This window comes from Gryllotalpicola daejeonensis (assembly GCF_039538145.1).
GTDB classification, from domain to species: Bacteria; Actinomycetota; Actinomycetes; order Actinomycetales; family Microbacteriaceae; genus Gryllotalpicola; species Gryllotalpicola daejeonensis.
This window is the reverse complement of the sequence record NZ_BAABBV010000001.1, coordinates 451,381-564,745: the sequence shown is the minus strand read 5'-3', so window position 1 is coordinate 564,745 and position 113,365 is coordinate 451,381. Positions and strand designations below refer to the sequence as shown.

At 68.6% G+C, this 113,365-nt stretch carries 110 protein-coding genes, 5 tRNA genes and 1 other RNA gene (1 of these 116 cut by a window edge); 71 read left to right on the top strand and 45 right to left on the bottom strand.

Translation table 11 applies throughout. The annotated features are described in order from the left end of the window. Positions 1–40 precede the first annotated feature (40 nt). From ABD736_RS02830 to ABD736_RS02740, 20 genes are all read left to right on the top strand, one after another. Entirely contained in the window at positions 41–394 is a 354-nt protein-coding gene (locus ABD736_RS02830) for a hypothetical protein (RefSeq protein ID WP_344790218.1), read from the top strand. Then, complete coding sequence (locus tag ABD736_RS02825; RefSeq protein WP_344790217.1) at positions 387–749, top strand: hypothetical protein; 363 nt, start codon at positions 387–389, stop codon at positions 747–749. Before ABD736_RS02830 ends, ABD736_RS02825 begins: the two co-directional genes overlap by 8 nt. Next, entirely contained in the window at positions 746–991 is a 246-nt protein-coding gene (locus ABD736_RS02820) for a hypothetical protein (RefSeq protein ID WP_344790216.1), read from the top strand. The genes ABD736_RS02825 and ABD736_RS02820 overlap by 4 nt, the downstream gene beginning before the upstream one ends. After that, positions 988–1,269, top strand: a complete 282-nt coding sequence (locus ABD736_RS16365; RefSeq protein WP_425554984.1) for an HNH endonuclease — start codon at positions 988–990, stop codon at positions 1,267–1,269. Before ABD736_RS02820 ends, ABD736_RS16365 begins: the two co-directional genes overlap by 4 nt. Positions 1,270–1,442: 173 nt before the next feature. Next, positions 1,443–1,610, top strand: a complete 168-nt coding sequence (locus ABD736_RS02815) for a hypothetical protein (protein ID WP_344790215.1) — start codon at positions 1,443–1,445, stop codon at positions 1,608–1,610. 70 nt (positions 1,611–1,680) lie between these two features. After that, on the top strand, positions 1,681–3,021 hold the full coding sequence (locus ABD736_RS02810) for a terminase large subunit domain-containing protein (protein ID WP_344790214.1): 1,341 nt from the start codon (positions 1,681–1,683) through the stop codon (positions 3,019–3,021). A gap of 72 nt (positions 3,022–3,093) precedes the next feature. Then, positions 3,094–4,254 (top strand): phage portal protein, encoded by a 1,161-nt coding sequence (locus ABD736_RS02805; protein WP_344790213.1) that lies wholly within the window; start codon positions 3,094–3,096, stop codon positions 4,252–4,254. Further along, positions 4,251–5,054 carry an HK97 family phage prohead protease gene (locus ABD736_RS02800; protein ID WP_344790212.1) on the top strand — a complete coding sequence of 268 codons (804 nt, stop codon included), beginning with the start codon at positions 4,251–4,253 and terminating at the stop codon, positions 5,052–5,054. Before ABD736_RS02805 ends, ABD736_RS02800 begins: the two co-directional genes overlap by 4 nt. Positions 5,055–5,156: 102 nt before the next feature. Further along, positions 5,157–5,870 (top strand): phage major capsid protein, encoded by a 714-nt coding sequence (locus ABD736_RS02795; RefSeq protein ID WP_344790211.1) that lies wholly within the window; start codon positions 5,157–5,159, stop codon positions 5,868–5,870. 2 nt (positions 5,871–5,872) lie between these two features. After that, positions 5,873–6,187 (top strand): hypothetical protein, encoded by a 315-nt coding sequence (locus ABD736_RS02790; protein ID WP_344790210.1) that lies wholly within the window; start codon positions 5,873–5,875, stop codon positions 6,185–6,187. Beyond that, complete coding sequence (locus ABD736_RS02785) at positions 6,184–6,975, top strand: hypothetical protein (RefSeq protein ID WP_344790209.1); 792 nt, start codon at positions 6,184–6,186, stop codon at positions 6,973–6,975. Before ABD736_RS02790 ends, ABD736_RS02785 begins: the two co-directional genes overlap by 4 nt. Then, entirely contained in the window at positions 6,972–7,376 is a 405-nt protein-coding gene (locus ABD736_RS02780) for a hypothetical protein (RefSeq protein ID WP_344790208.1), read from the top strand. The genes ABD736_RS02785 and ABD736_RS02780 overlap by 4 nt, the downstream gene beginning before the upstream one ends. 26 nt (positions 7,377–7,402) lie before the next feature. Beyond that, a complete protein-coding gene (locus ABD736_RS02775) occupies positions 7,403–7,648 on the top strand; it encodes a hypothetical protein (protein ID WP_344790207.1) in 246 nt (81 codons plus the stop codon). Between the two features lie 62 nt (positions 7,649–7,710). Then, complete coding sequence (locus ABD736_RS02770; protein WP_344790206.1) at positions 7,711–7,845, top strand: hypothetical protein; 135 nt, start codon at positions 7,711–7,713, stop codon at positions 7,843–7,845. A gap of 5 nt (positions 7,846–7,850) precedes the next feature. Beyond that, entirely contained in the window at positions 7,851–9,224 is a 1,374-nt protein-coding gene (locus ABD736_RS02765; protein WP_344790205.1) for a phage tail protein, read from the top strand. Beyond that, positions 9,224–9,853, top strand: coding sequence for a hypothetical protein (locus tag ABD736_RS02760; RefSeq protein WP_344790204.1), 630 nt, complete (start codon positions 9,224–9,226; stop codon positions 9,851–9,853). The genes ABD736_RS02765 and ABD736_RS02760 overlap by 1 nt, the downstream gene beginning before the upstream one ends. Positions 9,854–10,407: 554 nt before the next feature. Then, positions 10,408–10,749 (top strand): VOC family protein, encoded by a 342-nt coding sequence (locus tag ABD736_RS02755; protein ID WP_344790203.1) that lies wholly within the window; start codon positions 10,408–10,410, stop codon positions 10,747–10,749. A gap of 90 nt (positions 10,750–10,839) precedes the next feature. After that, a complete protein-coding gene (locus ABD736_RS02750) occupies positions 10,840–11,508 on the top strand; it encodes an HAD family hydrolase (protein ID WP_344790202.1) in 669 nt (222 codons plus the stop codon). 4 nt (positions 11,509–11,512) lie between these two features. Next, the gene (locus ABD736_RS02745) at positions 11,513–12,652 is read left to right on the top strand and encodes an FUSC family protein (protein ID WP_344790201.1); all 1,140 of its coding nucleotides are present in this window, start codon (positions 11,513–11,515) and stop codon (positions 12,650–12,652) included. Positions 12,653–12,753: 101 nt separating this feature from the next. Beyond that, positions 12,754–13,683, top strand: a complete 930-nt coding sequence (locus tag ABD736_RS02740; protein WP_344790200.1) for an NAD(P)-binding protein — start codon at positions 12,754–12,756, stop codon at positions 13,681–13,683. On the opposite strand, the gene ABD736_RS02735 is transcribed toward ABD736_RS02740, so the two are convergent. Further along, complete coding sequence (locus ABD736_RS02735) at positions 13,652–14,383, bottom strand: SOS response-associated peptidase (protein ID WP_344790199.1); 732 nt, start codon at positions 14,381–14,383, stop codon at positions 13,652–13,654. The genes ABD736_RS02740 and ABD736_RS02735 overlap by 32 nt on opposite strands. 26 nt (positions 14,384–14,409) lie before the next feature. On the opposite strand from ABD736_RS02735, the gene ABD736_RS02730 reads away from it, so the two are divergent. From ABD736_RS02730 to ABD736_RS02720, 3 genes are read left to right on the top strand one after another with little or no spacing between them, the layout of a single operon-like run. Then, positions 14,410–14,922, top strand: coding sequence for a P-loop nucleotide/nucleoside kinase family protein (locus tag ABD736_RS02730; RefSeq protein WP_344792196.1), 513 nt, complete (start codon positions 14,410–14,412; stop codon positions 14,920–14,922). A gap of 29 nt (positions 14,923–14,951) precedes the next feature. Continuing rightward, entirely contained in the window at positions 14,952–16,631 is a 1,680-nt protein-coding gene (locus ABD736_RS02725) for a bifunctional 3'-5' exonuclease/DNA polymerase (RefSeq protein WP_344790198.1), read from the top strand. Positions 16,632–16,660: 29 nt separating this feature from the next. Further along, positions 16,661–17,497 carry a DUF1684 domain-containing protein gene (locus ABD736_RS02720; RefSeq protein ID WP_344790197.1) on the top strand — a complete coding sequence of 279 codons (837 nt, stop codon included), beginning with the start codon at positions 16,661–16,663 and terminating at the stop codon, positions 17,495–17,497. 8 nt (positions 17,498–17,505) lie between these two features. On the opposite strand, the gene ABD736_RS02715 is transcribed toward ABD736_RS02720, so the two are convergent. From ABD736_RS02715 to ABD736_RS02705, 3 genes are read right to left on the bottom strand one after another with little or no spacing between them, the layout of a single operon-like run. Continuing rightward, complete coding sequence (locus tag ABD736_RS02715; protein ID WP_344790196.1) at positions 17,506–20,277, bottom strand: FtsX-like permease family protein; 2,772 nt, start codon at positions 20,275–20,277, stop codon at positions 17,506–17,508. Positions 20,278–20,321: 44 nt separating this feature from the next. Beyond that, positions 20,322–21,053: an ABC transporter ATP-binding protein gene (locus tag ABD736_RS02710; RefSeq protein WP_344790195.1), complete on the bottom strand. Its 732-nt coding sequence runs from the start codon at positions 21,051–21,053 to the stop codon at positions 20,322–20,324. 1 nt (position 21,054) lies between these two features. Continuing rightward, positions 21,055–21,669 (bottom strand): PadR family transcriptional regulator, encoded by a 615-nt coding sequence (locus tag ABD736_RS02705; protein ID WP_344790194.1) that lies wholly within the window; start codon positions 21,667–21,669, stop codon positions 21,055–21,057. Between the two features lie 165 nt (positions 21,670–21,834). On the opposite strand from ABD736_RS02705, the gene ABD736_RS02700 reads away from it, so the two are divergent. Beyond that, positions 21,835–22,362, top strand: coding sequence for a DUF3145 domain-containing protein (locus tag ABD736_RS02700; protein ID WP_344790193.1), 528 nt, complete (start codon positions 21,835–21,837; stop codon positions 22,360–22,362). A gap of 4 nt (positions 22,363–22,366) precedes the next feature. On the opposite strand, the gene ABD736_RS02695 is transcribed toward ABD736_RS02700, so the two are convergent. The 6 genes from ABD736_RS02695 to aceE all read right to left on the bottom strand — a co-directional run bounded on the left by ABD736_RS02695 (position 22,367) and on the right by aceE (position 29,981). After that, a complete protein-coding gene (locus ABD736_RS02695) occupies positions 22,367–23,608 on the bottom strand; it encodes a beta-ketoacyl-[acyl-carrier-protein] synthase family protein (protein WP_344792194.1) in 1,242 nt (413 codons plus the stop codon). Positions 23,609–23,712: 104 nt separating this feature from the next. Next, positions 23,713–23,961 carry an acyl carrier protein gene (locus tag ABD736_RS02690; RefSeq protein ID WP_022880924.1) on the bottom strand — a complete coding sequence of 83 codons (249 nt, stop codon included), beginning with the start codon at positions 23,959–23,961 and terminating at the stop codon, positions 23,713–23,715. A gap of 69 nt (positions 23,962–24,030) precedes the next feature. Further along, the gene (locus tag ABD736_RS02685; RefSeq protein WP_344790192.1) at positions 24,031–25,029 is read right to left on the bottom strand and encodes a beta-ketoacyl-ACP synthase III; all 999 of its coding nucleotides are present in this window, start codon (positions 25,027–25,029) and stop codon (positions 24,031–24,033) included. Beyond that, positions 25,029–25,940, bottom strand: a complete 912-nt coding sequence (locus ABD736_RS02680) for an ACP S-malonyltransferase (protein ID WP_344790191.1) — start codon at positions 25,938–25,940, stop codon at positions 25,029–25,031. Before ABD736_RS02680 ends, ABD736_RS02685 begins: the two co-directional genes overlap by 1 nt. A 95-nt stretch (positions 25,941–26,035) precedes the next feature. After that, positions 26,036–27,244 (bottom strand): PucR family transcriptional regulator, encoded by a 1,209-nt coding sequence (locus ABD736_RS02675; protein WP_344790190.1) that lies wholly within the window; start codon positions 27,242–27,244, stop codon positions 26,036–26,038. Positions 27,245–27,248: 4 nt separating this feature from the next. Next, entirely contained in the window at positions 27,249–29,981 is a 2,733-nt protein-coding gene (gene aceE / locus ABD736_RS02670) for a pyruvate dehydrogenase (acetyl-transferring), homodimeric type (RefSeq protein WP_344790189.1), read from the bottom strand. A 137-nt stretch (positions 29,982–30,118) separates the two neighbouring features. Here aceE and ABD736_RS02665 point away from each other — a divergent pair, with 137 nt between their 5' ends. After that, complete coding sequence (locus tag ABD736_RS02665) at positions 30,119–30,601, top strand: peroxiredoxin (protein WP_344790188.1); 483 nt, start codon at positions 30,119–30,121, stop codon at positions 30,599–30,601. A 3-nt stretch (positions 30,602–30,604) separates the two neighbouring features. Here ABD736_RS02665 and ABD736_RS02660 read toward each other — a convergent pair whose 3' ends face one another. Beyond that, positions 30,605–31,507: an aminoglycoside phosphotransferase family protein gene (locus tag ABD736_RS02660; protein WP_344790187.1), complete on the bottom strand. Its 903-nt coding sequence runs from the start codon at positions 31,505–31,507 to the stop codon at positions 30,605–30,607. A gap of 27 nt (positions 31,508–31,534) precedes the next feature. Here ABD736_RS02660 and ABD736_RS02655 point away from each other — a divergent pair, with 27 nt between their 5' ends. Then, positions 31,535–32,065 (top strand): DUF302 domain-containing protein, encoded by a 531-nt coding sequence (locus ABD736_RS02655; RefSeq protein ID WP_344790186.1) that lies wholly within the window; start codon positions 31,535–31,537, stop codon positions 32,063–32,065. Here the strand turns inward: ABD736_RS02655 and ABD736_RS02650 are convergent. After that, positions 32,062–32,352, bottom strand: a complete 291-nt coding sequence (locus tag ABD736_RS02650) for a Fe-S cluster assembly protein HesB (protein WP_344790185.1) — start codon at positions 32,350–32,352, stop codon at positions 32,062–32,064. The genes ABD736_RS02655 and ABD736_RS02650 overlap by 4 nt on opposite strands. Before the next feature lie 112 nt (positions 32,353–32,464). On the opposite strand from ABD736_RS02650, the gene ABD736_RS02645 reads away from it, so the two are divergent. Further along, on the top strand, positions 32,465–32,821 hold the full coding sequence (locus tag ABD736_RS02645; protein ID WP_344790184.1) for a TraR/DksA family transcriptional regulator: 357 nt from the start codon (positions 32,465–32,467) through the stop codon (positions 32,819–32,821). A gap of 21 nt (positions 32,822–32,842) precedes the next feature. Beyond that, positions 32,843–32,915 (top strand) — tRNA-Val (locus tag ABD736_RS02640). Between the two features lie 4 nt (positions 32,916–32,919). Here the strand turns inward: ABD736_RS02640 and ABD736_RS02635 are convergent. The 5 genes from ABD736_RS02635 to ABD736_RS02615 form a co-directional block, all read right to left on the bottom strand. Beyond that, positions 32,920–34,110: a glycoside hydrolase family 3 N-terminal domain-containing protein gene (locus ABD736_RS02635; RefSeq protein WP_344790183.1), complete on the bottom strand. Its 1,191-nt coding sequence runs from the start codon at positions 34,108–34,110 to the stop codon at positions 32,920–32,922. A 20-nt stretch (positions 34,111–34,130) separates the two neighbouring features. After that, positions 34,131–34,847: a HEAT repeat domain-containing protein gene (locus tag ABD736_RS02630; protein ID WP_344790182.1), complete on the bottom strand. Its 717-nt coding sequence runs from the start codon at positions 34,845–34,847 to the stop codon at positions 34,131–34,133. A gap of 6 nt (positions 34,848–34,853) precedes the next feature. After that, entirely contained in the window at positions 34,854–35,723 is an 870-nt protein-coding gene (locus ABD736_RS02625) for a universal stress protein (RefSeq protein WP_344790181.1), read from the bottom strand. Between the two features lie 152 nt (positions 35,724–35,875). After that, the gene (locus tag ABD736_RS02620; protein ID WP_344790180.1) at positions 35,876–36,394 is read right to left on the bottom strand and encodes a dihydrofolate reductase; all 519 of its coding nucleotides are present in this window, start codon (positions 36,392–36,394) and stop codon (positions 35,876–35,878) included. Then, positions 36,391–37,221: a thymidylate synthase gene (locus ABD736_RS02615; protein ID WP_344790179.1), complete on the bottom strand. Its 831-nt coding sequence runs from the start codon at positions 37,219–37,221 to the stop codon at positions 36,391–36,393. Before ABD736_RS02615 ends, ABD736_RS02620 begins: the two co-directional genes overlap by 4 nt. A gap of 73 nt (positions 37,222–37,294) precedes the next feature. Here ABD736_RS02615 and ABD736_RS02610 point away from each other — a divergent pair, with 73 nt between their 5' ends. The 4 genes from ABD736_RS02610 (at position 37,295) to rnpB (ending at position 40,285) form a co-directional block, all read left to right on the top strand. Then, a complete protein-coding gene (locus ABD736_RS02610; protein WP_344790178.1) occupies positions 37,295–38,299 on the top strand; it encodes a hypothetical protein in 1,005 nt (334 codons plus the stop codon). 10 nt (positions 38,300–38,309) lie between these two features. Further along, positions 38,310–39,128 (top strand): Nif3-like dinuclear metal center hexameric protein, encoded by an 819-nt coding sequence (locus ABD736_RS02605; protein WP_344790177.1) that lies wholly within the window; start codon positions 38,310–38,312, stop codon positions 39,126–39,128. 12 nt (positions 39,129–39,140) lie between these two features. After that, a complete protein-coding gene (locus ABD736_RS02600) occupies positions 39,141–39,869 on the top strand; it encodes a zinc ribbon domain-containing protein (RefSeq protein WP_344790176.1) in 729 nt (242 codons plus the stop codon). A gap of 43 nt (positions 39,870–39,912) precedes the next feature. Further along, positions 39,913–40,285, top strand: an RNA gene (gene rnpB / locus ABD736_RS02595) — RNase P RNA component class A. A 10-nt stretch (positions 40,286–40,295) separates the two neighbouring features. On the opposite strand, the gene ppgK is transcribed toward rnpB, so the two are convergent. Then, the gene (ppgK, locus tag ABD736_RS02590; protein ID WP_344790175.1) at positions 40,296–41,087 is read right to left on the bottom strand and encodes a polyphosphate--glucose phosphotransferase; all 792 of its coding nucleotides are present in this window, start codon (positions 41,085–41,087) and stop codon (positions 40,296–40,298) included. Positions 41,088–41,108: 21 nt separating this feature from the next. Then, on the bottom strand, positions 41,109–41,975 hold the full coding sequence (map, locus tag ABD736_RS02585) for a type I methionyl aminopeptidase (protein ID WP_344790174.1): 867 nt from the start codon (positions 41,973–41,975) through the stop codon (positions 41,109–41,111). Between the two features lie 12 nt (positions 41,976–41,987). Here map and ABD736_RS02580 point away from each other — a divergent pair, with 12 nt between their 5' ends. Continuing rightward, on the top strand, positions 41,988–42,188 hold the full coding sequence (locus ABD736_RS02580; protein WP_344790173.1) for an SPOR domain-containing protein: 201 nt from the start codon (positions 41,988–41,990) through the stop codon (positions 42,186–42,188). A 53-nt stretch (positions 42,189–42,241) separates the two neighbouring features. On the opposite strand, the gene panB is transcribed toward ABD736_RS02580, so the two are convergent. Beyond that, the gene (gene panB / locus ABD736_RS02575; protein WP_344792193.1) at positions 42,242–43,075 is read right to left on the bottom strand and encodes a 3-methyl-2-oxobutanoate hydroxymethyltransferase; all 834 of its coding nucleotides are present in this window, start codon (positions 43,073–43,075) and stop codon (positions 42,242–42,244) included. Between the two features lie 92 nt (positions 43,076–43,167). On the opposite strand from panB, the gene glnA (ABD736_RS02570) reads away from it, so the two are divergent. Both glnA (ABD736_RS02570) and ABD736_RS02565 read left to right on the top strand, forming a co-directional pair. After that, positions 43,168–44,505 (top strand): type I glutamate--ammonia ligase, encoded by a 1,338-nt coding sequence (glnA, locus tag ABD736_RS02570; RefSeq protein ID WP_344790172.1) that lies wholly within the window; start codon positions 43,168–43,170, stop codon positions 44,503–44,505. Between the two features lie 21 nt (positions 44,506–44,526). Beyond that, positions 44,527–47,517 carry a bifunctional [glutamine synthetase] adenylyltransferase/[glutamine synthetase]-adenylyl-L-tyrosine phosphorylase gene (locus tag ABD736_RS02565; RefSeq protein ID WP_344790171.1) on the top strand — a complete coding sequence of 997 codons (2,991 nt, stop codon included), beginning with the start codon at positions 44,527–44,529 and terminating at the stop codon, positions 47,515–47,517. Positions 47,518–47,568: 51 nt separating this feature from the next. Here ABD736_RS02565 and glnA (ABD736_RS02560) read toward each other — a convergent pair whose 3' ends face one another. Continuing rightward, entirely contained in the window at positions 47,569–48,993 is a 1,425-nt protein-coding gene (gene glnA / locus ABD736_RS02560; RefSeq protein ID WP_344790170.1) for a type I glutamate--ammonia ligase, read from the bottom strand. 138 nt (positions 48,994–49,131) lie between these two features. On the opposite strand from glnA (ABD736_RS02560), the gene ABD736_RS02555 reads away from it, so the two are divergent. Further along, positions 49,132–49,545 carry an RDD family protein gene (locus tag ABD736_RS02555; RefSeq protein WP_344790169.1) on the top strand — a complete coding sequence of 138 codons (414 nt, stop codon included), beginning with the start codon at positions 49,132–49,134 and terminating at the stop codon, positions 49,543–49,545. 75 nt (positions 49,546–49,620) lie between these two features. Here the strand turns inward: ABD736_RS02555 and ABD736_RS02550 are convergent, their stop codons facing one another. Genes ABD736_RS02550 through lipB form a run of 3 tightly spaced genes read right to left on the bottom strand, consistent with a single transcriptional unit; the run spans position 49,621 to position 52,003 of the window. After that, positions 49,621–50,331 (bottom strand): DUF4191 domain-containing protein, encoded by a 711-nt coding sequence (locus ABD736_RS02550; RefSeq protein WP_344790168.1) that lies wholly within the window; start codon positions 50,329–50,331, stop codon positions 49,621–49,623. A gap of 23 nt (positions 50,332–50,354) precedes the next feature. Continuing rightward, entirely contained in the window at positions 50,355–51,323 is a 969-nt protein-coding gene (gene lipA / locus ABD736_RS02545) for a lipoyl synthase (RefSeq protein ID WP_344790167.1), read from the bottom strand. Beyond that, on the bottom strand, positions 51,320–52,003 hold the full coding sequence (gene lipB, locus ABD736_RS02540; protein ID WP_344790166.1) for a lipoyl(octanoyl) transferase LipB: 684 nt from the start codon (positions 52,001–52,003) through the stop codon (positions 51,320–51,322). The genes lipA and lipB overlap by 4 nt, the downstream gene beginning before the upstream one ends. A 155-nt stretch (positions 52,004–52,158) precedes the next feature. Here lipB and ABD736_RS02535 point away from each other — a divergent pair, with 155 nt between their 5' ends. Then, positions 52,159–53,406 carry a hypothetical protein gene (locus ABD736_RS02535; RefSeq protein ID WP_344790165.1) on the top strand — a complete coding sequence of 416 codons (1,248 nt, stop codon included), beginning with the start codon at positions 52,159–52,161 and terminating at the stop codon, positions 53,404–53,406. An 8-nt stretch (positions 53,407–53,414) separates the two neighbouring features. Here ABD736_RS02535 and sucB read toward each other — a convergent pair whose 3' ends face one another. The 3 genes from sucB to ABD736_RS02520 are packed head-to-tail and all read right to left on the bottom strand — an operon-like array spanning position 53,415 to position 57,838. Beyond that, positions 53,415–54,887, bottom strand: a complete 1,473-nt coding sequence (gene sucB / locus ABD736_RS02530) for a 2-oxoglutarate dehydrogenase, E2 component, dihydrolipoamide succinyltransferase (protein WP_344790164.1) — start codon at positions 54,885–54,887, stop codon at positions 53,415–53,417. A 55-nt stretch (positions 54,888–54,942) separates the two neighbouring features. Next, positions 54,943–56,325, bottom strand: a complete 1,383-nt coding sequence (gene lpdA, locus ABD736_RS02525; RefSeq protein ID WP_344790163.1) for a dihydrolipoyl dehydrogenase — start codon at positions 56,323–56,325, stop codon at positions 54,943–54,945. Positions 56,326–56,335: 10 nt separating this feature from the next. Then, positions 56,336–57,838 carry a leucyl aminopeptidase gene (locus ABD736_RS02520; RefSeq protein WP_344790162.1) on the bottom strand — a complete coding sequence of 501 codons (1,503 nt, stop codon included), beginning with the start codon at positions 57,836–57,838 and terminating at the stop codon, positions 56,336–56,338. 95 nt (positions 57,839–57,933) lie between these two features. On the opposite strand from ABD736_RS02520, the gene ABD736_RS02515 reads away from it, so the two are divergent. The 7 genes from ABD736_RS02515 (at position 57,934) to ABD736_RS02485 (ending at position 65,445) form a co-directional block, all read left to right on the top strand. Beyond that, positions 57,934–58,869, top strand: a complete 936-nt coding sequence (locus tag ABD736_RS02515) for a proteasome assembly chaperone family protein (protein WP_344790161.1) — start codon at positions 57,934–57,936, stop codon at positions 58,867–58,869. Further along, on the top strand, positions 58,870–60,189 hold the full coding sequence (locus tag ABD736_RS02510; RefSeq protein ID WP_344790160.1) for an MFS transporter: 1,320 nt from the start codon (positions 58,870–58,872) through the stop codon (positions 60,187–60,189). 147 nt (positions 60,190–60,336) lie between these two features. Next, positions 60,337–61,665 (top strand): RNA polymerase sigma factor, encoded by a 1,329-nt coding sequence (locus ABD736_RS02505; RefSeq protein ID WP_344790159.1) that lies wholly within the window; start codon positions 60,337–60,339, stop codon positions 61,663–61,665. Between the two features lie 5 nt (positions 61,666–61,670). Beyond that, positions 61,671–62,384 carry a coenzyme F420-0:L-glutamate ligase gene (locus ABD736_RS02500; protein WP_344790158.1) on the top strand — a complete coding sequence of 238 codons (714 nt, stop codon included), beginning with the start codon at positions 61,671–61,673 and terminating at the stop codon, positions 62,382–62,384. Between the two features lie 9 nt (positions 62,385–62,393). Continuing rightward, the gene (locus ABD736_RS02495) at positions 62,394–63,398 is read left to right on the top strand and encodes a sugar-transfer associated ATP-grasp domain-containing protein (protein WP_344790157.1); all 1,005 of its coding nucleotides are present in this window, start codon (positions 62,394–62,396) and stop codon (positions 63,396–63,398) included. Further along, positions 63,395–64,351, top strand: coding sequence for an alanine racemase (locus ABD736_RS02490; RefSeq protein WP_344790156.1), 957 nt, complete (start codon positions 63,395–63,397; stop codon positions 64,349–64,351). Before ABD736_RS02495 ends, ABD736_RS02490 begins: the two co-directional genes overlap by 4 nt. Continuing rightward, positions 64,348–65,445 carry an alanine racemase gene (locus tag ABD736_RS02485; RefSeq protein WP_344790155.1) on the top strand — a complete coding sequence of 366 codons (1,098 nt, stop codon included), beginning with the start codon at positions 64,348–64,350 and terminating at the stop codon, positions 65,443–65,445. The genes ABD736_RS02490 and ABD736_RS02485 overlap by 4 nt, the downstream gene beginning before the upstream one ends. An 81-nt stretch (positions 65,446–65,526) precedes the next feature. Here ABD736_RS02485 and ABD736_RS02480 read toward each other — a convergent pair whose 3' ends face one another. Next, positions 65,527–65,754, bottom strand: a complete 228-nt coding sequence (locus tag ABD736_RS02480; protein ID WP_344790154.1) for a DUF7455 domain-containing protein — start codon at positions 65,752–65,754, stop codon at positions 65,527–65,529. 161 nt (positions 65,755–65,915) lie between these two features. On the opposite strand from ABD736_RS02480, the gene ABD736_RS02475 reads away from it, so the two are divergent. After that, positions 65,916–68,003: a DNA gyrase/topoisomerase IV subunit B gene (locus ABD736_RS02475; RefSeq protein ID WP_344790153.1), complete on the top strand. Its 2,088-nt coding sequence runs from the start codon at positions 65,916–65,918 to the stop codon at positions 68,001–68,003. A 53-nt stretch (positions 68,004–68,056) separates the two neighbouring features. Here the strand turns inward: ABD736_RS02475 and ABD736_RS02470 are convergent, their stop codons facing one another. Then, positions 68,057–70,888: an alkaline phosphatase family protein gene (locus ABD736_RS02470; RefSeq protein ID WP_344790152.1), complete on the bottom strand. Its 2,832-nt coding sequence runs from the start codon at positions 70,886–70,888 to the stop codon at positions 68,057–68,059. 195 nt (positions 70,889–71,083) lie between these two features. On the opposite strand from ABD736_RS02470, the gene ABD736_RS02465 reads away from it, so the two are divergent. Genes ABD736_RS02465 through ABD736_RS02455 form a run of 3 tightly spaced genes read left to right on the top strand, consistent with a single transcriptional unit; the run spans position 71,084 to position 73,882 of the window. Beyond that, positions 71,084–72,055 (top strand): ABC transporter ATP-binding protein, encoded by a 972-nt coding sequence (locus ABD736_RS02465; protein WP_344790151.1) that lies wholly within the window; start codon positions 71,084–71,086, stop codon positions 72,053–72,055. Next, positions 72,052–73,407, top strand: a complete 1,356-nt coding sequence (locus tag ABD736_RS02460; protein WP_344790150.1) for an ABC transporter permease — start codon at positions 72,052–72,054, stop codon at positions 73,405–73,407. Before ABD736_RS02465 ends, ABD736_RS02460 begins: the two co-directional genes overlap by 4 nt. 16 nt (positions 73,408–73,423) lie before the next feature. Next, complete coding sequence (locus ABD736_RS02455; protein WP_344790149.1) at positions 73,424–73,882, top strand: VOC family protein; 459 nt, start codon at positions 73,424–73,426, stop codon at positions 73,880–73,882. Here the strand turns inward: ABD736_RS02455 and ABD736_RS02450 are convergent. Continuing rightward, entirely contained in the window at positions 73,872–74,408 is a 537-nt protein-coding gene (locus tag ABD736_RS02450; RefSeq protein ID WP_344790148.1) for a hypothetical protein, read from the bottom strand. The two genes, ABD736_RS02455 and ABD736_RS02450, sit on opposite strands and share 11 nt — an antisense overlap. 17 nt (positions 74,409–74,425) lie before the next feature. Beyond that, complete coding sequence (locus tag ABD736_RS02445; RefSeq protein WP_344790147.1) at positions 74,426–76,969, bottom strand: DNA gyrase/topoisomerase IV subunit A; 2,544 nt, start codon at positions 76,967–76,969, stop codon at positions 74,426–74,428. Between the two features lie 34 nt (positions 76,970–77,003). Between ABD736_RS02445 and ABD736_RS02440 the strand changes: the two genes are divergently transcribed. Next, positions 77,004–78,149: an alkaline phosphatase family protein gene (locus tag ABD736_RS02440; protein ID WP_344790146.1), complete on the top strand. Its 1,146-nt coding sequence runs from the start codon at positions 77,004–77,006 to the stop codon at positions 78,147–78,149. A 23-nt stretch (positions 78,150–78,172) separates the two neighbouring features. On the opposite strand, the gene sepH is transcribed toward ABD736_RS02440, so the two are convergent. Next, positions 78,173–79,243: a septation protein SepH gene (sepH, locus tag ABD736_RS02435; protein WP_344790145.1), complete on the bottom strand. Its 1,071-nt coding sequence runs from the start codon at positions 79,241–79,243 to the stop codon at positions 78,173–78,175. A gap of 203 nt (positions 79,244–79,446) precedes the next feature. Between sepH and ABD736_RS02430 the strand changes: the two genes are divergently transcribed. Beyond that, entirely contained in the window at positions 79,447–79,737 is a 291-nt protein-coding gene (locus ABD736_RS02430; RefSeq protein WP_344790144.1) for a DUF4193 domain-containing protein, read from the top strand. A gap of 72 nt (positions 79,738–79,809) precedes the next feature. Here ABD736_RS02430 and ABD736_RS02425 read toward each other — a convergent pair whose 3' ends face one another. Further along, entirely contained in the window at positions 79,810–80,244 is a 435-nt protein-coding gene (locus ABD736_RS02425; RefSeq protein WP_344790143.1) for a DUF3093 domain-containing protein, read from the bottom strand. 53 nt (positions 80,245–80,297) lie between these two features. Between ABD736_RS02425 and dut the strand changes: the two genes are divergently transcribed. The 6 genes from dut (at position 80,298) to ABD736_RS02395 (ending at position 87,669) form a co-directional block, all read left to right on the top strand. Continuing rightward, positions 80,298–80,774, top strand: a complete 477-nt coding sequence (gene dut / locus ABD736_RS02420; RefSeq protein WP_344790142.1) for a dUTP diphosphatase — start codon at positions 80,298–80,300, stop codon at positions 80,772–80,774. Next, positions 80,771–81,367 (top strand): DUF3710 domain-containing protein, encoded by a 597-nt coding sequence (locus tag ABD736_RS02415; RefSeq protein WP_344790141.1) that lies wholly within the window; start codon positions 80,771–80,773, stop codon positions 81,365–81,367. The genes dut and ABD736_RS02415 overlap by 4 nt, the downstream gene beginning before the upstream one ends. Beyond that, positions 81,367–82,155 (top strand): DUF3159 domain-containing protein, encoded by a 789-nt coding sequence (locus tag ABD736_RS02410; protein WP_344790140.1) that lies wholly within the window; start codon positions 81,367–81,369, stop codon positions 82,153–82,155. Before ABD736_RS02415 ends, ABD736_RS02410 begins: the two co-directional genes overlap by 1 nt. 62 nt (positions 82,156–82,217) lie before the next feature. Further along, the gene (acnA, locus tag ABD736_RS02405; protein WP_344790139.1) at positions 82,218–85,028 is read left to right on the top strand and encodes an aconitate hydratase AcnA; all 2,811 of its coding nucleotides are present in this window, start codon (positions 82,218–82,220) and stop codon (positions 85,026–85,028) included. Between the two features lie 63 nt (positions 85,029–85,091). Beyond that, a complete protein-coding gene (gene dxs / locus ABD736_RS02400; RefSeq protein WP_344790138.1) occupies positions 85,092–87,032 on the top strand; it encodes a 1-deoxy-D-xylulose-5-phosphate synthase in 1,941 nt (646 codons plus the stop codon). An 88-nt stretch (positions 87,033–87,120) separates the two neighbouring features. Next, the gene (locus ABD736_RS02395) at positions 87,121–87,669 is read left to right on the top strand and encodes a GNAT family N-acetyltransferase (protein WP_344790137.1); all 549 of its coding nucleotides are present in this window, start codon (positions 87,121–87,123) and stop codon (positions 87,667–87,669) included. 72 nt (positions 87,670–87,741) lie between these two features. Here ABD736_RS02395 and ABD736_RS02390 read toward each other — a convergent pair whose 3' ends face one another. The 4 genes from ABD736_RS02390 to ABD736_RS02375 form a co-directional block, all read right to left on the bottom strand. Continuing rightward, on the bottom strand, positions 87,742–89,919 hold the full coding sequence (locus ABD736_RS02390) for a 3-hydroxyacyl-CoA dehydrogenase NAD-binding domain-containing protein (RefSeq protein WP_344790136.1): 2,178 nt from the start codon (positions 89,917–89,919) through the stop codon (positions 87,742–87,744). A gap of 36 nt (positions 89,920–89,955) precedes the next feature. After that, entirely contained in the window at positions 89,956–91,143 is a 1,188-nt protein-coding gene (locus tag ABD736_RS02385) for a thiolase family protein (RefSeq protein ID WP_425554983.1), read from the bottom strand. A gap of 85 nt (positions 91,144–91,228) precedes the next feature. Continuing rightward, positions 91,229–92,473, bottom strand: coding sequence for an HRDC domain-containing protein (locus tag ABD736_RS02380; RefSeq protein ID WP_425554982.1), 1,245 nt, complete (start codon positions 92,471–92,473; stop codon positions 91,229–91,231). Next, a complete protein-coding gene (locus ABD736_RS02375) occupies positions 92,466–93,068 on the bottom strand; it encodes a DUF3000 domain-containing protein (protein ID WP_344790134.1) in 603 nt (200 codons plus the stop codon). The genes ABD736_RS02380 and ABD736_RS02375 overlap by 8 nt, the downstream gene beginning before the upstream one ends. A gap of 22 nt (positions 93,069–93,090) precedes the next feature. Between ABD736_RS02375 and ABD736_RS02370 the strand changes: the two genes are divergently transcribed. Then, positions 93,091–94,341 (top strand): alpha/beta hydrolase family protein, encoded by a 1,251-nt coding sequence (locus ABD736_RS02370; RefSeq protein WP_344790133.1) that lies wholly within the window; start codon positions 93,091–93,093, stop codon positions 94,339–94,341. On the opposite strand, the gene ABD736_RS02365 is transcribed toward ABD736_RS02370, so the two are convergent. Both ABD736_RS02365 and ABD736_RS02360 read right to left on the bottom strand, forming a co-directional pair. Continuing rightward, positions 94,322–94,768, bottom strand: coding sequence for a SufE family protein (locus ABD736_RS02365; protein ID WP_344790132.1), 447 nt, complete (start codon positions 94,766–94,768; stop codon positions 94,322–94,324). The two genes, ABD736_RS02370 and ABD736_RS02365, sit on opposite strands and share 20 nt — an antisense overlap. Continuing rightward, entirely contained in the window at positions 94,765–95,661 is an 897-nt protein-coding gene (locus ABD736_RS02360) for a sulfurtransferase (protein ID WP_344790131.1), read from the bottom strand. The genes ABD736_RS02365 and ABD736_RS02360 overlap by 4 nt, the downstream gene beginning before the upstream one ends. A 115-nt stretch (positions 95,662–95,776) precedes the next feature. On the opposite strand from ABD736_RS02360, the gene zapE reads away from it, so the two are divergent. From zapE to ABD736_RS02335, 5 genes are all read left to right on the top strand, one after another. Beyond that, the gene (gene zapE, locus ABD736_RS02355) at positions 95,777–96,829 is read left to right on the top strand and encodes a cell division protein ZapE (protein WP_344790130.1); all 1,053 of its coding nucleotides are present in this window, start codon (positions 95,777–95,779) and stop codon (positions 96,827–96,829) included. A gap of 189 nt (positions 96,830–97,018) precedes the next feature. Next, a complete protein-coding gene (locus ABD736_RS02350; RefSeq protein WP_425555020.1) occupies positions 97,019–98,290 on the top strand; it encodes an ammonium transporter in 1,272 nt (423 codons plus the stop codon). Between the two features lie 189 nt (positions 98,291–98,479). Continuing rightward, positions 98,480–99,748, top strand: a complete 1,269-nt coding sequence (locus tag ABD736_RS02345) for an ammonium transporter (RefSeq protein WP_425555019.1) — start codon at positions 98,480–98,482, stop codon at positions 99,746–99,748. A gap of 95 nt (positions 99,749–99,843) precedes the next feature. Beyond that, positions 99,844–101,550 carry a TIGR03767 family metallophosphoesterase gene (locus ABD736_RS02340; protein WP_344790127.1) on the top strand — a complete coding sequence of 569 codons (1,707 nt, stop codon included), beginning with the start codon at positions 99,844–99,846 and terminating at the stop codon, positions 101,548–101,550. A gap of 30 nt (positions 101,551–101,580) precedes the next feature. After that, a complete protein-coding gene (locus ABD736_RS02335; protein ID WP_344790126.1) occupies positions 101,581–101,817 on the top strand; it encodes a hypothetical protein in 237 nt (78 codons plus the stop codon). Here ABD736_RS02335 and sigJ read toward each other — a convergent pair. Beyond that, positions 101,786–102,679: an RNA polymerase sigma factor SigJ gene (gene sigJ, locus ABD736_RS02330; protein WP_344790125.1), complete on the bottom strand. Its 894-nt coding sequence runs from the start codon at positions 102,677–102,679 to the stop codon at positions 101,786–101,788. The two genes, ABD736_RS02335 and sigJ, sit on opposite strands and share 32 nt — an antisense overlap. 90 nt (positions 102,680–102,769) lie before the next feature. Between sigJ and ABD736_RS02325 the strand changes: the two genes are divergently transcribed. Further along, positions 102,770–103,528, top strand: coding sequence for an SDR family oxidoreductase (locus ABD736_RS02325; protein ID WP_344790124.1), 759 nt, complete (start codon positions 102,770–102,772; stop codon positions 103,526–103,528). A gap of 5 nt (positions 103,529–103,533) precedes the next feature. Here ABD736_RS02325 and ABD736_RS02320 read toward each other — a convergent pair whose 3' ends face one another. Both ABD736_RS02320 and ABD736_RS02315 read right to left on the bottom strand, forming a co-directional pair. Beyond that, a complete protein-coding gene (locus tag ABD736_RS02320; RefSeq protein ID WP_344790123.1) occupies positions 103,534–104,151 on the bottom strand; it encodes a pyridoxine/pyridoxamine 5'-phosphate oxidase in 618 nt (205 codons plus the stop codon). 118 nt (positions 104,152–104,269) lie between these two features. Further along, positions 104,270–104,342: transfer RNA gene (locus ABD736_RS02315), tRNA-Val, on the bottom strand. A 151-nt stretch (positions 104,343–104,493) separates the two neighbouring features. On the opposite strand from ABD736_RS02315, the gene ABD736_RS02310 reads away from it, so the two are divergent. From ABD736_RS02310 to ABD736_RS02290, 5 genes are all read left to right on the top strand, one after another. Continuing rightward, a tRNA-Gly gene (locus ABD736_RS02310) sits at positions 104,494–104,566 on the top strand. A gap of 31 nt (positions 104,567–104,597) precedes the next feature. After that, a tRNA-Cys gene (locus ABD736_RS02305) sits at positions 104,598–104,671 on the top strand. 47 nt (positions 104,672–104,718) lie between these two features. Continuing rightward, positions 104,719–104,790: transfer RNA gene (locus ABD736_RS02300), tRNA-Val, on the top strand. A 96-nt stretch (positions 104,791–104,886) separates the two neighbouring features. After that, entirely contained in the window at positions 104,887–105,165 is a 279-nt protein-coding gene (locus ABD736_RS02295; protein WP_344790122.1) for a hypothetical protein, read from the top strand. A gap of 237 nt (positions 105,166–105,402) precedes the next feature. Then, on the top strand, positions 105,403–105,714 hold the full coding sequence (locus ABD736_RS02290; RefSeq protein WP_344790121.1) for a GIY-YIG nuclease family protein: 312 nt from the start codon (positions 105,403–105,405) through the stop codon (positions 105,712–105,714). A gap of 12 nt (positions 105,715–105,726) precedes the next feature. On the opposite strand, the gene ABD736_RS02285 is transcribed toward ABD736_RS02290, so the two are convergent. After that, positions 105,727–106,626, bottom strand: coding sequence for a zinc-ribbon domain-containing protein (locus ABD736_RS02285; RefSeq protein ID WP_344790120.1), 900 nt, complete (start codon positions 106,624–106,626; stop codon positions 105,727–105,729). Positions 106,627–106,749: 123 nt separating this feature from the next. After that, positions 106,750–109,638: an ExeM/NucH family extracellular endonuclease gene (locus ABD736_RS02280; protein WP_344790119.1), complete on the bottom strand. Its 2,889-nt coding sequence runs from the start codon at positions 109,636–109,638 to the stop codon at positions 106,750–106,752. Between the two features lie 215 nt (positions 109,639–109,853). On the opposite strand from ABD736_RS02280, the gene thrS reads away from it, so the two are divergent. Both thrS and ABD736_RS02270 read left to right on the top strand, forming a co-directional pair. Then, positions 109,854–111,827 carry a threonine--tRNA ligase gene (gene thrS, locus ABD736_RS02275; protein ID WP_344790118.1) on the top strand — a complete coding sequence of 658 codons (1,974 nt, stop codon included), beginning with the start codon at positions 109,854–109,856 and terminating at the stop codon, positions 111,825–111,827. Position 111,828: 1 nt separating this feature from the next. Beyond that, positions 111,829–112,422 (top strand): HIT family protein, encoded by a 594-nt coding sequence (locus tag ABD736_RS02270; RefSeq protein WP_344790117.1) that lies wholly within the window; start codon positions 111,829–111,831, stop codon positions 112,420–112,422. Positions 112,423–112,434: 12 nt separating this feature from the next. Here the strand turns inward: ABD736_RS02270 and pdxY are convergent, their stop codons facing one another. Continuing rightward, positions 112,435–113,286 (bottom strand): pyridoxal kinase PdxY, encoded by an 852-nt coding sequence (gene pdxY, locus ABD736_RS02265; protein WP_344790116.1) that lies wholly within the window; start codon positions 113,284–113,286, stop codon positions 112,435–112,437. A 78-nt stretch (positions 113,287–113,364) separates the two neighbouring features. Between pdxY and pdxS the strand changes: the two genes are divergently transcribed. Then, on the top strand, position 113,365 holds a 1-nt sliver of the coding sequence (pdxS, locus tag ABD736_RS02260; RefSeq protein ID WP_344790115.1) for a pyridoxal 5'-phosphate synthase lyase subunit PdxS. The gene runs 890 nt beyond the window's last position; a 1-nt sliver of its 891-nt coding sequence is all that appears in the window; its start codon straddles the right edge of the window (only 1 of its three bases is visible, at position 113,365); its stop codon lies beyond the right edge, outside the window.

Here is a 113,365-nt window from a genome sequence, read left to right as displayed (position 1 = left end):
AACCTGGGAGCATGCTGAATGACTGCCATACAGTCGGCATATGGCAACTGTGAAGGTGTGCGCGATCGACGGATGCGAAGCCGTGCTCCCGAATCATCGATACAAGTGGTGCGACGAGCACAGGCAAGAGGCAATCCGCGCAGATCACCGAGCGCGTGCGGCTGTCTACCGCGACAAGCCGGGCGCACGCGAGGCAGCACGAGCGCGCACGGCAGCGTGGTACGCGGCGCATCGCGAACCGCCGTCGCAGGTGTGTGTGGTCGACGGATGCGACGGAGAAGCGCTCGGCCTGCGGAAATACTGCATCGAGCACAGGGTGGAGATCCTGCGCGCCAACGAAGCTAGAGCTTCGGCGCGATATCGGGCCCGTAAGAAGGCGGCCGGCAATGACTGAACGGGCTTGCATCGATTGCGGGTCAGCGGATGCAATGGCCGACCGTCCTTCCGTCTCCAAGCGCTGCGTCGAGTGCCAGCGCAAGTTCAAGAACGCACGGAACATGGACTGGTATCGCCGCACGCACGCCCCCAGGCCGCGTGTACCACGCGCCGCGAAGCCCAAGCCGAAGCGCCGCGCACCGAAGGTCTCAGCCGCGCAGGCCGAGCGTGACCGTCTCGCTGTGGCCGCGTGGGAGGAAGCGAAGCAGGCGCGTATTCAGCGGCAGGCCGAACGCCTGGCGGTACTCGTGCAGCACAGGATCGACCGCGGTTCGGGGCAAACTCTGCGCCTGCTGGAATGGGGCCTGCTGTGACCACCGCCACGCAGCTCGCGGCCGAGGCGAGCCACCGCGCCACGATGACGCTCGGCCCGGTCGTCGTGAAGCTCACCGGACTGTCATCGGACTGGCTATGCCTGGCGTGCCCGGACACGCAGCACCCGCACGCCGGTTCGCTGTCCGGCATCTCGCTCGCCTCCGACGCGATGCGGCACGCGCGTGAGGTTCACGATCTCGCTGGCGAGTTCGAGTTCACCGACTTCGGGGGCGGCTGGTGATCGGGGACACTCGGCACTCATACGCCTGGAAGCAGACCCGTCTGCGCATCCTCGAACGTGACGGCTACGTGTGTCAGATCGGTTGGTGCGGCGGCGTGGATCTGCTGTCGCTGCCTGAGCGTGAGCGCCAGGTCGACCACATCGTGCCGGTCGCGGCAGGGGGGACCGACGACGACTGGAATCTCAGAGTCGCGTGTGCAAAATGCAACACTTCACGGCAAGACCGCGAGTTCGCGCGGGTCAGCGGCACGAATCCGAGGTGGATAAATGCTGCGTGACCTGGGGCTTTTTCTGATGAGGGGTCTGGCGATCCCCCGCGCTTTTTTTTCTGCGCAAAACCGAGCCGCCAAATATCTGAAGGACGCAGATGCCCGCCCGTAAGTTCACGACCGCTGTCAATAGATTCAAACGTTCCGCCAAGGGGCGCTTGTCAGATGCGGACGCCCCGGCTGTGGCGACTCTGGAAGTCCTGGCGAGCGAACTCGACTCCGGCAACCTCACGCCCGCGCTCATCGCTCAGTATGGGCTGACGTACCGCTCCCTGCTCAAGCGCGTGACCGCCGACGAACCGCCCGCCGAGTCGGAACTCACAGCTCTGCTGCGCGATGCTCAGGCCTAGGCGCTTCACCGCGCCACTGTCCGAGGACTACCCGAGCGCGGCGGATCGGTGGTTCCCGGTCATCGATTCCGTGTGGCGCACCGCGTACGGGAAGGTGCTCGCCGGCTGGCAGCGCGACATCGTCCGGGCGCTGTTCGAGGTGTACCCGGCAGGGCATCCGAAGGCGGGCGTGCTGCGGTACCAGTCGGCGTTCCTGTCCGTGCCCCGGCAGAACGGCAAAAGCGAGCTTTCCGCCGCTGTGTCGCTGATGGCGCTGCTCATGCAGCGGGATGCGCTGGTCATCGGCATTGCCTCATCGGTCGAGCAGGCAAACGTGATTTATGACCGCGTGCGCAACGCGGTCAATCGCACGCCCGAACTGTCGCGGATGCTGAAGGCTACCGGCACGCGCGGGATTCGCGGCGACGGACGCTCTTACGCCGTCAAGCCGTCGAAGGATGCGAGCCTTCAGGGTCTCGCGATCTCGTTCGGCATCGTGGACGAATGCCACCTTCTGCCGCTGAACCTCTGGGGTGCGCTGACCTCGGGCACGGGCGGGCGCGACAACGCGATCGTCTTCGGCGTTACCACGGCGGGCACGCAGAAGAGCGAGCTGCTGAACCACCTGTATGAGCGGGCCGCGAAGGCGTTTGAAGACCCGGACACGAGACTCGGGGCGTGGATCTTCGAGGCGGAAGACGATACCGTGCCCGCCGACGATACGGCGCTCTTGGAGAAGCTGCGCACCTGCAATCCGATCCTGCATGCGGGGCTTGTCGACCCCGTCGCGTTCACGTCGATGGTGCGCGGGCATCCTGACGAGCACATTGTTCAGTTTCATTTCAACCGCTTCGTGAAGAAGGGGGCTTCCGACGATCTGTTCCCCGGCGCGAAGTGGGCGGCACTGGCGACCCGCGCCGAGTGGCCGGCCGGACCGCTGTGGGCGGCTGTGGAAGCGCCCGCGAATCTTGACTTTGCGACTGTCGCTGTAGCGGCCAAAGACGGCGACGTTACCCGCACCGAACTCGCCGCATGGTTCACGCAGCCGACCGTGCGCGAGATCGCGGACGCGTGCGCCAGGCTCAACAGAGGCCACCGGTGCGAGGGGTTCGTGGTCGATTCGCGCAACGGCAAGGCGTTGGCGGAAGAACTGAGACGGCGCGGTCTGCGCGTGATCGAGGCTCACATCGCAGACGTACTTGCCGCCGACTCGGGGCTCTACTCGAAGGTCATGCGCGACGCGATCCGCCATGGCGGCGATGCGCTGCTCGCCATGCAGATCGCCGGGGCGACCCGCAAGAGCTATGGCACGGACGGGTGGCGCATCGCCGTGCGGAAGGGTTCGCGGTTCGGAATCGATGCGGTCCGCGCCACCGCGCAAGCTGCCTGGGCTGCCGAGACGCAGAGGCCGCGCGGGAGCGTGATCAGGTAGCCGCCGCCGAACCTGAATACATCATGCATTCCTGAGGGAAACTGTCAGTATCCGCTCAGGAAGGATTCAGGTTTGGGGTTTTGGCGCTCCCTCGGGGATGTCCTCATCGGTGCCGACAGCGCGCCCGTTCAGCGTCGTTCAGACGCAGAGGATGCCGCACCGACGCAGGTCCCGACCTGGAAGCAGCAGATTCAGGCCGTCCGCCCGCATGATGCCCTCGGCCTCGCCGCCGCGTACCGGTGTGTGTCGATCATCACGACCGCGCTCGGGCAGATGGACATCGAGGTTCTGCGCGGCTCCGACATCATCGACGCCCCGGTGTGGATTCGTCAGCCGGATATTAGCCAGTCGCGCGCCGCGTTCATCGAGCAGACCGCTACCGGGCTCGCGCTTCACGGCAACGCCTATTGGCTGGTGACCAAGGATGCATTCGGGCGCGTGCAGAACGTCAAGGTGCTCGATCCGCGAATGGTCACGATCACGTGGACTCAGGACGGCACCGTCACCGGCTACAACTGGAACGGCCAGACGCTCACGCCCGATCAGGTGTACCACCTGGCTCTTCTGCGCCTTCCCGGCGACCCGTACGGCCTCGGGCCGATTCAGGCCGACCAGCGGGGCCTTCGCGGGGCTATCGATGCGCGCGATTTCGCCTCGGCGCGCTTCAACGGCCCGACACCTCAGCGCGGCTATCTGTCGGTCAATGAGTTCCTGGACGACGACCAGATCGACCAGGCGAAAACGGCATGGATCGAGTCGATGCAGGCCGACAACGACATCGCCCTTCTGACGGGCGGCGCGACGTGGAATGACACGAGCCTGACCGCTGTGGATGCGCAGTGGATCGAAGGTCGCCAGTACGACACCAATGAAGTTGCGCGGCTGTTCGGCATCCCCGGGGCGCTCATCGACGCGCCCGCCGCCGGCGGGTCAATGACCTATTCGAACGTGGTTCAGATGTGGTCGCAGTTCGTGCGCTTCGGCCTCAGCAACTTCTACCGCGAGATCGAAGAGGCGTTCTCGTGGCTTCTGCCGCGCGGCACCACGGCGCGCTTCGACGTGGAAGGCCTGCTGCGCGCCGACACGACCACGCGATACGCCGCATACGCGTCTGCGATCTCGGCGGGCTGGATGCTCCGCAGCGAGGTTCGTGCCGCAGAGAACCTGCCTCCCGTTGACGGCATCGACGCCGTACCCGCCCCTACCGCCCCGAGCGATGGAGAGACCGAATGACGTACCAACTACTTATCCGCGAGGCGGCTATCGCACCCGCCGACGACAGCGGAACCGGTGAGCGCACCTTCACGGGTATCGCGGTCCCTTTCAACACGCCAGTGAGCATCAGCGACTGGTGGGGCGACGCGTACAGCGAGCAGGTGGCACCCGGGGCCGTCGTCAACGCCTCCGATGACATGCCGCTCGTGTTCTGGAGACATGACGACCCGATTGGGCGCATCACCGCGTTCTCTGACACGCCGGATGGCTGGCAGGTGACCGGCTCGATCTCGCAGACCCCGCGAGGCGATGAGGCGTACACGCTCCTTCAGGACGGCGTGCTCGATCGCATGTCGATCGGCTTCGAGCCGCTGGAAGACACCGTGACCACCGACCCTGACACCGGCGCTGTGACTGTCACCCGGACCCAGATCCGCGTACGCGAAGTCTCGCTCGTGCCGTTCCCGGCTTATGACGATGCGAAGGTCACCGCCGTGCGCTCTCAGACCCCCGAGGCGGCAACCGCCGTTTCGGCAACCAAACGCGCCGCTGGCGCAGATACGGAGGATTCAGCAATGGCTGAGGACACCATCACCCGCGCCGACTTGGACGCGACCGCAGAGGACATCGAGCGCCGTTTCAGCGTGCAGCTCGCAGGCCTCGCCAAGCCCGAGCAGGCCATCGACCGCCGCAGCGCGGGCGAGATCATCAAGGCGATTGTCGCCGGCGACGAAGCAACCCGCGCCGCCTACACCGAAACCGTCAAGCGGGCATACACGGGCGGCACCAGCGCTGACACCGTGAACAACCCGGCATGACTGGGCGACCTGTCGCGCATCTATGACGGTTCAAGCAACGCGCTCGCCGACATCTTCCCGACTGCCGCGCTGCCCGCCGAGGGCGACACGGTTGAGTACGCGGTGATCAGCGCGAACACGCTTGATGTCGAGCCGTACACCGAGGGCAGCACGCTGGCCCCGGGCAAGATCACTTTTCAGAAAAAGAGCGCCAACGTGCTCACCTATGCGGGTGCCGCCGCGCTCACGATTCGCGAGGCCGAGCGTTCATCCGTCGCGGTCCTCAACACCACGATCACCGGTCTGACCCTCGCCGCCGCCGCGCGCGAGAAGGCGGTTCTGCGCAGCACCTTCGCGTCGGCTGTCGCTGCCGCGCCGACCGATGTTGCGCTCGGTGCGACTCTCGGCGCTTCGACGTTCAGCGACTGGACTGACGCCGTGGTGAACGCCGCCGAGGTCTTCGAGTCGGTGGCTCTGCCCCTTGGAACCCTTGTCGTCTCCAAGGATGTGTTCCTCAAGCTGAAGAACTTCAACGACACGACCGGTCGCCCGCTCATGGACGTGACCGGTACCGGCTCGAACACGATCGGCACGCTGAACCTGCCCGGTCTGTCGGGCAATCTGTCGGGCGTCACCGTCATCGCGGACACCGGCGCGACTGACGGCACCGCCGCGTTCGCCGCCTCGACCTCGATCACCCGCTACCTGTCGGGCCTCGTGCAGCTCTCCAACACGTCCGTGTTCGACCTGTCGCAGCAGCTCGCGGTTTATCGGTACGGAGTGCCTGTCGTGACCCAGCCTGAGGGCATCGTCCCGGTCACCATCTCGGCGAGCTGACCATGACTGTGACCGCTTCTGATCTCGCGACGTACCTCGGGGTTCCCGACTCCGAGGATGCGTTCGTCGACACCTGCCTCACCCGCGCACAGACGTTCGTGGGGGAGATGGTGGGCACGCGCACTGTTCCCGGTGACGTGCTCGATCAGGCGGTTACCGAGATGGCCGCGGAACTGTACAACCGCAAGAACGTGAAGAACGGTGTTGTGCAGTTCGCTGACCTTTCCGGCTCATCCGGTGCCGTGCGGCAGGCGCGTGATCCGCGCATTGCCGCACGTGCGGTCCTGCGCCCGTATCTGGGGGCGGGGTTCCGTTGAGCGCACTGGGCGACATTCGGCAGGGCGTTGCCGACCTTCTGGCCTCGGCCACGGGTCGGCGCGCCCTGCCGTACGTTCCGGACAACTTCCAACCGCCGTGCTGGATCATCGACGCGGGTTCCCCGTACGTGTCGCCCGGCGACCAGTTCGGCACAACGAAGTTCACTTTCGACGCGATATATCTGGCGCGTGACGCCGCCAGCAATGCGTTCGTGTCCGCCGATCTCGATGACATCACCGAAACCGGCATGGGCGCGCTTGCAGGTGCCGGATGGGTTGTTGGATCTGTCGACGGCGGCACGTACACGCTCGGCGGCAACGTCTACACGGGCGTTTCCCTGTCCATCGCGCAAAGCATCAGCACCACCGCCGGCGACGCGGGATCGTGGATCGAACTGAGTAACAGCGATGGCGCAGTGCGCTACGGCGTCGGCTCGACTGGTGGCGAGTCTGCCGCACTCAACTCGCTGACATTCCAAGCCGCGAGCGGTACCGGCTCGCTCGGCCTCTCGTCCAAGACGAGCAGCGAATACGAATTCGCCATCGAGGCTCCGCAAGTGTTCGCCGCCGGGTCGCTGTGGCGCTTCGCGTTCGACAACGCGGGCACGGCGCTGCCGTTCAGGTACTCACCTGACGGCAACGAGACAGCGAGCGAGGACCACCCGCACCTCACCGGCACGGTGTACCTGCCTGCCTACCCGACCGCTGGCGGCGACGCCGACAACCCGAACCGAACGTTCGCGTTGACGTTGGCGCTTATGGATGAGCCCGAGGTGGTGACCGCATGAGCGACGTTCAGATCATCGGTGCTAACACGCCCTACCCGGTGAAGATCGAAGGCCTTCGCGACGTGCAGAAGGCTCTGCGCAACGCGGGCGCTGACCTGGCCGACATGTCGGACCTCATGCACTCGATCGGCCAGATCATCGTGCAGGACGCGCATGTTCCGGTGCGCTCGGGCAGGCTCGCGCGCACACTTCGCGCCGGCAAGGGAAAGACCAAAGCGGTCGTGAAGCTCGGCTCTGCCCGCGTTCCCTACGCCGGAATCATCGAGTACGGCTGGCCTCAGCGCCATATCCGCACCGGTGACCACCTCAACGGCGCGCGCGAGCGCGACCGTGGCCGAATCTTCGAAACCTTCGAGACCGGCCTTCAGAAGATCGTTGAAAACAACGGCCTCGGCAGCTAGCCGACTAACCCGGAAGGACAATTCCCATGGCATTTCAGGACACCCTCACGAACCGCGAGATCGAGGACATCGAGGATCTGCTCGAAGTCCCGTTCACGAAGATCGCCGACTCGAACGTGAGCGTCGGCCGCATGAATGCCGCGTTCGCGTGGATCGCGCAGCGGCGTGAAGACCCGAGCTTCACGTACGAACAGGCGCGCGACCTGCCCGCGGCGTTCACGAACAGCCTGCTTTCCGACGACGAGGGCAGCGATGAAGACCCAAAAGGCTAATCGGCGGCCACTGGCTAGCTGACCGCGAGTTCCGCAGCCGCCGAAACGATCGGCTCGCGCGCATGGCCTCGTTCGTCGTGACGTTCCATATGCGGCCCAGCGACTACTACGCGCTCACGCAGGCGGAGACAGCTGCGATCATCGCCGAGCACAACAGGCAGCAAGACGAGGCCGAGCGGGCCGATAAGAAGAAGTAGGAATCGTGGCTAACAGCACTGTTGTTCTCAGCGTCTTGGCGAACACCAAGGCGGCCCAGCAGGGCATGACGGACCTGTCCGAGAAGGTCGGCGACACCACCGACACGATCGCCTCGAAGGGCGCTCAGCTCGCTGGGGCGCTTTCCGGCATCGGCGGCACTCTGGCTCAGTCGACGAACCCGGCGCTGAAGGGCCTTGGCGACGGCCTGACCATCGCCGGCAGCGGCATGCAGTTCCTCGCGGACTCCGGCGACCTCATCAACGGCACGATCGAGGGCATCAAGCAACTCGCGATCGTGCAGAAGGTGCAGGCGGCGGCGACCAAGGTGGCCGCAGGCGTGCAGGCCGCATTCAACGCGGTGATGGATGCGAACCCGATTGCGCTCGTCGTCATCGGCATTGCGGCTCTGATCGCGGCGGTCGTGTTGCTCATCACCCACTGGAAACAGGTGAGCGCCTTCCTTGCGACCACCTGGAACTGGATTGCCTCGACAGGCACCGCAATCTGGCAAGGCTTCATATCGTGGTTCACCGGAATCTGGGACACCGTGACCAAGGGAATCACCGACGCGTGGAACGGCATCGCGGCGTGGTTCGCTGGCATCCCTGCGACCGTAGGGGGCTGGTTCGCAAGCGCGGGCTCGTGGCTCACTGACGCGGGCAAGAACATCATCGGCGGTCTGTTCGGCGGGATTTCGAGGGTCTGGAAACTCGAAGTGAAGGGCTGGGAGATCATCGGCAGCACCATCAAAGGCTGGTTCTCAGGCGCGATCGGCTGGCTGAAAGACGCGGGCGGGAATGTCATCAGCGGTCTGTTCAGCGCCCTGTCAAACGCTTGGGGCGGCGCAGTCAAAAGCTGGACCAACATCGGCGATACCGTGAAGGGCTGGTTCTCCGGGGCAGCGACCTGGCTCGTCGACGCCGGTAAGAACATCATCACCGGTCTCAAGAACGGCGTACTCTCGCTTGCGGGCGGCATCGGGGACTGGATCGTTTCGAAGATCCCCAAGCCGATGGTCGCCGCCGTGAAGAAGGCTCTGGGCATCCACAGCCCGAGCCGTGTGTTCCACCAGCTCGGCGCGTACACCGTGCAGGGACTCGTCAACGGTCTCAACAGTGGTCAAGGTTCGATCGCCGGCGCGATGGCGGGGCTGTCGGGCACGGTCGCCGGTGGCTACTCAGCCAGCCTCAGGCCGGCCTTCTCGCCGCGCACCAGCACGAGTAGCGGACTCACCTACGTCTATGCGCAGCTCAGCCCCACAGACCGAGCGCTGCTGCAGGAGATCTCTGATCGCGTGGGCATCACGCTCGACTCCCGCGCAGTCGGTGGCGGCGTTGAGAAGGTCACCGCGAACGACTCGAATCGGGGTCGCTACTGATGGTGAGGCCGAAGCATTTCCAAGCGCAGGGCGCACCGTGGGCGCGCAGCGTCGAAGCGGACCTCGACAAGCACGCGGCGCAGATCAAGGCGGCAACGCTCGCAACCAAGTCCACCGCATCCGTGCAGGACGGGCAGATCAAACGCCTGGCGGGGCAGTTGCAGAGGATTCAGGCGCAGCAGGAACAGTTGGCTGATGTGGTGAGCAAGCTGGGATCGCTGGTGAAGAGTGCGAACAACTCGACGCAAGGATTCTCATACGCGGGAACCTCATCAAGTCTGAACTGGAACACGATATCGGTGACCATCGGCGTTCCGTCAGGCGCTCAGCGGGTGGACATCAACTACACCGTCAACGCCGTGGTCTGCTCAAATGTGTCGGCTAACGTCGCGGCTTATTCGCAGGTGAAAGCCGAGATTCCCACACTCGGAATCACTAGTGACGGGGGAGCCAACGTCTTCGTGTCCACTGATACGCAGCAGCAGCGATCACGCACTTACGCGGCCTCTGGCCTGAGCGTTTCCGGCGCAACGAGCATCACCGTTACCGGTTACGCCGCCGCGTACAACACGGGGCAGAACGACAACAACTATTTGTCGATTAGCGCGTTCGCCATCTTCTCGTTCTAGCCAACGTCGAGCGGATGCTCTTTGCCGTCACTCGTCGGTACGCCCGGCTGGGGCGTGCTCGGCGCAGGCTTCGGCTCAAGCGGAACGGCAACACCATCGTCAGTTGGGACGCCGGCAGGAGGAACATCGTGAGGGGCGACGGGTACGGTCACACCGTCATCGGCGGGTGGGCTGGCAATCGCTTGTGTCATCAAGCAAGCCTGCGTTGATCTAAACCCGGCATTCCCGGTTCAGCGGAACGTCGCAGCAGATCCCGGCGCGCTCAGCACGGATGCGGCGATTGGCGTGTCATCTGAGTTCCATGACACATCCATGACACAACCGAGCGAAAACGACTGAAATCCGAGCGCATCATATTCACCCGCAATTCCAGGTCAGAGCGCATTTCCCGTCAGTCGTCCGTACCCCTGAAACCCCTCAAGACGAGCAGGGGACTCATAATCCCTGGGTCGCGGGTTCAAGTCCCGCCCGCCCTACATCTCGCTAACCCACGCAGTACAGCGATCGTGGTGAGACATCTCGACGCGACCGGCCCGTCGGGTCAGACTGCCGGCATGACAGCAGTAGCGGCGATCACCAACCTTCATACGGACAACGTCGAGCGGGCGCGCGAGTTCTTCGGGGTCCTCGGGCTGACAGAAGTCGGGATGGACCAAGGCTGGGTTGTCCGGTTCGTTGCTGAGGATTCCGGCGCGTGCGTCCAGGTCGTGACTCGGGACGCAACTGCGCCGGAGGACTCGGTCATGACCATCAAGGTCGACGACGTGGACGCGGTGTACGAAGCGGCGCAGCAGCGCGGCTACGAGATCGTGCACCCGCTCACGAGCGAGCCGTGGGGCATCCGACGATTCTTCGTCCGAAGCCCCGACGGGCACGTCATCAACGTCGCCCACTGAATCCCGCATGTATTGGCGTCCCGTGCAGAGGCCGGCACCGCCCCGCTCGGCGCAGGCATGCCTGGCGCGGCGAGCGGGAACAGTCCGAGCATGAGCACAAGCATCCGTGCCGTCCTTTTCGATATCGACGGCACGCTGGTGGACTCGAACTATCTCCACGTTGCAGCCTGGCATCGCGCGTTCCAGGCGACGGGCGAGCAGGTGGATGCCTGGCGCATACACCGCGGCATCGGGCAGGATTCCGCGACCCTGCTGTCGAGCCTCGTGGGGGAGCGCTCTGACGAATGGGTGGAGCACGCGAAGTCGCTGCACACCCGCTTCTATGAGGATCTCGCTTCGCGGCTGCGCGTCTTCGACGGCGCCCGAGAGCTCATCACCGAGCTCGATCGCCGCGGCGTGCGCGTCGTGTTGGCGACCTCGGCCCCCGAGGACGAGCTCTCGCTGCTGACCGGCCTGCTCGCGGTCGACGACGCCGTGTACGCGACGACGTCGGCTGATGACGTCGACACCGCGAAGCCCGACCCTGACATCATCGGCATCGCGCTCGAGCGCGCCGGCGTCGGCGCCGCAGAGGCGATCATGATCGGCGACGCCGTCTGGGACATGAAAGCCTCACGGCGGGCGGGGGTGACGCCGTACGCAGTGCTCTCGGGCGGCGTCGGCGCTGAGGAGCTGCGCGAAGCCGGCGCGCAGGGCGTCTTCGAGGACGCGCGCGCCGTGCTCGAGCACCTGGGGAGCCTGCTCGGCGCGAACGGGTGACGGCGTGACGCAGAACGCGCAGAAGCCTGCGAGCAGCGGCCCGGCAGCGTTCGCGCGTCGGATTCTGCACGAGACGGCGCGCGAGTTCCACTGGGACAAGCGCGCGGGCGCCCAGGCACGGCTGCTGCTCGCACTCAAGGCGGCGATCGCCGCCGGCCTGGCGTGGCTCGTGGCCCAGGTTGTGCCGGGCGCGGCATCCCACTATCCCTATTACGCGCCGCTCGGTGCCGTCATCGCCACCGGGCCGACCGTGCTCGGCGGCATCCGTGAGGGTATCCGCACCGTCATCGGGCTCGCCGTCGGCATCGGGCTCGCGCTGCTCGTCGTCCTCATCGGCGGCCCGCACATCATCACCGTGCCGATCGCCGTCGCGATCGCCGTGCTCGCTGCGGGCTTCCAGTTCGTGGGCGAGGGGAACACGTGGGTGGCTTCCGCCGCGATCTTCGTGCTGCTCATCGGCGGGTCGGACCCCGCCGATTACTCGGTGGGCTACCTCGTGCAGACGCTGCTGGGCGCCGCGGTCGGGGTCGCGGTGAACATGCTGATCCTGCCGCCGCTCGCGGTCAGCGAAGCTGCGCACAACCTCCGGGCGCTGCGCGATCGCCTGGCCGATCACCTCGAAAGCCTTGCTCAGGCGCTCGAGGACGACGACGTCGACGGCCAGTCCTGGGCGGCGCGGCTTGATCGCCTGCAGGGGGATGCCAGTGCGGTGCGGCGCTCGGTGCGACGGGCGGACGAGAGCCGGCGAGGCAACCCGCGCGCGCTCCGCGGCGATGTCAGCACCGCGGTCGACACCTACTACGAGCAGCTGCGCGCGTTCGAGCGGGCGACCTTCGCGGTCACCGACCTCACCGACATCCTGGGTCACGCCTCGCCGGTGACCGAGCCGTTCGGCGGTGTCGACGCCGAACTCATCCCGGCTTTCGCCGAAGCGGCGCGCCGGGTCGCCGATGCACTGCGCACCGAACCGCGGAACGAGGAAGACCACGCCGCAGCGCGTCGCGAGGCAAAGACCGCGATCGAAAACCTGCAGCGCGAGCTCGACAAAGAGGGCGAGGCGCACCCGTCGGAGGTGCCGATGAGCACCGCAGCGGTTGTCGCACTGCGCAACGTGCTCGTTGCGGCATCCCCCCGCGATGCCTAGCCGCGAAACGCAACGCGGTGTTCACATTCCGAAAGCGAACTACCTATAGTGTGTCCTCCTAAAGGGGGCCAACCCGACGGCCCTGTTTTTCGAGGACGAATATGACGCAGCCCGCTGCGCACAGCCCCGGTGCGCACCCCGACAGTGTCGAATTCCTGGTCATCGGAGCTGGACCGACCGGTCTGGGCGCTGCCGCCCGGCTGGAACAGCGCGGCATCGACTACCTGGTCGTCGACTCAGCCGATCGAATCGGCGGCGCGGCCGCCGCTCACACCGATGATCGTGGCTTCACCTGGAGTGTCGCCGGCGCGAGTGGTGCCCAGTGGCACGCGATCGCCGATCGGCTCGTCGACGTCGACCGGCTGCGGCTGGGCATGCGGGTCGCTCACGTCGACCTCGCCCGGCGCACCGCGATCTTCGCGGATGGACGCGCCATCAGCTACCGCTTCTGCGTCTCGAGCGCGCCGCTGCCCACGGCTCTCAGCTGGGCCGGTGCGCGCGATCTGGGCACCGGGCTGCGCGCGCATCGGGTACTCGCCGTCGGAGCCGGGTTCCGTGGCAGGGTCCCGGCCGGGCTGGCATCCGCCCTCGATGCGGAGCACGCGCCATGGGCGCGCCTCGTGGACAGCTCGGAGCTCGCGCCGGCGGGCCACTGGAGCGTGCTCGCCGAGCTGCGCTTCCCCGGCCGCGACGACATCGACACCGCCCGCGCGGTCAGCTCGGTGCTCGGCGCGCTTGAGGCGTACGGCGCGGCCCCAACGCCCGCCGTCACGACGTGGACGCGCGAGTTCTCGCCGGCCTGCCCCGAGCCGAGCGACGACCGCGACGAGCTGCTGCGCACCATCGACGCACGGCTGACGGCTCGCGGATTCTTCAGCCGCGGTCTTCTCGGCGGCTGGCGGCCGGAGGCATCCGATCTCGGCGGTGCCTACCGCCAGGGCGGAGAGGCCGTCGAGGCCGCGATCGCCGGAACGGCAGAGGCGGCGTACTGGGTGGGAGCTAGTCAGCCTGAAACCGAGTCAGCGGCCTGATCAGCTCGGGGCCATTGCCCTTCACCGGGCCGACCCTGTCGAACACCAGCGTGCTCGCCACGCCCTTCGACACCTCGATCATCTCGTCGAGCAGCCTCTGATCGCCGACCACCGTCGGGTCGATCCAGTGCGCCCAGAGCTCGCGCGGCAGCATCACGGGATTGCGATCGTGGATGTCGGCGAGCGTCTGGATCGTGTCGGCGGTGAGGATCGTCGCCGACAGCACCCAGCGCGCGGGATCGTCGCGGTCGAATGCGGGGTCGGCCCACCACGAATACAGGCCCGCCAGCCCCATCAGTTCCTCGCCCTCGGGGTGGATGAAGTAGGGCGTCTTCGTCTTCCCGACGGTCTGCCACTCGAAGTAGCCGTTTGCGGGGATGATCGCGCGCTTTGAGACGACGGATGCCTTGAACATCGCCTTCGTCGCAGCCTCTTCGGCTCGCGCGTTGAAGGTCGGGAACTTCAGCTTCTTGGTCTTCGACCAGGACGGGATCAGGCTCCAGTGCGCGGTCTCGAAGCGCCTCTGCACAGCGGCATCGCCCTTCTTCGACTCGAGGATCACACCGATCTGATCGGTCGGGCTGATGTTCCACGACGGCACCCAGCTCGCCGGGATGTAGTCCTCGAGCTCGCCGCCCGACATCACGAAATCGGTGATGAGCGCGTTGACCTTGTCATCGAGGGCGAAGCGACCGCACATGCCTACATCTTGCTACCGTGGCCGACATGCTGATCGCCCTCGCAGGTCTTCCGGGAAGCGGCAAGAGCGCGGTCGCTTCGGAGCTCGCGCGGCGTCTTCCTGCCGTCCACCTCGCCGTCGACGAGCTGGAGGACGCGATGCTGCGCGCCTCTCTGCCGAACAGCTATGAGGTCGGGCTCGCCGCGTATCTCGGCGCAGAGGCGCTGGCAGAGGCGAATCTGCGTCTCGGCGCGCATGTCATCGTGGACGCCGTCAACGACCACCCGTACGCGCGCGGGCAGTGGTATCAGCTCGCCGCCCGAACCGAGGTTCCGCTCGCCTTCGTCGAGGTGACCTGCAGTGATGTCGAGCTGCACCGGCAGAGGCTCGAGCATCGCTCGCGCCCGTACGCCGCGCTGCCCGAGCCGACCTGGGAGTCACTGCTGCCGCGCCGCGAGGCGTTGAAGCGCTGGGAAGACGAGCGCATCAGGGTCGATACGGCGAACGGCAACCCGGCCGCGCTCGCGACACTTGTTCTGGAGCAGCTCACGCAGCACTGAATGTCGGTGGTGTGTTCGACAATAGGAGCGTGCACATCGTCCTCGACCGGCGCCCCGACGGGGGCGTCACGGCGACGGTGCTCGACGCGGCGGCCGAGCCGGTCGAGACCGCTGAGCTTGGGGCATCCGATCTCATCGAATTCGTGCGCGCCCGGGAAGGCGAGCATCCGCGCTGGGTGTGGTCGAGCACCTCGCGGTGGTACCCGGCGCTGCTCGCCGCGGGCGTGCGGGTGCAGCGCTGCGTCGATCTCGCGCTCGCGCATCGGATTCTGCGCGCCTCGCTACTCACCGCCGATTCAGATCTGGCGCGTGAGCCGGCCGGCGTGTGGGACGACATCGCGCGGCTCGTGGCGGCGCCGGCAATGGAATCCGGTGCGCCGGCGCTCTTCGACGTCGACGAGCCCGCGCCGTCGGTGCCGCTCGACCCGGTGCGCGAGTTCGAGGCGCAGCAGGCGGCGGTGAAAGGGGCGAGCCGTCCCGGCGCGTTGCGCTTGCTGGTCGCGGCCGAGTCGGCGGGGGCGCTGGTTGCGGAAGAGATCCGCTTCGCCGGAATGCCGTGGCGCGCCGAGGTGCACGACCGTGTACTGACCGAGGCGCTCGGCCCGCGTGCGCCCGACGGCCGGCACCCGGCGCGGCTCGAGGCGCTCGCTGCACAGATCCGCGAGATGCTGAATGCGCCCGGGCTCAATCCCGACTCGCAGCAGGAGCTGCTGGCCGCGCTGCGGCGCGCCGGGCTCGACGTGAGCTCCACGCGGAAGTGGGAGCTGCGCGATGTCGAGCATCCCGTGATCGCGCCCCTGCTCGAATACAAGAACCTCTACCGGCTGTTCACCGCGAACGGCTGGGCCTGGCTCGAGACGTGGGTGCACGACGGCCGGTTCCGGCCCGACTACGTGGTCGGCGGCGTCGTCACGGGGCGCTGGGCCACGAGCGGCGGGGGAGCGCTGCAATTGCCGAAGAACATCCGGCGCGCGGTCGTCGCCGACCCCGGGTGGAAGCTCGTCGTCGCCGATGCGGCTCAGCTGGAACCGCGCGTGCTCACGGGGCTGGCCGGCGATCAGGCGATGGCGGATGCCGGGCGCGGCCGTGACCTGTACGACTCGGTCGTGGCAGCGGGCGTCGTCGCGAGCCGCCACGAGGCGAAGGTCGCGATGCTCGGCGCGATGTACGGCGCGACCACTGGCGATTCGGCACGGCTCAAGCCGCGGCTAGGGCGTGCGTTTCCGAAGGCGATCGCGCTCGTCGACGCCGCTGCACAGCAGGGTGAGCGCAGTGACCAGGTCATGAGCCGCCTCGGCCGCACGTCACCGCGGCCCGGCGGGTCGTGGCGCGAGGTGCAAGAGCGCGCGAGTCAGCCCGGCGCATCGGCGGCCGACGAGCGCCGTGCGCGGTCGCAGGCACGCGACTGGGGTCGGTTCACGCGGAACTTCGTCGTGCAGGCATCCGCTGCGGAATGGGCGCTGTGCTGGATGGCCGAGCTGCGCCTGCGACTCGCGGAGCTGGGCGACGGCAGCCTCGAGAACGGCCCGCACCTCGTGTTCTTCCTGCACGACGAGATCATGGTGCACACGCCCGAGCACCTCGCGCCGCAGGTCGAGCGGCTCGTGCGCGAGGCCGCCGCGCAGGCGGGGCGGCTGCTGTTCGGAACATTCCCGGTCGACTTCCCGTTGCAGGTCGCGACGGTCGACACGTACGCAGATGCCAAGTGATCGACACCCCTCAACCTAGGATCGAGCCCATGACTGACATCACTCCCGCAGAGCGCCTGGCCACCTTCCGCAGCCGCCGCGAGGAGTCGGTGAAACAGCCGCAGGGCAGCCTCGCGCTCGTCAACACGCAGTGGATCACGGGCGACCCTGAGGCGGCGCAGACGGTGTACGGAGTGCCGGGCACGTACTATCCGCTGCCCGCGGGTGAGAAGGGTCTTCGTCTGGTCGCGACCGCCGCCGATGGCATCCTGGTCGACGGCGAGCCGGTCGACGGCGAGGTCATCATCTCGGCGAAAGACGGTGAGAAGCCGAGCTCCATCGTCTTCGACGACCACACGACGGGCACCGTCATCGTGAACGAGGCCGGCACCGAATACGCGCTGCGCGTGTGGGACGCCAAGTCTGAGGACCTCGAGAACTTCGGGGGCATCGACACCTACGACTACAACCCCGAGTGGGTCATCACCGCCAAGTTCACGCCCGTCGAGGGACTCTCGGTCGGCTTCGAGCACATCAAAGACGAGGGTGAGGAGCGCGACACCGCCATCCCCGGTGAGATCACCTTCGAGAAGGACGGCGTCGCCTACAACCTCGCCGCGTTCAAGTCGGGTCGTGCGCTGCAGCTCGTCTTCGCAGACTCGACCAACGGCGACGAGACGTACTCGGTCGGGCGTTTCCTCTTCGTCGCGCCGAACCCCGACGGCACCATCACGCTCGACTTCAACCTCGCGGTGCTGCCGCCATGCGCGTTCAGCTATCAGTTCAACTGCCCGCTGCCGCCGAAGCAGAACCGATTCGGCGTGCCGATCCGCGCCGGCGAGAAGAACGCGCTCAACAAGGCCGGCGAGCTGCTGCACGCGTTCTGAGCTGGGCCCTAGGCGATCGCCGCCCGCCCGGCGCTCTCGGTCTGGCGGTGTCCGGCCACGAGCCACGCGCCAAGGGCGATCGCGATCGTGAGGCCGAAGGTTCCGAACACGACCTGCGCCCACGGCATCGCGAACACCTGACCGGGGGCGAGCCCGAACGCGCTGAAGACCGTGAGGGTTGCCGTCAGAGCGCCAAGAATCGCCCCAGTGCCCACGATGATCAGTGCCTGCCAGAACGCGACCGAACGGCGCATGTGCGGCGAGGCTCCGACGGCATCGAAGACCGCCGCGTCGCGAGCGCCGTCCTGGCGCGCCAAGCTGAGCGCGACAACCGCCGCCGCGAGGGCGATCAGCGAGCTCGCCGCGAGGGCGCCCCAGGAGAAGACGGGCGACGTGGGCGTCGGCCCCGTCTGCACGCCAGCGCCGAAGGCATTGTGCGCGCCTGCGTTGATGACGTTCATCGCGGCTCGCAGCGCGTCTTGCTCGCCCTCCGTCGGCGGTCGTTTGAGCGAGGCGAGCAGCACCCGCGGCGTCGCGTCGATGCCGAGACGTCGCGCTGCGTCAGGGGATACCACGACGCCGAACGAAAGCGGATGCGGCGTCGGCTCGTAGACCGCCGGAAGCGCGGCCGACTTCTGCGGTGACGCGAGTGTGTCGACCTTGCGGAGATCCTGGGTCTGCTGCGCGGTGAACCACCCGATGTTCAGGCGGCCGTCGGCGACGTAGGAACGGTGGAGGGAGACAGCGCCTCCGGATTTCAGCTCGGCAGCCGCAGCCGCGCTGGGCGCGTGACCGAGAATCTGAGTCAGGGCGGTCACGCCGCCGACGACGAGCAGCGGAGCGGCATCGCTCGACAGTCCGTAGTCCGCGACGAGGTCGCTGCAGCGCCAATCCTTGTCGCTGGCGCTGTCTTCGAGATAGCCCTGCATGGTCTTCGGGCATCTGTTGGCCTTTGGCGCGATCGGCACCGGATAGAGCGAGTGGTCCGCGGCGTCGATGTCGCGCGTCGGCAGCTGGGCGCCTGAGATCAACACCGGCTTCGTGATCGGCAGAGTGCGTGTCAGTGCAGCGGTGAGCTCGGCGCGATGTGCGGCGAGAGTCTCGCCTTCGGGGGCGTCCGTGCTCACATACGCTGCCACCTGCTGATCACTGATGTCCCAGGAGTAGCGTGCACTGCTGGCTGCATCCTCCGACGCGATCAGGCCCATGAAGAACACGGCCAGGAAGCTCGTGGTCATGATCGAGGCGATCGCAGGCACCGCGCGTGAGCGGTTGCGCGCGAGGTCACGGCTGGCGAGGCGGGATGCCACGCCGAGGCGGCGCAGTGCCGCTCCGACGCCGGCGAGGACGAGGCTCGACATCAGAATCAGGCCGAGCTGTGTCACGATCACGCCGCCCGTGATGCCGAAGTACAGCAGTGAGACGATGCGCGCCGCGTGCTGTTCGATGAACCCGTGCCCGCCGGGAGTAGTGAACCAGCCGGAAGCAACGCCAGCAGCGAGGATGCCCGACGCCAGAGCGACGATGGCGCCCACCAGCGTCACGATCGTTCCCATGATCGGCCGTCGTGCGTGTGACCGCGCTGGTCGGGTTGCGCCGCGCAGAGCGCCCACCACATCGAGACGTGAGACGAGGACCGCGGGTACGACCGCGGCACAGGTTCCGATCACGGTCGCCGCCAGCACCATGAGCGCGTACGCCCACCAGACGAAGTGGTAGCCCGGGTAGTGTGCGGCGCTGCCGTCTGCCGTGAGCCGCAGGAAGACCGAGCCTGCACCGACGCCGATCACCGAGCCGACCACGCCGCCGACAGCGCCCAGTAGCGCACCCGTGAGGGTGACGACCCCGATCAGCACGCCGCGGGAACCGCCGGAGCTCGCAATGATCGCCAGCACGCGCTGCCGCTGCTTTGCGCCGATGAAGAAGGCGGAGCCGGCGAGCAGAATCACCTCGAATGCACCGAAGACCAGGGCGAGACTCAGCGCAAGCCACAGGCTCCCGTCGCTCGACTGGACGTTGTGCCAACCGTGCAGCCCGTAGCGCGCGACGAGTGCGCGCGAGACGACGATGTAGCCCGCGTGGTTGAGAGCCTTCGCCTGCGTCGCGTTCACATCGAGCGCCGGCAAATAGTAGGAGTAGGACTGCGCCGCGGGTTGGGCAGTGGTTCCGTCAAGGGCACCGTCATCAAGGAAGACCTCTGGGGTCGCTCGCGTCACTCGCGTGTCGTCCACGACGCCGGTGATGGTGAAGTCTCCGCTGATGGGCGTGCGCAGGTGCACGGCATCACCGACCTGCACGCCCAGGCGGCCGAGTGCTGCCGCGGTGACCATCGCCTCCTGGCCGTTCTGCGGCGCCCGGCCCGATACCACCGAGAACCGGCCGCGGAAGGTCTGGTCCCACACCGGGCCGACCGTTGCGGCCACGTCGGCGACGCCCGTGCGCGAATCGGCCTCGACCGTGGTGTCGGCGAGCCGCAGCACGCGTGTGCCACTCGGCAGCACGCTCGCGAGTGGGACGTCGCCAGGGTCACCGGTCGTATGCAGAGGGTTGCCCTGGCTGTCGTAGGAGATCTCCCACTGATCCGATCCGGGTGGTTTCTGACGCAGCGAGCTGTCGGGCGCGTTCACGAGCTGGATCCGGCTCTGTGCGTGACCCATGAGCGCATCCATGCTCTCGGCTGTCGTCGCGTTGCGTGAGTCCACGATGAGCACTGCACCGGCGTAGCCGATGATCGGGACCGCGATCAGCGCGATGATCAGCGCGGCCTGCGGGCGGCTCAAGGCGGTTCCGCGTCGTGCAAGGCGCCACGCCAGGGCCAGCGCGCTCACACGTGCCGCCCGCCCGCGCCGGCGAGCAGCTGTTCGGGTGCCTCACGCCGCGTGCCGTCGACGATGCGGCCGTCGCGCAGGAACACGATGCGGTCGGCCCAGGCCGCGTGGCGCGAATCGTGAGTGACGAGGATGCCACCTGCGCCGGCGTCGATGCGCCGGCGAAGCATCCGCATCACCAGCTCACCCGTCGTCGAATCGAGCGCCCCAGTCGGCTCGTCTGCCAGAATCAGGCGGCGCTGGCCGACGATCGCCCGCGCGATCGCCACGCGCTGCTGCTGACCGCCCGAGAGGTCGTCGGGGTAGGCCCCCGCCCGGTCATCCAGCTCGACTGAGCGCAACGCGTCATGCCCGGCGGAGCGCGCCTTGTTGCCGCGCCAGCCGTCCAGCTCGAGCGGCAAGGTCACGTTCTCGAGGGCGGTGAGCGACGGCACCAGGTTGAAGTCCTGGAAGACGAAGCCGAGAGTTCGCCGCCGCAGCTGCGCGAGTCTCTTGGCCGACAGCGTCGACAGATAGATGCCGCCGACAGTGACCTCGCCCGCCGTGGGCACGGTCAGGCCGCCCGCGATCGTGAGCAGCGTCGACTTCCCCGAACCCGACGCGCCCATGACTGCCACGAGTTCGCCCGCGTTCACCTCGAGGTCGATGCCAGAGAGCGCGGTGACGGATGCCTCGCCCTTGCCGTATTGCATGGCGATGCCGTCGAGCCGAAGCAGGGGAGTGGTCACCTCAGGCCTCCTTCGCGGCGGAGTGCACCCGCGCCGGCCGGCCGCGCTTCGGCACCTCCGTACTCAGCGGCAGCTCGCCAGTGACGCCGGCGGCGACCGCGCGTGCGAGGCGCCCCTCAGCGTGATCGAGCCAGCGCAGCTCGCCGTCGATCTGGAAGATCTGCGCGTCGATGAGCAGGAGATACGCGAGGTCCTCGGCGGAGCCCGGTTCGTCGATCGCGTCCTTAGTGCGCGTCAGGTCACGCAGCAGCGCGAGCGTCGCGGTGCGCTGCACCTGGATCACCTCTGTCACGTCGACGCCGGGAAGTGTCGCGGCGACGGCGAGCTTGATCGCCAGCTCGTCGCGGGCCGCCGTCTGGCGCTCGACGGGGGAGGACAGCCATGACGAGACGGCCTCGCGGCCGGCATCCGTGATCTCGTAATAGGCGCGACCCTCCCGGTCGCTGTCACCCTTCGCAACCAGCCCGTCGCGCTCGAGGCGCTCGAGCGTCTGATAGATCTGGCCGACATTGAGCGGCCAGGTTCCGCCGGTGCGGCGGTCGAACTCGGCGCGCAGCTGATACCCGTAGCAGGGGCCCTGGTCGAGGATGGCGAGCAGGCTCTGACGAACTGACATGCGGTATGTATATACCGAGTAATTGCATACCCGCAATGACGACACGCGCGAGAGTCGAATTACGCGCTTGGAATTCGCTCTCGTGCTATGTCACAATGCCCATGTCGTTTTCGACGCCGTTCATCGGTCGGAGGGGAAGCCGCACCGGAACGAACGGAGGACGAGATGACGGCCACAACTGCACAGCCAGGCGTCGCCAAGGCCCGAGGGGTGCTCTTCGTGCACTCCTCACCTCGTGCGCTCTGCCCGCATCTCGAATGGGCGGCAGGGCGCGTCCTCGGTCGTGCCGTGAACTTCGACTGGGCCCCGCAGCCGGTGCAGCGCGGCAGCATGCGCGCCGAGTTCTACTGGGAGGGCGACACCGGTACCGCCGCCGCCCTCGCGAGCGCGTTCCGCGGGTGGGACGAAGTGCGCTACGAGATCACCCAGGACCCGACCGCCTCGAGCGACGGCGCCCGCTATCTGCACACGCCGTCGCTCGGCATCCACTACGCGCAGACCGACACGGCCGGCAACATCGTCATTCCTGAGGACCGAATGCGCTACGCGATGGAGCTCGCGGGCAGCGACGTTCTTGCGCTGCACCGCGAGCTGCACGCGGCGCTCGGCCAGGCGTGGGACGACGAGCTCGAAGCGTTCCGCCACGCGAGCGACGACAACCCGGTGATCTGGCTGCACTCGTTCGCGGGCTGACGCGCTACACCGTCTTGAACGCCACCACGGCGTTGTGACCGCCGAAGCCGAACGAGTTGCTGACTGCGGCCAGATCGCCGTCGGGCAGCTGACGCGGCGAGGTGACGACGTCGAGGTCGATCTCGGGATCCTGGTTCTCGAGGTTGATGGTGGGCGGTGCCGTGCGCTCATGCAGGGCGAGCACCGTGAACACCGCCTCGAGCGCACCCGTGCCGCCGAGCAGGTGGCCGGTCGACGCCTTCGTCGCCGTGACGGCGACCTGGTCGAGGTGGTCGCCGAAGATCGCGCGCAGCGCCTTGTACTCGGCGATGTCGCCGACACCGGTCGAAGTGGCGTGGGCGTTCACGTGGACGATGTCGGATGCCGCGAGCCCGGCCTGCTCGAGGGCGAGCTTCGTGGCGCGGGTGGCGCCGAGGCCCTCGGGGTCGGGGGCGGTGATGTGGTACGAGTCGCTCGTGATGCCGCCGCCGGCGACCTCTGCGTAGATCTTGGCGCCGCGAGCCTTGGCGTGCTCCTCGGTCTCGAGCACGAGGGCTGCTGCCCCCTCGCCCATGACGAAGCCGTCACGGTCTTTGTCGTAGGGGCGCGAGGCGCGCGCCGGGTCGTCGTTGCGCTTCGAGAGAGCCTGCATGCTCGCGAAGGCCGCGACGGTGATGGGGTGGATGCAGGACTCGGAGCCACCCGTGATGACGATGTCGGCGAGACCCTGCTGCAGGTGGTCGTAGGCGTTGGCGAGCGACTCGGTGCTCGAGGCGCAGGCCGAGACGACCGTGCGGGCACCTGCGCGCGCGTTCAGGTTCATCGAGACCGCGGCCGCCGGGCTGTTCGGCATGATCATCGGCACGGTCATCGGCAGAACGCGGCGCGGGCCGCGCTCCCGCAGGGTGTCCCAGGCGTCGAGCAGCGTCCACACGCCGCCGATCCCGGTCGCCCAGTCCACCAGCAGGCGGTCGGGCTCGAAGTCTTCGATCGCGGCATCCGCCCAGGCTTCACGCGCAGCGATCAGCGCGAACTGCGCCGCGGGGTCCAGGCGCTTGAGCTCGACGCGCTCCATGACCTCGGCCGGGCGCACGCGCGCCTCCGCGGCGAAAGTGACAGGAATCTCGTACTGGGCGACCCAGTCATGCTCGAAGCTGCGCGCACCGGATTCCCCGTTGAGCAGAGCCTTCCAGGTGTCCTGTGCGGTGCCGCCGAGCGGCGTGGTCGCGCCGATTCCGGTGACGACGATCTTCTTCGGTCCCACGATGTTCCTTACTGCGATTTGAGCCACGTGACGTGCGACGAGCGCGAACAGTGACGCGGTCGGCTCTGACGTCTGTCAGACGCCGACCGCGTACGTCGTCAGAAGTCTCAGGCCTGGGCCTTGACGATGTAGTCGACGGCGTCGCCCACGGTCTTGAGGTTCTTCACCTCGTCGTCCGGGATCTTGACGTCGAACTTGTCCTCGGCGTTGACAACGATGGTCATCATCGAGATCGAGTCGATGTCGAGGTCGTCGGTGAAGGACTTGTCCAGCTGAACGGAGTCGGTGGCGATGCCGGTCTCGTCGTTGATCAGCTCGGCCAGGCCGGCGAGGACTTCTTCGGTGGACAGTGCCATTTGGGTTCTCCTTGATGTGTCGTGTGACCGCTTCAAGCTTAGTGAACGGTCTATTCCGTGGTCGGTAGGTCAGGGCAGCGCGACGACCTGCGCCGCGTAGGCGAGGCCGGCGCCGAAGCCGATCTGCAGCGCAAGGCCACCCGACAGCTCGGGGTGCTCTGCGAGCAGGCGGTGGGTCGCGAGCGGAATGCTCGCCGCGCTCGTGTTTCCGGTGTCGGCGACGTCGCGCGCGATCACCACGTGCTCGGGAAGCTGCAGCTGGCTGGCGAATTCGTCGATGATGCGCATGTTCGCCTGGTGGGGGATGAACGCGGCGAGGTCGGATGCCTCGACTCCGGCGACCTCAAGGGCGCGGCGCGCCACCTTCGCCATCTCCCACACGGCCCAGCGGAAGACGCTCGGGCCCTCCTGTCGGATGTGCGGCCAGCCGGCGGTGCCGTCGCGGAACTCGAGCAGGGTGTTGCTCATGCCGACCGCGTCGGCACGCGAGCCGTCGGAGCCCCACACCGTCGCCGAGATGCCGGGCGCGTCGCTCGGGCCCACTACGGCGGCCCCGGCCCCGTCGGCGAGCAGGAACGAGATCGAGCGGTCGGTCGGCTCGATGATGTCGCTGAGCTTCTCGGCGCCGACGACGAGCACGTACTCAGCGGCCCCCGCGCGGATCAGTGCATCGGCCTGCGCGATGCCGTAGGCGTAGCCCGCGCACGCGGCGCTGAGGTCATAGGCCGCGGCGGGCGCGGCGCCGACGCGGTCGGCGAGGACCGCCGCCATGGAGGGCGTCTGCACGGGGTTGCTGATGGTGGCCACGAGCACGGCGCCGAGCTTCGATGCGGGCACGCCGCTCTTCGCGATCGCCTCGCGTGCGGCATCCGTTGCGAGGTCAACGGCCTGCACATCGCGGGATGCCCGCACGCGCGTCACGATGCCGGTGCGCTGCCTGATCCACTCGTCGGACGAGGCGATCGGTTCGACCACGTCCGCGTTGGGGACGACCAGGTCGCCGCGCGCGGCGCCCAGGGCGAGGATGCGCGTGAACTGCGGCCCCGTCGACTGGACGAGGGCGGGCATCAGGCGGTGCCGGCGAGCTCGGCGGCCGCCGCGAGGTCATCGGGGGTCTTGATGGCGACGGCGGGCACGCCCTTCAGGCCGCGCTTGGCGAGGCCGACGAGCGCGCCGGCCGGCGCGAACTCGACCAGTCCGGTGACCCCTGCTGCGGCAAAAGCCTCCATGTCGAGGTCCCAGCGCACCGGGTTCGCGACCTGGCCGACCAGCAGCTCGACGAACTCGGCGCCCGAGGTGACGACCGAGCCGTCCTTGTTGGTCCAGAGCGTGATCGCCGGATCAGCCGGGGTGAAACCTGCCGCCTTCGCGCGCAGCACCTCGCGCGCGGGCTGCATGAACCGCGTGTGGAAGGCGCCGGCGACCTGCAGCGGGACGACGCGCGTGCCGCGCAGCGGCTCTTCGGTGAGCTTGGCAAGCGCGTCGAGCGCGCCCGCGACGACGATCTGGCCGCCGCCGTTGTAGTTGGCGGACTCCAGGCCGAGGGCGGTGACGTGCTCGACCACCGCGTTCTGGTCACCGCCGAGGACGGCGCTCATGCCGGTCGGCACTGCGGCTGCGGCATCCGCCATCGCCAGAGCGCGAGCGCGCACGAACGCGAGCGCATCCGCTTCGCTCAGCACGCCCGCGACGGCCGCCGCGGTGATCTCGCCCACCGAGTGGCCCGCGACCGCGCCGATCTCGACACCCGCGGCGCGCAATGCGCGAGCGGTGAGCAGGCCGGCTGCGACGATGAGCGGCTGCGCTATCGCGGTGTCGCGGATCGTGTCGGCGTCGCTCACCGTGCCATGCGCGATCAGGTCGACATCGATCGACTCCGACCAGCTCGCGACGAGGTCGCGGGTCGCTGGGTCGGCGATCCAGGGCTCGAGGAAACCGGGGGTCTGGGAGCCCTGACCGGGCGCGACGAAGACGATCACGTCTCCATCTTGCCGAAGGCCGGGGATGCCTGGCTGGCCCGCTTCGATCAAGAAACGCCGAAAGCTTTGGCGAACCTCTACTAAACGAACCTCTACTAACGCAGGCCGCGACGCCGGTTGTTGCCGTCGGGTTCGGCGATCGCGCCGATGATGAGGGCCGACTGCAGTATGAGTGCCTCGCGTGCTCCGGTCGCGTCCCACCCGATGACGTCGCCGACGCGCTTGAGGCGGTAGCGCACCGTGTTCGGGTGCACGAACAGCTCGCGCGCCGTCGCCTCGAGGCTGCGGCCGTTGTCGAGGTAGCTCCACAGCGTGTTGAGCAGCTCGGGGGAGTGCGCCTTGAGCGGCTGGTAGATGCGGCCGACGAGGGTCGAGCGGGCGAGCGGGTCGCCGGCGAAGGCGCGCTCGGGCAGCAGGTCATCGGCGTGCACGGGGCGCGGGCAGTTGCGCCACGCCTTCGCCACGGCGAAGCCGGCCAGCGCCGCCTTGGCGCTCTTGGACGCGTCGACGATGCTCGGCACCGCGTGCCCCAGCACGAGGAATCCCGGCCCGAAATTGGGCTCGAGCTGCGTGGCGATCTCGAGGAACCCGATCGGCTCGGGGGTCGGCGCGGCATCTTCGTCGTCGCTGTGCTGCGGGTTGCCTGCCCGGCCGATGACCACGACGAGGCGGCTGCCCTGAACTCCGATCAGCACGTCCGCGCGCAGGTGGCGCGCCGTGCGGCGGATCTGGTCGACGTCGAGCATGCGCGGTGCGGTGCCGACGAGCACGCTGACCTCGCCGTGCCCGTGCCAGCCGAGGGCGGCGATGCGGCTCGGCAGCTCGTCGTCGTACTCGCCGGTGAGGATCGAGTCGACGACGAGGGCCTCGAGTCTCGCGTCCCAGAGGCCGCGAGACTCGGCGGCCCTGGCGTAGACATCCGCCGAGGCGAACGCGATCTCACGCGAGTAGATGAGGATCGCGTCGCGCAGGATCTCGCCGCCGTCCTTCGCCCTGTCCTCGACGACCGAGACCACGACGCGGATCAGCTGCAGCGTCTGCTGCAGGCTGATCGAGCGCAGCAGCTCGCGCGGCGCCGAGCCGAAGACGTCAGAGGCCACCCACGGCGTCGCGGTCGGGTCCTCGAACCAGTCGATGAACGAGGTGATGCCGGCCTGTGCCACCAGCCCGACCGCCGAGCGGCGGCCAGGCGGCATCTTGCCGAACCAGGGGAGCGTGTCCTCCAGCCGCTTCAGTGTCGCGCTGGAGAGCTCGCCTGAGATCTTGCGAAGCCAGACGAGGGTCTCTTCCTTGGTGCGCCGCACCACTCTATGCGTCACCGCCGGCGTTGCCAGAGGTGCCGGCGTTCACGTTGAACAGCTCGTAGCGCTGGATCGCCTGCAGCGGCAGCGACGGGTCGACCTTGCCCTCAGCGGCGAGCTGCTCGAGGGTGCGGACGACGACCGAGTGGCTGTCGATGTGGAAGTACCGGCGCGCCGCCGCACGGGTGTCGGCGAAGCCGAACTCGTCGGCGCCGAGTGTCGCGAATCGGTTCGGCACGAACTGGCGGATCTGGTCGGGCACCGCGTGCGTGAAGTCGGTGACCGCGACGATCGGGCCTTCAGCGCCCGACAGCTTCTGCGTGACGTACGGCACCTGAGCGGGCTCTTCCGGGTGCAGGAAGTTGTGCTCCTCTGCGGCCAGGCCGTCGCGGCGCAGCTCGTTCCAGCTGGTCACGGACCACACGTCGGCGGACACGTTCCACTCGTCGGCGAGGATCTGCTGCGCTTCAAGTGCCCACGGCATGGCGACACCGGATGCCAGCAGCTGCGCCTTGACCGCCTTGTCGGCCGCCCCGTCCTTCAGCTTGTAGATGCCCTTGACGACGCCGTCGACGTCGAGGTTCTCGGGCTCTGCGGGCTGCACGATCGGCTCGTTGTAGACGGTGATGTAGTACATCACGTTCGGGTCGGGGTGCGCGCCGCCGTACATGCGCTCGAGCCCCGAGCGGATGATGTGCCCGATCTCGTAGCCGTAGGCGGGGTCGTAGGTCACGACCGCCGGGTTGGTGGCCGCGATCATGGGCGAGTGGCCGTCCATGTGCTGCGTGCCCTCGCCGGTCAGCGTGGTGCGGCCCGCGGTGGCGCCGATCACGAAGCCGCGTGCGAGCTGGTCGCCGGCTGCCCAGAAGGCGTCCGCCGTGCGCTGGAACCCGAACATCGAATAGAAGATGTAGACCGGCACCAGCGGCTCGCCGTGCGTCGAGTACGACGTGCCGAAGGCGGTGAACGCGGCGGTCGCGCCGGCCTCGTTGATGCCCACGTGGTACAGCTGGCCCTGCGGGCTCTCCTTGTACGACAGCAGCAGCTCGCGGTCGACCGAGGTGTAGTGCTGGCCGCGCGGGTTGTAGATCTTCGCGTTCGGGAAGAACGCGTCCATGCCGAAGGTGCGCGCCTCGTCCGGAATGATCGGGACGATGCGCGGGCCCCAGTTCTTGTCGCGCAGGAGGTCCTTGAGCAGGCGGACGAACGCCATCGTGGTGGCGACCTCCTGCTGGCCGGAGCCGCGCTTCGCGATCGCGTAGGCCTTGTCGTCGGGCAGCTCGAGCTGCACGTACTTCGAACGGCGCTCGGGCAGGTAGCCGCCGAGCGCGCGGCGACGCTCGTGCAGGTACTGGATCGACTCGTCGTCGGGGCCCGGGTTGTAGTACGGGGGCAGCCAGTGGTCGCCCTCGTTGAGCTGCGCGTCGGTCAGCGGGATGTCGAGCGTGTCGCGGAAGAGCTTCAGGTCTTCGAGCGTCAGCTTCTTCATCTGGTGGGTCGCGTTGCGGCCCTCGAAGTGCGGGCCGAGGCCGTAGCCCTTGATGGTGTGCGCCAGGATGACCGTCGGCTGGCCCTTGTGCTCGACCGCCGCCTTGTACGCCGAGTAGATCTTGCGGTAGTCGTGACCGCCGCGCTTGAGCGCCCAGATCTGCTCGTCGCTGTAGTTCTTGACGAGCTCGAGTGCGCGCGGATCGCGACCGAAGAAGTTCTCACGCACGTAGGCGCCGTTCTCGGCCTTGTAGGTCTGGAAGTCGCCGTCAGGCGTGTTGTTGAAGAGGTTCAGCAGCGCGCCCTCGGTGTCGCGGGCGATCAGGTCGTCCCACTCGCGGCCCCAGATGAGCTTGATGACGTTCCAGCCGGCGCCGCGGAAGTAGCTCTCGAGCTCCTGGATGATCTTGCCGTTGCCGCGCACCGGGCCGTCGAGGCGCTGCAGGTTGCAGTTGACGACGAAGGTGAGGTTGTCGAGGCCCTCGTTCGCAGCGAGCTGCAGCTGGCCGCGCGACTCGATCTCATCCATCTCGCCGTCGCCGAGGAACGCCCAGACGTGCGAGTCGGCAGTGTCCTTGATGCCGCGGTTGGCGAGATAGCGGTTGAAGGATGCCTGGTAGATGGCGTTGATCGGGCCGAGACCCATCGACACCGTCGGGAACTGCCAGAATTCGGGCAGCATGCGCGGGTGCGGGTAGGAGGGCAGCCCATAGGGGGCCCGCGACTTCTCCTGTCGGAAACCGTCGAGCTGCTGCTCGGTCAGGCGGCCCTCGAGGAACGCACGCGCGTATGCGCCGGGGCTCGAGTGGCCCTGAAGGAAGAGCTGGTCGCCGCCGGAGGGGTCGTCCTGGCCGCGGAAGAAGTGGTTGAAGCCGACCTCCCACAGCGACGCGTAGGACGCGTAGCTCGAGATGTGGCCGCCGACCGCGACGCCGGGGCGCTGCGCCCGGTGCACCATGATCGCGGCGTTCCAGCGCATCCAACGGCGGTACCGGCGCTCGATCTCTTCGTCGCCGGGGAAGTCGGGCTCGTCCTCGGCGGAGATGGTGTTGATGTAGTCGGTGGTGGGGACCTGCGGCACACCGAGGTGGAGTTCCTTGGAGCGGCCGAGCAGGCTGACCATGATCTCGCGCGCGCGCTCGGGGCCCGCGCTCTTCACCAGTCCATCGAGGGACTCACGCCATTCGGCGGTCTCCTCGGGGTCCGAATCGACGCTTGTCACCGAATACGGATCCTGGTGGTTAACAGTCACTTCGACCTCTTTCTTGTGCCGGTCAGTACCTGTGCCGGGCGCACGATTGTCGGTTCACGACACGGCGCCGACGATCAGCCTAGTAGTGCGCGCGACGTGCTGGCGCCCAGGCCGGGTCGCAGGCATAGGCTGTGCGCATGGCTTTGGAGAACGACACCCAGGCCCCCGATTTCGAGCTTCCCAATCAGTTCGGCGAGCCGGTCAGGCTGAGCGATTTCCGCGGCAAGAAGGCCGTGGCCCTCGTCTTCTTCCCGCTCGCGTTCTCTGGGACGTGCACGGGAGAGCTGTGCGAGCTGCGCGACAACCTCGCCATCTTCCAAGACGCCTCTGTCGAGCTGATCGGCGTCTCGGTCGACTCGAAGTGGGCGCTGCGCGCCTGGGCTGAAGCCCAGGACTACGGATTCCCCCTGCTGGCCGACTTCTGGCCGCACGGGGCGGTCGCCAAGGACTACGGGGTGTTCCTCGACGAGCGGGGCTTCGCCAACCGCGCCACCTTCGTGATCGACGAAGGCGGTGTGATCCGAGCCAGCTTCATCTCCGCCCCTGGCGAGGCGCGCCCGCTCGCGGCATACCGCGACGCCCTCGACAAGCTCGCCACGCGCCGAGCGCTCAGCGCCTGAAGCTCAGCGCTCAGCGTCCAGGCGCTGCAGCGCATCCCTCAGGAAGGCGTCGCGGCGCTGGACCATGAGCTCACGCGTCAGGTCGGGGCGGCCCAGCGCGTCGACGGTGCCCTCGACGAACCAGCCCAGGTCCGGCGGGGTGTTGACCGCCGCGACAGCGTCCCAGTAGGCGACATCTGCGGCGCGCTCGCCGGCCTCGCGCTCCCACCCCGCCAGCACGTGCTCCGCGGCCTCAGGCCCCCAGGCCAGCGCGGCGTCGAGGCGCAGCGAGCCGAGGTCGACGCCGGCCGGGCCGACACCCGCGCAGTCCCAGTCGATGACAGCGACCAGGTCGTCGCCGTTCCACAGCGCGTTGCCAGACCAGAGGTCGCCGTGCACCAGGCCCGTGGGCCCCTCGGGCGGCGCGCCGTCGAGCCGTCTCGCGGCCTCGTCGAGCAGCGGGTGAGGGTGGGCTGCGCGCATGGCGGCGAAGTCGACCCCGTCGATCGGCCGCGTCACCTCGGCGAGCCGAACTCCGCCGAGGTTGGCGCGGAAGATCACGGCGGCCATCGCCCCGAGCGCCTCGATGCGCTCGACGTCGGGTTCGACGGGCCGCGTGCTGCGCCCGTCGATCCACTCGATGAGCAGCATCGCCGACTCGTCGTCGAGCCTTGATCCGAGCACGTCCGGCACGGGTACGCCGTGCTGGTCGGCGATGGGCATCGCAGTCTCGGCCCGGGCCTGCCGCTCGGCATCCGTGCGATCGCCGAGGTGCAGCACGGCACGGCCGCCCCCGTCGCCGCCGGTCCAGCGAACGAGCCATGGCGAGCCGCCCAGCTTCAGCGGCGTGACGTCGGCGATGCCGTCGCCGCCGACGAGCTGCAGCACCCAGATCAGCTGGTCGCGGGTGGGGGAGACATCCGTCATACCTCGACGCTACGCAAGGATGGAGCGATGAGCTACGAGGCGGACGAGCGCTGGGCCGACTATCAGGCTCGCCGCGTGGAGCTGGTCACGAACGCCCGGTTCGAGGCTCTCGCTGCAGCGTTCGAGAACGCTGTGCCCGAGCTGTCGGATGCCGCCGCGCTCACTCGCCTGGCGGAAGACGGCGACTGGCGGGCCTTCACCCGTGGCCTCGCCTGGGAAGCGCCGAGCGGCTTCGTGCGTGTCTGGTCGTCGCACCCCGGGCAGCTCATGAGCGCGGCGGGAAGCGGCCGCCCCAGTGCCGTGTGGCTCATCGTCAACTACGCCATTGCGGCCCGGCTGTTCCGGCACGACCCGGCGACCATGCTCTATAGCCCGCTGCGCATCGAGGCGCACGCCGCCGCAGACGCCGGCACGGTGCTCGCGTTCGAGGTGCCGAGCGCGCGGCTGCGCAGCTTCGAAACCAACAAGGTCACCCAGGCCGGTGCCGAACTGGACCGGGCTCTGGGTGACCTCGTGGAAGACCTCGGACTGCCGAGGCCTGCAGCTCTCAGGCGCTAGACGGCCTGCTGCTCGGCGATGGAGAACCTCACGTTCCCCTGCTCGCTGACGTCGGCGTCGAGCACCTTGTCGTCGAGCGAGAGGGCGGCGTTCGCGTCGAGGAAGACACGTGCACCATCGCTCTCGAGAACAGTGTCGGCGTCCGCAGGCTGAGGGGCGACCTCAACCGCGTACTCACGGGAATCCGGCGCGGCGCTGCTGATGCGCAGGCCCGCGTCTTCGCTGGTGCCCCCTCGCGAGGCGAGGGACTTGACCACAGTGCTGGCGTTCTCAGTCAGGGTGAGCATTGCGCTTCCTTCCGCTGGCGTTCAGGTCTGAGCCACGTTTCTGCATCGGAAGGCGCGCCTCAACCCCATTTGGGGGACATTGCGGAGATTGCCAGGTCGAGAATGTGTCGAGATGACCGATTCGATCGAATATGAACGGATGCTTCGCCGCAGGCGCGACGAGCTGACTGCGCGCGACGCAGAGCTCTTGGCGACGCTCGCCTCGCTCGGCGAGCTGCGCGACGCGAACAACGATGACGAGCACGACCCCGACGGGGCACCGGTCTCCGGCGAGTGGTCGCGACTCGCAGGCATCCGCCGGGAAACGCAGGCCGAGCTCGCGGCGACCGATGCCGCCCTCGGTCGCCTGGCAGCGGGGACCTACGGAATCTGCGTGAACTGCGGCCGGCCCATCGCGCCGGGCCGCCTCGAGGCGCGCCCGACGGCCGAGCTCTGCATCGTGTGCGCCGAGCGCACGTCGCGCCGGTAGCCGCCCGTAGACTCGACTCGAGGGCCTTTAGCTCAGTTGGTAGAGCACTGCGTTTACACCGCAGGTGTCGTCGGTTCGAGCCCGGCAGGGCCCACTCCTCACTTCAGGTAGCGCTGCTTGAGCGCGAGCACCCGGCCGCACGCAGCGTCGACCTGCGCGGCGAAGGCGGGGTCGGTGCGCGCCTTGGCGATGACGGCGGCGATCATGGCGGGCGCCTGCTCCGGCGCCGCCGACACCAGCACGATGTCGACGCCGGCCTGGATCGCCAGGATCGCGCGCTGCTGGGGAGTCCAGGCCGAAAGCTGCGCCGTCGCGGACACGTCGTCGCTCATCACCACACCCGAGAATCCGAGCTTCGTACGCAGTAGCCCGGTCACGACGGCAGGGGCGAACGGCGCGGGCGTGCCCGGCGCGATCTTCGAATAGATCGCGCTCGACAGCATGATCGCCGGCGCACCGTCGTCGATCATGCCCCTGAACACGGCGACCGACGGGCTGAGCGCCGAGGTCGTGGGGTCCGTGACGCGCGACGAGTAGTCGGTGTTGGCGGTGACGGCGCCGAGACCCGGGAAATGCTTCGCCACGGGAACGACGCCGGCCGCCAGCATGCCCTCCGCGAAGGCGCGGGCGTGCGGCAGAACGGATGCCTGCGCGTAGCCGTACTCGCGCCGAAGCCGGCCGATCGGCGGATTCGCCTGAGCCTGCTGCGGCGAGTCCACGACGTCGGCAACGGGCGCCAGGTTCATGTCGATGCCGGCCGCCCTCAGCTGGCGCCCCCAGCGCGCGGCATCCGCCTGCAGCTGCTGCGGCTGCTCGTTCGCCTGCGTGAGCGCCGCGGGAATCGTGGAGAAGCCGGGGCCGGCGAGACGCTGCACGAGGCCGCCTTCCTGGTCCGTCGCGATGAGCAGCGGAATGCCGTCGTGGTCGGCCGCCGTGAACCGCGAGACGAGCGCGGCGTCGCCGGCGGCGCCTGCGGTCGACTGCCCTGAGAGGAACACGCCCCCGACGTGCAGCCTCGCCACATCGGCGAGCGTTCCGGGGGCGGCGGCGGTGGCCGGGGTGCCGGCCAGGAAGAGCTGCCCGACCCGCTGCTCGAGGCTGAGCGCGGCGACCGGGTCGGGAGTCGGAGTTGAAGTCGTGGTCCCCGTCGCAGTGGGCGACACGCTCGACGCCGACGGCCTGGAGATGGCGGTGCGGGTAGGCCGCGAAGCGGCACCGCACGCGCTCAACGTCAGCGCCAGGGCGGCCGAGACGACGACGGCTGAGGCCGCGCGGACCCGCAGTTTCATCCGCCGATAGTAGATGGTGTTCAACTCCGCAGCACGCGTTGCAGCCGGGCCTTCATGCGGTTCTCGTTGACGATCCAGGTGAGGTCGACATCGCCCGCCGCGCGCCCTTCGAGCTCTCGCCACAGCTCAAGCCCTCGCTCGGGCGCGGCGGCGATCGCGACACTCCAGCAGTAGCCGAGCGCCTGGCGCAGAGTGCGCACGTCGTCGTGCCGCCGCTGATCGAACGGCACTGCGTGCAGCCGAGCGGTTGCACGCACGCAGGCGTCGAGAGCCGCATCGGCCATGGCGGGGTCGCGCAGCAGCCGCGGCTCGCAGATTCCCGCGACGGCGGCGCGCACGACGCGCGAGGGCCCGGTGAGGAATCCGTCGATCAGCTTCAGCAGCAGTTGAGGGGACGCGTCGCCGACGCGCTGCAGCGCCATCGCGACCCCCTCGCGGACCCGCCAGTTGTCGTCGGCGGCGAGCTCGGTGAGGCGTGCGACGACGGCGGGGTCGTCAGGCCGCTCGAGGTGCAGGCGCCCAAGCGCCGCTGCGCCGCACAGCCGCCGGAACTCGTCGGGCGAGCCGCACAGCTGCCAGATGATCTCTTCTGGCGCGACGTCGGCGAAGGCATCCACCAGCGTCAGATTCGCCCGCGGCCCCGGAAGCCACGAGTTCTCGTCGAGATATTTGAGCAGGTGCAGCGGCTTGTGCCGCATCGAGATGATGTCGTCCTGGGCATCGGTGCGCGCCGTCATGGCGAGCTACTTCTGGGGAACGACGATCGTCGGCCCTTCGAGGTTGAGCACGACGGTGTGGCTGACGGATCCGAGGAAGAAGCGCTGGATGCCGCGCGACGAGCGCGTGCCCACCACGAGCAGCGAGCCGCGCGCCGCCTGATCGAGCAGGCCCCATGGTGCGAGGCCGTGCACGAGCTTCTTGGTGATGACGAGCTCCGGCCAGTCCTCGGCGAACTGCGCCACCGACTCGTCGAGGACGTCCTGGTGCACCTTCTGCAGCGACTCGAGGAAGCCGTCGTCGGGCGGCAGGTAGGCGTCCTGCCACGGCGTCGGCTCCTGCCAGACGTGGACGACCACGAGCTCCTCGCCGCCGCGCGCGAGGGCGATGCGCGCCGCGACGCGCGCCGCCGCGAGCGACGAGGGCGTGCCGTCGACGCCGACGACCACTCCGACGCCCGGTTCGTTGTCGCCGTGGGGGATGAGCGCCACGGGGCCGTGCGCCCGCGCCGCGAGCCGCGCACCGAACGAGAACGCGTAGCGCAGCGACAGCCCGCGCCGGCGATCCGTGCCGACGACCACGAGCTTCTCGGGGCTGGTGAGCCCTGCCAGAATCTGCGGCGCGTCGCCTTCGACGATCTGCGTGTTCACGGTGATCGAGGGATGCTTCGCGCGGATGTCCGCCGCCACCGCCTCGGTGTCGCTCTTGAACTTCGCCAACTTGTCTTCGTCGTAGTTCTTCTTCGCGTCGAGGACGGTCAGCAGAGTCAGGGGAGCCGCCAGCCTGTCGATGCGTTGCAGCACCCACTCAAGGGCGGCATCCGCCGACTCCGCGGGCTTCCAGCCCAGAATGACCTCGTCGACCTCGTAAACGCGCTTCCCCGCAGCATCCGACATGTCGTCACTCAACCGCCGTGCGACCGCTCCCGTCAAGGTGTCTGAGATACTGGTGACATGGTCGAAGCAGTGCTCTGGTCCGTCGTCGGTGTCATCGCCCTGGTCGGTGGTGTCATCGGCCTCATGGCCGCGATCTCGCTGGGCGCGTCGAGCTACCGCAAGTAGCTCAGGAACCGATAGCGGAGCCCTTCCGGGCTCTCGTGCCAGCCCGATTCCGGGTCTGCGGAGGCCTGGCGCCAGTCCTGCCCGATGGTGGGCGCGAACGCGTCGCCGGGAGCGTCGAGGTCGACCTCGGTGACCTCGAGACGGTCGGCGAGGGCGATCATCTGGGCATAGAGCTCGCCGCCGCCCATGCACCACGCCTGCTTCGCCGGGTCGGCGGCCGCCAGCGCCTCGTCCACGGAGTGCACGACGCGTGCACCCGGGGCGCGGTAGTCGAGACTTCGCGTGACGACGACGTTGTCGCGACCTGGAAGCGGGCGGACGCGCTCGGGAAGAGACTCCCAGGTCTTGCGGCCCATGATCACGGTGCCGCCCGTCGTCAGCTCTTTGAATCGGCGCTGCTCACCGGGGATGTGCCAGGGGATGTCACCCTCGCCACCGATGACACCGGTGGTCGTCTGCGCCCAGATCAGTGCGAGCCGCGCCCGCGCCGGCTGCGCCTCGCTCATACCGCGACGGCGGCGCGGATCGCCGGGTGGTGCTGATAGCCGACGACCTCGAAGTCCTCGTACTCGTAATCGAAGATCGACTCCGGCTTCCGGCGCAGCTTGAGTGTGGGGTACGGGTAGGGGTCGCGCGTCAGCTGCTCGGTGACCTGCTCGACGTGGTTGTCATAGATGTGGCAGTCACCGCCGGTCCACACGAAGTCGCCGAGCTCGAGCCCCGTCTGCTGCGCGACCATGCGCGTCAGCAGCGCGTAGCTCGCGATGTTGAACGGCACACCGAGGAACAGGTCGGCGCTGCGCTGGTAGAGCTGGCAGCTGAGCTTCCCGTCGGCGACATAGAACTGAAAGAGCGCGTGGCACGGCATGAGCGCCATCCGGTCGAGTTCGCCCACGTTCCAGGCGCTCACGATGATGCGACGGGAATCGGGGTTCGTCTTGAGCTGCTCGATGACCTGAGAGATCTGGTCGATGTGGCGACCGTCGGGCGTCGGCCACGACCGCCACTGCACGCCGTACACGGGGCCGAGGTCGCCCGAGGCATCCGCCCATTCATCCCAGATGGTGACCCCGTGGTCGCGCAACCACTGCACATTGCTGTCGCCCTTGAGGAACCACAGCAGCTCATAGGCGATCGACTTGAAGTGCACGCGCTTCGTCGTGATCAGCGGGAACCCTTGGGCGAGGTCGAAGCGCAGCTGGCGGCCGAACACGCTGCGCGTGCCCGTGCCGGTGCGATCGCTCTTGTGCGCTCCCGTCGCCATGACGTCGCGGAGCAGGTCTTCATACGGAGTCTCGATCAGCGCACCCACGAGACCAAGGTTACGGCGCATGCCACGCACCCCGGGCCTGGTGACGGACCGATCCGCACGGTCCGCTTCAAGGCGGTGCCGATAGGCTGGTCACGTGCGAAAAGGCGACAACGGGGACGGCGTGTCGCACACCGGCGACGCTGCCACGAGCGACGACGCACTCGCCGCCGCGCTCGAGAGCCATTTCGCCCCGTTCGCCGCCGGTCGCCACAGCGTTCCGATTCCGGTGCCGCACGACGATCCGCGCGCAGATGCCGAAGTCGACCATGAGGACGAAGACCCAGAGGTCACCGCGATCACCCGCAAGTTCGACCGCACCGGCGACACCCTCGGCGCCATGGACGAGCTCGAGCAGCTGCTGATCCAGCGCACCGGACAGATTCCCGTGGTCACGCCCGATTTGCTCGCCGCGCATGCCGCGCGGCTTGAGCGGGCACGGCCGGCTGTCGAGGTGAAGGCTGACGTAGAGGCTGAGGCTGGGCCGGATGCCTCGCCCGAGGCCGCGGCGAGAGAGCACGCTGAGCCCGGGCCTGTGGTCGAGGCTGAAGCAGCTGAGCCCGCCGGTGCCCCCGCTCCAGAAGGCGCGGGCGAAGCATCCGGCATCGACTGGTCGATACCCCCGGTGGTCCCGCTCGACCCCGCGCCCGGCTTCAGCCCGTGGATCGACCCGGAGGCCACCGCCGCTGCCATCGACACGACTCCGGCGCCGGAGTACACCGATGTCTCGACCAAGGTGTTCGCCGTGTTCTCGGCCGACCGGGCGGCGCCCGAGCCGGAGCGGCAGCCCGAACCCGTGCCAGAGCCAGACCGAGAGGCGGAGGCCGCGCCTGTCCAGCCCGCGCCCGACGTAGCACCGGCAGCGGAGCCCGAATCGCCGACTGCCGCGGCACAGCCGATCGACGACGAGCTCGACGGCATCGACGACCTCGCTGACACACCGCGGGCACCGTTGGCGGAACCGGAGCCGCGGCCAGAGGCGACGCCCGTGCCCGTGCCAGTCCCCGTGCACGCGTCCACTCCCGAGCCCGAGCCGGAGGTGCCGCCCGCGCCCGAGGAGCCCCCGCGCAAGCGCCGGTTCTGGCCGTTCGGCCGCCGGTAGGCTGGCAGGCATGCCGTACGCCCTGTCCGACGTCCTCGCCGTCGCCGAGCGACTGTGGCCTGTTTCGGGTGCGGAGGGCTGGGACGCACCGGGTCTCGTGAGCGGATCACCCACGCAGTCGGTCGCCTCGATCCACCTCGTGGTGGATGCCGTCGCGGAGTCTCTCGACGACGCGATCGCCGCGGGTGCCGACCTCGTCATCGCCCATCACCCGTTGCTCATGTTCGGCGTGAAATCGGTCGCCGAGACGCACTACAAGGGCTCGGTGCTCGCGAAGCTCATCCGCTCGAACACGGCGCTGCTCGCCGCCCACACCAACGCCGACGTCGTCGCAGACGGCACGAGCGCGGTGCTCGCCGAGAAGCTGGGTCTCATCGACACCCGGCCGATCGTGCCGTCGGCCGCGGAGGGCACAGGGCTCGGCCGCGTGGGGAGGCTGGCGGATGCCACCAGCCTCGGCCGCCTCGCACGCGCGGTCGCTGACGTGCTTCCCCCGACGGCGGGAGGAGTCCGCGTCGCGGGCTCCTACGATCTCCCCGTGCAGACCGTCGCCGTCTGCGGGGGAGCGGGCGACTCGCTGCTCTCCGACCCGGCCGTCGTCGCTGCAGACGTCTACCTCACCGCAGATCTTCGGCACCACCCCGCCTCGGAAGCCCGCGAGCAGCATCTGCTCGGCGCCGGCCCCGCGCTGATCGACGTCTCGCACTGGGCGAGCGAATGGCTGTGGCTCGAGCGCGCCGCCACCCAGCTGCGGCAGGCGCTGCCCGAGGCATCCGTCACCGTCAGCGAGGTCCGCACGGACCCGTGGGACTTCGCGATCGTGCAGTAGAGAAAGAGACAGATGAAAGCATCCCCCGCGCATCAGAAGGAGCTGCTTCGGCTGCAGGAGAACGACAATCGGCTCACCCGGGTCGCCCACAGCCTGAAGAATCTGCCCCAGGCCAAGCAACTCGACGAGCTCAAGCCGCAGGCCGAGCAGCTGCGGGCGCGCCTCGTCGAGGCGACGGGCCGTCTCGAGGACGCCAAGGCTGAGCAGCAGCGCCTCGAGTCGGACATCGCGGTCGTGCAGCAGCGGCTGACGCGCGACACCGAGCGGCTTCAGGCCTCGTCGTCCGCCAAGGACATCGAGGGCCTCGAAGCCGAAATCGCTTCGCTGCAGCGGCGCCGCTCGACACTCGAGGATGCCGAGCTGGAGGTCATGGAGCGGGCAGAGGCCGCCGAGCAGGAAGTTGCGGGCATCCGCGCGGAGCAGGAGCAGCTTGCGGCATCCGTCGACTCGCTCACTGCGGCGCGCGACGCCGAGATCGCGCGCTTCGAGCGCGAGCGGGATGACGCGGCAGCCGACCGCATGGTGGTCGCGCAGGGGATTCCGCAGGAGCTGCTCGATCTGTATGAGCGTCAGCGGGCGCGCTACGGCGTCGGCGCCGCTGCCGTGCGCGGGGGAGTGAACCTCGGCACGAACCTGACGCTGGCGCCGAGCGACCTTGCGGCGGTCCGTGCAGCCGACCCGGACGAGGTGCTGATCGACAGCGATTCCGGCGCGATCCTGGTCAGGGACGAGAACTCGTAAGCGCTCGCTGATCACCCGCCGCCGGTAGACTCCAGGTCAGGAATGGGTCGGCAAGACGGTCGCGTCAGCCTTCGGGCTGCCGAGGAACGTCCGGGCTCCGCAGAGCAGGGCGGTGGGTAACACCCACCCGGGGCAACCCGCGAGACAGTGCCACAGAGAACAGACCGCCACGCGGCTCAGGCCGCGCGGTAAGGGTGAAACGGTGGGGTAAGAGCCCACCAGCGACCGGGGTGACCCGGCCGGCTCGGCAAACCTCGCCCGGAGCAAGGTCAGACAGGGGACCATGAGGCTGCTCGTCTCGTCCCCGGGTAGACCGCTGGAGCGGCACGGCAACGTGTCGCCGAGAGAGATGGCCGTCCAGGACCACGCTTCACCGCAGGTCCGAACAGAACCCGGCGTATCAGCCGGCCCATTCCCCGTTCAGGCTCAGGGCTTCGACTTCGCGGCAAGCGCCGCGGCTCCGAGGATGCCCGCGTTGTTGAGGAATTGCGCCGGGATCATCTCGGTGTGGATCTCGACGAACTTGCCCCACTCGTCGAAGTGCTTGCTGACACCGCCGCCCACGATGAAGAGGTCGGGCGAGAAGAGCTTCTCGAGCGCCTGGTAGTACTTCGTGAGGCGCTTGCCCCACTTCTCCCACGAGAGGTCCTCGCGCTCCTTCGCCGAGAACGCGGCCTTCTTCTCTGCGTCGTGACCGTCGATCTCGAGGTGGCCGAGCTCGGTGTTGGGCACGAGGAATCCGTCGACGATGAGTGCGGAGCCGATACCGGTGCCGAGCGTCGTGAGCATGACGACGCCTTTGCGACCCTTCGCTGCGCCGTACTCGGTCTCGGCGAATCCGGCTGCGTCCGCGTCGTTGACGAACAGGATCGGACGGCCCAGCTTCTCTTCGAAGAACTTCTCGGCCTCGAATCCGATCCACTTCTTCGAGACGTTCGCCGCCGACATCGTCTTGCCGTGCTGCACGACGGCAGGGAAGTCGATGCCGATCGGCAGGTGCGGGTCGGCCTCGAGCTGGTCGAGAACCTGCTTCGTGGTCTCTGCGATGTCGTCGGGCTTGCCACCCTCCGGCGTCGAGAGCTTGACGCGCGGTGTGACGAGCGCACCGGTCGCGAGGTCGACGACCCCGCCCTTGATGCCCGTTCCTCCGATGTCGATGCCGATCGCGGTCGTCGTGCCTGATGTGGCCGAGATGACTGAGCTCGCGTGGGTCGTCATGGCGACAGATTATCGGAGCGATTACGGAAGCGTGAGCACCTCGGCGCCGCGCTCCGTGACCACGAGAGTGTGCTCGAACTGCGCGGTGAGCGACTTGTCGCGCGTCGTGACGGTCCAGTCGTCGTCCCACATATCCCATGCGATGCCGCCGAGCGTCAGCATCGGCTCGATGGTGAAGACCATGCCGGGCTCCATGACGGTGTCGTACATCGGTGCCGAGTCGTAGTGGGGGATGATCAGCCCCGAGTGGAATGAGCGGCCGACGCCGTGGCCGGTGAAGTCACGGACGACCCCATAGCCGAAGCGCTTCGCGTATGCCTCGATCGCACGCCCGATGACGTTCACCTGCCGGCCGGGCGCAACGGCCTTGATGCCGCGGTTCAGCGCCTCGCGCGTGCGCTCGATGAGGTCGACGACCTCCTGCTTCGCCTCGCCGACCACGAAGGTCTGGTTGCTGTCGCCGTGGAAACCGTTCTTGAACGCGGTGATGTCGATGTTCACGATGTCACCGTCTTCGAGGACCGTGTCATCGGGGATGCCGTGGCAGATCACCTCGTTCACGGACGAGCAGATCGACTTCGGGTAGCCGCGGTAGCCGAGCGTCGAAGGGTAGGCGCCGTTTGCGACAAGGAACTCGTGGCCGATGCGGTCGAGCTCGTCGGTGGTGACGCCCGGCTTCGCGTGCCGGCCGACGAGTTCGATCGCCTGCGCGGCGATGCGACCGGATTCGCGGATGAGCTCGACTTCGTCGGGCGTATAGACGTCGCCTGCCGTGTTCTTCTCGGGCAGCGGCTTGCCGACGTATTCCGGCCGGGGAATGTCCGAGGGAACCGAGAGGCGCGCCGAGACGCGGCCAGGAGTCAGGTGACCGGCGGAATCCTTGGGCATACGATCAAGCTTATGAGCGATGCACCGGAGCCCGGTATCGAGAAGAAGTGGTGGTACAACGACAAGACCGGCGCGGTCGAGCAGGGCTTTGTCTCCCCGGCGCTGCAGCGCATCGGGCCGTTCAACACACGCGAGGAGGCCGAGCACGCGCTCGACAAGCTGCGTGAGAACAGCGCCAAGTGGGCTGAGGAAGACGCCGCGGAGGACCGCTGATCACGTTCGTTGAGGAGCACGGCGAGGCTTGCGAGGCGCGCGTCTCGAAACGATCAGTAACTGTTCTCGGGCCCCGGGTACTCGCCGTTCTCGACGTCCGACTTCCACGCGGTCGCCGCGTCGCGCAGGGTCTGCCCGATCTGGGCGTACTGCTTGACGAACTTCGGGATGCGCCCCTGAGTGAGCCCCGCCCAGTCGGTCCACACAAGCAGCTGCCCGTCGCAGTGCGGGCCCGCGCCGACGCTGATGGTCGGGATCGACAGCGCCGCCGTCACCTTCGCCGCGGCATCCGCCGGCACCATCTCGAGCACGACGGCGAACGCCCCTGCCTCTTCGACGGCTTTGGCATCGGCCAGCAGCTGATCTTCGCCGGCGCCGCGGCCCTGGATGACGTGGCCGCCGAGCTGGTGCTCGCTCTGCGGCGTGAACCCGATGTGCGCCATCACCGGGATGCCCGCATCGACGATGTGACGGATCTGATCGGCCGAGCGGATGCCTCCCTCGAGCTTCACGGCATGAGCGCCGGTCTCTTTCATCATGCGGATCGCGGTGTGCACGGCATCCCTGGTGTTCGCCTCATATGAGCCGAACGGCATGTCTGCGATCACGAACGCGCGGGATGCGGCACCGGCCACCGCGCGCACCAGCGGAATGAGCTCGTCGACGGTGACGGGCAGCGTCGTCTCGTAGCCGAACACGTTGTTGCCAGCCGAGTCGCCGACGAGCAGGAAGTCGATGCCGGCCTCGTCGAAGATGCGCGCCGTGAGCTGGTCGTAGCTCGTCAGGCCCGTGATCTTGATGCCGTTCTTCTTCGCGTTGGCGAAGTGGCGGGTGCGCACTCGCTTGAGGTTCTGAGTGGCACCGCCGTATGGCGCTTCTTCGCGCATGGCAGACGACGCGGAGTTCTCCTGTGTCATAGCTCAAGTCTAGGTAGCGGCATCCACTAGCCTGAGGACGGAAGGGAAGGGACCCTATGTCCATGGACAAGCAGCGGGACTTCGTTCTGCGCACCATCGAGGAGCGCGGCGTCAAGTTCGTCCGCCTATGGTTCACCGACGTCGTCGGCACGCTCAAGTCGGTCGCACTCGCGCCGGCCGAGGTCGAGGGCGCGTTCACGGAGGGGCTCGGTTTCGACGGCTCCGCGATCGAAGGCCTGACGCGCGCCTACGAATCCGATCTGCTCGCCCACCCCGACCCGACGACGTTCCAGATCCTGCCCTGGCGTGGCGAGATCGACCCGACCGCGCGCATGTTCTGCGACATCACGACGCCCGACGGCGAGCCGGCCGTCGCCGACCCGCGCAACGTGCTCAAGCGCACGCTCGAGAAGGCGGCCGAGGCGGGCTTCACGTTCTACACCCACCCCGAGATCGAGTTCTACCTGCTCAAGTCCGCGCGCTTCGGCGAGGGCGGCCCCGAGCCCGTCGACGCGGCCGGCTACTTCGACAACGTGCCCGGGGGCACGGCGCACGACTTCCGTCGTCGTGCGGTGCGGATGCTTGAGGACCTCGGCATCTCCGTCGAATTCAGCCACCACGAGGCCGGCCCGGGCCAGAACGAGATCGACCTGCGTTACGCCGACGCGCTGACGACCGCGGACAACATCATGACGTTCCGCACGGTCGTCAAAGAGGTCGCGATCGAGCAGGGCGTCTACGCGACCTTCATGCCGAAGCCCCTCGCCGGGCACCCCGGCAGCGGCATGCACACCCACATGTCGCTCTTCGAGGGCGACACGAACGCCTTCTACGAGGCGGGTGCGCAGTACCAGCTGTCGAAGACCGCGCGGAAGTTCATCGCCGGCGTGCTGCGCCACGCGCCTGAGATCGCCGCGGTGACGAACCAGTTCGTGAACTCGTACAAGCGCCTGTGGTCGGGTGACGAGGCGCCGAGCTACGTCAGCTGGGGTCACAACAACCGCTCTGCGCTGGTGCGCGTTCCGCTCTACAAGCCCAACAAGGGTCAGAGCGCGCGCGTCGAGTACCGCGCAATCGACTCCGCGGCGAACCCGTACCTCGCGTACTCGCTGCTGCTCGCCGCTGGGCTCAAGGGCGTGCAGGAGGACTACGACCTTCCGCCGGAGGCCACAGAGGATGTCTGGTCCCTGACCGACGCCGAGCGCAAGGCCCTCGGCTACGAGGCGCTGCCGTCGAACCTCGAGGCGGCCATCCGCCTCATGGAGGGCTCCGAGCTCGTCACCGAGACGCTCGGCGAGCAGGTGTACGAGAACGTGCTGCGCAACAAGCGCCAGGAGTGGATCGGCTACCGCGCCCAGGTCACACCGTGGGAGCTGCGCAGCAACCTCGAACTGCTCTAGCCAGAAAGGCTCCGAGGTTCCATGCGCGTCGACGAGCCGCTCTCGCTGACCGCGCTCGCGCGCGCCGGATTCCGCGAACTGTCGGCGGTGCGCGCTCGCCTCGCCGAGTTCCAGGAGCTCTTCGACGCCCGGCCCGATGAGGCTCTCGAGCTGTTCCGGGTGGCAGCCGACCCCGATGCTGCCCTTGAGCGTCTGCTCGCGCTGGCGCGCCGCGCGCCCGAACAGACGCGCCTGCATCTGACCGACGCCACCACCGCCATGCGCGTCGCGCGCGTCGTGGGCGCGAGCGAAGGGCTGCACGAGTTCCTCATGCGGCACCCCGAGAAGCTCGCCGCGCTCGATGCCCCCGTCACCGCGCCGCCGCCGGCAGCCGAGCTGCGCGCCGATCTGCTCGAGTCGGTCGGCGCCGATGCGCAGTCATCCGTGCCCATCGCGACCCTCGTGGAAGAAGACGGCTGGAACGCGTTTCGGCGCCGCTATCGAAGGCGCCTGCTGCAGCTGGCCAGTTTCGACCTCGAGCAGGCCGACCCGGTGGCCGGCCTGGACGCGGTCGCCGCCTGCCTTTCGGATCTTGCCGGTGCCGCAATCGAGGCATCCCTCGCCGTCGCCCGCGCGAGCACGATCGGCAAGGGGCCGGGCAAGTACCCGGCCGAGCAGGTCGCAGCGACAGGGCTGGCGATCATCGGCATGGGCAAGGCCGGCGCGCGCGAACTCAATTACGTCAGCGACGTCGACGTCATCTTCGTCTCAGAGGGCTCGGTGGACGTCGCGACACGGCTCGCGATTCTGACGATGAGGGGCACGGATGCCCCGGCCGTCGAGCCCGGCCTGTGGCAGGTCGACGCGAATCTGCGTCCAGAGGGCAAAGACGGCGCGCTGGTTCGCTCGCTCGACTCGCACCTCGCGTACTACGACCGGTGGGCGAAGACGTGGGAATTCCAGGCGCTGCTCAAAGCGCGCCCGCTCGCAGGCGACCTTGCCCTGGGGGAGCGGTACACCACCGCCCTGCTGCCCCAGGTGTGGAAGAGCTCGGAGCGCGACGGCTTCGTCGAGTCGGTGCAGCGCATGCGCGAGCGCGTCGTCGAGCACATCGTCCCAGGCGAGGTCGACTGGGAGCTCAAGCTCGGCCCCGGTGGGCTGCGCGACATCGAGTTCACGGTGCAGCTGCTTCAGCTCGTGCACGGGCATGTCGATGCATCCGTTCATCAATCGGCGACGCTGCCCGCGCTGGCCGCGCTGGTCGCGGGCGGCTATGTCGGCCGCGATGCGGGGGCCGAGTTCGCGAATGACTACCGCACGCTACGGCTCATGGAGCACCGGCTGCAACTCGCCCGGCTGCGTCGCACGCACCTCATGCCGCAGGACGAGGACGCGCAGCGCGTGCTCGCCCGCGCGACAGGTCTCGCCGGCAGCGCCCCAGAGCTGGCGCACCGCTGGGCGGACATCAAGCGGCGGGTGCGCGGCCTGCACGAGCGGCTGTTCTACCGGCCGCTGCTGTCGGCGGTCGCGGCTCTTCCCACCGAGGCCGTGCTCATGGGGGAGCGGGCGCTGTCGCCCGAGCAGGCTCAAGCGCGGCTCGCGGCGATCGGCTTCCGCGACCCGCGCGGCGCCCTCGCGCACATCGCGGCTCTGACCGAAGGCGTCTCGCGTGCGGCGACGATCCAGCGCACTCTGCTGCCCGTGATGCTGCAGTGGTTCAGCGAGGGGGCGGACCCTGACTACGGCCTGCTGACCTTCCGCCGCCTGTCCGACGACCTCGGCGACCACCACTGGTTCCTCAGGATGCTGCGCGACTCCTCAGGCGCGGCGAACAGGCTCACCCGCCTGCTCTCGGGCTCCCGCTATGTCGGCGAGCTGCTCGGCTCGCTGCCGGAGTCGGTCGCCTGGCTCGACTCGGACGATGACCTGCGCCCACGGCCACGAGCGGTCATGGAGGAGGAGCGGGACGCGGTGCTCGCGCGCCACGACGACGCGGAATCCGTGGCCAACGCGATGGTCTGGGCGCGCCGGCGCGGCGTGCTGCGGCTCGCCATCGGCGGCATCCTCGGCGTCGTCTCGATCGACGAGGTCTCGCGGGGGCTCAGCGACATCACCGACGTCTACCTGCAGACGCTCCTGGCCGCCGTGCGCCGCGAGCACCGCGACTCCGAGCCCGAGGGCTTCGAGTTCGCGATCATCGCGATGGGGCGCTTCGGCGGCCGCGAGCTCGGGTTCGGGTCCGACGCCGACGTGATGTACGTCTTCCGGGTGCCGCCGGGCGGCGAGTCGGGCAGCGCCGCCGCTTTGCGCATCGCCGCAGAGCTCAAGCGGCTCAGCGAGGACCCGAAGCTGCCGTTCGACCTCGACCTCGACTTGCGGCCGGAAGGTCGCAACGGCCCCGTGGCGCGCTCGCTCGAGGCATACGCCGCCTACTACGCCCGCTGGTCCCTCACGTGGGAGGCGCAGGCGCTGCTGCGCGGCCGCGGCGCCGCGGGTGACGCCGCGCTGATCGCCGACTTCGAGAAGCTCGCCGACCAGACCCGCTACCCCGCATCGATCGGCCCGGCCGAGATCCGCGAGGTGCGTCGCATCAAGGCGCGCGTCGAGTCCGAGCGACTGCCGCAGGCTGCCGACCCTGCGCGGCATCTGAAGCTCGGGCGCGGCTCGCTGTCCGACGTCGAATGGTTCGTGCAGCTGATCCAGCTGCGGCACGCCGCCCGCCTTCCTGCGCTGCGCACCACGTCGACGCTCGCCGCGCTCCAGGCGGCTGTCGAGGCCGACCTGGTGAGCGAGGCGGATGCCGAGCTGCTGCGGTCCGCGTGGGTGTTCGCGTCTCGCGCCCGCAGCGCCATGACGCTGTGGACCGCGAAGACCTCTGACGTCCTGCCTTCCGATCGGGTACAGCTCGACGGGGTCGCGCGGCTGATGGGGTACCCGCCGCGCTCGGCGAGCCGCCTTGAAGAGGAATACCTCGCGGTCACCCGGCGCGCGCGCGCGGTTTTCGAGCGCGGCTTCTACGGCGCGAGCTCCTAACGGGGAAGGGCCCCTGCCGAAGCAGAGGCCCTTCTCACGGGTGCAGCGAGATCACACGCCGAAGTACAGCTCGTACTCGAACGGGTGCGGGCGCTGAGCGAGGGGCTTGAGCTCCTTCTCGCGCTTGTACTCGATCCAGGTCTCGATGAGCTCCTCGGTGAACACGCCACCCTTGGTGAGGAACTCGTGGTCGGCCTCGAGCGCGTCGAGAACGGCGTCGAGCGAGCCCGGCACCTGCGGGATCGTCTTCGCCTCCTCCGGGGGCAGCTCGTAGAGGTCCTTGTCGACCGGCTCGTGCGGCTCGATGCGGTTCTGGATGCCGTCGAGGCCCGCCATGAGCTGCGCCGCGAAGGCGAGGTACGGGTTGCCCGAGGCGTCGGGTGCACGGAACTCGATGCGCTTCGCCTTCGGGTTGGTGCCCGTGATCGGGATACGGATGGCCGCCGAGCGGTTGCCCGCCGAGTAGACCAGGTTGACGGGAGCCTCGAAGCCCGGCACCAGGCGGTGGTACGAGTTCACCGTCGGGTTGGTGAAGGCCAGGATCGCCGGGGCGTGACGCAGGATGCCGCCGATGTACCAGCGGGCGATGTCCGACAGGCCGCCGTAGCCGGCCTCGTCGTAGAACAGCGGCTGGCTGCCGTTCCACAGCGACTGGTGGGTGTGCATGCCCGAGCCGTTGTCGCCGAACAGCGGCTTCGGCATGAACGTAGCGGTCTTGCCCCACAGCTCGGCCGTGTTCTTGACGATGTATTTGAACTTCAGGATGTCGTCTGCCGCGTGGACCATCGTGTCGAAGCGGTAGTTGATCTCGGCCTGGCCGCCGGTGCCGACCTCGTGGTGCGCGCGCTCGAGGACGAGGCCCGCGTCGATCAGCTTGAGCGAGATGTCGTCGCGCAGGTCGGCCTGCTTGTCGACCGGCGAGACGGGGAAGTAGCCGCCCTTGTACGGCGTCTTGTTGCCGAGGTTTCCGCCCTCTTCGCGGCGGCCGGTGTTCCAGGCGCCCTCTTCGGAGTCGACCTCATAGAACGCCCCGTTCTGCTTCACCTCGTAGCGGACGTCGTCGAAGATGTAGAACTCGGCCTCGGGCGCGAAGTAGGCGGTGTCGGCGATGCCGGTCGAGGCGAGGTACTTCTCTGCCTTCTTGGCGACCTGGCGCGGGTCCTTCGAGTAGATCTCGCCGTTGCGCGGGTTGTAGATGTCGAAGACCATGATCAGCGTCTTCTCGGCGCGGAACGGGTCAAGGTACGCCGTCGTCACGTCAGGGATGAGCTGCATGTCGGACTCATGGATGTTCGCGAACCCGCGAATCGACGAGCCATCGAACAGCTGGCCGACGGTGAAGAAGTCCTCGTCGACGGTCGATGCGGGGATGTTGAAGTGCTGCTGCACACCGGGGAGGTCGGTGAAGCGGATATCAAGGAACTTGACGTCTTCGTCCTTGATGAACTTCAGCACCTCGGATGAATCCTTGAACATTCAAGCTCCAAAAGGCTGACGGTAGGGCGCGGGGCGGCCCGTTTGCAGGGTATGGGCAGGCCGTTTCTCTGCAGTGACGCAAATGTTTCCGGCCTGTTACGTGGCAGGCTATCAGCCCCGGCTTCCTAGGATTGACGCGTGAGTGAGCGAGTGACGGATGCTGCACCGAGCAACTTCCCGGGGGAGCGGCTCGGGCTTCCAGAGCAGGGCCGGGGCTCGGTGGGGCGGCTCGGCCGACGCATCCTCGCGCTCTTCATCGACTGGTTCATCACCGTCGGGATCTCGTGGCTCATCACGCACCAGGTCAACGACTGGTCGCGCTACCCGATCTTCGTCGCGCTGCAGATCATCGCGATCTGGACGATCGGCGGCTCCATCGGACACCGCATCGTGGGCTTGAGGCTCTCGGCACTTCCCGGCTCGCAGCCCGCGTTCTGGCGCCCCATCGTGCGCAGTGTGCTGCTCGGCATCGTGATCCCGGCGCTCGTGTGGGACTCGGATCACCGAGGGTTCCACGACAAGATCGCCGGCACCGTTCTCGTCCGCGCCTGAACCGAGAGCACGCGGAACCGCGGATGCGAAAGGCCCCGCCGAAGCGGGGCCCTCGCGAAGCATCCGGCTGCGCGTCTAGCGCGGCTGACGCGGCGCGCGCACTCGGTTGGGGTCGACGCCCTTCGGGATGGGCAACGGTGCCTGCAGCGACGAGAGGCGGTTGTCAACAGCCTGCACCTCGGTCTTCGTCAGGGTCGGCTTGATCTTCGTCAGCGTTCCGGCGACCTTGCGCAGGGGCACCGAGTCGGGGTCCGGGCCGACGTTGATGGTCGTGACCGTGACGTTCGGAACGGTGCGGGCCACCTTGCGGCGCTCCTCGTCAAGCATCCGGCCCGTGCGCGACTTCGGGCCCTCGCTGATGAGCACGACGCCGCCGCGGCCGACGGCGCGGTAGATCGCGTCGCGGGTCTTGCTGTTGACGGCGACGGGCATCTCGCTGCCGCGCCAGCCGCGCTTGAGCGACGAGCGCAGCACAGCGCCCACGGCACCGGGCTGACCGCTGATCTGCGAGTACGCGGCGCCCTCGGCGCGGCGGCCGAGGATCACGGTCGCGAGCAGCACACCGCCGAGTACGCCGGCGACGATCCAGAGCACCCGCGAGATGATGCCGTTGCTGAGCACGAGGGCGAGAACGACGCCGATGACGATGGGCAGCACGAAGCCGCCGATCATGAGCGGAAGTGCCTGCTTGTCGTACTTGCGGGTCATCTTGAAGACGTCCCACATCTGCCGCATGCGACCGGGTTCGGCGCTCGAAGGTGCGGCGGTGGAGCTAGTTCGGGCCATGGCTAGAGATTACCCGAACCGACTCACGCGATCCGCTGCGCGAGGGCGTCGCGGGCCTGCGCCCAGAGCCGTCCTGCGCGGTACGACGAGCGCACCAGCGGGCCGGACATCACGCCCAGGAATCCGATCTCGCGCGCTGCCTGCTCGAAGTCCACGAACTCCTCGGGGTGCACCCAGCGGGCCACCGGGAGGTGCCGGGGGCTGGGGCGCAGGTACTGCGTGATCGTGATCAGATCGGTACCTGCGTTGTGCAGGTCCTCGAGGGCGCGCAGCACCTCGTCGGGCTCTTCGCCCATGCCGAGGATCAGGTTCGACTTCGTGATCATCCCGGCGTTCTTCGCCTGCGTGAGCACGTCGAGCGAGCGCTCGTAGCGGAACGCGGGGCGGATGCGCTTGAAGATGCGGGGCACCGTCTCGACGTTGTGCGCGAAGACCTCGGGCTGCGCGCTGAAGACCTCGTTCAGGTGGCGCGGATTCCCCGAGAAGTCGGGCACGAGGATCTCGACGCCGACGCCGGGTGCCTGGCGGTGGATCTCGCGGATGGTCTCGGCGTAGAGCCAGGAGCCCTCGTCGTCGAGATCGTCGCGTGCGACACCGGTGACGGTCGCGTAGCGCAGCTCCATCTGCGCGATGGATTCCGCCACGCGACGCGGCTCGTCGCGGTCGTAGTCGGCCGGCTTGCCCGTGTCGATCTGGCAGAAGTCGCAGCGACGGGTGCAGGCCGAGCCGCCGATGAGGAACGTGGCCTCGCGGTCTTCCCAGCACTCGAAGATGTTGGGGCAGCCCGCTTCCTGGCAGACGGTGTGCAGCTGCTCGGTCGTGACGAGGTTCTGCAGTTGGCGGTACTCGGGGCCCATCTTGGCCCGGGTCTTGATCCACTCGGGCTTCTTCTCGATGGGCGTCTGCGCGTTGCGCACCTCGAGGCGCAGCAGTTTGCGGCCGCTCGTGTCGTGCGCGGGGCCGCCGCCGTTGGAGATGTTGGTGACCGTCATGCGGGCACCGCCTGAGGCTCGTCGGCGAACAGTGCGTCAAACGCGCGCGTGAGCACCGGAACGACCGCAGTCGGGTCGATGACGCTCTGGTCGCCGCGTCGGGCGAGCTCGCGCGTGATCGTCGTGACGCCGGCGTCGCGGATTCCACACGCCACGATCTGCTCGTAGGCGTCGAGGCTGTTCGAGCAGTTCAGCGCGAAGCCGTGCATCGTCACGCCCTCGGCGACGCGCAGCCCGATGGCGCCGATCTTGGCGTCGGGGGCCGGATCGCCGGCATCCGTCATCTGGTTCACCCAGACGCCGCTGCGACCGTCGACGCGGTGTCCCTCGACGCCGAACTCGGCGATGACGTCGATCATCAACTGCTCGAGCCTGCGCACGAACGCGACCACGTCGACAGGCTCTTTGAGGCGCATGATCGGGTAGCCGACGAGCTGGCCAGGGCCGTGCCAGGTGATCTTCCCGCCGCGATCGACGTCGATGACGGGCGTGCCGTCGGTGGGCCGCTCAGAGGCCTCGGTGCGTTTGCCCGCCGTGAAGACGGAGGGGTGCTCGAGGAGCAGCAGGGTGTCGGGCGCCGACCCGCGAACCACGGCAGCGTGGGTCTCACGCTGGAGTTCGAGGGCTTCGAGATACGGCACGGAATTGGCGCTTAGTCCCGTGACGCGGTACTCGATCATTTCGAAGGGTTTCCCGTCGTCGGTGATCTGAAATTGTCCTGCCAGCCTATGTCACGGGTGCACTCGCACAGCACAGGACGTGAGGTTGCCGAGTTATCCACTTCTGATGGTCGGCCCGCGTTCCCAAGACGGTGGCGGTCGTCAGGATGAGGGGCATGACGGATGCCACCGCAGAGCTTTCCCCGGCCGCGTTCGGTCGTCGTGCGGCCGCTCTGCTCGCCGCCTCGAGCGAGCACCTGCCGAGGGTGCTCGACGTGACGCTGCTGGGGCGGCGACGCGAGCTCGTGCTGGAAGACGTCGCCGGACCTACGCTGGCCGAGTTGCTCGGCGCGCGTCGGCGCCTGCCTCCCGGCGAGGCCGTGACGATCGTGATCAGCGCGGTGCGTGCCGTCACCGCGCTGCACAACGCCGGCTACTGCGGGGTGCAACTCGGCGCAGAGCTCGTTGCGTTCGACGACGCTGGCACGCCCATGCTGCTCGGCCTCGACGAGGTCGCCGAGATCGTTCTGACAGGTACGCAGGGGCCGGCGGAAGACTGGCGCGCGGTCGCGGCCCTCGCCGATCGCCTGGGGCTCGTGGCGCATGGTCGGGCGGCCGGTGCGCTCGGCCCGGCTCACGTCGGGCTGGGGTTGGCGCTCGCGACGCTGACCGCAGGCGAGAGCGAGCAGGCGATCGAGCGACTCGAGAGCGCGCTGTTCGAGCTTGCCGAGCCGGAGCCCGTGCGACTCGATGGCGTGGTCGCGCCTCCGAGCGCGCCGGCGCAGTCGCCGCTTGCAGAGCGGCGCCGCACAGCCGCGCATCGGCGGCCGAGCAGCTCGATGCTCATCGAGGCCTTCGACGCGGGCCCCAGCGCGCTGCTGGCGAGGCCCGTGGCAGAGGCGCGGGCCCGGCTTCGGGCCGCAGCGGGCAGAGTGCAGGGGCGGGCACGGGTGTTCATGATCGGTCTCGCCATTGCGGCCGGACTGACGATCGTGGCCGTGGCGCTGCTGCCGAGCCACACGTCCGACGGGGGCTCGGTGCAGCCGGGTGCTCAGCCCCCGTCGGCGCCGGTGCCGGCCGCGACGGCCGCAGCGACGCCGTCTCCCACAGCCGCGAGCGATGCGGCACTGATGGGCGGCGACCCGGTGGCGGCCGTGGCGGTTCTGGTCGCGCGGCGCGATGCGTGCCTGAAGCTGGCAGTGGAGGCGGGGAAGAGCTGCCTCGCCGCGGTCGCCGACGGTCAGGCATCCGACCTCACGCAGCCTGCGCGACCGCTTGCCGGGCTCGCGCCCTCCCTGCTCGAGCGCACCGGTGACTCGGCGCTGATCGCGCTGACCCCGAAGGACCGGGAAACGGCACCGGCCTCGGCCCTCATGATGAGGACCGAGGCCGGGTGGAGGCTGAGGCAGCTCTATGAGAACTGAGCCGGAGGCTAGATGCCGAGGTCGCCCTCGAACGCCGCCTCCTCGAGCCGCGCCTTGACGGCACCGAGGTAGCGGGCCGCGTCGGCTCCCGCGATCGTACGGTGGTCGTACGACAGGGCGAGGTACACGATCGAGCGGATGGCGATGACGTCCTGGCCGTCCACGGTGATCACCGTCGGCTCCTTGACGACGATGCCCGTTCCGAGGATCGCCGACTGCGGCAGGAAGACGACGGGGGTGTCGAACAGCGCGCCGCGCGAGCCGGTGTTGGTCAGCGTGAAGGTGCCACCGGCGAGCTCGTCCGGCTTCAGCTTGTTCTCACGGGTGCGGCCCGCGAGGTCGGCGATCTGCGCGGCGAGTCCGGCGATGTCGAGCGAGCTCGCGTCCTTGATGACCGGGGTGAGCAGGCCACGGTCGGTGTCGACCGCGATCGCGAGGTTCTCGGTGGCGGGGTAGTTGATGGTCTCGCCGTCGAACGTCGAGTTGATGATCGGGTAGACCTGCAGAGCCTCGAGCGCGGCCTTCGCGAAGAAGGGCAGGAACGAGAGCTTGTTGCCGGTCTTGGCCTGGAAGTCGGCCTTGACCTTGTCGCGCAGGGCGGCGACCTTGGTGACGTCGACCTTGACGACGGTGGTCAGCTGAGCGGTCTGCTGCATGGACTCGACCGCGCGCTGAGACATGACCTTCGTGAGGCGCGACGCGGCGACCGAGGTACCGCGCAGCGGCGAAACCTCGAGCGGAGCCGGGGCTGCAGGTGCCGCCGCCGCGGGGGCGCTTGCACCGGAGGCGGCATTCAGCACGTCCTCCTTGCGAATGCGACCGCCGACGCCGGTGCCCGAGATCGAGTTCAGGTCGACACCCTGCTCGCTCGCAATCTTGCGGACGATGGGGGTGACGTAGCCGCCGCCGGCGTGCGAGCCGCCCGCTGCGGGTGCCGGGGCCGGAGCGGCCGGCTGCGCGGCGGGTGCCGGGGCCGGAGCGGCCGGAGCGGCCGGCTGCGCGGCGGGTGCCGGGGCCGGCGCAGGTTCGGGAGCTGCGGGCTGCGCCGCCGGAGCTGCAGGTGCGGGTGCAGGCGCAGGCGCCGGCTCGGGCTGTGCTGCGGGTGCGGGCTGCGCCGGCTGCTCAGGCTCCGGCTGGGCCGCGGGCTGCTCAGCGGCCGGCGCGGGTGCCGGCTCAGGGGCGGCGACCGGCTGTGCCTCGGCTGCGGGCGCCTCAGGGGCCTCAGCGGGAGCGGCGGCTCCGCTGCCGTCGCCGATCGTCACGAGAGGGGTTCCGACCTCGACGGTCTCGTCCTCCTGCACGAGGATCGCCTCGATCACACCGGCAACCGGCGAGGGGATCTCGGTGTCGACTTTGTCGGTCGACACCTCCAGCAGGGGCTCATCGACTTCGACGCGGTCGCCGACGTTCTTGAGCCAGCGGGTAACCGTGCCTTCTGTAACACTCTCGCCGAGTGCCGGGAGGCTGACGGATTCGCTCATGAGACTGTCTCCTTAGACCTTCAGTTGAGAACTAGCTTATTGCCAAGTACTTGGCTCACAGCGCGTGCAGGGGCTTGCCCGCGAGCTTGAGGAACGCCTCGCCGAGCGCCTCGTTCTGCGTCGGGTGGGCGTGGACGAACGGTGCGACGTCTTCGGGGTGCGCCTCCCACCCGACGGTGAGCTGCGCCTCGCCGACGAGCTCGCCGACGCGGGCGCCCAGTAGATGCATCCCGACGACGGGTCCATCAGCGAGACGCACGATCTTCACAACCCCGTTGGTGCCGAGGATCTCGCTGCGAGCATTGCCCGCAAGGCTGTACTCGTATGACGACACCGCGCTGACCGACTCCGCTCCGTAGCGGGCGATGGCTTCCGCCTCGCTGAGCCCGACCGACGCCACCTCTGGGCTGCAGTAGGCGACGCGCGGAACGAGGGCGTCGTCGACGACCGTCGGCGCGAGCCCCGCGATCTCCTCCGCCACGAAGATGCCCTGCTGGAACCCGCGGTGGGCGAGCTGAGGGCCGGCGACGATGTCGCCGACGGCGTAGATGCCGGGCACGGATGTCTGCAGCCGCTCATCCGTGACGACGAACCCGCGCTCGAGCTGCACGCCGGCATCCTCGAGCCCGATGCCGGCCGTGACGGGCGCGCGCCCGACCGCGACGAGCAGCAGCTCGGCTTCGATCTCGTCGCCGTTGTCGAGCGTGACCTGCACGCCGGACTCGGTCTCACGAGCCGAGCGGAACGGCACCCCGAGGCGGAAGTCGATCTCGCGTCGCCGGAAGGCCCGCTCGAGCCCCTTGCTGATCGCCTCGTCTTCTGCGGGAAGGAGGTGGGGGAGAGCCTCGACGATCGTGACCTCTGCGCCGAGCGAGCGCCAGAGGCTCGCGAACTCGACGCCGATGACGCCGCCGCCGAGCACGATGACGGACGAGGGGATACTGTCGAGCTGCAGCGCCTCGTTGCTCGTGATCACCCGGCCGCCGAGCTCGAGCCCTGGCAGGGTGCGCGCCACAGCACCGGTGGCGAGCACCAGGTTCCTGCCGGTGTAGACGTCGTCGCCGACAGCGACCGACGACGGGCCTACGAGACGCCCGGAACCCTGCACGACCGTGATGCCCCGCGCACGCACCAGACCCTCGAGGCCCTTGAACTTTCGTGCAACGACGCTGTCTCGGTAGGCGGCGAGGCGCTCGGTGTCGACCCCCTCGAAGCTCACGATGATGCCGTTCTTCTCGGCGTCGCGAACTGAGTCGGCGACCTCCGCACTGTACAGCAGCGCCTTCGTCGGAATGCACCCGCGATGCAGGCAGGTGCCGCCCAGCTTGTCCTTCTCGATCAGCGCGACCCGCGAGCCGAGGTCGGCGGCGCGCAGCGCTGCGGCATAGCCCCCGCTGCCGCCGCCGAGCACGACGAGATCGAAGGTGTGATCTGCCACGCTGGCGACCCTAGCCCAGAGCCCCGGCCGACTCGGCGAGGCGTTCCGCGTGGCGCACCAGCAGGCGCACCGCGACGCCGGTACCGCCCTTGCCGGTGAACCCGTACGCGCCGCCCTTGTTCTCCTCGGAGCCCGCGATGTCGAGGTGCGCCCACGGAATCCGCGGCGCGTCGTCGCCGTCACCCTGCGCCCCGACGAACTCGCGCAGGAAGATGCCGGCCAGCAGCATGCCGCCCGCGGCGACGCCGGGGTTCGCATTCGCGATGTCGGCGACACCCGAATTGATGGTCGCGCGCAGCTCGTCCGGCAACGGCATGGGCCAGAGCAGCTCGCCGGTCTCCGCTGCGGCTTCGCGCAGGGCCTCGCTGAGCTTCTCGTCCCCCATGACCGCCGAGTAGCGGGTGCCGAGCGCGGTCACCTTCGCGCCGGTCAGCGTCGCCACATCGATGATCTGGTCGGGGTGCTCCTCGCTTGCGGCGACGAGACCGTCGGCCATCACGAGACGCCCCTCTGCGTCGGTGTTCAGCACCTCGACGGTCTTGCCGCCGCGAATGCGCAGAACGTCGCCCGGGCGGATCGCCGCCCCAGAAGGCATGTTCTCGGCGAGGCACAGCCACGCGGTGACGCGCACCGGCAGCTCGAGCTCGGCCACCGCGCGCACCGCGGCGAGGGCCACGGCGGCGCCCGTCATGTCGCCCTTCATGCCGACCATGCCGGTCGGCGGCTTGAGCGACAGCCCGCCGGAGTCGAAGGTGATGCCTTTGCCGACGATCGCGAGGTGCGCGCTCGCGCCCGCGGGCGAGTAGCTCAGCTTCGCGAGCCGCGGCTGGCGGCTCGACCCCTGGCCGACTCCGAGGATGCCGCCGAAGCCCTCGTCGGCGAGGGCCTTCTCGTCCCACACCTGCAGCTCGACCGGCAGGTGGTCGACCGCCTCGCGCGCGGTGTGAACGAATGTCTCGGGATAGAGGTCGAGGGGCGGCTGGTTGAAGAGGTCCTTGACCAGGGCGACGGCCGAGGCGTCGACCCGCGCGCGGGCGAGCGCGGCCGAGGCATCCGTCTGCGCACTGATGACCTGGATGTGCCCGACCGGCGCCTTCTGCGCGGCCCTGCTCGCAACGCGGTACGCGTCGTACGAATACGAGCCGAGCGCGGCACCGGTGAGCACGGCGGCGAGCAGTTCGCCGTCGGTCGGCAGTGCGAGAGCGACGGATGCCGCGCCTGCCAGTTGCCGGACAGCGGAGCCGGCCGCCGCACGCAGCGCGTCTGCCGTGGCCTTCTTGCCCACGCCGATGACCGCATACGCACGGCCGTCGACGACGACGCGGGCGAGCTCGTCTGCGCCGCCGCCGAAGCCGATCAGCGGCAGCTGCCCGCCGATCGCCTCGGCGAGCTCCGGGGCGAGCTCCGGCGCAAGAACGACGGGTGCGGGCTTGTCGGCCGTCGCGGCGAACACCAGGATCTCGGCGTCGGCGGCGGCCACCTCAGGAACAACGGTGAGCTCGGCTGCGGTCATGCCAACGACCCTATCGAGCGGCGCTGTGCGCACTGTTCGCTCTCGGCATGACGGGCTGCCCGAGGGCGGGTGCACCCCGCGCCTAAAGTTGAATCATGCGCAACCCCCGCGAACTCTACGAGCTCACTGCAGCCGCCATGGACGTGCCGGCCGGCCTGCCGCTCGTGGCCGGCCTGACCGGGTTCGCAGACGCCGGCGGCACGGTGTCGCAGCTCGGCGCGTACACGCTCGAGAACCTGCCTCATCACGAGGTCATCGCGCAGTTCGACAACGACATCCTGCTCGACTACCGCGCGCGGCGCCCCACGATCCAGTTCGACCAGGACCACCTGACGAACTACAACCCGCCGAAGCTTGCGCTCTATCTCGTCGACGACGAGGTCGGGCGCCCGTTCCTCTTCCTGCACGGCTACGAGCCCGACTTCGAGTGGGAGGCGTTCAGCGCCGCCGTGCTCGGTCTCGTCGAGACGCTCGAGGTCGCCAGCATCACGTGGGTGCACGCGATTCCGATGCCCGTGCCGCACACGCGCCCGCTGTCGGTGACGGTGAGCGGCAACAACACCGAGCTCATCGAGCAGCTCTCGGCGTGGCGGCCGCGCACGCAGGCCCCCGCGACGGCCATGCACCTCATCGAGTACCGCCTGACCGAGCTGGGCCACCTCACGACCGGTTTCGTGGTGCTCGTGCCCCACTATCTCGGCGACACCGAGTACCCCGCGGCGCTGATCACGGCGCTGCAGAGCGTCTCCGCCTCCACGGGCCTCGTGTTCCCGACCGACTTCCTGCGCGCGGACAACGACGACTTCGTCGCGAACATCAACGAGCAGGTGCAGAGCAACGCAGAGCTGGAGCGGCTCGTCGGTGCGCTCGAGGAGCGGCACGACAGCTACATGCAGGACAACCCCATCAGGCGAGGCATGGCCGACGCCGGCAACCTGCCGACCGCAGACGAGATCGCGGCAGAGCTCGAGCAGTTCCTGGCACACCAGCGTCGTCACGGGAAGGACGACACAGGCGATAGCCTTGACTGAGTGAGCCGCCGCGGAGCCCTGGTCTATGCGACCGGGCTCGTCGCGTATCTGGTGGCCATCACGCAGCGCACGACGATCGGCGTCGCCGGAGTCACCGCGACCGAGCGGTTCCACGCAGACGCGGCCGTCCTGTCGATGCTCGCGGTGCTGCAGCTCGTCGTCTACGCGGGCGCGCAGATCCCGTTCGGAGTGCTGCTCGACCGCCTCGGCCCGCGTCGGCTGATGATCGGCGGACTCGGGCTGATGGCGCTCGGCCAGGTGATCGTGGCACTGTCGCCGAACATCGGGGACGCGATCGCTGGGCGGGTCTTCGTCGGCGCGGGCGATGCGACCGTCTTCCTTTCTGTCATCCGTCTGGTGAGCTCATGGTTCCCCGGGCCGTCGGTTCCTGTGGCGGTGCAGTGGGTGAGCAACGCGGGGCAGCTCGGCCAGGTGCTCTCCGCCGTTCCGTTCGCGTGGATCCTGCACGAGGACGGCTGGACGCCCGCCTTCCTCTCGGCGGCCGGCTTCGTCGTGCTCGGGCTGGTGCTCGTCGTGGTCATGGTCGTCGACCGGCCGGAGCACGCACAGGAGGGCCCGCGGCCCGAGAGCTGGACCCAGTCGCTGCGCCAGCTCGGTGAGAGCCTGCGCCGACCGGGAACCCAGCTCGGCTTCTGGTCGCACTTCGTGACGATGAGCCCGATGACGATGTTCACGCTCATGTGGGGCCTGCCGTATCTGGTCTTCGGCCTCGGCTACCCGCGGTCTGAGGCATCCGTTCTGCTCATCGTGCCGGTCATCGCCGGAATGGTGGTCGGCCCGTTCCTCGGAGTCCTCACGGGCCGGCACCCGCTGCGCCGATCGAACATGGTGCTCTTCGTGGTCGCGGCGATGGCGGCGGTGTGGGCCGTGCTGCTGCTGTGGCCGGGCAAACCGCCGTTCGCGCTCGTGCTCGTCATGCTGGTCGTGATCGGCATCGGCGGGCCGGGCTCTGCGATCGGGTTCGACTTCGCCCGCACCTCGAACCCGCTGCACGCGCTCGGCTCAGCCAACGGCGTCGTGAACGTGGGCGGCTTCAGCGCGAGCTTCGTCATGATCTACGTCATCGGCTCACTGCTCGATTTCGCGAACTCGCACTTCGGCCAGACCCTGTACTCACTCGCCTCATTCCGCGTCGCGTTCCTCGTGATCTTCGTGGTGCTGGGCGTCGGACTGGCAGGAGTGATCCGCGCCAGGCGCCGCACGCGCAGGCGGATGCTTGACGAAGAGGGAATACGCGTGGCCCCGATCTGGGTTGCACTCAATGACGCTTGGGCCCGCAGGAAGGCTGCGCGAGGCTGATGCTCGCACCCCGGGGCCTGTGTCATACTTGAACTTCAGGACCCGTTCATGTTCGCGGGACGTCAGCTGAATGACAGCGGCGTCACTTCCACCCGGACTTGACATGGGCCTTTGTAATGTCCGCAATACGGACGGAAGGTGAGCACCATGGCTTCCAAGACCGCCACTCCCGAGGCTCCCGAGGTCGAAGAGACGAAGGCTGCGCCCAAGAAGGCGGCCGCGCGCACGACCGCCGCAAAGTCGGCGGGTTCTGCTGCCAAGAAGAGCACCGCCAAGTCCGCGGGCACCACCAAGCGCACCAGCACCAAGAAGGCCGCCGCGACCGACGAGCCGGAAGAGGGCGCTGAGGAGGAACTCGAAGACGGCGACGTCGCAGAGGTCGAGGCGGAAGCCGCCACGACTGATGCCGCGCACGCCGCAGATGAGGGCGACGAGTCCGAAGAGACCGAAGAGAAGCCGGCCGCGCCCGAGATGAACGAGCCGCTGCCGACCGGCGCCATCGTGCTGCGTGCCGCCGACGAGGACGACGAGGTCCCGGTGTACTCGGCCACGATCACCGGCGCCACGGCGGACCCCGTCAAGGACTACCTCAAGCAGATCGGTAAGGTCGCGCTGCTCAACGCCGAGCAGGAGGTCGAGCTCGCGATGCGCATCGAGGCCGGCCTGTTCGCCGAAGAGAAGCTCTCGCACATGGACGACAAGGAGAAGCGCACCCAGCTGGGTCGCGAGCTCTCCTGGGTCGCCCGCGACGGGCAGCGTGCGAAGAGCCACCTGCTCGGCGCCAACCTGCGCCTCGTGGTCTCGCTCGCCAAGCGCTACACCGGCCGCGGCATGCAGTTCCTGGACCTGATCCAGGAGGGCAACCTGGGCCTGATCCGCGCCGTCGAGAAGTTCGATTACACCAAGGGCTTCAAGTTCTCGACGTACGCCACCTGGTGGATCCGCCAGGCGATCACGCGCGCCATGGCCGACCAGGCCCGCACCATCCGCATTCCCGTGCACATGGTCGAGGTCATCAACAAGCTCGCCCGCGTGCAGCGTCAGATGCTGCAGGATCTGGGTCGCGAGCCCACGCCCGAGGAGCTGAGCCGCGAGCTCGACATGACGCCCGAGAAGGTCGTCGAGGTGCAGAAGTACGGCCGCGAGCCGATCTCGCTACACACGCCGCTCGGTGAAGACGGCGACAGCGAGTTCGGCGATCTCATCGAAGACACCGAGGCCGTCGTCCCGGCCGACGCCGTGGGCTTCACCATGCTGCAGAAGCAGCTCGAGAGCCTGCTCGACTCGCTCTCGGAGCGTGAGGCAGGCGTGATCCGCATGCGCTTCGGGCTCGGCGACGGCCAGCCCAAGACGCTGGACCAGATCGGCGACACCTTCGGCGTGACCCGCGAGCGGATCCGCCAGATCGAGTCGAAGACCATGGCCAAGCTGCGCCACCCCTCGCGGTCGCAGTCCCTGCGCGACTACCTGGAGTAAGCCGAATGGACCTCACCGCCAACGACGGTAAGAAGCTGACCATCTCGGTCGACGGCACCGAATACCAGCGCATCCCGATCAAGACGCCGCTGGTGCTCGCGGGTGAGAAGCTGGTGCCGTTCGTCGTGCAGCACGCGTCACCGCACCTGGTCGACGGCGACATCCTCTTCATCACCGAGAAGATCGTCGCCATCACGCAGGGGCGCTCGTACCCGCTCGACGAGATCAAGGTGCGCCCGCTGGCGGCGTTCCTCTCACGCTACGTGCAGAAGACGCCGTACGGCATCGGCCTCGGCATGCCCGAGACGATGGAGATGGCCCTGCGCGAATGCGGCACGCCCCGCATCCTGCTGGCCGCGGCGGTCGCCGCGGTGACGAAGGCCGTCGGGCGCAAGGGCGACTTCTATCGCATCGCCGGCCCCAAGGCCCGCGGGATCGACGGCCCCACGCACAACACCATTCCGCCGTACAACCAGCAGGTCGTGCTGGCGCCTGCGCAGCCCCGCAAGGTCGCGCAGGAGGTCAAGGCGGCGCTCGGCAGCCGTGTCGACGTCGCGATCGTGGACATCAACGACCTCGGCGGGAACATCCTCGGTTCGACCGTGGACCGGGCGGCAGATGCCCGACTCGCGCGCATCCTCGCGGACAACCCGCTTGGGCAGGGTCACCAGAGCACACCGCTGGGTGTGATCCGCCGCGTCACCGGTGAGGCTGCCTGAGTGGCGGGCGTGATCGATCGTCTCCGCTTCCTGATCACTCGCGCGAAGGGCTTCGACCTGCCGTCGGTGCTGCGACGGGCACGCCTTGCGGCGCAGCAGCATGACCGTTGGACGGCGGTCGTTTTCGCCGACATGCTGTGGTCGGCGGCGTTCCGCAACACGGCGTTCAACGATTACTTCGAACTCGATTTCGCCATGCTCACCCGCGCTGAGCGTCGCACCTTCATGACGTCGCCACTGTCGAACCACCTCGCGGTTCGGCACGACGACCCCGCGTACACCGACCTCTTCCTCGACAAGATCAAGTTCAACCGCACGTTCGCGCCCTATCTGCGCCGCGAGTGGCTGGACCTGAGCGAGGCGGGCCCCGCCGAGCTCGAGGCCTTCGGCGCGAAGCATCCGATCATCATCGGGAAAATGCCCACCGGCCAGGCCGGCAACGGCGTCGAGCGGTACGTCAGCAGCGAGGTCGCCGACTGGGCACAGCTGCACCACGAACTGGTCGAGAAGGGCCAGTTGCTCGTCGAAGAGAACATCACGCAGCATCCGGTGCTCGCCGAGCTGTGCGCAGGCACCGTCAACACGACGCGGGTCAACACCTTCTTCGACGGCGAGAAGGTGCATCTGCTGTCGTGGGCGCAGAAGTTCGGCAGGGGCGAGGTCAGCGATCAGCCGATCTCGGGCGGCTTCTACACGATGCTCGACGAGAACGGCCACTCCTACGGCGCCGGCCACACCGGCAAGAACACCAACCGCTTCGACGTGCACCCCGAGTCCGGCGTGTCAATCGTCGACTTCCAGCTTCCCCTCGCCGACGAGCTCAAGGCACTCGTCGACGTCGTCGCCCGTGTCGTCCCGCAGGTGCCGTACGTCGGGTGGGACTTCGTGATAGGCCCCGACGGCCCACTGGTGCTCGAGGGCAACTGGGTTCCGGGCATCTACGAGCACAAGCCATCAGTCACGGGCATCCGCACCGGCACCCGCGCGCGCTTCGAGCGTGCGACGGCCAAGTGAGCGTGCCGTTCCGCGAGGCGTCGATCGATCTCGACGTGCTCGCCGCCAACGTCGAGCACTTCCGCGAGCTCACGCAGGGCGCACCCCTGTTCGTCGATGTCGGCGCGGATGCCTGGGGCCACGGCCTCGACGTCGTGGTGCCCGCCCTCGCCGAGCTCGGCGCGCAGGCCTTCGTCGTGACGCGCCTCGACGAGGCGGAGCGGGTGCGCGCCCTCGCCCCGGAGTCGCTCATCGTCACGACCCAGCACGCGGCCGACGAGGACTTCACCCGCGCCGCGGCGCTCGGGGTCGCCCCTCGCGTGCACTCGCTGGACGAGTACGAGCGCGCAGCGGCCGGGGGAGTGAACGGGGTCGTCCTCGTCGAAGAGACCGGCGAGGGACTGCCTGGTCTGACTCCGGCCGAGCTCGACGACGCCCAGGCCGATGCGGCGCAGCGCGACATCGCCGCCGTCGCGGACTACGCCTTCCCCGTCGTCGGGGCCGAGCTCTTCGGCATCAGCGAAGACGACGCCGACGTGGCTCCCGACTTCCACCCCGTACTGCGCCTGTGGGCGCCGATCGCGGCGACCAAGCGGGTCGGTGCCGACGAGGGCGTGAGCTACGGCTACACGTACCGGACTCGAACGCAGGCAACGCTCGCGCTCGTGACGCTCGGCTATGCGGACGGACTTTCACGCGCAGCGGGCAATCGGGTCGACGCGTCCGTCGCCGGCGCCCGGCACGGCGTCGCCGGGCGCGTCGCAATGGATGCGTTCATGCTCGACCTCGGCGACGTGACTGCGCCGCCGCTCGGCACCGAGGTGACGGTCTTGGGCGATTCCCGCCACGGCGAGCCGACCGCGTTCGAGCATGCACGCGCGCTCGGAACGCACAGCGCCGAGATCACCACCAGACTCACCGCCCGTCCGCGGCGCTCTGCGGCGCGGCAGGCTGACGGGGGAGCGGAGCAATGACCGCGCCGCTCATCGAAGCCGTCGTCGACCTCGGCGCGCTTGAGAAGAACATCGCCCACCTGCGCCGAACCGTCGCACCCGCCGACCTGATGGTGGTCGTCAAGGCCGACGCCTACGGCCACGGCCGGGTTCCGGTTGCGCGCCAGGCGGTCGCCGGCGGCATCCGCGCGATCGGCGCACTCGACGTCGACACGGCGCTCGAGCTGCGCGCCGCGGGCATCGGCGATGATGTCACCGTGCTCGCGTGGCTCTATCCGCCCGGGCAGGACTTCGGCGAGGCCATCGCCCGACGTATCGATCTCGGGGTCTCGAGCCTGCCCGAATTGCGGTCGATCACGGATGCCGCGCAGCGCCTCGCCGCCTCAGAGGTCTTCGTTCCGCCGCACCTGCACCTGAAGCTCGACACCGGCCTGCACCGCAACGGGGCGACCGCCGCCGACTGGCCCGCATTGGTCGCCGCCGCCGTCGACGCAGAGCGGGCAGGGCTCGTGCGAACCTTTGCCGCCTGGACCCACATCGCCGAGGCCTCTGAAGACGACGACACCCTCGCGCTCGAGCGCTTCCTCGACGGCGTCTCGGTTGCCCGCGAGCTCGGCGCCTCGATCGAGGTGCGCCACCTCGCGGCAAGCTCAGCCGGCCTGCGCCGCGCCGACGTGCGGCTCGACATGGTCCGCATGGGCGGCCACTGCTGGGGCATCCCTTCGTTCGACGGCGTGACGCCCGCAGAGATCGGCCTGACGCCGGTCATGACGCTGCGCGCCCAGGTGCTGGCGGTGCGCGAGCTCGGCGACGAACGCGCGGAGGCGTACGTCAGCGCCGGCTACGGCGACGGCGTCCCGCGCAACGTCGCGGGGAGCTGCTGCGTCGCGGTGCGCGGCGTGCAGCATCCGATCACCCGCGTCGAACGCGACCATCTCGTGATCGCGGTCGCTCCGGGGACGGAGCCCGCACCGGGCGATATCGCCGTGCTGTTCGGCACCGGAGCCGACGGGGAGCAGACCGTGCGGCAGTGGGGCGACCTCTCGGGCACGCTCGGCGACGAGATCACGACGCGCATCGCCGCGCGCGTTCCGCGTCGCTACCTCGCGCCCTGACGCCGCGACGCCGCGACGCCGCGAGGGTACGACAAAGGGCCAGGCGGTTTCCCGCCTGGCCCTGACGTCTGTTCCGGGTGACTACGCGCGCGAGTCCTCGAGCAGCCTGGCCGACTCATCGTGCCAGCTCTCGGCGATCGCCTCGAGCTTCTGCTGGTGCTTCTTCGCGTGGTGCGCGCAGAACAGCAGCTCGGTGCCGTTCACCGTGGCACGCACATACGCCTGAGCGCCGCACGCGTCGCAGCGGTCGGCCGCGGTGAGCTGCGGCTCTGCCCGGAGGTCGTCGGTCTCTGTGGTGTTGAGCGACATTACGAGTACCTCCTACGTATCGAACCGCTTGTCGTTGAACCCAGTGAAACACGTACTGCTGACAAATCCCGCCTTGCGGCGCGCATTTCGCTGGGGGCGTACCGCCGGGTCGACAGGGTGTCGTCAGCTTTCCGGGGCGCGCGGTTCATAGGGTGGAACCCGTGGCGACGTCGGATTATTCTGCGAGGCACCTGTCAGTCCTCGAGGGGCTCGAGGCGGTGCGCAAGCGCCCCGGCATGTACATCGGCTCGACCGATGAGCGCGGGCTCATGCACTGCTTGTGGGAGATCATCGACAACTCCGTCGACGAGGCGCTGGCTGGACACGGCGACTCGATCGAGGTCGTGCTGCACCCCGACGACAGCGTCGAGGTGCGCGACCAGGCACGCGGCATCCCGGTCGACATCGAGCCGAAGACCGGCCTGTCCGGCGTCGAGGTGGTCTTCACCAAGCTGCACGCCGGCGGCAAGTTCGGCGGTGGCTCGTACTCCGCCTCCGGCGGGCTGCACGGCGTCGGCGCCTCGGTCGTGAACGCGCTCTCCGAGCGTCTCGATGTCGAGGTCGACCGCGACGGCAAAACCTGGGCGATGAGCTTCCACCGCGGCGAGCCCGGCGTCTTCGACGACAAGGGCAAGGAGCCCAGGCCGGATGCCCCGTTCACGCCGTTCGTCGCGGGAAGCGAGCTTCGCGTGATCGGCAAGGTAGCCAAGGCGAAGACCGGCACGCGCATCCGCTACTGGGCTGACCGACAGATCTTCGGGCGCGACGCCTCGTTCCAGCCCGACGGCCTCGTGGCGCGCGCGCGGCAGACGGCGTTCCTCGTCCCCGGCATCCGCATCGCCATCGACGACCAGCGCACGCCGGAGGGCGAGCGCGCCGAATTCCACTTCGATGGCGGCATCTCGCAGTTCGCCGAGTTCCTCGCCCCCGATGCGCCCGTCACCGACACCTGGCGCATCACCGGCGAAGGCCACTTCACCGAGACGGTGCCCGTGCTCAACGAGAACGGGAATATGGTGCCGACCGAGGTGAAGCGCACCTGCGAGGTCGACATCGCGCTGCGCTGGGGCACCGGCTACGAGACCGTGATGAAGAGCTTCGTCAACATCATCGCGACGCCGAAGGGCGGCAGCCACCAGACCGGCTTCGAGCAGGGCCTGATGAAGTTCTTCCGCGCGCAGTTCGAGCAGAACGCCCGCCGGCTCAAGATCGCGGCCAACGAGAAGCTCGAGAAGGACGACCTGCTGGCCGGCCTCACCGCCGTGCTCACCGTTCGCCTGCCCGAGCCGCAGTTCGAAGGCCAGACGAAAGAGGTGCTGGGCACCCCTGCGGTGCGCAACATCGTCGCCAACGTGCTCGCCAAGGGCCTCGGCGAACGGTTCTCGTCCTCCAAGCGGGACGACAAGGCGCAGGCATCCGTTCTGCTCGACAAGCTCGTCGCCGAGATGAAATCGCGCATCTCGGCCCGCGCCCACAAAGAGACGCAGCGGCGCAAGAACGCGCTCGAGAGCTCGACGCTGCCCGCGAAGCTGGTCGACTGCCGCTCGACCGACGTCGCGCAGACCGAGCTGTTCATCGTCGAGGGCGACTCGGCGCTCGGCACGGCCCGGCGCGGGCGCGACAGCGAGTATCAGGCGCTGCTGCCGATCCGAGGCAAGATCCTCAACGTGCAGCGGGCGTCGGTCTCGGACATGCTCTCGAACGCCGAGTGCGCCGCGATCATCCAGGTGATCGGCGCGGGCTCCGGCCGCACCTTCGACCTCGACGCCGCGCGCTACGGCAAGGTCATCATCATGTCCGACGCCGACGTCGACGGCGCCCACATCCGCACCCTTCTGCTGACCCTCTTCTTCCGCTACATGCGGCCGATGGTGGAAGAGGGGCGCGTGTTCGCCGCCGTGCCGCCGCTGCACCGCGTGCAGACGGTGGGCCGTGGCTCGCGGGCATCCGAGACCATCTACACGTATTCGCAGGCCGAGCTGAACGCGGTTCTCGCCGATCTCAAGAAGCGCAACATCGCCTGGAAGGACCCGATCCAGCGCTACAAGGGCCTGGGCGAGATGGATGCCGACCAGCTCGCGTCCACGACGATGGACAGGCGGCACCGGATGCTTCGCCGCGTGCGCGTCGCCGATGCAGAAGCTGCGGCCAAGGTCTTCGAGATGCTCATGGGCAACGAGGTCGCCCCGCGCAAGGAGTTCATCATCGACAACTCCGAGACGCTGTCGCGCGACCGCATCGACGCGTAGCTGACGAAAGAGGGGCCCGGCTTGCGCCGGGCCCCTCTTGGTGTGATCAGCCGCTAACCAAGGTCATCGGCGTGGTTGATCGAGCCGGCCGGAACACCGGGCACGCTGTCGGGCGCGTAGATCGCCTTGTCGCCCGGGTACGGCGTCGCCCAGTTGTGCGTCTGGTACCACGTCCAGCGGTTCATGAGAGCCGGGTCCGCGAAGTCGGGGATCGCGTTCTGCGCGCCCTGACCGGTCAGGTGCTGGCCCTGCGACCACTTCTCCCACTTCTGCGCGACCGACTTCTCGGCCGCGGGAACCGATGCCGCCTGAGCAGCCTTGGCGTTCACCGCGGCCGCCGCGGCGCCGGTCTGGCCCAGCGTGTCGAGACCGCAGCTCGGCGGCGTCACGACGCCTTCGGTCAACGGCACCTGGTTCGGCACTGCGTTGAACGGGGCGAAGTTCGGCTTGTTGGTGAACGCGTCGGTCATCGGCGTCGCGGCAGCGAGCTTCTGGTTCAGCGGCTGCGCGCCGAGGATCTGCTCGATCGTGCGCACCATGTTGATCTGCGAGTAGTAGGTGCTGACGGTCTTGCCGTGCACCGAGTAGGGGCTGATCACCTGCACCGGGGCACGGTGGCCGTCGACGTGGTCGGCTCCATCCTGGCTGTCGTCCTCGACCACGAAGATCGCGGAGTCCTTCCAGTACTTGCTGTGCGAGATCGTGTCGACGATCTGGCCCACCGCGAGATCGCCGTCGGCCACCTGGGCCTCGGGGTCAGCGGTGCCGCCGGTGTGGTCGCTCGACAGCCACATCATGTTGAGATTGGCCGGCCCATTCTTCTCGAAATCCTGCTTCCAGGTCTGCACCCGGTAGATGTCGGGAATAGAGGTGTCGAACGGCGCCGCGTTCGGGTCGGTGATCGCGTTGAGCGACGGGATGGCCGAGCTTGCGTTGAGCTTGATCGACGGGTCGAACAGCTGGTTCGGGTCGCCGCCGGCCGAGACGCTCTTGGCCGCGCAGTAGTACTGCTGCCAGGTCGCGGAGGCCGGCTTGCCCTCGCCATATTCGAACTCGCCGTAGTTCTTCGCGGTCTTGCCCGCGCTCTCGACGTCGGTCCAGAGGAAGCCGGTGCTCTGGTGCCCCAAGACGTCTTCCTCGGTGTCGTACGAGCGCGTGTATTCGCCGGCACTCGTCTCGGTGTAGGCGGGATCGTCACCCTGCATCAGCCAGTTGTGGCCCTCTGCCGAGTTCGTGCCGATGTCGTACGTGTTGTCGTAGAGGCCGAACTGCGAGGCCAGCGCGTGCTGGTTCGGGGTGACCTTGGCACCGAACTGCGCGAGTGAGGCGTCGCCGTTGCCCTGCGTCATGTCGCCGTACACCTGATCGTAGGTGCGGTTCTCTTTGACAAGCAGGAACACGTGCTTGATCGTCGAGGGGTCGCCGAGCTTGGCGGGGATCGCGACGGGAGCCGCCTTCCTGCCGGTGGCGACCTGCGCTGTGTTCTGCTTCCAGCCGTTCTGCGCGAACACCGTGGCGGTGTCCTTCACGATCGTGCGGTCGCTCGGCAGCGTGAACCTGGTGAGCGTCGCTGTCGTGGCGTGCGTGCCGTGGCCGGTCGCGACCGTCGTGCCCTGGCCCTTGTCGAAGCTCAGCTCGGGCCCGCGTGCGTCGACACCGCGCGTGTTGGTGACGACGATCTGGCCGTTGACGGCGGCGATGTTCTCGGGGAAGTAGTCCGTCGGCAGCAGGCCGATGTAGCCGGCCGGGTCCTTGGGCTCGTGGCGGTTCACGGTGTAGACGGCGACGGCGTTCGCGCGACCGAGCGTGACCAGCAGGTGGTTGCCCTGCAGCGCGATGGCCGTCGGCTCGTAGCCCGTCTTGGACCCGGACCACGGCTGCGTCGCGATCGTCTGGACGACCTTGTTGATGCGGGTGTCGATGACCGAGACGGTGTCGCTGTTCGTGTTGGCCACGTACAGGGTGGTGCCGTCCAGGTAGAGCGCGGTCGGGTGGAGCTGCACATTGATGCTCGAGACCGCAGCTGAAGCATCCGCCGTGTTGATCACGCTGACCGTGCCGGTCGTCGACGTGCCCAAGTAGGGATTCGCCGGGACCTGCGTGCCGTACGACCCGAGGGTCGTCTCGCCCGGATTCGCGAAACGGCCGCCCTCGTTGCTCACGTAGAGCTTGCTGCCGACGAACTTCAGCTCGCGGGGAGCGATGCCGACCTTCCAAGTGTTCTCGATCGCGCCCGTGTTCGGGTCGATCGCGACGACGGTGTTCTGACCGTTGACTGCCGAGTACAGCGTCTTGCCGTCCGGAGAGAAGACCGACTGCGCGGTGAGCGCTTCTGCGCCGCTCGACGAGTTGGCGACGGCGATCTTCGTGGGCGCGCCCAGCGTGCCGTCGGCATTGACGGGGAACTTGCTCAGACCGGTCGCCTCAGGCAGGTAGAGGAACTTGCCGTCGGGAGAGTAGGTCGGGCCCTCCTGGCCGACCGTGCCGTCCGAGAACTTCTGGTTCACGGTCGAGGCGGTGCCGACGGTCCAGATCAGCTTGTAGCTCTTGAGGTCGAAGATCTGCAGCACGACCGACTTGTCGGTGCTGGTCGCGGCGAGGTAGCGGCCGTCGGGGCTCACCACCGAGCCCATGAACTTGCCGAACTGGGTCTCGAGGCGCTGCCCGATCGGCTTGATCACCTGGTTGTCGGAAACCTGCTGGCCGTCGGGGTAGACGCCGCCGACCTGATGGGTGTTGGACGCGATGGTTGAGGCGGTGGCGACGCCGCCGCCGACGAGGGCCAGAGCACAGCCGGCCACGACGGCGACAAGCGGGGTTCGGCCGCCTACTCGCTTCGTGATCCGGCTCAGCGCGCCTGCAACGCGCTGGGGGGATTGACTCATGAAGTTGCCTTTCATAAGGGTGCGTGCCCCATAAACAGGGGACATCTCGACACTGGCCTCGAGGGATTTGCGGGTCAATCGAACAAACGGTGAACCACTCCGTTACCCCGAGTCCACCTCCGGGGTCTACAAACACCCCTGAACGGGTGTCACCCCTAGGCGCCCTGCTCCCGGCAACGGAAAGGACACTGCGACGTGCCCGAAGACCTCGCACTCGAGACGCGCGCTCTGACCAAGCGCTTCGGCGAGCTGATCGCGGTAAACGCCCTCGATCTCGCGATTGCACCCGGCTCTGTGCACGGCCTGCTCGGCCGCAACGGCGCGGGCAAGACCACCTTGATGCGGATGATTCTCGGCTTGTTGAGCCCGGATGCCGGCGCCATCGAGCTCTTCGGGAGGTCGGCGACCCCCGGCGATGTCGACGCACGGGCGCGGGTCGCGGGGTTCGTCGAGGAGCCGCGCTTCTACCCGTACCTCTCGGGTCGCCGCAATCTCGAGCTGCTCGCGCGCCTCGACGGCCGGGCCGACACGCGCTCGCCGGAAGAGGCGCTCGAGCTGGTCGACCTCGACAGCCGCGGGCGCGAGAAGGTCGGCAACTTCTCGACAGGGATGCGTCAGCGACTCGGCCTCGCGGCGGCGTTGCTGCGTCCGGCCGAGCTCGTCGTACTCGATGAGCCGACCATCGGGCTCGACCCGGCCAATGCGCGCACCGTGCGCACCCTTATCGGCGCGCTGTCGAGCCGGGGTGTGGCGGTGCTGCTCAGCAGCCACAACATGAGCGAGATCGCCGAGATCTGTGACCGGGTGACGATCATCCACGAGGGCAGCAGGGTGTGGGAGGGCGACCAGGCCGAGCTGCTCGCCGCCGCCCCGGCACCGAGCTATCGCGTGTGGACGAGCGACGACGACCAGGCATCCGCGATCGCGCGTCGACTCGAGGTCGCCGTCGAGACGCCGCGGCGGGCCGCGACGCACACGATCACGGTGCAGGGCGACGAGGGCGAACGCGACGGCTTCGTTCTCGCCCTCGCTCAGGAGGGCATCGCGATCCGCCGGCTCGAGCCCGATGTGCCGCCTCTCGAGGCGCTGTTCACCTCGCTCACGTCGCCCCGCGACGCAGACCAGCCCGCCCAGAACACCGACACCACCGAGGAGATCGCCGCGTGAGCGCCGTCACCGCCACTCAGACCGTCGCCGCGCCAGAGCCCCGCGCCGCGCGCACCGCGAGCCGCCCCGGGCTCGGCGTCGCCATCCGCGTCGAGTTCTCCAAGCTGATTGCGCAGCTGCCGTTGCGGGTGCTGCTGGTGTTCTGCGTGATTGTGCCGGTGGTCTTCGCAATCGGCATGCGCGTCTCAGGCATCCGGCCCAGCGACACGCTGTTCGGCCGCTGGGCGGGAACGTCCGGTTTCGCGACCTCGCTGTTCATCCTCGACTGGACCGCGGCGTGGGGCGTGGCGGTCGGCGCAGGGCTCATCGCCGGCGACATCTTCGCCAGCGAGGACCGCCTCGGCACCTGGAAGACGCTGCTCACGCGCTCCGCCTCCCGCACCCAGCTGTTCCTGGGCAAGGCGATCGCCGCCACGATCGGGGTCTGGCTCTGCTGGGCGCTGATCGGCGTCGTCAGCATCGGCGCCGGCCTCGCCGTGATCGGCGGCGAGCCGCTCATCGGGCTCTCGGGCCAACTGATCGAGCCGGGGCACGCGCTCGGGCTGCTCGCGGCGAGCTGGGCGATCGGGCTCTTGCCGGCCACAGCGTTCGCCGCCCTCGGCGTGCTCTTCTCCGTCGCCAGTCGCAGCACCGTCGTCGGAGTGGTCGGCCCCCTCCTGGTGGCCATCGTGCTGCAGGGGCTCGAGAACATCGCCTCTGGCACGATCGTGCGCAGCATCATGCTCTTCACGCCGTTCGACGTCTACCACGTGCTCTTCACCGCCCCGGTCCACGCTGGCGCCGTTGCGCAGGCTGTCGTGACGAGCCTCGTCTACACCGCGATCTTCGCCGCGGCGTCGTGGTGGCTGCTGCGTCGTCGGGAGTTCGCGGGCGCCGATGCGGTTCCCGCGAACCGCCGCCGGACCTTCGTGCAGATCGGCGTCACGGTCGTCGTCATCGGCGGCGTGCTCGCCGGAGTCGGCAAGGTCGGGCCGACGCCGCTCACTGCGGACAACCTGGCGACGTCCGTGAACACGACGTTCAGCAACCTGGTGCAGGTCAACTACCTGTGGCACAACGGGAGGCCCGCAGACACCACGACCCCCTGGAGCACGATCTGCTCGGTCGGCACCATCACCCCGACAGCCAACAAGGGGTCAGGTGCGGGCGAGGGCTGGAGCTGCCTCATCACCGACACGCGCACGACCGACGGCATCAGCCCCATCCAAGTCGACCTCGAGGTGCGCGCCAACGGCTGCTACACGGTGCAGGCACCGCCCGCCGCCGTCGGCGCCCTGCACGGCACCGACCCGAAGGGCCGCTCGTACCTGAACCCGCTGTACGCCTTCGACGGGTGCCTCGGAACGCCGTGACCGCTACGGTGACCGCATGACCACCAGCATCAGCTTCGATCACGTCGGCCTCGTCGTCGACGACCTCGAGAAGGTCGCCTCGTTCTTCACCGGCCTCGGCTTCACCCGTGACGACCTCGGCACGTCGAGCGGCAGCTGGGTCGACCGCATCGTGGGCCTGCCCGGAACCGTCGAGCAACTGGTGCTGATCTCGGGCACCGACGGCTCCGGGCACATCGAGCTCACCAAGTTCACGTCGCCGGCATCCGACGGCGAGCCCCGCGACCTTCCGGCCAACGCCTACGGGCTGCGGCACATCGCCTATCGGGTCGTCGATGTCAACGCGAAGGTCGCACGGGCGCGTGAGCTCGGCTACGAGCTCGTCGGGGAGGTAGCCGATTACCGGGATCTGTTCCGCCTCGCGTATGTACGCGGGCCGGAAGGCTTGATCCTCGAACTCACCGAGGACCTGAACGCGCCGCACCCTACGGAGTAGCCCAGACGTAGCCGTCGAACACACGGCTCGCCGGCCAGTCGGGCGCTGTCTTCGGGTGCAGCAAAGTGCGACCGCCGAGTGGCCGAGCGAGTGTGATGTCGGTGCGCCACATGGTGACGTACGGCAGACAACGCGTGCCCGCGGGCGCTCGCATGCTGTACAGCCAGAGCTCGACATACGAATCGGTCTGCTCGACCCGATAGCCCGCGGGCTTCACGCAGCTGCCATCACCGGTCGCGGCGACGATCTCGAGGGTGCGACCTCCGTCGTGGTGGGCGAACACGACCCACGGCATGCTGATCAGCTTCTCGCTGCGGGCGGCGCTCGCGGTGATGCTCGGCCCGGGCGCGTGCACCTGCACGGTGAGATGGTCGTAGATCGGGTCGGGAGTCCCGGGGTCCGCGATCGACCCGTCGTGCGGCAACGGGTCAGTGCGACCCATGAACGCGAGGGATGCCGCAACCAGCAGCGCCACCACGAGCACGGCCCCGCCACCGAGCCAGAGCCACTCCGCGCGCCGCGTCATGGCGCAGAGAGTACCGCTTAGAACAGCGCCTCGGGGTCGCTCTCTTCCCTGAGCTCAGCCGCGCCGGCCGTGGCCGCCACCACCGCGGCCTCTGCGCCGACCGCCGTGCCCACTGACGTCACCACGCTGTCGAGCGGAGTGCCGCTGCCATCGCGCTTCGCGAGCGTCTCCGGCAGCTGCCGGGCCGCGCCGTCCGAGGCGACGGCACGCGCCGGCTGTGGGCCCACCCAGGCGAGCGACAGCATGCCCTCGCCCTTGAGGAAGGCGTGCGCACGCACGCCGCCCGTCGCGCGCCCCTTGCCGGGGAACTCGCCGAAGGCGGAGACCTTGCCGCGGCCGGGGTCCGTCCCGGGCAGCGTCTCGAGCGGAACCGAGACCGTGACGACGACGTTTTCCGCCGCAGGGTCGACGACGAAGAATCCGATCACCTTGGCGTTCTTGCCGAGGTTGATGCCGGCCATGCCGCCCGCGGCCGCTCCCTGCGGCCTGACGGCGGCGGCCGAGAAGTGCAGCAGCTGTGCGTCGGACGCGGTGAACACGAGCTCGCGATCGTCGGCGGCGTGCGCCACACCCACGACCTCATCGCCGGCCTTCAGACCGATGATCTCGAAGTCGGGCCGGTTCGGCCAGTTGCCCGGCACGACGCGCTTCACGACGCCCTGCGCCGTTCCGAGGGCGATCGGCGCGGCATCCGCTGCGAGCGAGACGATGCCCAGCACGCGCTCGCCCTTGCCCAGCCCGCCGAGGTACTCGGCGATGCGCGCACCAGCGGCCAGATGAATCGAATTAAGAGGTACGACCGGCAGGTCGACCGGCGAGAAGCGAATGAGTCGACCGCGATTGGTGACCGCCCCGATCTCCGCGCGTGTGGTCGTCACCAGGCTCGACAGCACGGCGTCGTGCTTCGAGCGACGAGGAGCGACGGCCGGCGCCGCCGCGCCCTCCGGCAGGTCGACGCGCACGGTGCGGCCGGTGGTCGAGAGGTAGACGATGGCGGGGGAGTCGGCGATCTCGAGCGCAGGGCCCGTGAACGTCGCCTTCTTCGACCCCGTCGATGCGATCGAGGCCTTGGCCTCGGTGAGCAGCGTGCGCCGCGGCGTGCCGAAGCGCTCGGCGACGTCGTCGAGTTCGTCGGCGACGACGGCGCGGATGCGCGCAGGCGACGCGAGGATCGCCTCGAGCTCGGCGATCTCCGCCTGCAGCTGGTCGCGCTCGGTCTCGAGCTCGATGCGACTGAACTTGGTCAGCCGGCGCAGACGCAGCTCGAGGATGTACTCGGCCTGCAGCTGAGAGAGGTCGAACACCGACTGCAGGCGACCGGATGCCTCAGCCGAGTCCTCCGAGGTCCGGATGACCTGGATCACCTCGTCGATGTCGAGGATCGCGATCAAGAGGCCTTCGACCAGGTGCAGACGCTCCTGCCTGCGGGCGAGGCGGAAACGTGAGCGCCGGGTCACGACCTCGATGCGGTGGTCGAGGTAGACGCGCAGCAGGTCGCGCAGGCCGAGAGTCTGCGGGCCGCCGTCCACGAGGGCGACGTTGTTGATCGAGAAGCCGTCTTCGAGCGGCGTGAACTTGTACAGCTGCTCGAGCACCGCCTCGGGGTTGAAGCCGGTCTTGATGCCGATGACAAGGCGAAGTCCGTGCTGGCGGTCGGACAGGTCGGTGACGTCGGAGATGCCCTGCAGCTTCTTCGAGTTCACCCCGTCCTTGATTTTCTCGATGACCTTCTCGGGCCCGACGAGGTAGGGCAGCTCGGTGATCGTCAGGCCGTTCTTGCGCGCGGTGATCGGCTCGACGCGCACCTTCGCACGGGTGCGGAAGCTGCCGCGCCCCGTCTCGTACGCCTCGCGGATGCCGGCGAGACCCACGATGGTGCCGCCGCCAGGAAGGTCCGGGCCCGGCACATAGGCCATGAGGTCGTCGAGCGAGGCATCCGGATTCTCCAGCAGATGCTTCGCGGCCCCGACCACCTCGATCAGGTTGTGCGGCGCCATGTTCGTCGCCATGCCGACCGCGATGCCGCTCGCGCCGTTGACAAGCAGGTTCGGGATCGCCGACGGCAGAACCGCAGGCTCCTGCTGCGACGAGTCGTAGTTCGGCTCGAAGTCGACGGTGTCCTCGTCGATGTCGGCCGTCATCTCGAGCGAGACGGGGGCCAGGCGTGCCTCCGTGTAGCGGGCGGCGGCCGGCCCGTCATCGAGCGAGCCGAAGTTTCCGTGCCCGTCGATGAGCGGGACGCGCAGCGTGAAGTCCTGCGCCATGCGCACGAGGGCGTCGTAGATCGCCCCGTCGCCGTGCGGGTGCAGCTTGCCCATCACCTCGCCGGTGACGCGGGCCGACTTCACATGGCCGCGATCGGGCCGCAGGCCCATCTCGCTCATCATGTAGAGGATGCGCCGCTGCACCGGCTTCAGGCCGTCGCGGGCATCGGGCAGAGCGCGGGCGTAGATGACCGAGTACGCGTACTCCAGATACGACCCCTGCATCTCTGCTGAGACGTCGACATCTTCGATACGTTCCACGATGTCTGCGGGGAGGGTGCGGTCTGCTGGGCTCATCTGCTCTTTCTGCGTCTCTGGCACACTGAAAGCCATGGCGACTCTACCGAACGCGTATTCGCAATCCGTGAGCCTCGCCGACGTCCTCGCCAGTTGCTTCGCCGCTGTCGAGCGCGGCACGCCTCAGCTGGCGCTGAAGCCTGTCGACGCCGCGATCGTCGTGCTCGCCGACGGCCTCGGCGCCCTCCCGCTCAAGGCGCGCGCGGGGCACGCGCGCACGATCGCGCCGCGATTGAACAGGGCGACGACGATTGAGAGCGGATTCCCCACCACGACAGCCGCCGCTCTGGCGACCCTCTCGACCGGCGCCTATCCCGGCCAGCACGGCATCACGGCCTATGAGGCGGTCGACCCGGCCACCGACCGGGTGTTCAATCACCTGAACGGCTGGCAGGCGGGACCGGATCCGGCTACCTGGCAGCGAATGCCCACTCTCTTCGAGGCGCACGCCGACGCAGGCATCCGCTCGTACCTCGTCGGCCACGCGCGCTATGCGAGCACGCGGCTGACGCAGGCCGTCCATCGCGGTGCGGAGTACGTGCCTGCGCGCTCGATCGCCGACCGTCTGTCGACCGCGATCTCGCTCGCCCGCGCGGGCCGGGCCGTCGTCTTCGTCTACGTGCCCGAGCTCGACATGGCGGCCCACCGATACGGGTGGCAGTCGCCGGAGTGGACGGCGAAGCTCGAAGAGCTCGACGCCGGGCTGGCGCAGCTCGAGCGCGACCTGTCGAAGGGCCAGGGCGCACTGCTGACCGCCGACCACGGCATGGTCGACGTCACGCCGCGTGGCCAGGTCTTCTTCGACCGCGAGCCGGAGCTCGTCGCGGGCGTTCGACACGTCGCGGGGGACTACCGCTGCGTGCAGCTGCACCTCGAGCGCGGCGCCTCCGCGGACGACATCGCAAGAGTCGCGCGGCTCTGGCATCAGGCCGAAGACGACCGTGCCTGGGTGGCGACACGTGACGAGGCGATCGCGGCCGGCTGGTTCGGGCCGAACGGCGTCGACGACGATGTGCTGCCGCGCATCGGCGAGGTGCTCGTCGCCGCGCGCTCACAGGTCGCGTACTACGACTCGCGGAGCACGACCGAGCACAACTGGGCGATGGTCGGCCAGCACGGCTCGTTCAGCCCCGACGAAGTCAGGGTGCCGCTGATCGGCTTCGGCGCGTTCGCGAACTGAGGCTGAGGCGCCCGGCTCGGCGCTCAGGCCAGGTTGCCGCCGTCGTCGTCGCCTCGGGCGCCGAAGACGATCTCGTCCCAGCTCGGCATCGACGCACGGCCGCGCTTTGACGAGCCGCGCACGCCGACCGGGCCGGTCTCGCGCTGCCCGAACCCGCCGGCAGGCACCGGAACCGGGCCGGACGGGTGCTCGTCGCGCTGCGCCGGCTTCTCGTCGCGCGCGTCGCGCCCCTCATCGAGCGGAGGCAGCTCGAGCTCGATGGGCTGAGAATCGCGGGCGGATGCCTCGCGCTCACCGCGGCGACGGCGCAGCGCCTCGAGCAGGTCTGCGGTGTTGTGCACATCGCGCGGCTGGTCGTCGGCACGCTTGATCGCGCCGGCCGGCACCTGAGGCTGCGATGCGGGGGCCGCGGGTGCGGGTGCGGCGTCCTGGCGCTTCGGCTCGACGAACTCGAACTGGCCGGAGTCGAAGCGCGCGTCGTCCGGAATCAGGGGGCTCACGGCGCGCAGACGCGGGATCAGGCCGGTGGGCGGAAGCTCCCCGTGCTGCGACAGCGTGCTCGCCTCGGCGTTCGCGGGGGCGAGGTGCGCCTTGCGCGGCTCGTACGTCCAGCGGGCGTCGTGCTCGATGTCGTCGGCGGTGAAGGTCAGCTTGACGATCCAGCCGGTCTCCTCTTCCCGCCAGCTGGCCCAGCGCTCGCCCGTGGCGCCGAGCGCGGCGAGACGGTCGCGAATGGCAGAGCCGAAGGTCGCGCTCTCGCCGAGCACGTCGACGTCGGCGGTCACCCGCACCGGCACGGTCAGCGCCTGCGCGACGATGTGCTCGCGCTCGGCGATGATGGGGCGCTCGAAGCGCTGCACGTAGTCGAGCGGCGCGCCGGTGAGCTCAGCGACGTCTTCGGCCGAGAGGCCGCCACGGATGTGGGCCTGGATCTCGCGGGGCGAGATGCGCACGGCGGACTCCTGCTGCTCGACCTTCAGGCGTCGCAGCTTGGTCAGTGCGACCTCGTCGATCGCGATGCGGTACCTGTCGCCATCGTTGCTGGCGGCGACCAGAGCGCCTTCCTCGACACCGATGACCTTCAATTCCTGCATGGGATCTCGCCTTCCGAACCGTCCGCGGACGACGTCAGGATGCCATGGGAAAGCCCTCGCAGCCGGGAATATCGCGGGCGTGCCGTGAGTTTCCCGGGGCAGCGCCGGAACCAAATCGAATCGGTTTGATAATCACCGGTGCGTGATGCAGAATATCGCCGCCGATCACGCTGATCGGCGTGCAATTTCAGAAGTGGATGGGCATGGCAACCGATTACGACGCGCCAAGGAAGAACGACGACGAATCCGAATCGATCGAGGCGCTGAAGGAGCGGGTTCCGGACAAGACGTCGGCCGTCATCGACGAGGACCCCGACAACCCGGGCAGCTTCGAACTTCAGGGCGCCGACCTCTCCGACATGGATCTCGACGTCGTCGTGCTGCCCCCGCAGGCTGACGAGTTCACGTGCGTCAGCTGCTTCCTCGTGAAGCACCGCTCGCAGCTCGACCACGAGACCAAGCTCGGTCCGATCTGCCGGGAGTGCGCTGCCTAGGGCCGCGTGAAGCAGGAACAGACTTAGGGCCGCCGGCTTTCGCCGACGGCCCTTTTCTGTAGGCGATGGCCGTTAAGCGCGATTGTTGAGAACGGATGCCAGCTCGTTGGGCTTCCGCGTCGAGACGATCCAGTACGGCACCGGGTCGGCGTCGTCGGTGATCGGCACCTTCACGATCGGCAGCGATCCGCGCAGCAGCAGCCACGCCCGGCCGTCGAGACGCTGACCGCGCTCCAGTGCCGCGGCCGTTCCCGTGAACGCCTCGACCTCGCCGATGTACTCGCGCTCGATGTCCGCGCGCCCTGCCCTGAAGTGCGTCTCGGTGACCTCGAGCACCGGAGCGAACCCCACCAGCGCCGCGACGATCAGGCCGTAGAGCACGATGGCCAGCACGATACCGACCGTCACGTTGATCGGCCAGAACACGGCGAGGGTCGCCGGCATGATGAGCGCACACGCAACGAACAGCCAGGGGGCGGCATACAGCCGCTCGCGGAACAGAGTCATGCTCCAATCCCACCACGGAAACCCGTACGGTCAGACGCTGTAACCTCGTGGCTGTGACTGAGACCGTCGACGTTCCGATCGTCGCGCCCGCCGCACCCGTCTACGCGCACCCCGGCGACGCGGGGGCCGACCTTACCGCAGCGGAAGCCGTGCGGATCGAGCCCGGTCAGCGCGTGATCGTCCCGACCGGCGTGTCTGTGGCGCTGCCGGAGGGCTACGTCGGCTTCGTCGTGCCCCGCAGCGGGCTGGCCGCGCGCCACGGCATCACGATCGTGAACACGCCCGGCACCCTCGACGCCGGTTACCGCGGCGAGATCAAGGTCATCCTGCTGAACACCGATGCGACAGAGCCGTACGACGTCGCCGTCGGCGACCGCATCGCGCAGCTCGTCGTCGTGCCCGTCGTGCGCGCACGGTTCGTGCCGGTCGAGGCGCTGCCCGAGAGCGCGCGGGGCGCGGGCGGCTTCGGCTCCACCGGCTACGCGAACGAGAACGGACCGAAGAAGATCAATACAGGAGAGCGCGCGTGAGCGACATCCAGCCGACCGAATACGAGAAGTCCGCCCCCGAGGACCGCGACGTCGAAGGCCCCCTCGACGACGGCGAGGCAAACCCGGTCCGCCCCTACATCGACCTGGGCGGCGTCAAGGTGCTGCCCCGCGAGGGCCTTCACCTGCGGCTCGAGATCGAAGAGGAGAGCCAGCGCGTCGTCGCCGTGAGCCTCGACTACGCCGGCTCGACCCTGCAGGTGCAGCCATTCGCCGCGCCGCGATCGAGCGGGCTCTGGCACGAGATCCGCGGCCAGATCCGCGAGCAGGTCTCGGCGCAGGGGGGACGCGTGACCGAGCGCGAGGGCGCGCTCGGGCCCGAGCTGCTCGCCGAGGTCCCCGTCGCGGGCGGCGCCCCGGGCGAGACGCGCGTCGCGCGCTTCATCGGCGTCGATGGGCCGCGCTGGTTCCTGCGCGGGGTGATCTCGGGCGAGGGAGCGGTCAAGCCCGAGGCCGGCGCAGCCGTCGAGGACCTCTTCCGCAGCATCGTCGTCGTTCGCGGCTCGGTGCCCATGCCGCCGCGCGACCTCATCCCGCTCAAGATGCCGCCGACGCCGACCGCGCCGGGCGCGTGATGACTGACGACCACAACGAGCAGGGCTCGGGGGATGCCGCGACCGGCGCATCTGAGGCGTCAGAGTCCCTGAGCGCTGCGCTCGGCGCCGCCGCCGCGAAGAACACCGGCCTCGGTGCCATGGCAGGGGAGCAGGCGCCGAGCCGCGAGGCCCTGCTCAAGGCGATGGGCGGCATCCGCGGGCTCTGCGAGGCCGTCCTTCCCGGACTCGCCTTCATCGTCATCTACAGCGCACTCATCGCCCCGGCGGCGAACGCCGCGGTGCCCGTCGCGCTCGGGGCATCCGTTCTCATCGCGCTCGTCTTCACCATCTGGCGCGTCGTCGCGAAAGAGAACGCGACCCAGGCGGTGGCCGGGCTCATCGGTGTCGGCGCGAGCGCGATCCTCGCGATCGCGACCAACCGGCCCGTCAACAACTTCGCGTTGGGGCTCGGCATCGATGCGCTCTACGGGCTCGCGTTCCTGGTCTCCGTCCTGGTGCGCTGGCCGATCATCGGCATCGCCGTCGGCTACCTCTACGGCGAGGGCGTCGCGTGGCGGAAGCACAAGGCGACCTACCGGGTCGCGGTGATCTCGACGCTGTTGTGGGTCGCGCTCTTCGCGGCTCGGCTCGTGGTGCAGGTGCCGCTGTTCCTCGCCGGGAACACGCCTGCACTGGCCATCGCGCACCTCATCATGGGCGTGCCGCTCTACGTGCCCGTTCTGCTCGTCACCTGGCTGTTGGTGCGCGGCGTGTACGCTCGCAAAAACGACGGCGCGGCATCCCATTCGATGTCATCGCAGCGCTAGACGCACTGCTACAGTTATCTCGACGTCAAGATAAATTCACGATCGCCAAGGAGGCCGACCCCGTGTCTGCAGTCAACAGCTTCGGCGCGAAATCCACACTCTCCGTCAGCGGAACGGACTACGAGATCTTCCGGATCGACAGCGTTCCCGGCTACGAGAAGCTCCCGTTCAGCCTGAAGATCCTGCTCGAGAACCTGCTGCGCACCGAGGACGGCGCCAACGTCACCGCCGAGCAGATCAAGGCCCTCGGCTCGTGGGTTCCCACCGCAGAGCCCGACACCGAGATCCAGTTCACCCCGGCGCGCGTCGTCATGCAGGACTTCACCGGCGTGCCCTGCATCGTCGACCTCGCCACGATGCGCGAGGCGGTCGCGGCCCTCGGCGGCGACCCCAAGAAGATCAACCCGCTCGCGCCGGCAGAGATGGTCATCGACCACTCGGTCATCGCCGACCTCTTCGGCCAGGCTGACGCGTTCGAGCGCAACGTTGAGATCGAATACGAGCGCAACGGTGAGCGCTACCAGTTCCTGCGCTGGGGCCAGACCGCGTTCGACGACTTCAAGGTCGTGCCGCCCGGCACCGGCATCGTGCACCAGGTCAACATCGAGTACCTGGCCCGCGTCACCTTCACCCGCGAGGTGAACGGCAAGCTGCAGGCCTACCCCGACACGCTCGTCGGCACCGACTCGCACACGACGATGGTCAACGGCCTCGGCGTGCTGGGCTGGGGCGTCGGCGGCATCGAGGCAGAGGCGGCCATGCTCGGCCAGCCCGTGTCAATGCTCATTCCCAAGGTCGTCGGCTTCAAGCTGACCGGCTCCATCCCGACCGGCGTGACCGCCACCGATGTCGTGCTCACGATCACCGACCTGCTGCGCAAGCACGGGGTCGTCGGCAAGTTCGTCGAGTTCTACGGCGAGGGCGTGAGCGCCGTGCCGCTCGCGAACCGCGCCACGATCGGCAACATGAGCCCCGAGTTCGGCTCGACCGCCGCGATCTTCCCGATCGATGACGTCACGCTCGACTACCTGCGCCTCACCGGCCGCTCGGAGGAGCAGGTGGCGCTGGTCGAGGAGTACTCGAAGCAGCAGCACCTGTGGCACGAGCCGTCGCGCGAGGCCGAGTACTCGGAGTACCTCGAGCTCGACCTGTCGACCGTCGTTCCGTCGATCGCCGGCCCGAAGCGCCCGCAGGACCGCATCGTCCTCTCCGAGGCGAAGGCGCAGTTCGAGAAGGATCTGCCGAACTACGCCGACGGCGCGGACCAGAGCGAGCTCGACGACGCGATCGCCGAGACCTTCCCCGCCTCCGACCCGATTGCGGCAGGCACCCACAACGGCGAGGCGCACGAGCACCACCACGTGAGCCACGCGCCGGTGCACGCGTCGAAGCCCTCGAAGGTCACCCTCGCCGACGGCACGAGCTATACGCTCGACCACGGCGCGGTCACCATCGCGGCCATCACCTCCTGCACGAACACGTCGAACCCGTCGGTGATGCTCGCCGCGGGCCTCCTCGCCCGCAATGCGGTGAAGAAGGGCCTCAAGGCGAAGCCGTGGGTCAAGACCACGCTGGCCCCGGGGTCACGCGTCGTCACCGAGTACTACGAGAAGGCCGGCCTCACGCAGGACCTCGAGGACCTCGGCTTCTACACGGTCGGCTACGGCTGCACGACCTGCATCGGCAACTCGGGTCCGCTGATCGACGAGGTCTCGGCCGCCGTCAACGACAACGACCTCGCCGTGACCGCCGTGCTCTCCGGAAACCGCAACTTCGAGGGTCGCATCAACCCCGACGTGAAGATGAACTACCTGGCGTCGCCGCCGCTCGTGGTCGCCTACGCACTGGCCGGTTCGATGAACTTCGACTTCGAGAACGACGCGCTCGGCCAGGACGCCGACGGCAATGACGTCTTCCTCAAGGACATCTGGCCCTCGGCCGAAGAGGTGCAGGCCACGATCGACTCGTCGATCAACAACGAGATGTTCACCCGCCAGTACGCCTCGGTGTTCGAGGGTGACGACCGCTGGAAGAACCTGCCCACCCCGACCGGCGACGTGTTCGAGTGGGACAGCGAGTCGACCTACGTCCGCAAGCCCCCGTACTTCGAGGGCATGACGCTCGAGACGAGCCCCGTCGCCGACATCACCGGCGCGCGCGTGCTCGCGAAGCTGGGCGACTCGGTCACGACCGACCACATCAGCCCCGCCGGCTCGATCAAGAAGGACTCGCCGGCCGGCAAGTACCTCGAGGCGCACGGTGTCGAGTACAAGGACTTCAACTCCTACGGCTCGCGCCGTGGCAACCACGAGGTCATGATCCGCGGCACCTTCGCGAACATCCGCCTGAAGAACCAGCTGCTCGACGGCGTCGAGGGCGGCTACACCCGCGACTTCACGCAGCCCGATGGGCCGCAGTCGTTCATCTACGACGCCTCGGAGAACTACAAGAAGGCGGGCATCCCGCTGGTGATCTTCGGCGGCAAGGAGTATGGCTCGGGCTCGAGCCGCGACTGGGCGGCCAAGGGCACCAACCTGCTCGGCGTCAAGGCGGTCATCACCGAGAGCTTCGAGCGCATCCACCGCTCGAACCTGATCGGCATGGGCGTCGTCCCGCTGCAGTTCCCGGCAGGCGAGTCGGCCGAGTCGCTCGGCCTGGACGGCACCGAGATCGTCTCGATCACCGGCCTCGAGCAGCTCAACGAGGGCACCACGCCGAAGACCGTACACGTGACGGCAGAGCCCAGCGAGCACTCGGCTGAGGGCAAGCAGACCGTCGAGTTCGACGCGGTCGTGCGCATCGACACGCCCGGTGAGGCCGACTACTACCGCAACGGGGGCATCCTGCAGTACGTCCTCCGGAGCCTCGTCTAGCACAAAAGGGCCACGCGCAGGCATCCGTGATCTTCTCGGATGCCTGCGCGTAACCTTTCTACGATGTCTCTACTCGACCAGATCCGCAGCCCGCGGGACCTCGACCGTCTGTCAGAAGTCGAACTCGTTCAGCTGGCCGGCGAAATCCGCGAGTTCCTGATCGAGAACGTCTCGAAGACCGGCGGTCATCTCGGGCCGAACCTCGGCGTCGTCGAGCTGACGCTCGCGATCCATCGGGTGTTCGACAGCCCTAAGGACCCGATCGTGTTCGACACGGGCCACCAGGCGTATGTCCACAAGCTGCTCACGGGCCGGCGCGACTTCAGCCACCTGCGTCAGCGCGGCGGCCTCGCGGGGTATCCGCAGCGCGAGGAATCCGTTCACGACGTCGTCGAGTCGTCGCACGCCTCCAGCTCGCTCTCGTGGGCAGACGGCATCAGCCGCGCGTTCACCGTGACCGGCCAGACGGGCCGCCACGTCGTCGCGGTCGTGGGCGACGGCGCGCTCACGGGCGGTATGACGTGGGAGGCGCTCAACAACATCACCGACGACAACGACCGCAACCTCGTCATCGTCGTCAACGACAACGGCCGCTCGTACGCGCCGACGATCGGCGGCATGGCCCGGTTCCTCAACGGCGTGCGCACGCAGCGCACGTACCGCTCGCTGTACCTCAAGTCGCGCAACGCCGCCGATCGCTTCGGAGGGCCCGGTTCCGCGCTCTACCGCGGCGTGCGCGGCGCGATGCACGGATTCCTGTCGCGGGTGACCGGCAACGAGCAGCTCTACTCGAATCTCGACATCAAGTACATCGGCCCGGTGAACGGCCACGACGTCGCCGCGATGGAAGAGGCGCTGCGGCAGGCGAAGAACTACGGCGCGCCGGTCATCGTGCACGCCATCACGCAGAAGGGCCGCGGCTACCAGCCCGCTCTCGACGACGAGGCCGACCAGTTCCACGCCGTCGGCCAGATCGATCCGTCAACCGGCGTTCCCGTCGCGCAGGCGGCCACCAGCCCGTCCTGGCCCTCCGTCTTCGCCGACGAGCTGCTGTCGCTCGCCGAGCGCGACTCGAAGATCGTCGGCATCACCGCTGCCATGGAGCGCTCGGTCGGCCTGCACAAGCTCGCCGAGAAGTACCCGGAGCGCGTGCACGACGTCGGCATCGCCGAGCAGCACGCGGTCGCGTCGGCCGCCGGCCTCGCGTTCGGCGGCCTGCACCCCGTCGTCGCGCTGTATGCCACGTTCATGAACCGCGCGTTCGATCAGGCGCTGATGGATGTCGCGCTGCATCGCGCCGGAGTGACGTTCGTGCTGCCGAGCTCCGGTGTGACCGGGCCTGACGGCCCGAGCCATCACGGCATGTGGGACCTGGCCCTGCTGCAGCTCATTCCCGGAATCCGCCTGGCCGCGCCGCGTGACGCCGCGCGCCTGCGCGAAGAGCTCGGCGAGGCCGTCGCCGTCCACGACGGCCCGACCGTGGTGCGCTTCCCGAAAGGCAACGTCGGCGAGGACATCCCTGCGCTCCGCCGTCTCGACGACGGCGTCGACGTGCTGCGGGAATCCGAACGCAAAGACGTGCTCTTCGTCGGCGTGGGGCCGTTCGCGCGGCTCGCGCTGCAGGCGGCCGATCTGCTCGAGGCCCAGGGCATCGGCGCGACGGTGGTCGACCCGCGGTGGGTCGTGCCGGTGCCGCGCAGCATCGTCGAACTGTCGGCCGAGTACCGCATCGTGATCAGCCTCGAAGACGGCATCCGCGTCGGGGGAGTGGGCACCCGCCTGCGCCAGGACCTGCGCGCGGCCGGCATCGACACCGCGGTCGACGAACTCGGTCTGCCCGACGAGTTCATCCCGCACGCGACTCGCGACCAGATCCTGGCCGACGCCGGGCTCACCCCGCAGCGCATCGCCCGCGATGTGGTCGCACAGGTGCTCGGCAGCCGAGTGCCGCGCGCCCGCCAGGATTCCGACAGCGACACCGGCGCGATCAAGCTCCGCCGCTGAGCCGCTAGGCTCGCCAGCATGGTCCGTTCCTGAGCAGGGCTCTGCCCTGATCGACGCCTCGTTTCTCACTCAGTGAATGGAATCCTGCATGCGTGAAATCCGGGCGTACGCGCCCGCAGATGAGCAGGCGTGGCTACGCTGCCGTCTGCTCAGCTTCTTCAACACCTCGTATTTCGACGACGTCTGGACCGCACGGCCCATGAGCGATGACCTGGCCGTGGCGCTCGTGGCGGTGCAGGACGACGCGCTCATCGGACTCATCGACGTCACCGTGGAGGCATCCGCCGCAACGATCGATTCGATTGCCGTGTTGCCGGATGCCTCGCGGCGCGGCATCGGAACGGGACTGCTCGACGCGGCGCTCGCGGCGCTGCCGCCCGGCATCGCGACCGTGGACGCATGGACTCGCGATGATGTCGCCGCGAATGCCTGGTACCAGCGGAACGGCTTCGTCGAGAACTACCGCTATCTCCATGTGTACAAAGGTCACGCCGAGCCCGGCGACGGTTTCGTCGCGCCCGCCGGAATCTCCAGCCTGGAGACCGCGTTCATGCACGCTCCGCGCGAGCGGGAGGCCGAGCTCCGTGCGCGCTTTGAGCGCGTGCACGTCTGCCGGCAGTATCTCCGGCACCTGTAGGGCATACAAAAGCCGATCGGGCACACGCTTCTCGTGAAAGCGTGTGCCCGATCGGCGAGAGTGTGCCGCCGGTCAGCCGACCAGCTGGCCCTCCTTCGAGCGCGAAGCGGCGCCCAGGATCGGCGGGTTGTGGAACGTCGCGCCGAAGACGCGCTCGCTCGCCCCGACCCGGTCGAGGTACGGCGTCACGCCGCCCATCTGGAACGGATAGCCCGCACCGAGGATGAGCGCGAGGTCGATATCCTCCGCCGCGGCGACGACGCCTTCCTCAAGCATCCGGTGCACCTCGTCGGCGAAACCGTCCTGAACGGCCTGCAGGACCTGCTCCTTCGTGTGCGGCTTGCCGCCCGGGTTCAGGTTCGACTTGACGATGCGCTCGGCCTCCTTGCTGATGCCCTTGACCTTGCCCTTGCCGTCCTTCTCGAGCAGCGTGCCGGCGTCGGCGACACGGTGCAGATTGTCGGAGCGGTAGAAGCGGTCCGGCCAGGCGGCGTGGTGCGTGTCCAGCACGTGCGCGCCGACCTTGAGCCCGACGAGGTCGAGCAGCACCGACGGCGGCATCGGCAGGCCGAGCGGCGCGAGGGCCTGGTCGACGACTTCGAACGGCGTGCCGTCGTCGACGGCCCGCATGGACTCGCCCAGAACCTTGGCCAGAACGCGGTTCACGACGAAGCCGGTCGAGTCGGTCGTGATGATGGCGTTCTTCTTCAGGTTCTTCGCGACCGCCATCGCCGTGGCGAGGGTCGTCTCGTCGGTCTTCGGCGCATTCACGACCTCGATCAGCGGCATCACCGCGACCGGGTTGAAGAAGTGGAAGCCGACGAGGCGCTCGGGGTGCTCGAGCTTCGCGCCGATCGCGTCGACTGAGAGCGACGACGTGTTCGTGGCGAACACGGTCTCGGGCGAGACGATCTTCTCGAAGTCGGCGAAGACGTCCTGCTTGACCGACAGCTCCTCGAACACGGCCTCGATGACCCAGTCGCAGTCCGCGTACTGCGAGCGGTCGGTCGTGCCGGTGATCAGGGCCTTCAGCTTGTTGTGCTTGTCCTGGTTCAAACGGCCCTTGTCCGCGAGCTTCTGCAGCTCGTCGTGGATGTAGGCCAGGCCCTTGTCGACGCGCTCCTGGTCGAGGTCGGTGATGACCACCGGCACCTCGAGACGACGCAGGAACAGCAGCGCGAACTGGCTCGCCATGAGGCCGGCGCCGATCACGCCGACCTTGCCGACCTTCTTCGCAAGCGACTTGTCCGGCGCGCCCGCGGGCTTCTTCGCACGGTGCTGCACGAGGTTGAAGGCATAGATGGATGCCGCGAACTGGTCGCCCGTGATGAGGTCGGCCAGGGCGTCGTCCTCCCGCGCGAACCCGGCTTCGATATCGCCGTCCTTCGCCTTGGCGAGCAGGTCGAGCGCAACATACGGCGACTTCGGCACCGTGCCGATGCGGCTCTCGAGCGAGTCACGGGCGATCTTGATCGCGACGGGCCACTTGACCGTGCGCTCCATGCGGCCGGGCTGGTTCGGGCGCTCGACCTTCACCTTGCCGGTGAGCACGCCATCGGCCCACTTCAGCGATTCTTCGAGATAGTTCACGTGGTCGAAGATCGCGTCGAAGATGCCCAGCTTGTGCGCCTCGGGTGCGCTCAGCATGCGGTTCATCTTGAGCGGGTTCTCAATGACGACCTTGAGCGCGTTCTCGATGCCGATCAGGTTCGGCAGCAGCGTGGCGCCGCCCCAGCCGGGGATGATTCCGAGGAAGACCTCGGGAAGCGCGATCGCCGCCGCCGACGAGTCGACCGTGCGGTAGGTCGAGTTCAGCGCGATCTCGACACCGCCGCCGAGCGCGAGGCCGTTCACGAACGCGAACGAGGGCACACCGAGCTTGCCGAGCTTGAGGTAGGTCGCGTGCCCGAGCTGCGCCAGCAGCTTCGCAGCGTCGCGGTTCGGGATGTCGTTCACCTTGGTCAGGTCGGCGCCTGCCGCCAGGATGAACTGCTTCCCGGTCACGCCGACCGCGTCGATCTCACCGGCGGCCGCGCGCTTGGTGAGCTCGTCGAGGACATGCCCGAACTCGACCAGCGTCGCCGGCCCGAGGCTCGACGGGCGCGTGTGGTCGCGGCCGTTGTCGAGCGTGATCAGGGCGATCTTCTTGCCGCTCGGCAGCGGGATGTCCTTGACGTAGGAGTGGGTGACGACCTCGTCGGCGCTGAACTCGAGCAGCGGGGTGAAGTCGAGGGTGCTGTAGTCCGTCATTGGGCTTGCAGTCCTTTCAGTTATCTCGAGCCGGGCCTAGCGGCCGTTCCAGTTCGGGTTCTCCCAGATGACCGAGCCGCCCTGGCCGAGCCCGACGCACATGGCGGTCAGGCCGTAGCGCACCTCGGGGTGCTCGGCGAACTGGCGTGCGAGCTGCATCATGAGGCGGGGGCCGGATGCCGCGAGCGGGTGCCCGATGGCGATGGCGCCGCCCCACACGTTCACGCGCGGGTCGTCGTCATCGATGCCGAAGTGGTCGAGGAACGACAGCACCTGCACACTGAATGCCTCGTTCAGCTCGAACAGGCCGATGTCCTCGATCGTGAGGCCGGCCTTCTTCAGCGCCTTCTCGGTGCTCGGCACAGGGCCGAGGCCCATGACCTCGGGCTCGACGCCCGCGAAAGCGAAGTTGACGAGGCGCATCTTCGGCGTGAGGCCGTACTTGTCAACGGCCTCGCCGCTCGCGATGAGCGACATGGTGGCGCCGTCGGTCAGCGGCGACGAGTTGCCCGCGGTGACGCGCCCGTGCGGGCGGAACGGGGTCTTGAGCGTCGCGAGGCCCTCCATCGTCGTCTCAGGGCGGCGGCCCTCGTCCTCGGTGGCGAGACCCCAGCCGGCCGCGCTCTGGGTGGCGACGGGAACGAGGTCGGGCTGGATCTTGCCCGCCTGGTAGGCCGCCTCGACCTTCTGCTGGCTGCGCATGCCGTAGTAGTCGCTGCGCTCCTTGGTCAGCTCAGGGAAGCGGTCGTGCAGATTCTCTGCCGTGTTACCCATGAAGAGCGCGTCCTGGGCGACGATCTTCTCGGTCAGGAACCGGGGGTTCGGGTCTGCGTCGAGGCCCATCGGGTGGTGGCCCATGTGCTCGACGCCGCCGGCGAGGGCGATGTCGTAGGCGCCGAAGCCGATCGACGCGGCGGTGGTCGTCACGCTCGTCATGCCGCCCGCGCACATGCGGTCGATGGCGAAGCCCGGAACGGTCTTCGGCAGACCGGCGAGGATCGCCGCGGTCCGGCCGAGCGTCAGACCCTGGTCGCCGGACTGGGTGGTCGCGGCGATGGCGACATCGTCGATGGCGACCTTCGGAAGGTTCGGGTTCCGCTCAAGCAGTCCGACGATGGCCTTCACGACCAGGTCGTCCGCTCGCGTTCCCCAGTACATTCCCTTTTCGCCAGCGCGCCCGAAGGGCGTCCTGGCACCGTCGACGAAATACACCTCGGCTGTCATGGCCACACTGCCTTTCCCCACGTTCGTGGATTCACCACGATCCTAGGAATCCGCGTGCGCCGCCGCCCCAATGGCTTGTCGGAATCTACGAAGCGCTCTGCTCGGCCTTGACGGCGGACTGTTCCGCCTCCACAAACGCGGCGGAGATGAGCTCGGCGGTCGCCTCGACCTGCCAGGGGCGTGCTCCGCCGGCGGAGAGTTGGGCGCCGATGGCGGCCGCGGTCGCCGGAGCCGGTGGCTCCCACGAGACGCGGCGCAGCAGCTCGGGCGTCAGCACGTTCTCGACCGGGATCTGGTGCTCTTCGGCATACGCCATCACGCGCTCGCGCGCCAATCGGTAGCGCGCGTCAGCAGCCGGGTTGCGGTCAGCCCAGGCGCGCACAGGCGGGACATGGTCGCCGGAAGAGCGCGTCACCGGCAGGTCGTCGGTCGTGCGACCGAGTTCGATGGCGTTCCACCACCGATCGATCTCGCTGCGGCTCGCCCGGCCTGTGAACTCCTTCAGCCCGGCGAGCTCGCGCTTCGAGGCCGGCATCGCCTTGGCGACCGCGGTCAGTGCCGCATCGGGAACGAGCCGCCCGGGGGCGGAGTCCTTCTCGCGCGCGAGCTGGTCGCGCGCGATCCACAGCTCGCGGGCGACGGCAAGATTGCGCACGCCGCGCAGCGAGTGGATGCCCGACAGTCGGCGCCACGGTTCGGCGCGCGGCGCCTTCGCCTCTTTCACGAGCTCGCCGTGGAACTCCTGCCGGGCGATCTCGGTCTTGCCGCTCTCGATGAGCAGCTTCTCGACCTCGTCGCGCAGGTCGACGAGCAGCTCGACGTCGAGCGCGGCGTAGGTCAGCCACGACTGGGGGAGCGGGCGGGTCGACCAGTCGGCCGCCGAATGCTCTTTCGCGAGGTGGATGCCAAGCAGGCTCTCGGTGAGCGGGCCCAGCCCCACGCGCGGCAGCCCCAGCAGACGCGCCGCGAGCTCGGTGTCGAAGATGTCGACGGGGTCGAGGCCCACGTCGCGCAGACACGCGAGATCCTGGCTGGCGGCGTGCAGCACCCACTCCTCGCCGACGATCGCCTGCTGCAGGGCGGTGAGGTCGTGGCCGACCTCGGCCTCCAGCGCGATCGGGTCGAAGAGGAACACTCCGGAGCCGCGACGGAAGACCTGGATCAGATAGGCGCGCTGCGAGTACCGGAATCCGCTCGCTCGCTCCGCATCGACGGCGACGGGACCGGTGCCGCTCGCAAGAGCCGCCACCGCGCCCTCGTAGTCGGCGGCGGTGGCGGTTACGGAGTATTCGGTGGAGTTCTTCGTCACGGTGTCTTTCGCTTCAGGCACGCTTGCTCTTGGCCTTGCGTAGTGAGAGTACGCTCACTCCCTCGGCCGTCGGCGGGATCCCCGCCAGCATGCAGACCAGGTCGCCCCACGCCTCGACGTGCGCGCCGAGGTCGAGATCGGTCGGCGTCCACGACGCGCGCAGCTCGATCTGAGCGCCGTCGCCCTGGTGCGCGAGCTGCCCGAAACCGGTGGAGATGATCTTGGTCGCCGTCCCAGAGGCCGAGTGATAGGCCGTATGCCTCGTCTCGAGCGCGTCGATGAGCCACGACCACGTGACATCGGCCAGGAACGGATCGAGGCCGATGTCGGTCTCGAGCGGCGCCTGCGCGAAGCACACGACGCGGAAGGTGCCGCCCCATTCCTCAGATCCGGCGGGGTCGTGCAGCAGCACGAAGCGCCCTGTGCCGAGCTCTGAGTCGATGCCGTGCCGCTCGGGCGTGACGTCGGCGGCGAGCGCGAACGACTCAGGGGCCAGCTGACCGGGTGCGCTGATCGGAGTCAGGATCAGGTCGGGGCGGATGACGGCCCGTTTGATGGAATCCAACGCGGCGGTGAACTCAGCCGATGCTCCGCGTCCGGACGGTGTGGACGACACAGCATGAACATTAGAGTTCAAGGTGAGGGTGCGCGATCAGGCACGCCGCGCGAAGGGGGTCGAGATGGCCGGTTGGCGCAGGCGCGTCGGCTATCCGCTGGTGTTCGGTGCAGTCGGTGCGGCAACGTTCGGCGTTGTCTCGGCGGCGTCTTCCGTTCTCATCGCACGCAAGGTGCTGACCCCGCCGAGGCGTCGCGAAGAAGACGTCATCGTCAAGGCGGTCGCGCCCGATTCATCCGTCATCACGCTCTCGCCGACGCCCGAGACCCTTCTGCGCGGCGACTACAGCTTCTGGTTCGACCAGGATGCCGGTCACGCCAGACTCGGCCCGATCCTCTCACGCAGTGGGGTCTCGGTGACTCGGCGGGTCGAGCGCGTCAGCTTCGGCGACTTGACCCGCGCGAAGCGCGGCCGCATCAGCGGCTGGTGGTACGTGCGCCCCGAGGAGCTCGGCCTTCCGGTCAAGTCCATCGGCATCGACACCGACGGGGGAGTGGCCCCGGCGTGGCGCTTCAACGGGCCTAAGGGCGACGACGGCGTGCGCAGCGGCAAGTGGGCGATCCACGTGCACGGCCGCGGCACCCAACGCCAGGAATGCCTGCGTGCGGTGCCGACCTTCCGCGAGCACGGCTGGACGAGCCTCGTCATCTCTTATCGCAACGACGGCGACGGCCCGCGCAGCGACGACGGCCGCTATGGCCTGGGCTCGACCGAGTGGCGCGACGTCGAGGCCGCGATCGAATACGCCGTCGAGCACGGCGCGACCGACATCGTGATCATGGGCTGGTCGATGGGCGGTGCGATTGCGCTGCAGGCTGTGACGCGCTCGCTGCACGCCGACCTCATTCGTGGAGTCGTGCTCGAATCGCCCGTCATCGACTGGGTCGACACCCTGCGCTATCAGGCCGGCGAGCTGCACGTGCCCGACCCGATCACCGAGAGCGCGCTGAAGCTGCTCGACGCCCCGTGGGGCGGCCACCTGACGGGCGCGGCGGCGCCGATCGGCTTGCCAGAGCTCGACTTCGTGCAGCGCGCCGATGTGCTGACCACACCGATCCTGCTGCTGCACAGCGACGACGATGGCTATGTGCCCGCCTACGCCTCGCGCGCCCTCGCCGCCCGCCGCCCCGACATCGTGACCTTCGTGCGCTTCACCAGGGCGCGCCACACCAAGCTGTGGAACTTCGACCCGAAGAAGTGGACGAAGGCGATCAGCAAGTGGCTCGACGCCCTCGAGGTCGGCGACGGAACGCCTACGCCCCCTGAGGCGTAGACCGCTTCAGGGTGACCTGGTGCTTCGCGCGGCCGAGCAGCGCCCCCATGCCGCGCAGCCGCAGCGGTGAGACCGCCTGGGTAAGCCCGAGGGTCTGCGGGTAGTCGTCGGGCACGGCCAGCACCTCGTCGGCCGTCAGGCCCGCGAGCCCCTGCACCAGGATCGACGCGAAGCCGCGCGTCGTCGGCGACTCACGCGGTGCGGTCACGAACAGGTGCACCACCTCGGCGTCGTCGACCTCGACGAAGAGGAAGACGGGGCTCTGGCACTCGACCACGCGCTCGAACAGATCGGGGTGGTCGCGGTAGCGCTCCGGCAATTCCGGCAGCTCGTTCGAGAACTCGAGCAGCAGCTGCAGGCGCTCGCTCTGCGAGAGCGCGAGGAACTCGTCCCTGATCTCGGCGAGCGCCGCGGGGGTGTCGCTCACGCCACCCCGACCTCTGCGCCGTGCACGATGGGGACGCGCACGGCCGAGCCCCACTCCGTCCACGAGCCGTCGTAGTTCTTCACATTCTCGAAGCCGAGCAGGTGGGTCAGCACGAACCAGGTGTGGCTCGACCGCTCGCCGATGCGGCAGTATGCGATCACGTCATCACCCGGCTTGAGGCCGGCGCCGTCGAGATAGACCTCTTCCAGCTCCGCCCGCGACTTGAACGTCGCGTCCGGCGCGGCCGCCTTCGCCCACGGCACCGACGCGGCCGACGGGATGTGCCCGGAGCGCAGCGCGCCCTCTGTCGGGTAGCCCGGAATCTCGGTGCGCTCGCCCGTGTACTCCTCGAAGCTGCGCACATCGATCAACGGCCGGCGAGCCCCGAGGTGTGCGAGCACGTCCTCCTTGAACGCGCGCACGGTTGAGTCGTCGCGCGAGACGACCGGGTATTCCACGGGTGCCGGAGTCGAGGCATCCGTCGTCAGCTCACGCCCCTCGGCGATCCACTTGTCGCGCCCTCCGTCGAGCAGGCGCACGTCGGGGTGGCCGAACAGGGTGAAGACCCACAGCGCATAGGCGGCCCACCAGTTGTTCTTGTCGCCGTAGATGACGACCGTCGTGTCGCGGCCGATGCCCTTCGAGCCGAGCACCTGGGCGAACCGCTCGCCGTCGATGTAGTCGCGCACGACGGGGTCGTTCAGGTCGGTGTGCCAGTCGATCTTGACGGCCCCGGGGATGTGGCCGGTCTCGTAGAGCAGGACGTCCTCGTCGGATTCGACGACGACGAGACCCTCGTCGCCGAGGTGCTGCGCGAGCCACTCGGTCGAGACGAGCCGCTCGGGGTGCGCGTAGGCGGCGAACTTCTCGTTGGTGTCTGCCTGAACGGGCATGATGCGCTCCTCACGTAGGCTGGCGATACGTTCTCCACGCTAGGCGCGCGTGTGCAAAGCCGCACCGGCGCGGGGTAAGACTTCGACATGTTCGAAAGCAGCTCTCGACAACGACATGACAACTGACGCCCTGGGCACCGCGCCCGTCACGAGCCTGACTCAGCTCGCCCCCACGATCACGGGCGAGCAGCTGCTCGCGAGCCTGACGCCGCCCGCCCAGTTCGCGAACGCGAGCTTCGACAACTATCGCCCCGACGCCGACTATCCGTCGCAGCAGCAGGCAGTCGACACCTTGCGCGTGTTCTCTGCCGCAGCGCCGGCGAAGAGCGGGGGATTCCTCGGCCTGGGGCGCCGCAAGAAGAGCGACGGCGACCAGAAGCCCGGCGTGTACCTGGACGGTGGTTTCGGCGTCGGCAAGACCCACCTTCTCGCCGCACTCTGGCACGCGGCATCCGGTCGCAAGCTCTTCGGCACCTTCATCGAGTACACCGCGCTCGTCGGCGCGCTCGGCTACGCGAAGACAGTCGAGCTGCTGAAGGGCACCGCACTCATCTGTATCGACGAGTTCGAGCTCGACGACCCCGGGGACACGATGATGATGACGCGCCTGATCGGCGACCTCGTCACCGGCGGCACGCGCTTCGCCGCCACCAGCAACACCCCGCCGAACGCCCTGGGCGAGGGGCGGTTCGCCGCGAGCGACTTCCTGCGCGAGATCCACGCGATGTCCGGCAACTTCACGACGCTGCGCATCGACGGCCTCGACTTCCGCAGGCGCGCGACGAGCGGCCAGGCAGAGGTGACGGATGCCGCGGGCATCACTGCCGCCGTCGAGGCAGCCCGGGCGGCCGGGCGCGTGGCCACGCGCGACGACTTCACGGCGTTCGTCGACCACCTCGCGACCGTGCACCCGTCGCGCTATCTGAAGATGGTCGACGCGGTCGATCTGATCGCCCTCGATGACGTGGTCGAGCTGCACGACCAGATGCAGGCGCTGCGGCTGGTCGCGTTCATCGATCGGGCGTACGACGCAGAGCTTCCCATCGTCGCCTCGGGCATTCCGCTGTCCGAGGTGTTCGACGAGGCGATGCTCAGCGGCGGCTTCCGGAAGAAGTACCTGCGCTCCGTCTCGCGCATGATCGCTTTGACGGCAGCCTCGAAGCCGTAGGAAACACGATGTTTACGAAGCGGATTTCACCGTAACCGCTGCGAAACACGACACGGCAGGGCGCGAAACCTCTCGTCGCGAAACTGGGCCAGTCCCAGCAACCCGAAGAGAGAGGTACCAGACGTCATGTCGGTTCTCACCAGTGCTACGACGGACGCGATCACCAACAACTTGAATTCGTTGTGGCTCATGGTCGCCGCCGCCCTCGTCCTCCTCATGACGCCCGGCGTCGCCTTCTTCTACGGCGGCATGGTCCGCGCGAAGTCCGTGATCAACATGATGATGATGAGCTTCGGAGCCATCGCCCTCGTGGCCGTCCTGTGGGTGATCTACGGGTACTCGATGTCGTTCTCGTCGGGTGACGGGTGGCTCATCCCGCACGTGCTCGCGAACCCCTTCCACGACTTCCTGCTGCACAACGAGATCCACTTCAAGGGCGGCACCGAGCTCGGTCTGCAGAGCCTCGACGTTCACGGCCTCGCCTTCGCCGGGTTCCAGGCCACCTTCGCGATCATCACCGTCGCTCTGATCTCGGGCGCCATCGCCGACCGCGCCAAGTTCGGCGCGTGGATGGTCTTCTCGGGCATCTGGGTGACCGTGGTCTACTTCCCGGTCGCCAGCTGGGTCTTCAACTTCACGGTCGGCGGCAGCGCCGACGGTGGCTGGGGTCAGCACGGCTACTCCGACGGCGGCTGGTCGGTCTTCGGTCTCGGCGTCAACGACTTCGCAGGCGGCACGGCCGTCCACATCAACGCGGGTGCCGCCGGCCTCGCTCTCGCCCTTGTCCTCGGCAAGCGCGTCGGCTTCGCGAAGGGCATGGCCAAGCCGCACAACGTGCCGCTGACGCTGCTCGGCGCCGCGCTGCTCTGGTTCGGCTGGTTCGGCTTCAACGCGGGCTCCGAGGGCGCCGTCGACGGCATCTCGGCCCTCGCCTGGGTCAACACCCTCGCTGCCCCCGCAGCCGCCACCATCGGCTGGCTCATCACCGAGAAGATCAAGGACGGCAAGCCGACCTCGATCGGCGCAGCATCGGGCGCCGTGGCCGGCCTCGTCGCGATCACCCCGGCCTGTAACATCCTGTCGCCCGGCTGGGGCATCGTGCTCGGTCTGATCGTCGGCGCGATCTGCTGCCTCGCGATCGAGCTCAAGTGGCGCCTCGGCTTCGACGACTCGCTCGACGTCGTGGGCATCCACCTGGTCGGCGGCATCGTCGGAACCCTCTACATCGGCTTCTTCGGCAACGGCATCGGCCTCATCGACACCGGCTCGTTCTACCAGCTCGGTGCGCAGGCGATCGGCGCCTTCGCGGTTGCGATCTACTCCTTCGTCCTGGCCTACGCGATCGGCTGGATCATCCAGAAGACGATGGGCTTCCGCATCACGAGCGAGGACGAGAGCGCCGGTGTCGACTCGGTCGTCCACGGCGAAGAGAGCTACGCGCTCGACCCCGCGGCGGTCTGAGCACCCCCGCAGCACCCACAGCAGAAGGGCCGCCGGTCAGCCGGCGGCCCTTTCGCTGTGAAACATCCCGTTAACACCGAGCCTGCAGACTGACACGACTCCGAAACATGAGAGAGATGAGCAGCCTGCATGTCAGTCCTCGCAGACGCCACCGCCGGGTTCACGGTCAGCACCGACTCCCTCTGGCTGATGATCTGCGCGGCTCTCGTGCTGCTGATGACGCCGGGCCTCGCGTTCTTCTACGGCGGCATGGTGCGCGCCAAGTCGGTCATCAACATGATGATGATGAGCTTCGGCGCCATCGCCCTCGTGAGCGTCCTCTGGCTGATCTACGGCTACTCGATGTCGTTCGGGGTCGCCGACAAGCGCGGGCACATCACCGACTGGGTCATTCCGCACTGGCTGCTCAACCCGTTCGCCAACCTCGCGTTGCATGACTTCCTACCGATCCACGCCGATGGCTCGCTGTCTGCGCTCAACGCGGGCGACACCTACTCGCTCGCCTTCGTCGGCTTCGAGGCGACCTTCGCGATCATCACCGTCGCGCTCATCTCGGGCGCCATCGCCGACCGCGCCAAGTTCGGCGCGTGGATGATCTTCGCGGGCGTCTGGGTCACCGTCGTCTACTTCCCGGTCGCGAGCTGGGTCTTCAACTTCACCGTCGGCGCGGACGGCCAGGTCGTCGACGGCGGCTGGCTCGTGCACCAGCTCGGCCTCGCCGACTTCGCCGGCGGCACGGCGGTCGAGATCAACTCCGGCGCCGCAGCCCTCGCTCTCGCTCTCGTCCTCGGTCGCCGCCTCGGCTTCACGAAAGGCATGGCCAAGCCGCACAACGTGCCGCTCACGCTGATCGGCGCGGCGCTGCTGTGGTTCGGCTGGTTCGGCTTCAACTCCGGATCGGCGCTCGCGGTGAACACCTCCGCGGCACTCGCGTGGGTGAATACGCTGGCAGCCCCGGCAGCCGCCACCATCGGCTGGATCGTCACCGAGCGCCTCAAAGAGGGGAAGCCGACTTCGATCGGCGCCGCTTCCGGCGCGGTCTCGGGGCTCGTCGCCATCACGCCGGCCGGCAATGTTCTGACCCCGGGGTGGGCCATGGTGCTCGGTGTGCTGACCGGCGTGGCGTGCTGCCTCGCGGTCGAGCTCAAGTGGCGGTTCGGCTTCGACGACTCGCTCGACGTCGTCGGCATCCACCTTGTGGGCGGCCTCATCGGCACGCTGTTCATCGGCTTCTTCGGCGCGGGTATCGGCCTGCTCGATACCGGCTCGTTCCGCCAGCTCGGCGTGCAGGCGATCGCGAGCCTCGCTGTCGGCGTCTACTCCTTCGTCATCGCCTACGCGATCGGCTGGGTGCTGCAGAAGACGATCGGCTTCCGCATCACGAACGAGGACGAGAGCGCCGGCGTCGACAACGTGCTGCACGGTGAAGAGGGCTACGCCCTCGACCCCGCATTCTGATCGTTCACCGCGCGGTTCGGATGCCGCGACGGTTGTTCACTCGACACGAACGCTGACGCCACCGGGGGTCAACCGGACGCGGTGAACCTGGCCGCGTGCAGAAGGTGTCTCGACGGACAGCACTCATCGGCGGCGCGGGAGTTCTCGCACTCACCCCCGGCGTCGTAGCCGCCGCACTCTCGGCACGCGGACCCAGCGCGCCGCTGCGCCCGGCTGCGCATCGCCCGATCAGCACGGCGGGAACCACCCTCGAGGCGGCTGCCGCGCCGCGCACCGAGCACGGCTACACGCGTCTCGCGGCGGGCCCGGGCTACGCGCCGCTACTGCGCGAGGAGCTCGCCTCGCGGGCATCCGCCACAGCCTCTCTCACGCCGCTCGCGGCGTTCGTGCAGCTCACCGACCTGCACATCGTCGACGCGCAATCGCCCGCGCGCTTCGAGATGTTCGCCGCCGTGAACGGCTCGGCGTTCCGCCCGCACGAGGCCCTCGGCACGCATGGCGCTGCGCGTCTCGTCGCGCGTGTCAATTCGCTCGCCGGTGCGCCGTTCACCGGCCGCACCCTCGACGCGGTCATCTCGACCGGCGACAACACCGACAACGGCGAGACGCTCGAGCTGGACTGGTACCTCGCCGCCCTGAGCGGCGGTGAGATCGTCGCGAACTCGGGCTCGCGCACCAGGTGGGAGGGCGCGCAGAGCGTGGGCAAGGCCGCGTGGTACAGCCCGGAGCTGCCCGTCGCGGATGCCTACAAGAAGGCCGGATTCCCCGAGCTGCCCGGCTTTTTCGGCCGGATCAGCGCCCCGCACACGAGCGCAGGGCTGAAGGTGCCGTGGTACGCCGTCGTCGGCAATCACGACGACTCGGTCTGCGGGTCGCTGTCGAACCTGCACGCTGCGTGGAACGACGTCTACGTCGGAGACGTGAAGTTCACGAAGTTCACGTCGGATGCCGCGAACAAGGCGATCCATGCGCTGTGGACCAACTCCGCCGGCACCAGCGCCGCCCGCAGTGCGGTGCGCGAGCTGGGGGAGCTGCCGCGGCTCGCGAAGCAGTGGACCGTGACCGCCGACGAGCGGCGCCGCCCGTTCACGAAGAGCGAATACGTCGCCGCCCATCTCGCGCCGCAGAACACCGGCCCTGGCCCGGTAGGGCACGGGTTCTCGCCAGACGACCTGGCCGCGGGGCGCACCTACTACGCGACCCAGCTCGCCCCCGGCGTGCTCGGAATCTCACTCGACTCGACCAACAGCGCCGGGCTGTCGCACGGATCGCTGGCGGCTACCCAGTTCCGCTGGCTCGAGGCCACGCTGGCGGCCCACCCCGACGAGTACATCGTCGTCTTCAGCCACCACACGAGCACCTCGATGGACAACCCGTTTCCGGACCCCGGGGCACCGGGGGAGCAGACGTACACGGGCTCCGACGTGGCAGCGCTGCTGCACAGGCATCCGCAGGTCGTCGCCTGGGTCAACGGCCACGTGCACGCGAACCGCATCACGCCGAGGCGGGGAACCGACGCGAAGCACTCCTTCTGGGAGATCACGACGGCGAGCCACATCGACTTCCCGCAGCAGGCGCGCGTCATCGAACTGGCGCGCAGCGGGTCGGGCATCCTCTCGATCTTCACCACGCTGATCGAGTCGGACGCACCCTACGAGGCGGGGTACGACGACGGGTCGCAGGCTGCGCTCGCCTCCCTGTATCGCGAGCTCTCATTCAACGACCCACACCGCGCGCCCGGCCACGAGGGCGCGCCGGGCGATCGCAACACCGAGCTGCTGCTCGTCGACCCGCTGGCCTGACGCACAGCGACGCGGCTCTAGGCTCGAGGCGTGACCGTCGCCCGCGTATTCGCGCTCGTGTGGGGCGCCCTCGCCGTCAGCTGGGGGCTGTTCCTGATCATCCGCCGCAACTGGCTCTCGGAGCTCGCGCAGGAGCTCAAGCGGCAGAACGGCATGCGCATCGCCTTCGGCTCGCAGTCGCCCAGGTGGATGCTCGCGGGCGGTATCGCGTTCCTCGTCGTCGGGCTCGCGTGCCTCACGGTGCTGGCGGTCGTCGCCACAGGGTGAGCTTGTCGGGGTTCACGACGAGTCTCAGCTCGCTGACGACCCCGTGGGTGACGGCGAAGGTCACGACGCCGAAGATGCGTGCGCCGTCCCAGATCGTGAGCCCGAGGCCGTCGGCGGTCTCTTCTTCGACCACTTCGAACGACGGCTGCTTCTGAGCGACGCCGAACAGGAATCGGGCGACTTTGTCGGCGCCGATGACGGCGTTGCGCGCGGCGCTCACCCGGCCGCCCCCGTCGGAGCGCAGCACCACGTTCGGGTCGAGCGCGCGCACGAGCGCGTCGAAATCGCCCGCGCGCGCCGCCGCGGCGAACGCGGCGACCACGCGATCATGCTCGGCGCGCGGCACGGCCCGCGTTCGCTCCGCCTGAGCGCGATGCCGAGCGGATGTCGCAAGCTGGCGGCACGCCGCAGGAGAGCGCCCCACGATCTCGGCGATCTCGCCGAAGGGAATCGCGAAGACGTCGTGCAGCACGAAGACGACCCGCTCGGCCGGCGTCATGGATTCCAGCACGATCAAGAGCGCCGTGCTGACGGAGTCGTCGAGCGTCACCCGGTCGAGCGGGTCGACGGGTGCAGCCTCGGCGAAGGCCGCGGGCGGCACGGGCTCGGGCAGCCACGGCCCCACGTAGCGCTCGCGCCTGGCGCGCGCCGAGCCGAGCACGTCGAGGCAGATGCGGCTCGCAACCGTCGTGAGCCAGGCCGCCGGCGAGGCGATCGCCGCGCGCTCCTGGTCGCTGAGTCGGTACCAGCGTGCGTAGGTCTCCTGGACGGCATCCTCAGCCTCGGCGATCGTGCCCAGCATTCTGAACGCGAGCGACACGAGACGGCGGCGCTCGGCGATCACCTCGGTGTCGACGGTCATGTGGTTCCTCCCTCGGCAACTATGACGACGTGCGGGCGCGATGTGTGACTAGCGGCTCACATTCCGCCGGGGCGTGTCGTCAATGAAGGCATGACAAGCACATTCAAAGTCGCGGTCGCCGGAGGTACCGGAGTGGTCGGGCGTCACGTGGTCGCCGTACTTCGCCGGAGCGGGTGCGAGAGCGTCACGCTGAGCAGAGGGTCGGGCGTAGATCTCACGGATGCCCGAGCCGTCGGCGCCGCGGTCACGGGATGCCAGGCCGTCATCGACGTGGCGTCCGTTCAGACGCTGTCGGCCAAGTCGACCGTGAGGTTCTTCGGGAACGTAACCCGAAACCTGCTCGCGGCGGAAGAGCAGCAGGGCGTCGGCCATCACGTCGCCCTCTCGATCGTGGGCGTTCCCTCAGCGCCGTTCGGCTATTACGCGGGCAAGAAAGTGCAGGAGGATCTGGTCAGCGCATCGCGCGGCGGGTGGACGATTCTGCGCGCGACGCAGTTCCACGAGTTCGCCGCCCAGACCGCGGCTCGTGGGCGGCTCGGTGGTCTCGTCGCCGCTCCGAAGGGGCGCACGCAGCCGGTCGCGGCGGCCGAGGTCGCCGAGGAGCTCGTCGCGCTGGCGCTGGGCTCGCCTCGCGGGTTCGCCGGCGAGATCGGGGGCCCTGAGGAACGAGAGCTGCCCGAGCTCGTGCGGCGCTACCTCGGTGCCGTCGGCGACCGGAGCCGGGTGCTCGCGATCCCGTTGCCCGGCGGGATGGGGCGGGCGATGCGGGCGGGGACGCTGCTGCCCAGTGCGGGTGCGAAGCTCGGAGTGCAGACGTTCGAGGAGTGGCTCGCGACGGTCAGTGCGTGACGCGATCAGCCGGCTTTGCGCTGAAGCGACCAGCCGTGGTCTTCCCACGTGTACACGAGCCGGTTGCTCGGGCCCTGGGAGTCGCCGCGCCAGAAGACGACGCGAAGCGGCGTGATGGCGTAGCCGAGCCAGGTGGCGGGCGGCTCCAGGGGATCTTCGGGGTGCGCGCTGTCGAATTCGGCCCACTTCTCTCGGCGCTCGGCGACGGGCCTGGCCGCCAGCTCGTCGGTGTTCACCCACTCGAGCAGCTGCAGGGCGCGTGAGCGCTGAGGGAACTCCGCGGACGCTTCCTGCGACGTCTCGGGCGCCACGTCGCCGGTGATCACCACCTGCCGGGCGAGTTCCGGCCAGACGAGCACCGCGGTCGCGCGGGGGAGAGCGGCGAGCTCGGCGACCTTTCCGCTGTGCGCGCTCGTATGGAAATGGATGCGCTCACCGTCGAAGCCGGAAAGTAGAACGGTGCGCCCATTCGGATAGCCGTCGAGCCCGACTGTGGCGAGGGTCATCAGCGGCTCGTTCGGGTCGTCGACCGCGGGCAGCCAGGTCTTCAGCAGCTCGCGAGGGTCCGCTGGCGCAGCATCCAAGTCGTCCGGGACGTGGCCGTAGGTGTCTGCGTCGTTCATCGCTCCAGCTTGGCGCCCAGACGCGCCGTGAGCGCGGCCTTGACGCCGTACCACTCGGTGAGCATCGGCCGTGTGGAAATAAGAAAACCCCCGGCCAGGCGGGGGTTTCTCTCTGAAGTGGGCGATGCCAGACTCGAACTGACGACCTCTTCCGTGTGAAGGAAGCGCGCTACCAACTGCGCCAATCGCCCGCTGTTGTGCGTCTTGATGCTAGCCGACCATGGGCCCGTTTCACGAATCGAGACGCGCCCCGGCGCCGATTTGAACTCAGCACAAAACGTGGGTTATGGTTGAGAAGTCGCCGGGACGGGGCCGAAAGGAACCGGGCCGGAAAGACAAAATGCGGATGTAGCGCAGTTGGTAGCGCATCACCTTGCCAAGGTGAGGGTCGCGAGTTCGAGTCTCGTCATCCGCTCGAGTGTGAAGCTCCGACTTCATGCGGGCCTGGTGGCGTGGCCGAGAGGCGAGGCAGCGGCCTGCAAAGCCGTATACACGGGTTCGAATCCCGTCGCCACCTCCACACTCATTCGCTCCTTCTTCTTTAGCCCGCTAAAGTGATGCGAAAGAGCGCGATTGGCGCAGCGGTAGCGCGCTTCCCTGACACGGAAGAGGTCACTGGTTCGATCCCAGTATCGCGCACAGAAGAAAACCCCCGGATCTCCGGGGGTTTTCTGCATTTCGGGCGCCATTGTCAACCGGGTGGAAACTCGGCGCACGCGGGAAAACGATGACAGCATGAGTGACGAGAACAGCGAACAGCGAGAGAACCGACTGAGCGATCTGGCTTCGGACCCGGCGCACCCCTTCGACCAGACCAACGGCATGGTGGACGGCCTCGACGGCGACGCCGACGCGCCGGAGACGGTGGACCGGAAGACCGGCGATGACGCCGACGTCGAGGTGCTGGTAGCACCAGCACCCGGGACGCAGATGGCCGGAGGGGTGCTTCCCTCCGTATTGCGCGGCAAGCACCGTGCGGAAAGCGACGCGGATGAAGACGACCCCACGGCCTGAGTTGTGACCGCGTGCGCCGTCGGCGACTGCGAACGCGCGGCCGCCCCAGGCGCGCCGGCGCCGCTGTGCCTGCAGCACCTGGCGCTCTCCGCGGATTGGGTGGGGCAGGAATTCGGCACCGAGGATCTGCTGCCGTCGCCGTGCCCCGCCTGCGGCAGCAGGCTCGGCGTGCGATACCCGTCGGGGTGGCTCTGCGCAGTCTGCGAGTGGGCGTACGGGACCAGTCCAGACGGTGCGTTGCCGAGGCCACGCGTCGACGTCGTGTACTACATCCGCTTCGGCGACCGGATGAAGATCGGCACCACCAGCAATCTGCGACAGCGCATGGCGAAGCTGTGGCACGAGGACCTCGTCGCGCTCGAACGCGGTGGGCGCGCACGGGAGCGTGCCAGGCATGCCCAGTTCGCACGTGCACGCCTCGGCACGAGCGAGTGGTTCGAGCTCGCGCCCGAACTCGTAGCTCACACCGAGGTGCTGCGCGCCGGCGTCGACGATCCGTGGTCGCTGTATGCCCGCTGGATCAGCGAAGCGGTCGCAGCCCACGGCTGACGCGCCGGCGGATCAGAGCAGATACGCGTCGACGAGCAGCTCGCCGCGGATCGCCCGAAGCTCGTCGAACAGTCGCGAGTACATGACGTGCGTGGTACCGCTCGCCTGGACGTCGTGCGCACCCAACCGCTCGAGCTTTCCGGTGCGGATGCGAATGACTTCCCAGCCGGCCGCGCGGACGGCCCGGTCTTTGCGCTCGTCGACCTTCTGTCGGCGCCCGACGTGCTCAAGGCCATGACGGCCGGTGGTGTCGTACTCGATGGCGACCCGCAGCTCGGGCAGCAGGATGTCGGGCCAGACCTCGAGGTGGTCGAAGAAGGGCCGAGCGACCCGAATCGCATTGAGGCCGTGCGTGACCGCCAGGCGCGCCTCGAGCTCGGCGCGCAACTCTGATTCGACAGCGGACGCGGGCTTGGGGGCACACACGCTGAGGAACGCTTCGCCGACCGGAAGTGCCGGCGTCTTGGAGCAGAGCGGGCGGCGCGGGCGGGCTGCACGGGGCCGCGGCGGCGCCGAAGCCAGCGAGGCCGCCGTGGGAGTTTCGCGCGCGAGGCCCCCGGCCGCGGGGTCGGGCCACGCCGAGAGATCAGGCACGCGTCGCGGCGTCGCAAGCGCGAGGCACTGCGGGCACCACGACGACCTGCGCCGCCTGTTGCCCGAGCCCGGTCTCTCGCGCTGCTCTGTCGGAGTCGCCACGAAGATGTGCCCGGCGTCGCACTGCCACTGCAGCAGCACGTCTGCGGCTGGAGGCACCTGCGTCAGCGTGATGCCGTGATTGAGGTCGGGGTGGTACTGCCGGATGAGCACGGGGAACGGCGCCCAGGCCTCGCGGTAGGTGCCGACGGGGTACGGCACAGGCGTGCCGCGCGAGAACTGCCTTCTCGCCCACCACTGATCGACCGGCTCCGCCACGCCCGCGACTCTAGTTCGCACCACCGACACCCCGCAGGACGGCCGGCCCAGGCATCCGCGTGCCATGAAAAACGAAGGCCCCCGGGGGAATCCCCGGGGGCCTTCGCTCAGCAGATCAGTGCGCTACTGCTGCACCTTCCACGGGTCCTTCTTGCCGCCCTTGCCGGGCACGTCGCCCTGGGTCCACCACTGGGCGACGTACGTGACGCCGTTGTACTCGACGACGTCACCGGTGTTGAAGACGCGAGTCGCGGTCCACAAGACCGAGCCGTCGGGCGCGGTCTTGAGCTCCTCCCACACCTGCTTCTTCGATGCGCCGGGCTGGTCGCCCTGCGTCCACCACTGCGCGCGCCAGATCGAGCCGTTGTAGCTCACCAGGTCGCCCGTGTTGTAGACCGCCTTCGCGTTCCAGGCAGCGGGCGCCGGCAGCGTCAGGCCGACGACGACGGGGTCGTGGTCGGAGGCCGCGAAGGGGTCGGTGCCGTCGAACAGCTGCGTCGCGTTGTAGTTGTAGCGGCTGTACGCGTAGGCGATGGCCTCCTGCGCGTTGATCTGCCAGACGTCCGCGCCCGTCACCATCTTGAGCGCGCCCGCGTTCGCGAGCACGTGATCGAGCGACCCCTCGAGGCCGTCGTAGGAGTACGTCTGCTCACTCGGGTCGAAGGTGCTGCCGAGGTCGGTGTAGCCGTCGGCGTACAACGTCTCGAGCGGGTCCTCGTGCGTGTACGAGTTCAGGTCGCCGACCAGGAAGATGCGGTCGGTGCCGAGCGACTTCGCGACGCTGTTCGCGAAGGCGACGGTGTCCTGCGCCTCGTGCACACGGGTCGCGTTGAAGCCGCCCTGGTCGACCGCAGGTGACGAGGTGTCCTCGGCGTCGCCCGGGTAGAGGCCGGTGGAGTCAGCGCCCTTCGACTTCCAGTGGTTCGCGACCACCAGGAAGGCGTCATCATCGCTGGCGTTGGCCTTCTTGAAGCCCTGCGCCAGCGGCTCACGAGCGATCGAGAACGGCTCACCGGGGTCGGAGTCGCCGAGCAGCACTGTCGCCGTGCCGACCGGCGTGACGTCGGCGGGCTTGTAGATGAAGCCCGAGTGGATCACGTCCTCCTGTGCGAGCGGGGGCAGCTTGTCGGCCGGGGGAGAGGGCACGTATGCCCACACCTTCGCACCTGCCGCCGCGTTCAGCGCGTCGACCAGGCCGGCCAGCGCGGTGTCGCGCGGCTCGCCGAACTTGGCCGAGTTCTCGATCTCCTCGAGCGAGACGATGCTCGCGCCGAGGCGGTTGATACCCGTGACGATCTTCGACTGCTGGCGCTGGAAGCTCGCGTCGTTCGCCGCGCCGCGGGGGCCGGGGCCGCCGTCGGTCGTCGTGCAGGTGTTGACGGCGATGTGGTTGCCGGCGCGGTCGTTGTAGTACGAGCAGGTGCCGAGGCCGGAGCTCACGAACTTCTCGCCCGTCATGGGGAAATAGTTCTCGACGTTGAAGGTCGCGAGACGCACGTCGCCGCCCACCGCGCTCGGCTGCTCGTTCAGCGCGCGCCGATCGCTGAAGGTGGCGACGGATGCCCCGTCGCCGGTCACCGGCGAGGTCGGCTGGAAGTTCCACAGCGAGAAGCGGTAGTCGAGCACGACGGGCGCGTGGAAGGTGACGGCCGCGCCGTCGCTCACCGGGTTGTCCGGCGTCAGCCACGGCAGCGGCGTGTTGGCCGCGGCGCCGCTGCTGTAGTTCGTGCTGGAGCCGTCGTCGAGGGTGATCGTGCGTGCCGCGTTGTCGGCGGCGACGGCCTGCGCAGCCGCGGAACCGGCGGTGCCGGCGTCCGTCGGCTGCCGCAGCGGCGTCGTGCCCGCGGCCAGCGTGAACGAGCCGTACCAGTTGGCGTCGTAGTTGTCGCTGACGGTGAAGGCGCCCTGCGGTGCGAGCAGCTCGCCCTCGTGCGCCTCCTTCTGCGCATTCGTGGTCAGCTGCGACCAGGGCAGCGGCTCGGCGACAACCGGTGCGAGCGGCGTCGCGAGCTCGGTGACCGTCGGGGAGCTGATCTCGGTCTCGCCCTGGTACTCCTGCACGGTGCCGGTGACGGAGACGCTGTCACCGATGTGCACCTGCTTGGCCGAGTTCGAGCCGAAGACGAAGACCGCGTCGGACTCGCCGGGCGTCGTGTCGGCGCCTGAACCGGTGCCGGCCGTCTCGAGGAAGAATCCGTTGAATCCTCCCGTGGCGTAGACGGCGGTGACGACGCCCTCGGTCGCGACCGCGTCGTTGACGTAGGGCGAGGTGTCGGTCGTGCCCTGGATCTGCGCGATCGTCAGGGTCTGCGCGCCGGTGCCCGTTCCCGTGCCGGGGTCGCCGCCGCCGGTCGGCGGAGTGGTGCCGCCGGTCGAGCCCGAGTTCTCGGGGGTCGGCGCTGCCGCCTGGAAGTCTGCGGCGTTGTTGTCGGTGTCTGCGCCGTTCGCCGCGCGCTGGTAGCTCAGCGTGAGCGAATTGCCGGTGGCAGCCGTGCCCTCGGGGGAGTTGCTCGTGCCCCAACCGATCTTGTCGATGACGCTCGGGTCGGTGGGGACCACGCCCGCCGCGCTGGCGGCGACGTAGAGCGTGCCACCGCCTGCGCCCGGGTTCACGCTGCCGCCCGTCGAGAGGTCGGGCGTGGGCAGCGCCGCGCCGGGGTTGGTGCTCGCGTTGTTGCTCGGCAGCTCGATGAGGAAGTGGCCGTGCGACGCCACCGAGCCGCTCAGCGCGAAGACCTGCGATCCGCTCGGGGTCACGGTGCTCGTGGGGGCGCGGTACTGCAGCGTGTCGCCCGCGAGTGAGATCGCGCTGCCCGTGGGGTTGTACAGCTCGACGAACTTGTTCAGATAGCTGGCGCCCGTGGAGCCGCCGTTGACGTAGGCCTCGCTGATGACGAGGCCGGTGCCGGCGGGGTTCGCGAACGCGGGGGCGGAAAGACCTGCCGTGAGCAGGCACGCCGCGGAAGTCGCGGCGGCGGCGAAAACGACTCGCCGCGTGAGAGCAGAGGGCATCGAGGCCCACCTCCATAGTCGGTGGATTGCGTGGATCGGGCCGTGCGGGGCACAGCCCAAGATGTCGACGCTATGGCCCCACGACGGGTGACCGGAAGAGCGACGTGTTAACAGACGGTGACGGATTCCCCACCGAGAGGCCGCCGGAGTGAGGAACCGGCCGCCACTAGAGTTGAGGCATCCCTCGTTCGCACGTCTCAATAGGAGTGGTACACGTGGCCGATGGCTTCGAGCTCTTCCCCGATCGGAAGGTTGTCGCGATCCGCGTCAACGGCGAGCTGAAGGACAAGGCCACGACGACGACCGCTGACGACGTGGTCGAGCCGGTCACGATCGACTCGCCCGACGGCCTGAGCATCCTGCGCCACTCGGCGGCGCACGTGCTCGCGCAGGCCGTGCAGCAGGTGAACCCCGACGCGAAGCTCGGCATCGGCCCGCCCATCACCGACGGCTTCTACTACGACTTCGGCGTCGCGGAGGCGTTCACGCCCGAGTCGCTCAAAGAGCTCGAGAAGGCGATGCAGCGCATCGTCAACCAGGGCCAGCGCTTCGTGCGCCGCGTCGTGACCGACGACGAAGCGCGCGCAGAGCTCTCGAACGAGCCGTTCAAGCTCGAGCTGATCGGGCTCAAGGGCTCGGCCGGCAAGTCTGATGACAATGAGTCCGTCGAGGTGGGCGCCGGCGAGCTGACCATCTACGACAACGTCGACGCGAAGACCGGCGAGACCGTCTGGAAGGACCTCTGCCGCGGGCCGCACCTGCCCGACACCAAGCTCATCAGCAACGGTTTCGCCCTGACCCGCGTCGCCGCCGCATACTGGCGAGGCAGCGAGAAGAACCCGCAGCTGCAGCGCATCTACGGCACCGCGTGGCCCACCAAGGACGACCTGAAGGCCTACCAGGAGCGCCTCGCCGAGGCCGAGCGCCGCGACCACCGCAAGCTCGGCAAAGAACTCGACCTGTTCTCCTTCCCTGACGAGATCGGCTCGGGGCTCTCTGTCTGGCATCCGAAGGGCGGCATCGTCCGCTACGAGATGGAGCAGCACGCGCGCCGCCGCCACCTCGAGCAGGGCTACTCCGTTGTGTACACGCCGCACCTGGCGAAGTCCGACCTGTTCGCGATCTCCGGTCACCTGCAGACCTACGCCGACGGCATCTGGCCGCCCATCCGCATGGATGAGGAGCGGAACGCAGAGGGCCAGGTGGTCAAGCAGGGCGCCGACTACTACCTCAAGCCCATGAACTGCCCGATGCACATCCTGATCTACAAGGAGCGCGGGCGCAGCTACCGGGACCTGCCGCTGCGGCTGTCCGAGAACGGCACGGTCTACCGCAACGAGCTCTCGGGCGCGCTGCACGGCCTCACCCGCGTGCGCGGATTCACGCAGGATGACGCGCACCTGTTCGTGGCGCGCGACCAGCTCGAGGCCGAGACGACCAAGGTGCTCGAGTTCGTCATCTCGCTGCTGAAGGACTTCGGCCTCACCGACTTCAAGCTCGAGCTGTCGATGCGCGACGACGAGAAGTCGAAGTGGATCGGCGACGAGCAGCACTGGGCGGAGGCGACCGACGCGCTGCGCCGCGTCGCCCTCGCTTCCGGGCTCGAGCTCACCGAGCAGCCTGGCGAGGCCGCGTTCTACGGCCCGAAGATCGACCTCAAGACGACCGACGCGCTGGGTCGCAGCTGGCAGCTGTCGACCGTGCAGGTCGACTTCAACCTGCCCGAGCGCTTCGAGCTCGAGTACACCGCGCCCGACGGCTCGAAGCAGCAGCCGATCATGATCCACCGCGCGCTGTTCGGGTCGATCGAGCGCTTCTTCGCGATCCTGCTCGAGCACTACGCGGGAGCGTTCCCCGTGTGGCTCGCGCCGACCCAGGTCATCGGCATCCCGGTCGCCGACGAGTACGCGCCCTATCTCGACGAGATCGTCGGCCGCCTCGCGGCGCAGGGCGTGCGCGCAGAGGTCGACCACTCGGATGACCGCATGCAGAAGAAGATCCGCAACGCGGCCAAGGCGAAGGTGCCGTTCCAGCTCATCGCCGGCGAAGAGGACCGCTCCAAGGGCACGGTGAGCTTCCGCTTCCGCGACGGCAGCCAGCTCAACGGCATCCCGGTCGACGACGCGATCACGAAGATCCACGCGTCGATCGCGTCGCACGAGCAGGTCGACACCGCCTGGGCGGAGTGAGATGGCGCGGCTCTCGCTCGACGACTACGGCGATCACGAGGAGCCGGAGCGCGAAGCATCCGTTCAGCTCGACGACCCGTCGCACCTCGCCGGCGTGCCCGATGAGTTCCAGCGCCTCTGGACGCCGCATCGGATGGTCTACATCCAGTCAGGGCAGCAGCAGCCGCACGGCGACGACTGCCCGTTCTGCGTCGCGCCGACGCTGAGCGACGAGGAGTCGCTCATCGTGCACCGCGGCCGCACTGCCTTCGCGCTGCTCAATCTGTTTCCCTACAACAGCGGCCACCTGCTCGTATGCCCGTATCGGCATATCTCGGTCTATGACGAGGCTGATGCGGACGAGGTGGCCGAGATCGGCGCTATCACGCAGACGGCGATGCGGGTGATCCGCCAGGTGTCCAAGAACGACGGCTTCAACCTGGGGATGAATCAGGGGGCCATCGCCGGCGCGGGGATCGCCAGCCATCTGCACCAGCACGTGGTGCCGCGCTGGGCGTCCGACGCGAACTTCCTGCCGATCATCGCGAAGACCAAAGCGCTGCCGCAGCTGCTCGGCGAGGTCAGGGCGACCATCGCCGACGCCTGGCCGCAGTAGCGGCCGCCGCGGTCAGCGCAGTTGTCGGGGCTCGAACTCCAGGCGCGGATTCGCGAAGTGCTCCTGGGACTCGACCAGCTGCAGCTCGCGGTCACCGGAGGCCAGCGTCTGCTCGAGCAGGCCGAAGACGCTCGAGACGGTGCGCGCGAGTGCGTCGGGCGCGGAGCGCGTCGCGAGATAGTGCGCCGTGAAGAGCGCAGCCGTGACATCCCCTGAGCCGTTGGCCTTGAACGGCAGCTGCGGCGTCGTGACGATCCAGGCGCCGCTGTCATCGGCGGCGAGCATCTCGAGCGTGCCGCTCTCGCGGTCCGGCCGCTCAACGCTCGTGACGAGCACCGTGCGCGGGCCGAGGTCGCGGGCGCGATCGACGGACTCGAGGGTCGAGGCCAGGTCGTGCGGCTCGGTGCCGGTGAGATAGCCCAGCTCGAACTGGTTCGGGGTGATCAGGTCAGCCACGGGCACGACCCGGTCGCGCAGCAACACGGGGATCGCAGGCGCGACGAAGCACCCTGACCGCGCGTTCCCCATGACGGGATCGCACGCGTAGATCGCGGCGGGATTCGCCGCCTTGACCCGTGCGACCGCATCGACGATGACGTCGGCGATACCCTCGCCGCCCTGGTAGCCCGAGAGCACCGCGTCAATACTGCCGAACGCGCCGCGTTCCTCGACGCCGGTGATCACGTCGCGCACATCCTCCGGCGCGATCATCGGGCCGCGCCAGGCGCCGTAGCCCGTGTGGTTCGAGAAGTTCACCGTGTAGACGGGCAGCACCTCGACGCCGATGCGCTGCAGGGGGAACACCGCGGCGGAGTTGCCGACGTGCCCGTATGCCACGGCTGACTGGATCGAGAGGATCTTCATCCTTCGATCCTCCCACCCGCGCACGCCCCGCCCGCGCACACCTCGACCATAGGCACGCTCGGTAGAATCCCCACCACTA

Coding starts and splice junctions, on each gene's coding strand:
- ABD736_RS02830 (WP_344790218.1), top strand. CDS start 41: ATGGCAACTGTGAAGGTGTGCGCGATCGACGGATGCGAAGCCGTGCTC.
- ABD736_RS02825 (WP_344790217.1), top strand. CDS start 387: ATGACTGAACGGGCTTGCATCGATTGCGGGTCAGCGGATGCAATGGCC.
- ABD736_RS02800 (WP_344790212.1), top strand. CDS start 4,251: ATGACGTACCAACTACTTATCCGCGAGGCGGCTATCGCACCCGCCGAC.
- ABD736_RS02790 (WP_344790210.1), top strand. CDS start 5,873: ATGACTGTGACCGCTTCTGATCTCGCGACGTACCTCGGGGTTCCCGAC.
- ABD736_RS02780 (WP_344790208.1), top strand. CDS start 6,972: ATGAGCGACGTTCAGATCATCGGTGCTAACACGCCCTACCCGGTGAAG.
- ABD736_RS02775 (WP_344790207.1), top strand. CDS start 7,403: ATGGCATTTCAGGACACCCTCACGAACCGCGAGATCGAGGACATCGAG.
- ABD736_RS02770 (WP_344790206.1), top strand. CDS start 7,711: ATGGCCTCGTTCGTCGTGACGTTCCATATGCGGCCCAGCGACTACTAC.
- ABD736_RS02760 (WP_344790204.1), top strand. CDS start 9,224: ATGGTGAGGCCGAAGCATTTCCAAGCGCAGGGCGCACCGTGGGCGCGC.
- ABD736_RS02755 (WP_344790203.1), top strand. CDS start 10,408: ATGACAGCAGTAGCGGCGATCACCAACCTTCATACGGACAACGTCGAG.
- ABD736_RS02750 (WP_344790202.1), top strand. CDS start 10,840: ATGAGCACAAGCATCCGTGCCGTCCTTTTCGATATCGACGGCACGCTG.
- ABD736_RS02740 (WP_344790200.1), top strand. CDS start 12,754: ATGACGCAGCCCGCTGCGCACAGCCCCGGTGCGCACCCCGACAGTGTC.
- ABD736_RS02735 (WP_344790199.1), bottom strand. CDS start 14,383: ATGTGCGGTCGCTTCGCCCTCGATGACAAGGTCAACGCGCTCATCACC.
- ABD736_RS02730 (WP_344792196.1), top strand. CDS start 14,410: ATGCTGATCGCCCTCGCAGGTCTTCCGGGAAGCGGCAAGAGCGCGGTC.
- ABD736_RS02720 (WP_344790197.1), top strand. CDS start 16,661: ATGACTGACATCACTCCCGCAGAGCGCCTGGCCACCTTCCGCAGCCGC.
- ABD736_RS02705 (WP_344790194.1), bottom strand. CDS start 21,669: ATGTCAGTTCGTCAGAGCCTGCTCGCCATCCTCGACCAGGGCCCCTGC.
- ABD736_RS02700 (WP_344790193.1), top strand. CDS start 21,835: ATGACGGCCACAACTGCACAGCCAGGCGTCGCCAAGGCCCGAGGGGTG.
- ABD736_RS02690 (WP_022880924.1), bottom strand. CDS start 23,961: ATGGCACTGTCCACCGAAGAAGTCCTCGCCGGCCTGGCCGAGCTGATC.
- ABD736_RS02685 (WP_344790192.1), bottom strand. CDS start 25,029: ATGCCCGCCCTCGTCCAGTCGACGGGGCCGCAGTTCACGCGCATCCTC.
- ABD736_RS02665 (WP_344790188.1), top strand. CDS start 30,119: ATGGCTTTGGAGAACGACACCCAGGCCCCCGATTTCGAGCTTCCCAAT.
- ABD736_RS02660 (WP_344790187.1), bottom strand. CDS start 31,507: ATGACGGATGTCTCCCCCACCCGCGACCAGCTGATCTGGGTGCTGCAG.
- ABD736_RS02655 (WP_344790186.1), top strand. CDS start 31,535: ATGAGCTACGAGGCGGACGAGCGCTGGGCCGACTATCAGGCTCGCCGC.
- ABD736_RS02650 (WP_344790185.1), bottom strand. CDS start 32,352: ATGCTCACCCTGACTGAGAACGCCAGCACTGTGGTCAAGTCCCTCGCC.
- ABD736_RS02645 (WP_344790184.1), top strand. CDS start 32,465: ATGACCGATTCGATCGAATATGAACGGATGCTTCGCCGCAGGCGCGAC.
- ABD736_RS02635 (WP_344790183.1), bottom strand. CDS start 34,110: ATGAAACTGCGGGTCCGCGCGGCCTCAGCCGTCGTCGTCTCGGCCGCC.
- ABD736_RS02630 (WP_344790182.1), bottom strand. CDS start 34,847: ATGACGGCGCGCACCGATGCCCAGGACGACATCATCTCGATGCGGCAC.
- ABD736_RS02625 (WP_344790181.1), bottom strand. CDS start 35,723: ATGTCGGATGCTGCGGGGAAGCGCGTTTACGAGGTCGACGAGGTCATT.
- ABD736_RS02620 (WP_344790180.1), bottom strand. CDS start 36,394: ATGAGCGAGGCGCAGCCGGCGCGGGCGCGGCTCGCACTGATCTGGGCG.
- ABD736_RS02615 (WP_344790179.1), bottom strand. CDS start 37,221: ATGCGCCGTAACCTTGGTCTCGTGGGTGCGCTGATCGAGACTCCGTAT.
- ABD736_RS02605 (WP_344790177.1), top strand. CDS start 38,310: ATGCCGTACGCCCTGTCCGACGTCCTCGCCGTCGCCGAGCGACTGTGG.
- ABD736_RS02600 (WP_344790176.1), top strand. CDS start 39,141: ATGAAAGCATCCCCCGCGCATCAGAAGGAGCTGCTTCGGCTGCAGGAG.
- ppgK (WP_344790175.1), bottom strand. CDS start 41,087: ATGACGACCCACGCGAGCTCAGTCATCTCGGCCACATCAGGCACGACG.
- map (WP_344790174.1), bottom strand. CDS start 41,975: ATGCCCAAGGATTCCGCCGGTCACCTGACTCCTGGCCGCGTCTCGGCG.
- ABD736_RS02580 (WP_344790173.1), top strand. CDS start 41,988: ATGAGCGATGCACCGGAGCCCGGTATCGAGAAGAAGTGGTGGTACAAC.
- panB (WP_344792193.1), bottom strand. CDS start 43,075: ATGCGCGAAGAAGCGCCATACGGCGGTGCCACTCAGAACCTCAAGCGA.
- glnA (WP_344790172.1), top strand. CDS start 43,168: ATGGACAAGCAGCGGGACTTCGTTCTGCGCACCATCGAGGAGCGCGGC.
- ABD736_RS02565 (WP_344790171.1), top strand. CDS start 44,527: ATGCGCGTCGACGAGCCGCTCTCGCTGACCGCGCTCGCGCGCGCCGGA.
- glnA (WP_344790170.1), bottom strand. CDS start 48,993: ATGTTCAAGGATTCATCCGAGGTGCTGAAGTTCATCAAGGACGAAGAC.
- ABD736_RS02550 (WP_344790168.1), bottom strand. CDS start 50,331: ATGGCCCGAACTAGCTCCACCGCCGCACCTTCGAGCGCCGAACCCGGT.
- lipA (WP_344790167.1), bottom strand. CDS start 51,323: ATGACGGTCACCAACATCTCCAACGGCGGCGGCCCCGCGCACGACACG.
- lipB (WP_344790166.1), bottom strand. CDS start 52,003: ATGATCGAGTACCGCGTCACGGGACTAAGCGCCAATTCCGTGCCGTAT.
- ABD736_RS02535 (WP_344790165.1), top strand. CDS start 52,159: ATGACGGATGCCACCGCAGAGCTTTCCCCGGCCGCGTTCGGTCGTCGT.
- sucB (WP_344790164.1), bottom strand. CDS start 54,887: ATGAGCGAATCCGTCAGCCTCCCGGCACTCGGCGAGAGTGTTACAGAA.
- ABD736_RS02520 (WP_344790162.1), bottom strand. CDS start 57,838: ATGACCGCAGCCGAGCTCACCGTTGTTCCTGAGGTGGCCGCCGCCGAC.
- ABD736_RS02515 (WP_344790161.1), top strand. CDS start 57,934: ATGCGCAACCCCCGCGAACTCTACGAGCTCACTGCAGCCGCCATGGAC.
- ABD736_RS02505 (WP_344790159.1), top strand. CDS start 60,337: ATGGCTTCCAAGACCGCCACTCCCGAGGCTCCCGAGGTCGAAGAGACG.
- ABD736_RS02500 (WP_344790158.1), top strand. CDS start 61,671: ATGGACCTCACCGCCAACGACGGTAAGAAGCTGACCATCTCGGTCGAC.
- ABD736_RS02485 (WP_344790155.1), top strand. CDS start 64,348: ATGACCGCGCCGCTCATCGAAGCCGTCGTCGACCTCGGCGCGCTTGAG.
- ABD736_RS02480 (WP_344790154.1), bottom strand. CDS start 65,754: ATGTCGCTCAACACCACAGAGACCGACGACCTCCGGGCAGAGCCGCAG.
- ABD736_RS02470 (WP_344790152.1), bottom strand. CDS start 70,888: ATGAGTCAATCCCCCCAGCGCGTTGCAGGCGCGCTGAGCCGGATCACG.
- ABD736_RS02455 (WP_344790149.1), top strand. CDS start 73,424: ATGACCACCAGCATCAGCTTCGATCACGTCGGCCTCGTCGTCGACGAC.
- ABD736_RS02450 (WP_344790148.1), bottom strand. CDS start 74,408: ATGACGCGGCGCGCGGAGTGGCTCTGGCTCGGTGGCGGGGCCGTGCTC.
- ABD736_RS02445 (WP_344790147.1), bottom strand. CDS start 76,969: ATGAGCCCAGCAGACCGCACCCTCCCCGCAGACATCGTGGAACGTATC.
- ABD736_RS02440 (WP_344790146.1), top strand. CDS start 77,004: ATGGCGACTCTACCGAACGCGTATTCGCAATCCGTGAGCCTCGCCGAC.
- sepH (WP_344790145.1), bottom strand. CDS start 79,243: ATGCAGGAATTGAAGGTCATCGGTGTCGAGGAAGGCGCTCTGGTCGCC.
- ABD736_RS02430 (WP_344790144.1), top strand. CDS start 79,447: ATGGCAACCGATTACGACGCGCCAAGGAAGAACGACGACGAATCCGAA.
- ABD736_RS02425 (WP_344790143.1), bottom strand. CDS start 80,244: ATGACTCTGTTCCGCGAGCGGCTGTATGCCGCCCCCTGGCTGTTCGTT.
- ABD736_RS02410 (WP_344790140.1), top strand. CDS start 81,367: ATGACTGACGACCACAACGAGCAGGGCTCGGGGGATGCCGCGACCGGC.
- dxs (WP_344790138.1), top strand. CDS start 85,092: ATGTCTCTACTCGACCAGATCCGCAGCCCGCGGGACCTCGACCGTCTG.
- ABD736_RS02395 (WP_344790137.1), top strand. CDS start 87,121: ATGCGTGAAATCCGGGCGTACGCGCCCGCAGATGAGCAGGCGTGGCTA.
- ABD736_RS02390 (WP_344790136.1), bottom strand. CDS start 89,919: ATGACGGACTACAGCACCCTCGACTTCACCCCGCTGCTCGAGTTCAGC.
- ABD736_RS02385 (WP_425554983.1), bottom strand. CDS start 91,143: ATGACAGCCGAGGTGTATTTCGTCGACGGTGCCAGGACGCCCTTCGGG.
- ABD736_RS02360 (WP_344790131.1), bottom strand. CDS start 95,661: ATGCCCGTTCAGGCAGACACCAACGAGAAGTTCGCCGCCTACGCGCAC.
- zapE (WP_344790130.1), top strand. CDS start 95,777: ATGACAACTGACGCCCTGGGCACCGCGCCCGTCACGAGCCTGACTCAG.
- ABD736_RS02350 (WP_425555020.1), top strand. CDS start 97,019: ATGGTCGCCGCCGCCCTCGTCCTCCTCATGACGCCCGGCGTCGCCTTC.
- ABD736_RS02345 (WP_425555019.1), top strand. CDS start 98,480: ATGATCTGCGCGGCTCTCGTGCTGCTGATGACGCCGGGCCTCGCGTTC.
- sigJ (WP_344790125.1), bottom strand. CDS start 102,679: ATGACCGTCGACACCGAGGTGATCGCCGAGCGCCGCCGTCTCGTGTCG.
- ABD736_RS02325 (WP_344790124.1), top strand. CDS start 102,770: ATGACAAGCACATTCAAAGTCGCGGTCGCCGGAGGTACCGGAGTGGTC.
- ABD736_RS02320 (WP_344790123.1), bottom strand. CDS start 104,151: ATGAACGACGCAGACACCTACGGCCACGTCCCGGACGACTTGGATGCT.
- ABD736_RS02295 (WP_344790122.1), top strand. CDS start 104,887: ATGAGTGACGAGAACAGCGAACAGCGAGAGAACCGACTGAGCGATCTG.
- ABD736_RS02280 (WP_344790119.1), bottom strand. CDS start 109,638: ATGCCCTCTGCTCTCACGCGGCGAGTCGTTTTCGCCGCCGCCGCGACT.
- ABD736_RS02270 (WP_344790117.1), top strand. CDS start 111,829: ATGGCGCGGCTCTCGCTCGACGACTACGGCGATCACGAGGAGCCGGAG.
- pdxY (WP_344790116.1), bottom strand. CDS start 113,286: ATGAAGATCCTCTCGATCCAGTCAGCCGTGGCATACGGGCACGTCGGC.